At 54.3% G+C, this 81,960-nt stretch carries 77 protein-coding genes and 7 tRNA genes; 24 read left to right on the plus strand and 60 right to left on the minus strand.

Annotated features, from left to right (window positions below; genetic code table 11):
* Positions 1 to 10 precede the first annotated feature (10 nt).
* Genes M8370_RS10540 through M8370_RS10550 form a run of 3 tightly spaced genes read right to left on the minus strand, consistent with a single transcriptional unit; the run spans position 11 to position 1,850 of the window.
* Complete coding sequence (locus M8370_RS10540) at positions 11 to 553, minus strand: 1,2-dihydroxy-3-keto-5-methylthiopentene dioxygenase (RefSeq protein WP_038418892.1); 543 nt, start codon at positions 551 to 553, stop codon at positions 11 to 13.
* On the minus strand, positions 550 to 1,239 hold the full coding sequence (gene mtnC, locus M8370_RS10545) for an acireductone synthase (RefSeq protein ID WP_014831058.1): 690 nt from the start codon (positions 1,237 to 1,239) through the stop codon (positions 550 to 552). The genes M8370_RS10540 and mtnC overlap by 4 nt, the downstream gene beginning before the upstream one ends.
* The gene (locus M8370_RS10550; RefSeq protein ID WP_250020948.1) at positions 1,236 to 1,850 is read right to left on the minus strand and encodes a methylthioribulose 1-phosphate dehydratase; all 615 of its coding nucleotides are present in this window, start codon (positions 1,848 to 1,850) and stop codon (positions 1,236 to 1,238) included. Before M8370_RS10550 ends, mtnC begins: the two co-directional genes overlap by 4 nt.
* 122 nt (positions 1,851 to 1,972) lie before the next feature.
* Between M8370_RS10550 and M8370_RS10555 the strand changes: the two genes are divergently transcribed.
* Complete coding sequence (locus M8370_RS10555) at positions 1,973 to 3,133, plus strand: pyridoxal phosphate-dependent aminotransferase (protein ID WP_250020951.1); 1,161 nt, start codon at positions 1,973 to 1,975, stop codon at positions 3,131 to 3,133.
* Here M8370_RS10555 and M8370_RS10560 read toward each other — a convergent pair whose 3' ends face one another.
* From M8370_RS10560 to citR, 3 genes are all read right to left on the minus strand, one after another.
* Positions 3,134 to 3,760: an IbrB-like domain-containing protein gene (locus tag M8370_RS10560; protein ID WP_013097610.1), complete on the minus strand. Its 627-nt coding sequence runs from the start codon at positions 3,758 to 3,760 to the stop codon at positions 3,134 to 3,136. It lies immediately after the preceding gene.
* Positions 3,745 to 4,968: a phosphoadenosine phosphosulfate reductase gene (locus M8370_RS10565; protein WP_029882127.1), complete on the minus strand. Its 1,224-nt coding sequence runs from the start codon at positions 4,966 to 4,968 to the stop codon at positions 3,745 to 3,747. The genes M8370_RS10560 and M8370_RS10565 overlap by 16 nt, the downstream gene beginning before the upstream one ends.
* A 171-nt stretch (positions 4,969 to 5,139) precedes the next feature.
* Positions 5,140 to 6,039: a DNA-binding transcriptional repressor CitR gene (citR, locus tag M8370_RS10570; RefSeq protein ID WP_038980994.1), complete on the minus strand. Its 900-nt coding sequence runs from the start codon at positions 6,037 to 6,039 to the stop codon at positions 5,140 to 5,142.
* Positions 6,040 to 6,677: 638 nt separating this feature from the next.
* On the opposite strand from citR, the gene ahpC reads away from it, so the two are divergent.
* Positions 6,678 to 7,241, plus strand: coding sequence for an alkyl hydroperoxide reductase subunit C (gene ahpC, locus M8370_RS10575; RefSeq protein WP_008501015.1), 564 nt, complete (start codon positions 6,678 to 6,680; stop codon positions 7,239 to 7,241).
* Positions 7,242 to 7,429: 188 nt separating this feature from the next.
* The gene (ahpF, locus tag M8370_RS10580) at positions 7,430 to 8,995 is read left to right on the plus strand and encodes an alkyl hydroperoxide reductase subunit F (RefSeq protein ID WP_250020964.1); all 1,566 of its coding nucleotides are present in this window, start codon (positions 7,430 to 7,432) and stop codon (positions 8,993 to 8,995) included.
* Between the two features lie 60 nt (positions 8,996 to 9,055).
* Here ahpF and uspG read toward each other — a convergent pair whose 3' ends face one another.
* Entirely contained in the window at positions 9,056 to 9,484 is a 429-nt protein-coding gene (gene uspG / locus M8370_RS10585) for a universal stress protein UspG (RefSeq protein ID WP_013097606.1), read from the minus strand.
* Positions 9,485 to 9,664: 180 nt separating this feature from the next.
* Here uspG and M8370_RS10590 point away from each other — a divergent pair, with 180 nt between their 5' ends.
* The gene (locus tag M8370_RS10590; RefSeq protein ID WP_013097605.1) at positions 9,665 to 10,903 is read left to right on the plus strand and encodes a zinc-dependent alcohol dehydrogenase; all 1,239 of its coding nucleotides are present in this window, start codon (positions 9,665 to 9,667) and stop codon (positions 10,901 to 10,903) included.
* A gap of 107 nt (positions 10,904 to 11,010) precedes the next feature.
* Here M8370_RS10590 and rnk read toward each other — a convergent pair whose 3' ends face one another.
* Positions 11,011 to 11,421 carry a nucleoside diphosphate kinase regulator gene (gene rnk / locus M8370_RS10595; protein WP_013097604.1) on the minus strand — a complete coding sequence of 137 codons (411 nt, stop codon included), beginning with the start codon at positions 11,419 to 11,421 and terminating at the stop codon, positions 11,011 to 11,013.
* Between the two features lie 266 nt (positions 11,422 to 11,687).
* Between rnk and M8370_RS10600 the strand changes: the two genes are divergently transcribed.
* Complete coding sequence (locus M8370_RS10600; protein WP_038418896.1) at positions 11,688 to 12,305, plus strand: flavin reductase family protein; 618 nt, start codon at positions 11,688 to 11,690, stop codon at positions 12,303 to 12,305.
* Here M8370_RS10600 and rna read toward each other — a convergent pair.
* Positions 12,299 to 13,108 carry a ribonuclease I gene (rna, locus tag M8370_RS10605; RefSeq protein WP_013097602.1) on the minus strand — a complete coding sequence of 270 codons (810 nt, stop codon included), beginning with the start codon at positions 13,106 to 13,108 and terminating at the stop codon, positions 12,299 to 12,301. The two genes, M8370_RS10600 and rna, sit on opposite strands and share 7 nt — an antisense overlap.
* A 93-nt stretch (positions 13,109 to 13,201) precedes the next feature.
* Positions 13,202 to 14,569 (minus strand): anaerobic C4-dicarboxylate transporter DcuC, encoded by a 1,368-nt coding sequence (gene dcuC, locus M8370_RS10610; RefSeq protein ID WP_250020967.1) that lies wholly within the window; start codon positions 14,567 to 14,569, stop codon positions 13,202 to 13,204.
* Positions 14,570 to 15,149: 580 nt separating this feature from the next.
* Here dcuC and pagP point away from each other — a divergent pair.
* Positions 15,150 to 15,767 (plus strand): lipid IV(A) palmitoyltransferase PagP, encoded by a 618-nt coding sequence (gene pagP / locus M8370_RS10615; RefSeq protein WP_284038874.1) that lies wholly within the window; start codon positions 15,150 to 15,152, stop codon positions 15,765 to 15,767.
* Positions 15,768 to 15,957: 190 nt separating this feature from the next.
* Positions 15,958 to 16,167 (plus strand): transcription antiterminator/RNA stability regulator CspE, encoded by a 210-nt coding sequence (gene cspE, locus M8370_RS10620; RefSeq protein ID WP_002439184.1) that lies wholly within the window; start codon positions 15,958 to 15,960, stop codon positions 16,165 to 16,167.
* A 219-nt stretch (positions 16,168 to 16,386) separates the two neighbouring features.
* On the opposite strand, the gene crcB is transcribed toward cspE, so the two are convergent.
* Positions 16,387 to 16,770 carry a fluoride efflux transporter CrcB gene (gene crcB / locus M8370_RS10625; RefSeq protein WP_029882131.1) on the minus strand — a complete coding sequence of 128 codons (384 nt, stop codon included), beginning with the start codon at positions 16,768 to 16,770 and terminating at the stop codon, positions 16,387 to 16,389.
* 67 nt (positions 16,771 to 16,837) lie between these two features.
* Here crcB and M8370_RS10630 point away from each other — a divergent pair, with 67 nt between their 5' ends.
* Positions 16,838 to 17,626, plus strand: a complete 789-nt coding sequence (locus M8370_RS10630; protein WP_218656526.1) for a deaminated glutathione amidase — start codon at positions 16,838 to 16,840, stop codon at positions 17,624 to 17,626.
* A 125-nt stretch (positions 17,627 to 17,751) separates the two neighbouring features.
* The gene (tatE, locus tag M8370_RS10635; RefSeq protein WP_013097596.1) at positions 17,752 to 17,955 is read left to right on the plus strand and encodes a twin-arginine translocase subunit TatE; all 204 of its coding nucleotides are present in this window, start codon (positions 17,752 to 17,754) and stop codon (positions 17,953 to 17,955) included.
* Between the two features lie 81 nt (positions 17,956 to 18,036).
* Here tatE and lipA read toward each other — a convergent pair whose 3' ends face one another.
* The 14 genes from lipA to leuS all read right to left on the minus strand — a co-directional run bounded on the left by lipA (position 18,037) and on the right by leuS (position 32,997).
* Positions 18,037 to 19,002: a lipoyl synthase gene (lipA, locus tag M8370_RS10640; protein WP_013097595.1), complete on the minus strand. Its 966-nt coding sequence runs from the start codon at positions 19,000 to 19,002 to the stop codon at positions 18,037 to 18,039.
* Positions 19,003 to 19,209: 207 nt separating this feature from the next.
* Complete coding sequence (locus tag M8370_RS10645; RefSeq protein WP_013097594.1) at positions 19,210 to 20,163, minus strand: YbeF family transcriptional regulator; 954 nt, start codon at positions 20,161 to 20,163, stop codon at positions 19,210 to 19,212.
* A gap of 291 nt (positions 20,164 to 20,454) precedes the next feature.
* Entirely contained in the window at positions 20,455 to 21,096 is a 642-nt protein-coding gene (gene lipB / locus M8370_RS10650) for a lipoyl(octanoyl) transferase LipB (protein ID WP_013097593.1), read from the minus strand.
* A 95-nt stretch (positions 21,097 to 21,191) separates the two neighbouring features.
* The gene (ybeD, locus tag M8370_RS10655; RefSeq protein WP_003858718.1) at positions 21,192 to 21,455 is read right to left on the minus strand and encodes a DUF493 family protein YbeD; all 264 of its coding nucleotides are present in this window, start codon (positions 21,453 to 21,455) and stop codon (positions 21,192 to 21,194) included.
* Between the two features lie 105 nt (positions 21,456 to 21,560).
* The gene (gene dacA, locus M8370_RS10660; RefSeq protein WP_013097592.1) at positions 21,561 to 22,772 is read right to left on the minus strand and encodes a D-alanyl-D-alanine carboxypeptidase DacA; all 1,212 of its coding nucleotides are present in this window, start codon (positions 22,770 to 22,772) and stop codon (positions 21,561 to 21,563) included.
* A 138-nt stretch (positions 22,773 to 22,910) separates the two neighbouring features.
* Positions 22,911 to 24,023 (minus strand): endolytic peptidoglycan transglycosylase RlpA, encoded by a 1,113-nt coding sequence (rlpA, locus tag M8370_RS10665; RefSeq protein WP_250020970.1) that lies wholly within the window; start codon positions 24,021 to 24,023, stop codon positions 22,911 to 22,913.
* A 16-nt stretch (positions 24,024 to 24,039) separates the two neighbouring features.
* Complete coding sequence (mrdB, locus tag M8370_RS10670; RefSeq protein WP_013097590.1) at positions 24,040 to 25,152, minus strand: peptidoglycan glycosyltransferase MrdB; 1,113 nt, start codon at positions 25,150 to 25,152, stop codon at positions 24,040 to 24,042.
* A 2-nt stretch (positions 25,153 to 25,154) separates the two neighbouring features.
* Positions 25,155 to 27,056 carry a peptidoglycan DD-transpeptidase MrdA gene (mrdA, locus tag M8370_RS10675; protein WP_013097589.1) on the minus strand — a complete coding sequence of 634 codons (1,902 nt, stop codon included), beginning with the start codon at positions 27,054 to 27,056 and terminating at the stop codon, positions 25,155 to 25,157.
* 28 nt (positions 27,057 to 27,084) lie between these two features.
* The gene (gene rlmH / locus M8370_RS10680; protein WP_250020981.1) at positions 27,085 to 27,552 is read right to left on the minus strand and encodes a 23S rRNA (pseudouridine(1915)-N(3))-methyltransferase RlmH; all 468 of its coding nucleotides are present in this window, start codon (positions 27,550 to 27,552) and stop codon (positions 27,085 to 27,087) included.
* 3 nt (positions 27,553 to 27,555) lie between these two features.
* Positions 27,556 to 27,873 carry a ribosome silencing factor gene (gene rsfS, locus M8370_RS10685; RefSeq protein WP_003858696.1) on the minus strand — a complete coding sequence of 106 codons (318 nt, stop codon included), beginning with the start codon at positions 27,871 to 27,873 and terminating at the stop codon, positions 27,556 to 27,558.
* A gap of 268 nt (positions 27,874 to 28,141) precedes the next feature.
* Positions 28,142 to 28,807 (minus strand): nicotinate-nucleotide adenylyltransferase, encoded by a 666-nt coding sequence (gene nadD, locus M8370_RS10690; RefSeq protein WP_020685664.1) that lies wholly within the window; start codon positions 28,805 to 28,807, stop codon positions 28,142 to 28,144.
* Entirely contained in the window at positions 28,800 to 29,831 is a 1,032-nt protein-coding gene (gene holA, locus M8370_RS10695; RefSeq protein WP_029882135.1) for a DNA polymerase III subunit delta, read from the minus strand. Before holA ends, nadD begins: the two co-directional genes overlap by 8 nt.
* The gene (lptE, locus tag M8370_RS10700; RefSeq protein WP_028028133.1) at positions 29,831 to 30,400 is read right to left on the minus strand and encodes an LPS assembly lipoprotein LptE; all 570 of its coding nucleotides are present in this window, start codon (positions 30,398 to 30,400) and stop codon (positions 29,831 to 29,833) included. Before lptE ends, holA begins: the two co-directional genes overlap by 1 nt.
* A 14-nt stretch (positions 30,401 to 30,414) precedes the next feature.
* Positions 30,415 to 32,997, minus strand: a complete 2,583-nt coding sequence (gene leuS / locus M8370_RS10705; RefSeq protein ID WP_250020983.1) for a leucine--tRNA ligase — start codon at positions 32,995 to 32,997, stop codon at positions 30,415 to 30,417.
* 214 nt (positions 32,998 to 33,211) lie between these two features.
* Between leuS and M8370_RS10710 the strand changes: the two genes are divergently transcribed.
* Positions 33,212 to 33,694, plus strand: coding sequence for a zinc ribbon-containing protein (locus M8370_RS10710; RefSeq protein ID WP_014831082.1), 483 nt, complete (start codon positions 33,212 to 33,214; stop codon positions 33,692 to 33,694).
* A 149-nt stretch (positions 33,695 to 33,843) separates the two neighbouring features.
* On the opposite strand, the gene rihA is transcribed toward M8370_RS10710, so the two are convergent.
* The 10 genes from rihA to miaB all read right to left on the minus strand — a co-directional run bounded on the left by rihA (position 33,844) and on the right by miaB (position 44,117).
* A complete protein-coding gene (gene rihA / locus M8370_RS10715; protein WP_250020985.1) occupies positions 33,844 to 34,785 on the minus strand; it encodes a pyrimidine-specific ribonucleoside hydrolase RihA in 942 nt (313 codons plus the stop codon).
* Positions 34,786 to 34,905: 120 nt separating this feature from the next.
* Complete coding sequence (locus M8370_RS10720; RefSeq protein ID WP_014831084.1) at positions 34,906 to 35,631, minus strand: amino acid ABC transporter ATP-binding protein; 726 nt, start codon at positions 35,629 to 35,631, stop codon at positions 34,906 to 34,908.
* On the minus strand, positions 35,631 to 36,305 hold the full coding sequence (gltK, locus tag M8370_RS10725) for a glutamate/aspartate ABC transporter permease GltK (RefSeq protein WP_013097580.1): 675 nt from the start codon (positions 36,303 to 36,305) through the stop codon (positions 35,631 to 35,633). Before gltK ends, M8370_RS10720 begins: the two co-directional genes overlap by 1 nt.
* Positions 36,305 to 37,045: an amino acid ABC transporter permease gene (locus M8370_RS10730; protein WP_013097579.1), complete on the minus strand. Its 741-nt coding sequence runs from the start codon at positions 37,043 to 37,045 to the stop codon at positions 36,305 to 36,307. The genes gltK and M8370_RS10730 overlap by 1 nt, the downstream gene beginning before the upstream one ends.
* A 155-nt stretch (positions 37,046 to 37,200) precedes the next feature.
* On the minus strand, positions 37,201 to 38,106 hold the full coding sequence (locus M8370_RS10735) for an amino acid ABC transporter substrate-binding protein (RefSeq protein WP_014883004.1): 906 nt from the start codon (positions 38,104 to 38,106) through the stop codon (positions 37,201 to 37,203).
* Between the two features lie 400 nt (positions 38,107 to 38,506).
* Positions 38,507 to 40,045, minus strand: a complete 1,539-nt coding sequence (gene lnt / locus M8370_RS10740; RefSeq protein WP_250020987.1) for an apolipoprotein N-acyltransferase — start codon at positions 40,043 to 40,045, stop codon at positions 38,507 to 38,509.
* Between the two features lie 5 nt (positions 40,046 to 40,050).
* On the minus strand, positions 40,051 to 40,929 hold the full coding sequence (gene corC, locus M8370_RS10745) for a CNNM family magnesium/cobalt transport protein CorC (RefSeq protein WP_013097576.1): 879 nt from the start codon (positions 40,927 to 40,929) through the stop codon (positions 40,051 to 40,053).
* Positions 40,930 to 41,018: 89 nt separating this feature from the next.
* Positions 41,019 to 41,486, minus strand: a complete 468-nt coding sequence (gene ybeY, locus M8370_RS10750) for an rRNA maturation RNase YbeY (RefSeq protein ID WP_003858677.1) — start codon at positions 41,484 to 41,486, stop codon at positions 41,019 to 41,021.
* Positions 41,483 to 42,529: a PhoH family protein gene (locus tag M8370_RS10755; RefSeq protein ID WP_102751676.1), complete on the minus strand. Its 1,047-nt coding sequence runs from the start codon at positions 42,527 to 42,529 to the stop codon at positions 41,483 to 41,485. The genes ybeY and M8370_RS10755 overlap by 4 nt, the downstream gene beginning before the upstream one ends.
* A gap of 163 nt (positions 42,530 to 42,692) precedes the next feature.
* Complete coding sequence (gene miaB, locus M8370_RS10760; protein ID WP_013097574.1) at positions 42,693 to 44,117, minus strand: tRNA (N6-isopentenyl adenosine(37)-C2)-methylthiotransferase MiaB; 1,425 nt, start codon at positions 44,115 to 44,117, stop codon at positions 42,693 to 42,695.
* Positions 44,118 to 44,252: 135 nt separating this feature from the next.
* Between miaB and ubiF the strand changes: the two genes are divergently transcribed.
* Positions 44,253 to 45,428 carry a 3-demethoxyubiquinol 3-hydroxylase gene (gene ubiF, locus M8370_RS10765; protein ID WP_250020989.1) on the plus strand — a complete coding sequence of 392 codons (1,176 nt, stop codon included), beginning with the start codon at positions 44,253 to 44,255 and terminating at the stop codon, positions 45,426 to 45,428.
* 93 nt (positions 45,429 to 45,521) lie between these two features.
* On the opposite strand, the gene M8370_RS10770 is transcribed toward ubiF, so the two are convergent.
* The 12 genes from M8370_RS10770 to nagB form a co-directional block, all read right to left on the minus strand.
* A tRNA-Gln gene (locus M8370_RS10770) sits at positions 45,522 to 45,596 on the minus strand.
* 35 nt (positions 45,597 to 45,631) lie between these two features.
* Positions 45,632 to 45,706: transfer RNA gene (locus M8370_RS10775), tRNA-Gln, on the minus strand.
* Between the two features lie 39 nt (positions 45,707 to 45,745).
* Positions 45,746 to 45,822 (minus strand) — tRNA-Met (locus M8370_RS10780).
* Positions 45,823 to 45,839: 17 nt separating this feature from the next.
* Positions 45,840 to 45,914, minus strand: a tRNA-Gln gene (locus M8370_RS10785).
* Between the two features lie 32 nt (positions 45,915 to 45,946).
* Positions 45,947 to 46,021, minus strand: a tRNA-Gln gene (locus M8370_RS10790).
* 23 nt (positions 46,022 to 46,044) lie between these two features.
* A tRNA-Leu gene (locus M8370_RS10795) sits at positions 46,045 to 46,129 on the minus strand.
* Positions 46,130 to 46,137: 8 nt separating this feature from the next.
* A tRNA-Met gene (locus M8370_RS10800) sits at positions 46,138 to 46,214 on the minus strand.
* A gap of 227 nt (positions 46,215 to 46,441) precedes the next feature.
* Positions 46,442 to 48,106, minus strand: coding sequence for an asparagine synthase B (asnB, locus tag M8370_RS10805; protein WP_013097572.1), 1,665 nt, complete (start codon positions 48,104 to 48,106; stop codon positions 46,442 to 46,444).
* Between the two features lie 249 nt (positions 48,107 to 48,355).
* Positions 48,356 to 49,108, minus strand: coding sequence for a ribonucleotide monophosphatase NagD (gene nagD, locus M8370_RS10810; protein WP_013097571.1), 753 nt, complete (start codon positions 49,106 to 49,108; stop codon positions 48,356 to 48,358).
* 45 nt (positions 49,109 to 49,153) lie between these two features.
* On the minus strand, positions 49,154 to 50,374 hold the full coding sequence (gene nagC / locus M8370_RS10815) for a DNA-binding transcriptional regulator NagC (RefSeq protein WP_013097570.1): 1,221 nt from the start codon (positions 50,372 to 50,374) through the stop codon (positions 49,154 to 49,156).
* 8 nt (positions 50,375 to 50,382) lie between these two features.
* A complete protein-coding gene (gene nagA, locus M8370_RS10820; RefSeq protein WP_020684945.1) occupies positions 50,383 to 51,531 on the minus strand; it encodes an N-acetylglucosamine-6-phosphate deacetylase in 1,149 nt (382 codons plus the stop codon).
* Between the two features lie 55 nt (positions 51,532 to 51,586).
* Positions 51,587 to 52,387, minus strand: coding sequence for a glucosamine-6-phosphate deaminase (nagB, locus tag M8370_RS10825; RefSeq protein WP_013097568.1), 801 nt, complete (start codon positions 52,385 to 52,387; stop codon positions 51,587 to 51,589).
* A 329-nt stretch (positions 52,388 to 52,716) separates the two neighbouring features.
* On the opposite strand from nagB, the gene nagE reads away from it, so the two are divergent.
* The 4 genes from nagE to chiQ all read left to right on the plus strand — a co-directional run bounded on the left by nagE (position 52,717) and on the right by chiQ (position 58,721).
* Entirely contained in the window at positions 52,717 to 54,666 is a 1,950-nt protein-coding gene (gene nagE / locus M8370_RS10830) for a PTS N-acetyl glucosamine transporter subunit IIABC (protein WP_058650379.1), read from the plus strand.
* A gap of 169 nt (positions 54,667 to 54,835) precedes the next feature.
* Positions 54,836 to 56,503 carry a glutamine--tRNA ligase gene (gene glnS, locus M8370_RS10835; protein ID WP_013097566.1) on the plus strand — a complete coding sequence of 556 codons (1,668 nt, stop codon included), beginning with the start codon at positions 54,836 to 54,838 and terminating at the stop codon, positions 56,501 to 56,503.
* Positions 56,504 to 56,949: 446 nt separating this feature from the next.
* Positions 56,950 to 58,347 (plus strand): chitoporin ChiP, encoded by a 1,398-nt coding sequence (gene chiP / locus M8370_RS10840; protein WP_038418907.1) that lies wholly within the window; start codon positions 56,950 to 56,952, stop codon positions 58,345 to 58,347.
* A 44-nt stretch (positions 58,348 to 58,391) separates the two neighbouring features.
* A complete protein-coding gene (gene chiQ, locus M8370_RS10845; RefSeq protein ID WP_013097564.1) occupies positions 58,392 to 58,721 on the plus strand; it encodes a ChiQ/YbfN family lipoprotein in 330 nt (109 codons plus the stop codon).
* 105 nt (positions 58,722 to 58,826) lie between these two features.
* On the opposite strand, the gene fur is transcribed toward chiQ, so the two are convergent.
* The 4 genes from fur to ybfF form a co-directional block, all read right to left on the minus strand.
* Positions 58,827 to 59,273, minus strand: coding sequence for a ferric iron uptake transcriptional regulator (fur, locus tag M8370_RS10850; RefSeq protein ID WP_010428651.1), 447 nt, complete (start codon positions 59,271 to 59,273; stop codon positions 58,827 to 58,829).
* A 290-nt stretch (positions 59,274 to 59,563) separates the two neighbouring features.
* Complete coding sequence (fldA, locus tag M8370_RS10855) at positions 59,564 to 60,094, minus strand: flavodoxin FldA (RefSeq protein WP_008501067.1); 531 nt, start codon at positions 60,092 to 60,094, stop codon at positions 59,564 to 59,566.
* Positions 60,095 to 60,249: 155 nt separating this feature from the next.
* Positions 60,250 to 60,537 (minus strand): LexA regulated protein, encoded by a 288-nt coding sequence (ybfE, locus tag M8370_RS10860; protein WP_013097563.1) that lies wholly within the window; start codon positions 60,535 to 60,537, stop codon positions 60,250 to 60,252.
* 128 nt (positions 60,538 to 60,665) lie between these two features.
* The gene (gene ybfF, locus M8370_RS10865; protein WP_250020991.1) at positions 60,666 to 61,439 is read right to left on the minus strand and encodes an esterase; all 774 of its coding nucleotides are present in this window, start codon (positions 61,437 to 61,439) and stop codon (positions 60,666 to 60,668) included.
* A 183-nt stretch (positions 61,440 to 61,622) separates the two neighbouring features.
* On the opposite strand from ybfF, the gene seqA reads away from it, so the two are divergent.
* Entirely contained in the window at positions 61,623 to 62,171 is a 549-nt protein-coding gene (gene seqA / locus M8370_RS10870; RefSeq protein ID WP_023621116.1) for a replication initiation negative regulator SeqA, read from the plus strand.
* Between the two features lie 24 nt (positions 62,172 to 62,195).
* Entirely contained in the window at positions 62,196 to 63,836 is a 1,641-nt protein-coding gene (gene pgm, locus M8370_RS10875) for a phosphoglucomutase (alpha-D-glucose-1,6-bisphosphate-dependent) (RefSeq protein ID WP_020684950.1), read from the plus strand.
* A 96-nt stretch (positions 63,837 to 63,932) separates the two neighbouring features.
* On the opposite strand, the gene potE is transcribed toward pgm, so the two are convergent.
* From potE to kdpF, 9 genes are all read right to left on the minus strand, one after another.
* Positions 63,933 to 65,246 carry a putrescine-ornithine antiporter gene (gene potE / locus M8370_RS10880; protein WP_013097559.1) on the minus strand — a complete coding sequence of 438 codons (1,314 nt, stop codon included), beginning with the start codon at positions 65,244 to 65,246 and terminating at the stop codon, positions 63,933 to 63,935.
* The gene (gene speF / locus M8370_RS10885) at positions 65,243 to 67,441 is read right to left on the minus strand and encodes an ornithine decarboxylase SpeF (protein ID WP_029883013.1); all 2,199 of its coding nucleotides are present in this window, start codon (positions 67,439 to 67,441) and stop codon (positions 65,243 to 65,245) included. Before speF ends, potE begins: the two co-directional genes overlap by 4 nt.
* A gap of 256 nt (positions 67,442 to 67,697) precedes the next feature.
* Positions 67,698 to 67,802 (minus strand): leader peptide SpeFL, encoded by a 105-nt coding sequence (gene speFL, locus M8370_RS10890; protein ID WP_003858645.1) that lies wholly within the window; start codon positions 67,800 to 67,802, stop codon positions 67,698 to 67,700.
* Between the two features lie 279 nt (positions 67,803 to 68,081).
* Complete coding sequence (gene kdpE, locus M8370_RS10895; protein ID WP_013097557.1) at positions 68,082 to 68,759, minus strand: two-component system response regulator KdpE; 678 nt, start codon at positions 68,757 to 68,759, stop codon at positions 68,082 to 68,084.
* Complete coding sequence (gene kdpD, locus M8370_RS10900) at positions 68,756 to 71,443, minus strand: two-component system sensor histidine kinase KdpD (protein WP_250020993.1); 2,688 nt, start codon at positions 71,441 to 71,443, stop codon at positions 68,756 to 68,758. Before kdpD ends, kdpE begins: the two co-directional genes overlap by 4 nt.
* The gene (gene kdpC, locus M8370_RS10905) at positions 71,444 to 72,019 is read right to left on the minus strand and encodes a potassium-transporting ATPase subunit KdpC (protein WP_250020995.1); all 576 of its coding nucleotides are present in this window, start codon (positions 72,017 to 72,019) and stop codon (positions 71,444 to 71,446) included.
* A 12-nt stretch (positions 72,020 to 72,031) separates the two neighbouring features.
* The gene (kdpB, locus tag M8370_RS10910) at positions 72,032 to 74,080 is read right to left on the minus strand and encodes a potassium-transporting ATPase subunit KdpB (protein WP_057071714.1); all 2,049 of its coding nucleotides are present in this window, start codon (positions 74,078 to 74,080) and stop codon (positions 72,032 to 72,034) included.
* Between the two features lie 17 nt (positions 74,081 to 74,097).
* Positions 74,098 to 75,777, minus strand: a complete 1,680-nt coding sequence (gene kdpA / locus M8370_RS10915) for a potassium-transporting ATPase subunit KdpA (protein WP_250020997.1) — start codon at positions 75,775 to 75,777, stop codon at positions 74,098 to 74,100.
* Positions 75,777 to 75,866 (minus strand): K(+)-transporting ATPase subunit F, encoded by a 90-nt coding sequence (gene kdpF / locus M8370_RS10920; RefSeq protein WP_014069365.1) that lies wholly within the window; start codon positions 75,864 to 75,866, stop codon positions 75,777 to 75,779. Before kdpF ends, kdpA begins: the two co-directional genes overlap by 1 nt.
* A 309-nt stretch (positions 75,867 to 76,175) precedes the next feature.
* Between kdpF and M8370_RS10925 the strand changes: the two genes are divergently transcribed.
* The 7 genes from M8370_RS10925 (at position 76,176) to nei (ending at position 81,916) form a co-directional block, all read left to right on the plus strand.
* Entirely contained in the window at positions 76,176 to 76,382 is a 207-nt protein-coding gene (locus tag M8370_RS10925; protein WP_013097552.1) for a YbfA family protein, read from the plus strand.
* A 235-nt stretch (positions 76,383 to 76,617) separates the two neighbouring features.
* Positions 76,618 to 78,030, plus strand: coding sequence for a deoxyribodipyrimidine photo-lyase (gene phrB, locus M8370_RS10930; RefSeq protein ID WP_250020998.1), 1,413 nt, complete (start codon positions 76,618 to 76,620; stop codon positions 78,028 to 78,030).
* Between the two features lie 10 nt (positions 78,031 to 78,040).
* On the plus strand, positions 78,041 to 78,784 hold the full coding sequence (locus M8370_RS10935; protein ID WP_023621132.1) for a type 2 GTP cyclohydrolase I: 744 nt from the start codon (positions 78,041 to 78,043) through the stop codon (positions 78,782 to 78,784).
* Positions 78,785 to 78,798: 14 nt separating this feature from the next.
* On the plus strand, positions 78,799 to 79,455 hold the full coding sequence (gene pxpB, locus M8370_RS10940; RefSeq protein WP_013097549.1) for a 5-oxoprolinase subunit PxpB: 657 nt from the start codon (positions 78,799 to 78,801) through the stop codon (positions 79,453 to 79,455).
* On the plus strand, positions 79,449 to 80,381 hold the full coding sequence (pxpC, locus tag M8370_RS10945; protein WP_013097548.1) for a 5-oxoprolinase subunit PxpC: 933 nt from the start codon (positions 79,449 to 79,451) through the stop codon (positions 80,379 to 80,381). Before pxpB ends, pxpC begins: the two co-directional genes overlap by 7 nt.
* Complete coding sequence (gene pxpA, locus M8370_RS10950; protein WP_058661453.1) at positions 80,368 to 81,105, plus strand: 5-oxoprolinase subunit PxpA; 738 nt, start codon at positions 80,368 to 80,370, stop codon at positions 81,103 to 81,105. The genes pxpC and pxpA overlap by 14 nt, the downstream gene beginning before the upstream one ends.
* A 19-nt stretch (positions 81,106 to 81,124) precedes the next feature.
* Positions 81,125 to 81,916 carry an endonuclease VIII gene (gene nei / locus M8370_RS10955; protein ID WP_045295377.1) on the plus strand — a complete coding sequence of 264 codons (792 nt, stop codon included), beginning with the start codon at positions 81,125 to 81,127 and terminating at the stop codon, positions 81,914 to 81,916.
* Positions 81,917 to 81,960: the final 44 nt, after the last annotated feature.

Below are 81,960 nucleotides of genomic sequence, written 5' to 3' on the forward strand. Positions count from 1 at the left end.
CAATTTTCACCTATGCCAGACGCGGATACGCATCCGCAATCGCATCACCGGTAAACTGCGCCACCCAGCCCTCCGGATTATCGAATATACGGATGGCCGTAAAGTTTGGCTCTGAGCCCATATCAAACCAGTGCGGTGTGCCTGCTGGCACCGAAATCAGGTCGTTTTTCTCGCACAGTACCTGATACACCTCATCGCCAATGTGCAGGCAGAACAATCCCGCGCCTTCCACGAAAAAGCGCACTTCATCTTCGCCGTGGGTGTGCTCGTTGAGGAATTTCGCGCGCAGCGCTTCTTTTTGCGGGTTGTCGGCGCGCAGGCTGATCACATCCCAGCTCTGATAGCCTTTCTCCGCGACCAGCTTGTTGATGGCATGCTGGTAAGCGTCAATGACCACTTCTGGGGCAGGGTCGCGCCCTAAATCACGGTCAGCCGCCCAGCGTTCAAAACGCACGCCTTTGGCGTTGAGCTGTTGGGCGATCTCGGCGGCGTCGGTGCTGTGCCACAGGTGCTTACTCGCGTCTTTATCGGAATAAATGGTTAATGCGCTCATGAAGGGATCTGCTCCGGGTTAATCTCGTCGAACTGGTGAACCTGATGATGGTGGCTTGCACCGTCATCATCACCGCGAATCAGCTGCAGGGTGCGAAAACCGGCCTGTTCAGCAGCGTCCAGCTCCTGATGGATATCCGACAGGAACAGGATCTGCGACGGGGCAATGCCCGTCTGCGCCGCAATATTCTGATAAGACTGCACCTCACGCTTGGCACCAATATGGGTATCAAAGTAGCCGCTGAACAGATGAGTAATATCACCTTCATCGCTGTAGCCAAATAACAGTTTCTGCGCAGCGACGGAACCAGAAGAATAAACATAGAGATCAATGCCTTGCGCTTTCCATTTTTCCAGCGCCGGCAGCACGTCCGGGTAGAGATGGCCGGTAAAGTCGCCGTTGACGTAACCGTCGTGCCAGATAATTCCCTGCAGGGCCTTCAGCGCCGTCGATTTACGGTCTTCATCCATAAAGGTGAAGAGGGTCTCGATAAGATCGCTGACGCTGGCGTGCGGAGCGTCGATTTCATCGCGCAGGTTGTCCAGAATCGATTTGACCGGCTCTGCGTACTGCTGGGCGGTGACGAAGGCCGCCAGACGCTCACGCGCATAAGGGAACAAAACATCATGGACAAAACGGATATCGCTGGTGGTTCCCTCAATATCCGTCACAATCGCGCGAATCATATCTTCTCCAGTTGTCGTAAACGCATTTCGCATTCAAATAAGAATTCTAATCCTTCCAGATGACGGCGGGCTTCGGCCACATCACGTCCCCAGCAGGTTAAGCCATGGCCGCGCAGAAGAAAACCATAATTAAGCGGGCGCTCCTTGGCGTAATGGGCGATTCGCGAAGCGAGGGCGTCTATATCCTGGTCGTTATCGAATACCGGAATGGCAACCGTAGCCAGATGCGTGGTCTGCCCGGTGAGGGATTTTTGCATCTCAAAGCCGCTGATGTGCAACTCCGCCTCTTTCACCAGCCGCGAGAGCACCGTGGCGTTCACCGTGTGGACGTGCAGTACGGCGTTGGCCTCCGGGAACAGGCGATAGATGAGCGTGTGTAGCCCGGTTTCAGCCGAAGGTTTACGGCCAGAGGGCGCGCGATTGGTGGCGATCTCTACCTGCAGAAAATCATCCGGCGTGAGGCTGCCTTTGTCTTTGCCGGATTCACTGAGCCAGCACAGGTTTTCATCCTGACGTACCGACATGTTGCCGCCGGTGGCGGGGGCCCAGCCTTTGGCACCAATCCAGCGGCAGGCTTCGACCAGTTGCGTGAGTTGCAGGTTGTCTGTCATTTCCTTTTACCCTCTCGGTCAGGAATATTCATATTGTTTAGACGTCTAAGCGTCTTGATTGCCAAAGACTAACATCGTGTTATAGTGGCATCAACATAAGTATTACAAGCAGGCACCCCACAATGAGCAATAACGTATTGATTCCGCAAAGCAAACTTCCCAACCTGGGCACCACTATCTTTACGCAGATGAGCGCTCTGGCCCAGAAGCACAACGCCATTAACCTCTCGCAGGGGTTCCCGGATTTTGATGGTCCAGGCTATTTGCAGGAGCGTCTGGCCTGGCACGTTGCCCAGGGGGCGAATCAGTATGCGCCGATGACCGGTGTGCAGGCATTGCGTGACGCCATTGCGGATAAAACGGCGGAATGCTATGGCTATCAACCGGATGCCAACAGCGACATTACGGTGACGGCAGGTGCGACCGAAGCACTGTATGCGGCCATCACCGCGCTGGTTCGCGCGGGCGATGAGGTTATCTGCTTTGACCCAAGCTACGACAGCTATGCGCCTGCCATCGAACTGTCCGGTGGCGTGGTGAAGCGCGTGGCATTACAGCCGCCGCATTTTCGCCCCGACTGGCAGGCGTTTGCTGCGCTGCTGAGCGACAAAACCCGGCTGGTCATTCTGAATACACCACACAACCCGTCGGCGACGGTGTGGCAGAAGAGCGATTTCGCCGCGCTGTGGCAGGCCATTGCGGAACGTGAAATTTATGTTCTTAGCGACGAAGTGTATGAGCACATCTGCTTTGCCGGGGAAGGGCACGTCAGCGTGCTGGCCCATCCGCAACTTCGCGAGCGCGCTGTGGCGGTGTCGTCATTCGGTAAAACCTATCATATGACCGGCTGGAAGGTGGGGTACTGCGTGGCACCGGCGGCCATCAGCGCGGAGTTGCGTAAAGTGCACCAGTACCTGACGTTTGCGGTGAACACGCCTGCCCAGCTGGCGCTGGCCGATATGCTGCGCGCTGAGCCTGAGCATTACCGTGAGCTGCCCGAATTTTACCGCGCACGCCGGGATCGGTTTGTGAATGCCCTGAGTCAGAGCCGTCTGGAGATCCTGCCGTGTGAAGGCACCTATTTCCTGCTGGCCGATTACAGCGCCATTTCCGATCTGGACGACGTCAATTTTTGCCAGTGGCTGACCAAAGAGGTGGGCGTGGCGGCGATCCCGTTATCCGTCTTTTGCGCCGATCCCTTCCCGCATAAGCTGATTCGTCTCTGCTTTGCGAAACAGGAATCGACGCTGCTGGCGGCGGCAGAGCGTCTTAACGCGCTCTGATTATTTGACCGTCCAGGCTTCTGAGTAACGGCGGTCTGCAAAGAGTTCCAGCAGACCGTTGATTTGCTTGAGGCGTAATACCTCGTCGCTATCCATTCCCAGTTCCTGACTGATTCTCTCGTCGTCCCAGCCAAGCTGCACCAGCTCGCGGACGATATCGGACATCGCATTAATTTGATGGCGGCCGCGCGCCCGATTGTGACGAATGGTGGCCGCTATCCGGTCGAACTTTTTCTGCCGCTCTTTACGCAGACAGGTAACAGGCAGATAGCCTTTAAGCTGGCGTTTTAATACCGCCCGGTTGGACCCAATTTCATGGCGATGGAAGCCGTCGACAATTTCATAATGCCGGGCCTCACTTTCTGTCACCACAATGGGTTGGGTAAAACCGTCCATCTCCAGGGATTTACAGAGCAGCCGTTTTTCCGGCGGGGCAACGTTGTTGGGGTTGTAATCGTTCGCGGTAATCTCGTCCTGTTTGATCCACAGTACGCAGTCGACAGGCTGTTCGCGAAAAGGGCTATTTTCATGGATAGCCTGGCGAAAGGCGTTAATGGCTTCAATGCGTTTATCTTCGGGAAGAGACTGAAGATAATTTTTCATCTCGTTAATTAATTGCTGCTGCATAAGATCCCCCACTCCTTGCGTTTTGATTTCATCCGTTCGCTGTAACGCTGGTAATGCCTGGGTTTGTTCGGACTGAATGACAGCGCCCGGCACCAGTAGTCATTGTTGAGTAATACCTTGCACACGCGTCGCCAGGACGGGATATCTTTGGCGCCGATATCGCCCTCCTGGGTGTCGGGAATATCGGCCATGCCTCTCTTCTGATACCAGTGCAAATAGATCGCGATTTTATTGCGGTAATGTTCTGCGGTGGTGTGCGGCATGCTGTCGAGAAGCAGCATGGCGTATTCCCGCCAGCTGAGCGCGTCGGGTTTCAGAATTTTGCGGTGGCCATAGAAATGATTGTCCTGCCCCGCGTAGACCCCGCCACTGTGCACGCCGTTTACCCGCTCACACATCGCCGCCCAGCGTTCGGGCTCTACAACATGATAGAGCCACAATCCCTGACGCTGCTCCGGGCCAAAGGGTTCACAGATGCGCATATAGCGCGGCGGCACGCCAGCCTGAAACATCAGGTCGTAAAGCGGGTTATAGCACCCGCCCGTTTTCGCAAACCAGGTCCAGATATCGGCGGTTTTCCAGTCATAAAGCGGATAGACATACCAGGCGTGCCCGCCGGGGGCGACGGTGGTCCAGGGTTTGTCATCGGCAAAGCGCTGCTTTCGTGCGTTAGCGATCGTCAAAAAGCGATTGTAGGATTCATCGGCACGAATGCCGATCATCATTGCTGCCGGGCGCCTTTTGGCAAACCAGTCGGAAAATTCACGAACAAAGGCCTCGAAGGTCATGCCGGGCTGGTAGAACGAGAAGTAATCTGGATCGGTTACCGCCTCTTCAGGGGGCGTGCGTACCCAGTTTTTACCCGGCTCCCAGCACTGCCATTCGGGCTGGAATTGTGAAAGTGAATTTTGCGTGGTCAACGGGAGCGCTACCCACCAGCATTTTTCAATCACATCGGCGTATTGTGCGATCATGTTATTCACATGCTGAATGGTACAGGTGAACTGCGCTTCCCAGTCGATAAATAACAGACAGATTTTCTTTCCCATTTTTCGGGCTTGTCGGGCCGTTAAATGGAACATAATGGTGGAATCTTTTCCGCCAGAAAATGAAACACAGACCCTTGGCAGATTCTCAAGCGTCCATGTTATACGCTCTGTCGCAGCGTCAAGGACATTTTGATTAAGTGGATGCTTATAAATTGACAAAGGCAACTCCTCCTGGAAATAAATACCGGACGTTCATGTCAATGCAGGAGAGAGAATAATAGTAGTGAAAATAAAGGCAGGTAAATCAAAAAAGGCAGATTTTTTATTATCTATAAATGAGGGTTATATTTTGAAGAGAGAAATGGCTGTAAATATCACAGCCATTCGGATTTATTTTTGCGTAATCTGCTCAACAAACCTCGAGAAAACCGAGCTGTTAAGCGCTGAGCGGTTATAAACCATGAAGACTTCCATTTGTGGCAGCATGAAGGGGGCGTCCACTTTTTTCAGTCGCAATACGTCACGGTATTTTTCATACAGGACTTCCGGGATATATCCCACTAAATGCGATGCGCTGATCATGTTTATGATTGAAAAGAGAGAGTCGCAGCGAAAACCGATTGTTCTGTCGGCATGCACTTCCTCAGTCTTTGACTGATAGTGTTTCACACCCGCTTCATCGCTCAGGAAGATCGTAAACTTCTCTTTCTGCAGCTCTTCCAGGGTAGCGGTCTCCTGTAGGCGGGGGTGATCCTGGCTGCACACCAGAATCATTCGGTAATTAACATAGGGAACGCACACCATTGAGCGATTGTTGATAGGCGCAATGGAGAAAATTAAGTCTGCTTTGCGGTAGGCAAGCAGGTCTTCTGCGGAATCCGCGGACAGCAGCATGTCATGAAGCTCTATTTCATAATTGTGCTCTCGCATCAATAGCTTCATGGGGCTGAGCAGATTGTCAGTTGTCAGAACCTGCGGGCAGTAGATGACAAAATTCTTTTTGAGCGATGAGCCATGCATGATGTTGATGGTCTGCTCAAGCTGATTGAGGTTTTGCTCAAGATGATGATGCAAATTTGCCCCGACGGTAGTGGGAGTGATCCCTTTTCCCGAACGGATAAACAGCGGATCGTTCAGCTGGTTACGCAGCCGCTGCAGGGATTGACTGACCGCGGAAGGCGTTATGTAGAGCGTTTCTGCTGCCTTGCTGATGCTCAGGTGTTGGTAGATGCATTCGAAAATGACCAGCAGATTGAGATCGAATTTTTTTAAGTCGTAAAGATTTGCCATGTTTCATCCTGAGTGTGCTGCGTTGCGTTATCACATCACTGATAACTATAGAAGGAACGTAACCATTTACCATCCTTGATGGTTAGTTCGCTTAATTATGATTGAAAACCAACTTAATATATCACGAACGTAGATTAATGAAATAGAACTTCAATAATGGTTAAGATATTTTTACCTTTAAAATAGAAAACGGAACTGAATAAAAATAGTCAGATTTATATATGGACAAGTAATTATCACTCATTTTTATTTTTACTGGCGTGAGCATTAGCGGCGATGGGGAATGCTTAGTTTGGTAAAACCTATCACAGCCATAGATATGATTATCCCTTCAATCCATTGCCCTGTCCCGACACGAGTGCTGTAATCGGGGGGCTGTAACGACCTTGATATAAAGGTATGTAGAGCGCAACGCAACGCCAGTCTCACTGGCACTGAAAGTTCCTGTGGAAAGTTCAGGTATCAGGGCCGCCCACCAGGGCGGCCTTTTTACTTTCGGGCTTTTATTCATTGGGTTCACAACGTTGTCTTGTTCGGGTTGTTAGGTATGGCTGATTGATTTGATAAAGCAAACGCATTAGCCCATGTAGCGAAAGTTCGTTACCTTACATCTCAACGAAAACACGGAGGAAGTACAGATGTCTTTGATTAACACCAAAATTAAACCTTTCAAAAACCAGGCGTTCAAAAACGGCGAATTCATTGAAGTGACTGAGAAAGATACCGAAGGCCGCTGGAGCGTGTTCTTCTTCTATCCGGCTGACTTCACTTTCGTTTGCCCGACCGAACTGGGTGACGTGGCCGATCACTACGATGAACTGCAGAAGCTGGGCGTAGACGTGTACTCTGTCTCTACCGACACCCACTTCACCCACAAAGCGTGGCACAGCAGCTCTGAAACCATCGCGAAAATCAAATACGCGATGATCGGTGACCCGACTGGCGCCCTGACCCGTAACTTCGACAACATGCGTGAAGATGAAGGCCTGGCAGACCGTGCGACCTTCGTTGTTGACCCGCAGGGCATTATCCAGGCTATCGAAGTTACCGCTGAAGGTATCGGCCGTGATGCATCTGACCTGCTGCGTAAAGTGAAAGCAGCTCAGTACGTGGCGTCTCACCCAGGCGAAGTGTGCCCGGCGAAATGGAAAGAAGGCGAAGCGACGCTGGCTCCATCTTTAGACCTGGTTGGCAAGATCTAAGTCTGTAAAGTCTGGCGGCGCTGCGCTTGCACAGGCCTACAGTATCGTAGGCCGGGTAAACGACGTGCCACCCGGCAACCCATGGGCGCCCCCCGCGCCCATTTCATTCCAGCATTATGATGCAAGTTGCATTCAGGCCGCCCGTATAAGGCAGCTTGCATGATGACGTTTTTAGAGAGGGAAGAACAATGCTCGACACTACAATGAAAACCCAGCTCAAGGCATACCTTGAGAAACTGACCAAACCTGTTGAGCTGATTGCCACGCTGGACGACAGCGCTAAATCGGCAGAAATCAAGGAACTGCTGGCGGAGATCGCCGAACTGTCACCGAAAGTGACCTTCAAAGAAGCGAACGATCTGGCGGTGCGTAAGCCATCTTTCCTGATCACCAACCCGGGCTCTGATCAGGGGCCGCGTTTTGCCGGCTCACCGCTGGGCCACGAATTTACCTCACTGGTGCTGGCTCTGCTGTGGACCGGTGGGCATCCGTCGAAAGAGGCGCAGGCGCTGCTGGAGCAGATCCGCGATATCGACGGGGATTTCACCTTTGAAACTTACTATTCGCTCTCCTGCCACAACTGCCCGGACGTGGTGCAGGCGCTGAACCTGATGTCAGTCCTGAACCCGCGTATTAAACACACCGCAATTGATGGCGGCACTTTCCAGAACGAAATCACCGATCGCAACGTGATGGGGGTTCCGGCAGTGTTCCTGAATGGTCAGGAGTTTGGCCAGGGCCGTATGACCCTGTCCGAAATTGTGGCCAAAGTGGATACCGGCGCCGAAAAACGTGCCGCAGAAGAGCTGAACAAGCGCGATGCGTATGATGTGCTGATTGTCGGCTCTGGCCCGGCGGGCGCCGCGGCAGCGGTCTATTCCGCACGTAAAGGTATTCGTACCGGTCTGATGGGCGAACGCTTTGGCGGCCAGGTGCTGGATACCGTGGATATCGAAAACTACATCTCTGTGCCGAAGACCGAAGGCCAGAAACTGGCTGGCGCACTTAAAGCGCACGTCAATGATTACGCAGTGGATGTAATCGACAGCCAGAGCGCCAGCAAGCTGGTTCCTGCCGCAGTCGAAGGTGGCTTACACCAGATTGAAACCGCTTCCGGCGCGGTGCTGAAAGCCCGCAGTATTATCATTGCCACCGGTGCCAAATGGCGCAACATGAACGTGCCAGGTGAAGATCAGTATCGCACCAAAGGCGTGACCTACTGCCCGCACTGCGATGGTCCGCTGTTTAAAGGCAAACGCGTGGCGGTGATTGGCGGCGGTAACTCCGGTGTCGAAGCGGCTATCGACCTGGCGGGCATTGTTGAACACGTTACCCTGCTGGAATTTGCACCAGAGATGAAGGCAGACCAGGTACTGCAGGATAAAGTACGCAGCCTGAAAAACGTCGACATCGTGCTGAATGCGCAGACCACGGAAGTGAAGGGCGACGGCAGTAAAGTCACCGGTCTGGAGTACCGCGACCGCCTCAGTGGCGATGTGCACAGCGTTCCGCTTTCGGGGATCTTCGTGCAGATTGGTCTGCTGCCAAACACCACCTGGCTGGAAGGCGCCATTGAGCGTAACCGCATGGGCGAGATTATCATCGATGCCAAATGTGAAACCAGCGTGAAGGGCGTATTTGCGGCGGGCGACTGTACTACCGTGCCGTACAAGCAGATCATCATCGCGACCGGTGAAGGGGCGAAAGCGTCTCTGAGCGCGTTCGACTACCTGATTCGCACCAAAACAGCATAATAAAAGTCAGTAAGACTGCACCTGCACCAGGAGAGGCCACCAGAAGGTGGCCTCTTTTTTTTATCTCACGACCATCACCGGAATGTGGGTGTGACGGATAACGCTGGAGGCGTTTGAGCCCAGCAGATGCGTGGTAATGGACGGATTGCGTGAACCGATAACCACCACGTCGGCGTTCAGCTCGCTCGCCAGCTCGTTAACGGCATCGCGCACGCTGCCAAACCGGACATGCGTTTTAATGCGGGAAGGGTCGATGGTGAAGTGCCCAACCATCGTTTGCAGGCGATTTTCCGCCTCATGCTGCAGATGCTCTTCAAAGCGGCGTACATCGGCGGCAAAGCGATGCAGACTCAGGCTGGCAGAACCCGGCAGCACGTGTAGAAGATGAATAATCCCGTCCTGCTGCGCCAGAAATTCCGCATGGCGTACGGCCTTGTCGCTCAGCTCCATCTCAAAAACATCAACCGGCATAATAATTCTCTGATACATACCCGTTTCTCCTTGTTTATAAACGCTGGACTCATTCAACCATAAAATGAATATGGTTTTTGTAAGCGCTGCGGCACTTTTCTGTTTTTCCCAGGATAAATCTCAAAAGCCCGCTAATCCCGGGCAGTTCGTCAGGGAACGCTACCCTTAAATACTTACCCGGATCCTTTCGGAGGTCGCATGAAAGCACTCACGTACCACGGTCCACATCATGTTCGTGTCGAGAATGTCCCCGATCCTGTTATTGAACAACCTGACGATATTATCCTGCGCGTAACGGCCACGGCGATCTGCGGATCGGATCTGCATCTCTACCGCGGGAAGATCCCCAAAGTTGAACACGGCGATATTTTTGGCCACGAGTTCATGGGCGAAGTGGTGGAGACGGGCAGGGAAGTGAAGACGCTGCAAAAAGGCGACCGGGTGGTGATCCCGTTTGTCATCGCCTGTGGTGACTGCTTCTTTTGCCGCCTGCAGCAGTACGCGGCCTGCGAGAGCACCAACGCCGGTCAGGGCGCCGCGCTGAATAAAAAGCAAATTCCCGCACCCGCAGCGCTGTTTGGCTACAGCCATCTTTATGGCGGCGTGCCCGGTGGACAAGCGGAATACGTTCGGGTGCCCAAAGGTAACGTTGGGCCGTTCAAAGTGCCTCAGCTGCTCTCCGATGATAAAGCGCTGTTCCTCTCCGATATCTTGCCTACCGCCTGGCAGGCGGCGAAAAATGCCCAGATTGAAAAAGGCTCCAGCGTCGCCGTTTTTGGTGCAGGGCCGGTGGGGTTACTGACCATCGCCTGCGCGCGGCTGTTAGGTGCCGAACAGATCTTTGTGGTTGACCATCACCCGTATCGTCTGCGTTTTGCCGCAGAACGCTACGGCGCTATCCCCATCAACTTTGATGAAGACAACGACGCAGCGGAAAAAATCATTGAGCAAACCGCAGGCCAGCGCGGCGTGGATGCCGTCATTGATGCCGTGGGGTTTGAAGCCAAAGGCAGCACCACGGAAACCATCCTCAGCAACCTTAAAATTGAGGGCAGCAGCGGTAAAGCGCTGCGTCAGTGTATTGCGGCTGTTCGACGGGGCGGGGTGGTGAGCGTGCCCGGCGTGTATGCGGGCTTTATCCATGGCTTCCTGTTTGGTGATGCCTTCGATAAGGGGCTCAGTTTTAAGATGGGCCAGACCCACGTCCACGCCTGGCTTGGCGAGTTGTTACCGCTGATCGAAAAAGGGTTGCTGACGCCGGAGGAGATTGTCACCCACTATCTGCCGCTGGACGATGCCGAACGCGCCTACCGGATCTTTGAAAAACGGGAGGAGGCGTGCCGGAAGGTGATTCTGGTGCCCGGTGCAGAAACGCCGGAAGCGGCGGAACAGCAGGTTAAAGGGCTGGTGAATGCGTTTCCGGGTGGGGTGGTTTAAGACGGTTCCCTTACCTGCGGCACGATAAAGGACGTCCAGGTGAATCTGCGGAAAGAGGATGCGCAGGCATCCTCTGTGCAACGCGGGTCGCGCTTGTTCAGATGGGATTAACGCAGGTAATCGCCTGCCGCTTCTGGCTGGTAGAGCAACGCCAGCACTTCCAGATGGGTCGAGGCACCGCCCGGCAATTCCCAGTGAATGGTATCCCCCGTACGCAGGCCCAGCAGGGCCGCGCCGACCGGTGCCAGCACGGAAAGCTGAGCGCTGCTGTCGGTCATTTGCGCCGGGTAGACCAGCGTGCGGGTTAACTCTTCGCCCGTTGTCAGGTTGCGGAATTTGACCTGACTGTTCATGGTGACCACGTCATGCGGCATGGACTCCGGGGTACACATCTGCGCCCGGTCGAGCTCTTCATTCAGGGCATCGGCTACCGGGAGCGAGGCGAATTCTGGTTTTTCCAGAAGTCGGTCAATACGTTCTGCGTCAAGTTCATTGATAATGATGGTGGGTCTGGACATTTTTTACTCCATGTCGTTAATGCTGCGTGTAACGCAGAAACCAATCCAAAAGAAAACCCTCGCCGTCTGGCAGCGAGGGTTTAACTCTCCCGATGATACTGTCTGCGCACGCAACTTTGAAGTGATAGAGGTCACATTCATGGGCCATAGGAATTTTCGCTGAAATTTATTCAGTCTGCATTTCTGGCGGATTGCGTTACGCTGAACGTTCTGAATCAGGATAGTGGGTAAACGCAGTTCGCGTCTGCCCCTTATAAGAGAGCGCTATGTACTTTTATCAACCGTCACAGGGGCATGGCCTGCCGCATGACCCGCTGAATGCCATTATTGGTCCGCGTCCGATTGGCTGGATCTCCTCCTGCGACCAGGCAGGACAGATCAACCTGGCACCGTATAGCTTCTTTAACTGCTTTAACTACCGCCCGCCGATTATTGGCTTTTCCAGCAACGGCTGGAAAGACAGCGTGCGTAATATTAACGAAACGGGTGAGTTTGTCTGGAACCTTGCCACGCGCGATCTGGCTGAGGCGATGAATCTCACCTCCGCTACGCTGCCTCACGATCAAGACGAGTTCTCTTTTTCCGGATTGACGCCAGCGGCAAGCCAGCTTGTAAAGGCGCCACGCGTGGCCGAGAGTCCGGTGAACTTTGAGTGCCGCCTGTCGCAGTGTATTCAGCTGACCGGCGCCGACGGCACGCTGGTTGACACATGGCTGGTGCTGGGCGAAGTGGTGGGGATTCATATTGCCGAATCGCTGCTGGAAGAGGGGATCTACCAGACGGCGAAAGCGCAGCCCATCCTGCGTGCGGGTGGGCCGACGGCCTATTATGGCATCAGTGATGAACACCGCTTCGATATGGTGCGCCCGATTGTGGATCAGTAACCCACTTTATCGATAACAAACTGTTTGCCACAGTTACCCGGATGTGGCTGTGGCGCAAAAGAGCCGGCAGACAGCGGGTTATTGATGGTGCTGGCCTTAAGCGAGATCTGCATTTCGGTCAGATAGGCCGGATTACCATTGCAGGTCAGTTTGAACGCTTTGACGTTGTCTTTGCTCCAGCTTTTCGCCACGGCGTTATCAAAATCTTTACGGCTTACCGTTTTACCGTAGTTATCCGCCAGGAATTTACCCACCGCGCTGTTTTTTATCTCCTGATTCATCCGCACCATGGTGCCGAAATAGGCGTCAGGATCAAAGCCGAAGCAGACGCCGTGTTTGGCGTACTCATAGCGTTCCAGGCAGGAGTTACCGCCAGCACCGGGCATGACGCTGTTCAGCTTTGCGGCACCCGACAGTGATAGCCCGGTTTCGGCGGCTGAGCATTTGCGGCTGGCTTTGGCTTCCGGCATGTTCGGGATTGGGCGGGTCGCGCAGCCAAAACGCATCCAGCGGCGTTCATCCACGCCGCGTGCGGCGATGGATTTTGGCAGGCCAGGCCATAATCCGTGTACGGTCAGATAATCGGTCTTGTTATTGCTCTCTTTTTGCAGACGGCACTCTTCGGGTTCGTTACGGTTACGTTCAGCCATGCTCTGGCAGAACCCGGTTTGCCAGGAAAGCGCCAGAACGTAGCGATCGAAATCGCCATACTGCGTGGCTTTGAGCGGATCCGCCTGCGCGGAGAAGACACAGAGTGCAAGCGCCATGGCGCCAGACGGGATAACGATATCCTTCCTGAACATGTGATTTCCTGATGGGTTAACGCGATAGATTTCTGGAAGTTATTAAAGCACAAAAAGCGCCCGCAGGCGCTTTTTGGATATCGGTCATTTTACTTAGGCTGCGCCAGGAACCAGCACTTCGGTTGCGATAATCACGATGATCAGGCCCACAAGCACCGGGACCGACGTGCGTTTTACCACTTCGAACGGCGAGATTTTTGCCATCCCGGCGACCGCGACTACGACACCCGATACCGGCGAAATGGTACGACCGAGGTTAGACGCCTGCAGCATGGGAATGGAGAGGTAAGCCGGGTTAATACCGGAAGAATGTGCCAGTTTTGGGATCATCTCAACGAAGGCGTAGAACGGCGCGTTGCCTGAACCGGTGGTCATCGCTGCCAGCATGGTCAGCACCACCAGTACCAGCATCAGGATAATGCTGGCAGAGCCAAACGACGTGGCGATGGAGATGAGGCTCTGAATAAAGCCGATAGTGCTCAGACCCTGCGCGAAGACGCCCGCCGCCACCAACAGCATCACGACGCCTGCAAACGCATCAGCCATACCGCGATACGCCACTTCCAGGCCAGAAAATACCTTCTGAGTGTTGAAACCGCGAATAAATTCCAGCATGGCGGCCAGCAGCATACAGATAACCAGAATGGTAATGATGTGCAGCTGTGGTCCCCATTTGCCGTCAAAAATCAGCACGCCGATGATAGGCGTGAACGGCAGAATGGAATAGAACGCCGGGGCGGTGGTGGTGATTTCATTCACGTCCATCATTTCGTGGCTGATGTGCTCTTTTTTATCGAGATAACGCTGCCAGAAGAAATGCGCGATCCCCATGCCCACGATAGCCACAATGGAAATCGGCAGCGTGGTTTTAAAGGCGAAATCGATGAGTGACATTTCTGCGGCTTTCGCCGCCAGTACGACGTCGCCAGAGGTAGGGGAGAGAATAATGGCCGCCGGAGAGGCGCAGATAGCCGCCGCTGCACCACGGCTAATGCCGACGTTAACCATCACCGGGAACAGGGTAGCCATTAACAACACCCCCAGGCCAGTGGCGGACGACACGGCCAGCGACATCAGACAGGCGAGGAAGTAGGCTGCCACCATCAGCAGATACGGGGAGTTGATGTACTGCAGCGGCCTGGAGGCCAGCTTCACGACCATATCGTTGGCACCAATATGGGTCATGTAGGCGGCAAAACCGCACAGCATCATGATCATCATGCCCAGATCGCCACCACGGCTCATGAGCAGAATTTTAATGTATTCAACAATGTCTGTGGCGGTATACCCGGTGCTCGCTGCGCTGGCGGGTAAGATCTGGTGACCCATCAGGGCGCTAACGATCAGCAAGGCCAGGCCGCCGACAAATAACACGCCCGTGGCGGAATACCCCTTAATGATGTAGCGTGCTACACCGACAATGACGACGACTCCGATAAGGAGCTCGAAAAACGTAAGCATGATTTCCCCTGTATCCTTGCTGCCCGAGAGCACAAATAATCAATAAAAAAGAAGGATGAGAATGTGCCGAATTAATGGCCAGTCCTTGCTGATTAAAATCAATAAATATACTACTAAAGCAGATGTTAGCGATATTTTTGCCATGGTGATGGCAATAATGACATATGGGTATTGACCGGTGACAACAGTGGAGTATGTCATTTAAATGCTAATGAGTTGTTAATTTATTGATTCTATATTAACACGTTCTTGAATAAGAGGGGAAAAGACTTTTCCTGCCGGTGCGCGTTGGTGAGTGGGTCCGTACAGCGTTTCATGAGAAAGGGCTGAGCAGCACGAAAACACTGGCTGTAGAGGCTAATGATAATCTTTATACCTTGCAGACAGGGCGTCATGTTTGTCCTGAAAGCCATATTAATTGAAGGGTTATTTTTACCGGTAGGCATTATTAAAAAAGGTTTGAACGCGCCCGTGAGATGATTATTCAACACGCCGCCGTGCCGCTCTCAGAATATTCTCGCAAAGTGGCTGATTAATTAGGAGTAATGCCGATGCCGTTAAGGCTCCATTCAACTATTGTATGGTAAACTTTGCCTCGAATACTAAGAATGGTAATTGCATTGTGATCGTACGTAATAAATTTTTCTTCATTTTTCTGTTTATTTTTGCACAGTTAACGCTCTCTTCTGTGGCACAGGCTGAAGAGAACGCGACGGATAAGGGCTGGTTCTCCACCTTTACGGATAATGTTTCGCAGACCTGGAATGCGCCAGAGCACTATGATCTCTACGTGCCGGCCATCACCTGGCATGCACGCTTTGCCTACGACAAAGAAAAGACCGACAAATATAACGAGCGCCCGTGGGGGGCAGGTTTTGGTCAGTCGCGCTGGGACGAAAAGGGCAACTGGCACGGTATTTATCTGATGGCCTTTAAAGACTCCTTTAACAAATGGGAACCGATCGGTGGCTATGGCTGGGAGAAAATCTGGCGTCCGTTAGCTGACGACAACTTCCACGTTGGCCTGGGCTATACCGCCGGGGTGACTGCACGCGACAACTGGAACTATATCCCCATTCCGGTTCTGCTGCCGCTGGCCTCAATTGGTTATGGTCCTGCAACGTTCCAGATGACCTACATTCCCGGTACGTACAACAACGGTAACGTTTACTTCGCCTGGATGCGTTTTCAGTTTTAACTGAAAAAAGCTGACAAAGTGGTGAAAAAATGCGCAGTCGTTGATTCATATGGGATAAAAATCCGCCAGCGAAAATTAACGCGACTTTAGTCACTTTTTATCAAAGATCCGCTGGACAAAAGGTCCCACAATTGTTGTACTGGTAACCGACACAGCATTTGTGTCGTTTTTTAATGTAAAGGTAATTTTGATGTCTAAGATTAAAGGTAACGTTAAGTGGTTTAATGAGTCCAAAGGATTCGGTTTCATTACTCCTGAAGATGGCAGCAAAGACGTGTTCGTACACTTCTCTGCAATCCAGTCTAATGGTTTCAAAACTCTGGCTGAAGGTCAGCGTGTAGAGTTCGAAATCACTAACGGTGCCAAAGGCCCTTCTGCTGCTAACGTAATCGCTCTGTAATTCAGACGCGTCAGCAAGAATTTCAAAACCCGCTCACTGAGCGGGTTTTTTTCGTTTTGCATCAGCCAAGCAGATACATCTTCAGGAAGCTGGCAACGATCAGCACGCTCAACAACACCACGCCTGCGCTCATCAAACTCTCTTTCATTCTGTCACCCTCGTTCTGTATTGGCACCAGAGTGACAGAGAAAAATTAAGCCAACATTAACGCTTCGGCAGTTAGTGGGGGCTGGCGGAAGAAAATAGCCAGAATGCGATCCCGGTCATCGCAAAAGAGCCGAGCATATTTATCGCAACGTTCAGCAACGCCCAGCCGATACGGCCTTCCTGAAACAAAAACACCGTTTCCGCAGAAAAGGTGGAGAAGGTGGTTAAACCGCCGCAGAACCCGGTGGTAATCAATACTTTCCACATGGGATCGATGTGCGTCATACGGTTAAACCAGGCCAGACCCATGCCAATGATAAACGCACCAATCAGGTTTGCGGCCAGTGTTCCCATTGGAATCGCCTGATGCAGTGGATTAAACCGCATACTCAGGAACCACCGCGCAACGCTTCCCGTCCCCCCACCAATAAAAACAGCTAAAAGGAGTTGTAACACTGTAAATACCTGCTATTTGATGTGTAAGAGTGGCGAGTTTAACGCTGTTTATAATCAGGGGACAAATATGTATGTTGCGGTAGGGCAGTTTGCGGTCACGCCTCGCTGGCATGAGAACGCGGCGCAGTGTGTCTCGCTGATGAAACAGGCACAACAGAAGGGGGCGTCATTGCTGGTGCTGCCAGAGGCCTTGCTGGCACGCGATGATAACGACCCGGATTTGTCGGTGAAATCCGCGCAGCCGCTGGATGGCGCGTTTTTACAGCAATTACTGGCCGAGAGCGCGGGTAATGACATGACCACAATTTTGACGGTCCATGTGCCGTCAACGCCTGGCCGGGCAGTTAACACACTGGTAGCCATCCGTGGCGGCGTCATCATCGCCAGCTATGCCAAGCTTCATCTCTATGATGCGTTCAGTATCCAGGAGTCGCGCCTGGTTGACCCGGGGGAGTGCGTTCCGCCCCTGATCGCGGTTGATGGTTTAAACATTGGGCTGATGACCTGCTACGATTTGCGCTTTCCTGAGCTGGCGTTGAGCCTGGCATTAGAGGGAGCGGATGTGCTTGTTCTGCCTGCCGCGTGGGTTAAAGGGCCGCTGAAAGAGCATCACTGGGCCACGTTGCTTACGGCGCGCGCGCTGGATACCACCTGTTATGTGGTCGCGGCAGGGGAGTGCGGCAATAAAAATATCGGGCAGAGCAGGGTGATTGACCCGCTGGGCGTCACGATTGCCGCCGCAGCGGAAGGTCCGGTTTTACTGATGGCGGAGATAATTTCAGAAAGGATAGCGCTTGCACGGCAGCAATTACCTGTTCTTCGCAACCGACGTTTTGCGCCACCGCAATTATTGTGATGTTTTTTTCAACAATGCTTGATTCACCTTGTTACAGGTTGCTATTGTGTGCACGCGCCAAATGACCGTTAATATGATCCGGTTTTGACGCTGAATGCAGCCTGTTTTAAGTAAAGAAGGTATCTATGGGTGAGATTAGTATTACCAAACTGCTGGTGGTTGCCGCACTGGTCGTCCTGCTGTTTGGTACCAAGAAGTTACGCACGCTGGGTGGTGACCTGGGTGCCGCCATCAAAGGCTTTAAGAAAGCGATGAACGACGATGACGCGGCAGCGAAGAAAAGCGCCGAGGATACCGTTCCGGCTGAAAAGCTCTCTCACAAAGAGTAACGGCAATGCCTTAAGGCTTGCGAAAAAAAACCGGCTCAACAGGCCGGTTTTTTTGTATTCCTGTAAGTGAATATTACAGGGTTATTTAACTTCTTCGCCTTTTGCCTGCATATCGGCATGGTAAGAGGAGCGCACAAACGGACCGCAGGCAGCATGGGTGAAGCCCATCGCCATCGCTTCCGCTTTCATCTCATCAAACTCATCCGGGCTAACGTAGCGCTGCACCGGCAGGTGATGACGGCTTGGCTGCAGATACTGGCCCAGCGTCAGCATGGTCACACCGTGGCGACGCAGATCGCGCATCACTTCGATGATTTCGTCATTGGTCTCACCAAGGCCGACCATCAGACCTGACTTGGTAGGGATATGTGGATGCGCTTCTTTAAAACGCTCCAGCAGCTTCAGGGACCAGTTGTAGTCAGCACCCGGACGCACCTGACGGTAGAGACGCGGTACGTTCTCCAGGTTGTGGTTAAAGACGTCTGGTGGCGTTGCGGTCAGGATATCCAGCGCGCGGTCCATACGACCACGGAAATCCGGCACCAGCGTCTCAATCTTAATGTTCGGGCTTTTCTCGCGAATGGCAGTAATGCAGTCAGCAAAGTGCTGAGCACCCCCATCACGCAGGTCATCACGGTCAACGGAGGTAATGACCACATAACGCAGCGCCATATCAGCAATGGTCTGCGCCAGTTTTTGAGGTTCGTTTGCATCTGGCGCCACCGGGCGGCCATGAGCAACATCGCAGAACGGGCAACGGCGGGTACAGATAGCACCCAGAATCATAAACGTCGCGGTGCCGTGGTTGAAACACTCAGCAAGGTTCGGGCAAGAGGCTTCTTCACATACAGAGTGAAGGCCATTCTTACGCATCGCCGCTTTGATCCCCTGGATACGCGAAGAGTCGGCCGGAAGTTTGATTTTCATCCATTCCGGTTTTCTTAACAGCGCCTCGCGCTCTGTAGCCACGTTTTTAACCGGGATAAGGGCCATTTTATCGGCATCGCGGTATTTAACACCGCGTTCCATCACAATGGGTTTACTCATAGCGTGCGTGTTCCAGTTGCGAATATCGAAGGAAAGCGTTTCAATTCAAGGGAATGTTGTATTTATCAACTATTTTTGAACGAACGACAGGCAGTATATCATTGAAACGGTCGTTAAAGCAGCCTGCCAGGTCGCCAATTTGTAAAATAGTTGTTGTTTTGTGCCTTTTGCCCTGCGTGCGGCAGGGGCTTGTGCTGTGTCAACCTGTCAGAAGGCCTGGCGGATGATGCGGATCACATTTTCAAGTACCGGATCGCGCAGACTGAGCTTATTGTAATGCAGTGAAATCTCAATAGATTCTGCATTCAACTGGCTGAGCGGAATACTCTCCAGCGGCCAGCATTTCCGCAGCAGATGATACAGGCGCGAAGGCATGATGCAGAGCATGTCACTGCTGCCAATCAGGGATGCAGTAGTGAACATATTGTAACTGCTGAAGCTGATCTGGCGCTCCGGAAAAATGTCATCGATACGCTGGCGCAGCGCATGATGAGACTGTCCTTCCGTCATAAATGATGAGTGGTCGTAGTTACGCAGATTCTCTATGGTGAGCGGCTCGCTGAGCACCGGATGCTGCTGGCGACAGACCAGCACCAGGTTGTCGGCATAGAGGACATTTTGCCCCAACGCGCGGGCGCTGAAGCTGCCGCTGTCGATAATTAAATCGGTCTGGAACTGGGCAAGCTGCACGTCAGGTTCGCTGATCGGTACATTACGCAGCAGCAGCTGCGGCGCATGCTCTTTTACGGCCTGGTAAATGGCAGGCATAACCAACACCCCCACAGAGGGAGAGCAGCCGATGGTGATGGTTCGCTGTTTGTCGTAGCTTCCGGTTAAATCCAGCGCGCCCAGAATCGACTCCAGCCCCTGGCTGATGTACTCATGCAGATGCGTGGCGTAAGCCGTGGGGGTGACACCCTGTCCCTTGCGAATAAATAACGGGTCCGGAAATATAGCGCGCAGCTTTTGAATTGACTGGCTTATTGCAGAGGGCGTGAGATTAAGAATTTTCGCAGCGTTAACGATACCCTTATGGACATATACCGCCTCAAAAATAGTCAGTAAATTGAGATCAATATTACGTAAAGTCCGAAAAATTTGCGGCTTGTCTTCGCCACCGGGTTCATTCAGGCGTTTGGCTGGTAAATTATTATACTCCACGCTTTTACTCCGTACACATTCACAACATGAATGATAGTTGAATTTATTTATTATGCTTGTAGAGATTCGTAAAGTGTTGGTTTTGTTTCACTTGTTTATCAAAAACAACCAGTTGAGTGATTATCACGCAAGTTACTTAGGTCCTGCACGCAGCGCTGACGGGAGGCTAAATAATATGGATCGGTAATATTCGAGCGCTTCGAAAATATAGAATCTGCGGATTATTGTAAAGTGTAAAAGCGGCAATTAAATCGTGGCCCGTCAAATTATCGAGCCACAATGTATAATATATTAAGCAGTGATATATTCGTGCGGGGGATTGTTAAGTAGCGCTAACATATTAGCTAAAAGTACAGGACGGATATTTTCTGTTGTTGCCGTATCAACCCACTGGCACATTTGCGTCATTTCCATCCCGGCATAGCCGCAGGGGTTGATGCGCTGGAAGGGCTTCAAATCCATATTAATGTTCAAAGCCAGCCCGTGAAACGAGCAGCCTTTACGGATACGCAGCCCCAGCGAGCAGATCTTCATCTCGCCCACGTAGACTCCCGGTGCGTCGGCCCGCGGATGCGCATCAATACCGTATTCCGCCAGTGTGTTAACGACCGTTTGCTCAAGCAGAGTGACCAGTTCACGTACGCCCAGCTTTCTGCGTTTGAGGTTCAGGAGAACGTACATCACCTGTTGCCCTGGGCCATGGTACGTAACCTGCCCGCCGCGGTCGCTCTGAATAACCGGGATATCGCCCGTCATCAATAAATGTTCCGCTTTTCCCGCTTGCCCCTGCGTAAACACCGGCAGGTGTTCTACCAGCCAGATTTCATCAGGGGTGGTGTCATCGCGTGAGTCGGTGAAGTCATGCATAGCCTGGGAGACAGGCTCATAAGGTTGCAGCCCGAGATGACGGACAAGAATTTTATCCTGATACAAAACGACGTCTCCGAAGACGAGGGACAAAAGATGAGGGGGAGTATATCACAGCGGGGGAGAGGGGTTACCCGGCAAACCGGGTAACCGCAGAGGGACTACAGCACCATACGAACAATTTCGATATTGCCGAGCTCTTCGTACAGCGTCTCAACCTGCTCAATGTGTGTTGCGGTAATGGTAATCGATACCGAGTGGTAGTTGCCCTTGCTGCTTGGTTTTACTGACGGAGAGTAGTCACCCGGCGCATGGCGCTGTACCACTTCAACCACCTGATCAACCAGCTCAGGTTTCGCCAGACCCATTACTTTGTAAGTAAATGGGGTAGGGAATTCAAGCAGTTCGTTAAGTTTGGTTTTCATGTCAGCTCCGGCGTAACGTCAAAAAGAATAACTCCCACGTCAGGTGGGAGTTATCAGGATACTTAGTATATGGGGATCAAAATCACACTTTCAAGTGTTCGATTTTTAGCCAAACCAGTGATGGAACATCAATTTAATGTAATCAATGATTTTGCCGAAGAAATTGCCTTCAGGAATTTCCTGCAGGACAACCAGCGGGCGCTGATCGATAGTTTTGCCATCCAGCTGGAAGTTAATGGTGCCTACAACCTGGTTTTTCTGCAGCGGTGCATGCAGCTCGGTGGTGTTCAGCACGTAGCTGGCTTTCAGGTCTTTCATGCGTCCGCGTGGAATGGTCAGGTACAGATCTTTGTCCACGCCCAGGGAGGCGCGATCGTTATCACCAAACCAGACCGGCTCAGAGGCAAACTCTTTGCCTGCTTTCAGCGGGTTCACGGTTTCGAAGAAACGGAAGCCCCAGGTCAGCAGCTTTTTGCTTTCTGTCTCACGGCCTTTAAAGGTACGACCGCCCATCACGGCAGAGATCAGGCGCATCTGACCTTCGGTAGCAGAGGCGACCAGGTTGTAACCCGCTTTGTCGGTATGACCGGTTTTGATACCGTCAACGTTCAGGCTGTTGTCCCACAGCAGGCCGTTACGGTTGGTCTGGCGAATACCGTTGAAGGTAAACTCTTTCTCTTTATAGATGGCGTATTCGTTCGGTACATCGCGGATCAGCGCCTGGCCAATCAGCGCCATATCGCGCGCAGAGCTGTACTGACCCTCCGCATCCAGGCCGTGAACGGTCTGGAAGTGGCTGTTTTTCAGGCCCAGCGCAGAAACGTAGCTGTTCATCAGGCCCACAAACGCATCCTGGCTGCCCGCAGCGAAATCGGCCATGGCGACACAGGCGTCGTTACCGGACTGCAGGTTGATACCACGAATCAGCTGAGAGACAGGAACCTGCATACCCGGTTTCAGGAACATTAAAGAGGAGCCTTTAAAGACCGGGTTCCCGGTTGCCCACGCATCGTTACCGATGGTGACCAGGTCTGTTTCTTTAAATTTACCTGCCTTCATCGCCTGGCCGATAACGTAGCTGGTCATCATTTTCGTCAGGCTGGCCGGATCGCGGCGGGCATCGGCATTCTGTTCTGCCAGAACTTTGCCAGAGTTGTAATCGATCAGGATGTAGGATTCCGCATCGATTTGCGGAACGCCAGGGATCATGGTCTTGATGTTCAGGTCATCGGCGTGAGCTGCGGAGAGCGCAGCAGCGCAAAGGGCCGTGGTCAGCGCCATGCGCTGCACAAAACGAGCAGAAAAAGTGGTCTTCATGGTCAGAACTACGACATCCGTGATGGAATAAAAAAAGTGCCTTACTATAGCAAATGCTATTCAGGCAGGCATCCGACTTTAAGCATGAGTTTGTGAATGACTTTTACACAAACTGACAATTCGGATACCGCCGATACATTACTTCGCTACAGCGATAAATGACTGGAGTTGCGCTTCATTTTGCAGACGCTGCTGCAGGGTCGCTGCCTGCGATTTGCTGGCAAACGGTCCCATCTGAATACGCCACACCGCCCCGTTTTGCTCAACGCGACCTGGAACGCCAAACTGCTGGCTCAGGCGCTGTTGATATTGCTGCGCGCGGGCCTGATCGCTGACGGCGCCCACCTGAACGACAAAGCCGCCGCTGGAAGCGGCAGCAGGCGCTGCTACCGCTGCGCTCTGGATCGTTGCCGGAGCGGTGACGGGGGCAGGCTGCTGCGCGACGGAGGCGGCAACAGGCGCCGGCGCAGGTTCACTGCCTTCCAGCACGCCGGAGGCCAGGGTCGTTGGAGCCCCCAGGAAACCGCTACTCTTTACCGGTGCGCCAGTGCTGTCATCGCTTTGCAACGTGTCGTTACTGATAGGACGCACTTCGCCTGCTGGCTGAGAAGGCTCGGCCGGCGATGAGACGCTCCCCATGCCACCGTCAAGATTTGGACGGTCGGGAAGGGCGTAGGTCTGTTTCGCCACTGTCGTACACGCGGTACCCGGCCCGGAGAGCGAGCCATCCGGTGCCACGATAATGGGGTCGATACGAACCTTGGTATTGTTCGAGGTGTTCAGGCGGTCGGCGGAGGCGCGCGACAGCGAAATCACACGGTCGTTACCGTACGGACCGCGATCGTTAATGCGTACTACGATCATACGGCCATTCGCCAGGTTGGTGATACGCGCGTAGCTTGGGATAGGCAGCGTCGGGTGTGCCGCAGTGAGTTGCGTCGGGTCGAACGCTTCTCCTGATGCCGTCAGGTTGCTCCCGGGTTCCGCATCATAAATGGCGGCGAAACCCGCCTGGCTGAAACGGGAAGGGTCCTGAACGATTTTGTAGCTTTTGCCGTCGCGCTCATAATCCTGATTCACGCTGGCGTTGAGCGGTTCATAAACGGGATCGGCGCCGCTGATTTCAACGATTGGGCCATTACACACCGCAGGCTGCGGCGGCGCGACGGTTGCCTGTTGCTGACCATCATCACTTGTGCACGCCGCAAGTAAACTTGCCGCAATGCAGATCCCCAGCCACTGCTTACGCATTCCGAACCCCTTATTTTTATACGCTTTTTGACAACATTTTTCTGTGGGTATGGATCGACATCACGATACCAAACCCGGCCATCAACACGATCAGTGCCGAGCCTCCGTAACTCACCAGCGGAAGCGGAACGCCTACAACCGGCAGAATACCACTCACCATACCAATATTTACGAAGACATAAACGAATAAAATCAACATTAACCCGCCCGCCATGACGCGGCCAAAGGTGGTTTGCGCGCGCGCGGCAATCCACAACCCGCGCATGATTAACAGTACATACAGCGCGAGTAAGATCAAGATGCCGACCAGCCCAAGCTCTTCCGCCAGGACTGCAAAGATAAAGTCGGTATGGCGCTCTGGTAAGAACTCCAGCTGCGACTGGGTGCCGTGCAGCCATCCTTTACCGCGCAGGCCACCGGAGCCAATCGCGATCTTGGACTGAATAATATGATAGCCCGCACCCAGCGGATCGGTTTCCGGATCGAGCAGCATCATCACGCGCTGGCGCTGATAATCATGCATCAGGAAGAACCAGAGAATAGGGATGAACGCGGCAACCAGCACCACCGCAATACCAATCAGACGCCAGCTCAGGCCCGACAAGAAGAGAACAAACAGGCCGGAGAGTGCGATGAGGATCGAGGTACCAAGGTCAGGCTGCGCCGCCACCAGCAACGTTGGCAGGAAAATCAATACCAGCGCGATGGCCGTGTTTTTCAGTGATGGCGGACAGACGTCGCGGTTGATAAAGCGTGCCACCATCAGTGGAACGGCGATTTTAGCAATTTCCGAGGGCTGGAAGCGAACTACGCCCAGATCCAGCCAGCGCTGTGCGCCTTTGGAGATGGCCCCAAAGGCATCTACCGCAACCAGCAAAATAATACAGAAGATGTAGAGATAGGGGGCCCAGCCTTCGTAGACGCGTGGCGGGATCTGCGCCATGACGACCATAATGACCAGCCCCATCGCGATCTGGCCAATCTTGCGCTCCATCATGCCGATGTCCTGGCCGCTGGCGCTCCAGATAACCAGAGCGCTGTAGACCAGCAGAGCCAGCAGGATCAGCAGCATGGCTGGGTCGATGTGGATTTTATCCCACAGCGATTTTTTATTTGGATTATCCGTCATGATTATTGGTCCTCCGCCGCAGCGGCCGCCGGGTTTTCAGCCGGCAGTTCGGTGTTGTTATCACCCAGCATGATGTGGTCGAGGATTTGGCGCATGATGGTACCCACGGCTGGCCCTGCGCCACCGTTTTCCAGAATCATTGCCACCGCCACCTGCGGGTTATCATAGGGTGCAAATGCCGTCATGAGCTTATGGTCACGCAGTCGTTCGGCAATGCGGTGCGCGTTATACGTTTCGTTGGCCTTCAGGCCGAAGACCTGCGCCGTACCGGATTTGGCGGCCACTTTATACGGTGCACCGGCGAAATACTTATGCGCGGTACCGTTCGGGCGGTTTGCCACCCCGTACATCCCGTCTTTGGCAATCTCCCAGAAGCCGGAGTGAATATCCCCCACCGGCGGTTCATGCGGCTGGATCCACGGCACTTTTTTGCCCTCTTCAACGGTACTTTGCAGCAGGTGCGGGACTTTCACCACACCATCGTTGATGAGGATCATCATCGCCTTGTTCATCTGTAGCGGGGTCGCGGTCCAGTAGCCCTGGCCGATACCCACCGGAATGGTATCACCCTGATACCACGGCTTCTTAAAGCGCTTTAGCTTCCACTCGCGGGTTGGCATGTTGCCGGAGCGTTCTTCGGCGAGATCGACCCCGGTGTAATGGCCGTAGCCAAATTTGCTCATCCACTCTGACAGGCGGTCAATACCCATGTCGTACGCCACCTGATAGAAGAAGGTATCCGCAGATTCTTCCAGCGATTTCGTCACGTTCAGATGACCGTGGCCCCATTTTTTCCAGTCGCGATAGCGTTTCTCTGAACCCGGTAACTGCCACCAGCCCGGGTCAAACAGGCTGGTGTTGCGGTTGATGACACCCGCGCTCAACGCCGAGACGGCGACGTAAGGTTTCACCGTGGACGCCGGCGGATAGACCCCCTGCGTGGCGCGGTTGACCAGCGGCGTGTTCGGGTCATTAAGCAGGCCGGAGTAGTCCTTACTGGAAATTCCATCGACAAAGAGGTTAGGGTCGTAGCTTGGCATGGAGACCATCGCCAGTATGCCGCCGGTACGCGGATCGGTCACGACAACTGCCGCACGGCTGCCCGCCAGTAAGGTTTCAATATACTGCTGGAGTTTCAGGTCGAGCGTCAGATAGACGTCATGCCCTGCCTGCGGCGGCACCTCTTTCAGCTGACGAATAACGCGGCCACGGTTGTTAACTTCCACCTCTTCATAGCCGGTCTGCCCGTGCAGGACATCTTCGTAATAGCGTTCAATTCCAAGCTTACCGATATCGTGCGTCGCGGCGTAGTTTGCCAGCTTGCCGTCTTTATCGAGACGCTCAACGTCTTTGTCGTTGATCTTGGAGACGTAGCCGATTACGTGTGTCAGTGCGGAACCGTAAGGGTAATAGCGACGCTTGTAGCCTTTCACTTCCACACCGGGGAAACGGTACTGGTTGACCGCAAAGCGGGCGACCTGGACTTCCGTCAGGTTGGTTTTAACCGGAATGGAGGTAAAACGGTGAGAACGGGCGCGCTCTTTCTTGAACGCAGCGATATCGTCATCGTTAAGATCGACAACGCTTCGCAATGCTTCCAGCGTATCCTGCACGTTGTCGACTTTTTCCGGCATCATCTCAATCTGGTAGATGGTGCGGTTTAAGGCCAGCGGAGTGCCGTTACGGTCGTAAATAATGCCGCGGCTGGGGGCGATAGGCACCAGCTTGATGCGGTTTTCGTTTGAGCGTGTCTGGTAATCGGTATAGCGGACAATTTGCAGATTATAAAGGTTGGCGATCAGCACGCCGGTAAGCAGCAAAATCCCCGTAAAGGCGACCAGCGCCCGGCGCACAAACAGCGCGGACTCAGCCGTATAGTCGCGAAAAGAATTCTGTAGTTTCATCCGCTGCTTAATCTACCCTGGTCAGTCATTACTCGCGGTGATAGGGGTGGTTGGTAGTAATGCTCCACGCGCGGTACAGGCTTTCTGCCACCAGTACCCGAACGAGCGGGTGGGGAAGCGTCAGCGCGGAGAGAGACCAACTTTGTTCTGCCGCCACTTTACAGGCAGGGGACAACCCTTCAGGCCCGCCAATCAACAGACTGACGTCACGACCATCCTGCTTCCAGCGCTCCAGTTCGTGCGCCAGCTGCGGCGTATCCCAGGGCTTGCCTGGAATATCGAGGGTCACGATGCGGTTTTTGCCTGCGGCAGCCAGCATCAGTTCTCCCTCTTTATCAAGAATGCGTTTAATATCCGCGTTCTTGCCGCGCTTTCCGGCGGGGATCTCCACCAGCTCGAACGGCATATCTTTAGGGAAACGACGCAGATATTCAGTAAAACCGGTTTGTACCCAGTCCGGCATTTTGGTGCCGACGGCGACCAGCTGCAACTTCACGCATTAACCCCAGAGTTTTTCCAGCTCATACAGGCGACGGCTCTCTTCCTGCATGACGTGGACAATCACATCGCCAAGATCGACAACCACCCAGTCAGCGGTCGCTTCACCTTCAACACCGAGCGGTAACAGCCCTGCTGCACGTGATTCCTGCACAACATGATCGGCAATTGAAACCACATGGCGAGTAGATGTACCGGTGCAGATGATCATGCAGTCGGTGATGCTGGATTTACCCTTAACGTCGATAGCGATGATGTCCTGACCTTTCAGGTCATCAATTTTGTCGATAACAAAATCCTGGAGTGCTTTACCCTGCAAGTTTTCCCCCTGGGTGAATGTGATTGTGCAACTATGAATTCGTAGCCAGACAGTATACCTGAACTGACGCCCCTGTCGGGACAAATGTCACCGGCCGGGCTTTTGAAGGCGGGTATCATCCCACCCTCCGCCGGAGATTGCATCGCCATTTTTGTAAAACAATTTCTGTAAAGCAATGAGCGGCGGGAAAGTCTGGCAGCGGAGGATAACAGTATGGCTTACTCTGTCAAGGCAGGATAATCAATAAGGCGCTTTTTGTGCGCCCGGATTATGCGTCTGCGCTTTTCTGATACAACCCGTGCGCGTGGATATAGTCCAGCACTGACGATGGCAGGAGATCGTCACAGGCTAAACCGTGCTGAAGCCGGTCGCGAATGATTGTCGCAGAAATATCAAACCACGGCGTCTCCGCCAGATAGATCTTCCCGGCAGGTTGATTATGCAGATCTTCCACATTGTCGGTCAGATGAGCCTCCAGCCACTGCTGATACTGCTCTTCACGCATGGTCAGCGGATAGCCCGGACGGCGGCAGACGAGGAGATGGCTGTTTTCCAGAATGGTTTCATACTGGTGCCAGGTGGGGAAGTTGAGCAGAGAATCCTGGCCGATGATAAAGGCCAGCGGTTTGTCCGGCCCCTGTTCGGCCCGCCACTCCTGTAGCGTTTGCGAGGTCCAGGACGGGGTGTCGCGACGGAGTTCACGCTCGTCCAGGCTGAAGAGCGGTTTATCCGCAATGGCCAGGGCGAGCATCTCTTTTCGCTGCTCGCTGGTGGCCTCAGGCTGAGGCCGGTGCGGCGGAACGTTATTGGGCATGATAATCACGCGCTGAAGACCAATCAGATTCGCCAGAATTTCAACCGGTTTCAGATGACCGTAATGGACCGGGTCAAAGGTGCCACCGTACAGGGCCTGTAGAGAGTGCATGCTATCCATCGATAAATACATCTGCCAGCGCCTTGTGGCAGAGCAGCAGAGAAAGGCTTTCCAGCTCCGCCCAGACGGACTGGCCGTAATCTTGTTTTAACGTGAGCTCTGCGCGCATCAAAAGCTGTACCGCCTGGCGCAGCTGTTCATGGCTCAGACGATTAATGGCCTCGGTGGTCATCGCCCGACGGTTTTGCCAGACACGGTGTTTGTCGAACAACGAACGCAATGGCGTATGAGCAGACTGGCGCTTGAGCGTGATGAGCATCAGCAGTTCACGCTGCAGCGTACGCAGCAATATAACCGGTTCGCTACCCTCAAGGCGTAGCTGCTGCAAAATATGCAGGGCACGTTTGCTCTTTGCCATCAGCAGCGCATCAACCCAGTGGAACGGGGTGAAGTGTGCGGCGTCGTTAACCGCCTGCTCCACGCGCGGCAGAGTCAGCTTGCCATCGGGCCAGAGGAGGGCGAGCCGGTCCAGCGCCTGGGCCAACGCCAGCAGGTTGCCTTCATAGCAGTAGCACAGCAGCTGATTCGCTGCGTCGTCCAGTTGCAGGTTATTCTGCTTCGCTCTTGCCGCCACCCATTTCGGCAAATGGGCCTGCTCAGGTGTCTGGCAGGTGACCAGCACGGCATGAGTGGCGAGTTGGGTAAACCACGCGGCGTTTTCCTGCGCTTTGGTGAGCTTGTTGCCACGCACGATTAACAGCAGATCGCTGTGCAACAGGCTGACCAGCGTCGCCAGCTGTTCATTGATGGCCGCGTTCGGACCATTCTCTGGCAGCAGGATCTGGATGGTCTGGCGTGATGCAAAGAGACTCATCGCCTGGCAAAGGGAGAAGAGGGCATTCCAGTCGGTATTGTTATCCAACTGGACGGTGTGGTGTTCATCAAAGCCCTGAGCGGCGGCGGCATGTCGCACGGCATCCAGGCTTTCCTGAAGCAAGAGCGGGTCGTTACCCAGTAGCAGATACGCCGCGCGCAGCCCTTCATTGAGCTGCGCGCGGAGTTGTTCAGGATACAGCCTGATCATCAGTTACCCATGGAGGTAGAAACAGGAGGCGTGTTGGCATCCGGTTTGTCGATGATGTCAGAACCCTGTCTTGTCGTTGCGGCAATGCCAGGCAGCTTACGGATCAGCTGTTCTGCGGCCTTGTCGTACATTTCGTTAATGATAATCTGCTGCTCAGCATCTTTAGCCAGTGCCGTTTGCGGGTTATCAAAGAACGAGCGGTACACTTTGGTATTGATAGGGAAAATGTCTTTACCCGGGATCAATACTGCCGCGTTCACCGTCAGCACCATCTGATATTCCGCAGTACGTCCATCCTGGAAGATCGACGCGGTATCTTTAGCCAGCGATGAGCTTAAGATACGTAATGACGGTACATCCTGGCGCAGGGTGCCTTTTTCGATCAGTTGAACATCGTTCAAACGCAGCTGGTTACGCACTGCCCGGCTGAGTGGACCATTCGGATCCCCTGAGTCGAAAATCATTGTTTTCATCTCAGCGGGCACCGCCGTGGTATTGCGCAGGTGCCAGCCACACCCCGCGGTGACCAGCACCGCCAGAGATAAGAGTATTGTTGCCAGTTGTCGCACGTTTCCTCCCGCGCTTAGCCAACGACCAGATTCAGCAGTTTACCCGGTACGTAGATCACTTTACGTACGGTAACGCCCTCAAGATATTTCGCCACCAGATGTTCCTGGCCAGCACGCTCACGAACCTGTTCTTCGGTTGCATCAACGGCGACGGTAATTTTACCGCGTACTTTACCGTTGACCTGTACCACCACCAGCGTGGTGTTTTCCACCATGGCGGATTCATCAGCAACCGGCCACGGCGCGTTGTCGATATCGCCTTCGCCTTTCAGCTCCTGCCACAGGGTGAAGCTGACATGCGGGGTGAACGGGTTCAACATGCGCACGACGGCCAACAGCGCTTCACGCATTAAGGCACCATCCTGCTCGCCTTCCTGCGGTGCTTTCGCCAGCTTGTTCATCAGTTCCATAATAGCCGCAATTGCGGTATTGAAGGTCTGACGACGACCAATATCATCGGTCACTTTTGCAATCGTTTTATGAACATCACGACGCAGCGCCTGCTGGTCTTCAGTCAGGGCAGCAACGTTCAGTGCTGGTGCGTCGCCCTGAGCGGTGTGTTCGTAAACCAGTTTCCAGACGCGCTTCAGGAAGCGGTTCGCCCCTTCAACGCCGGACTCCTGCCACTCCAGGGTCATGTCTGCCGGTGAGGCAAACATCATGAACAGACGCACGGTATCCGCGCCGTAGCGCTCAACCATCACCTGCGGGTCGATGCCGTTGTTTTTGGACTTGGACATCTTGCTCATGCCGGTATACACCAGTTCATGACCTTCGGCGTCTTTCGCCTTCACGATACGGCCTTTCTCGTCGCGCTCAACAATCGCATCAACCGGAGAGACCCAGTTACGTTCGCCGTTCGCACCCACATAGTAGAACGCATCTGCCAGTACCATGCCCTGACACAGCAGCTGTTTCGCTGGCTCGTCAGAGTTCACCATGCCTGCGTCACGCATCAGCTTGTGGAAGAAGCGGAAGTAGAGCAGGTGCATGATGGCATGTTCAATACCACCGATGTAGATGTCTACCGGCAGCCAGTAGTTTGCCGCGTCGGAATCCAGCATCCCTTCCTGATACTGCGGGCAGGTGTAGCGGGCGTAGTACCAGGAAGACTCCATAAAGGTGTCAAAGGTGTCGGTTTCACGCAGCGCAGGCTGACCGTTAACGGTGGTTTTTGCCCACTCAGGATCGGCTTTGATCGGGCTGGTGATACCATCCATGACCACGTCTTCCGGCAGGATCACCGGGAGTTGATCTTCCGGGGTTGGCATTACGGTGCCGTCTTCCAGCGTGACCATCGGGATTGGCGCACCCCAGTAACGCTGACGGGAAACGCCCCAGTCGCGCAGGCGGTAGTTTACTTTACGCTCGCCCACGCCCAGCGATGCCAGTTTGTCGGCGATGGCGTTGAAACCCTCTTCGAAGCTCAGGCCGCTGAACTCACCAGAGTTAAACAGTGTGCCTTTTTCCGTCAGTGCTTGCTCAGACAGGTCAGGTTCAGAGCCGTCAGCCGCCAGAATAACGGCTTTGATCGGCAGGTTGTATTTGGTGGCAAATTCATAGTCGCGCTGGTCGTGACCCGGAACAGCCATCACGGCACCGGTACCGTATTCCATCAGCACGAAGTTTGCTGCCCAGACCGGAATCGCTTCGCCAGTCAGTGGGTGCTTCGCATAGAAGCCCGTGGCAACGCCTTTCTTCTCCATGGTCGCCATGTCGGCTTCTGCCACTTTCGTGTTGCGGCATTCGTCGATAAAGGTAGCCAGCTCCGGGTTATTTTCTGCAGCTTTCTGCGCCAGCGGGTGACCTGCAGCCACGGCCAGATAGGTCGCGCCCATGAAGGTATCAGGACGGGTGGTGTAGACGGTCAGAGTCTGATCGTAGTTTTCAACGTTGAAGGTGATCTCCACGCCTTCAGAACGGCCGATCCAGTTGCGCTGCATGGTCTTAACGGTATCCGGCCAGTGGTCCAGCGTGTCCAGATCGTTCAGCAGTTCGTCAGCGTAAGCGGTGATTTTGATAAACCACTGTGGGATCTCTTTACGCTCAACTTTGGTGTCGCAGCGCCAGCAGCAGCCGTCGATAACCTGTTCGTTCGCGAGAACGGTCTGGTCGTTCGGGCACCAGTTAACGGCAGACGTCTTCTTATAGACCAGGCCTTTTTTGTACAGCTCGGTGAAGAACTTCTGTTCCCAGCGATAGTATTCCGGGGTACAGGTCGCCAGCTCGCGGCTCCAGTCATAGCCAAAGCCCAGCATTTTGAGCTGGTTTTTCATGTACGCGATGTTGTCGTACGTCCACGGCGCTGGCGCCGTATTGTTTTTGACCGCCGCGCCTTCTGCAGGCAGACCGAATGCATCCCAGCCGATTGGCTGCAGCACGTTTTTGCCCAGCATACGCTGGTAGCGTGCAATCACATCACCGATGGTGTAGTTACGCACGTGGCCCATGTGTAGTCGACCAGAAGGATAGGGAAGCATCGACAGGCAGTAATACTTCTCTTTGCTCTCGTCTTCGGTTACTTCAAAGGTACGCTTCTCGTCCCAGTGTTGCTGGACTTTTGATTCTATCTCTTCCGGGCGGTATTGCTCTTGCATGGCAGCCAGTGGTCCTGTTTTCAATACAGCTACAAATGTAGCCAATGGATGTGGTATTTCAGATCCGCATAGCATAGCCCAAACGCCCGCGTCAAAACAGCCTTTCGCACAAATGCGCTTTGCAGGAATTTACCGGGTCTGTGGTTCACCTGACAAAGCGGCGATGAAATAAGGTCTATTATTAGAAATAGTTACTTACCCGGGAGGCAAAATGATGAACAAGGTTGCTCAATTTTACCGCGAACTGGTGGCAACACTGACGGAACGGCTGCGTAACGGCGAGCGAGATATCGACGCGCTGGTGGAACAGGCGCGTGCGCGCGTGACGCAAACGGGTGAGTTAACGCGAACCGAAGTGGAAGAGGTGACGCGCGCCGTGCGTCGTGACCTCGAAGAGTTCGCGCGCAGTTACCAGGAGAGCCAGGACGAGGTGACCGACAGCGTATTTATGCGGGTGATCAAGGAGAGCCTCTGGCAGGAACTGGCGGATATTACCGATAAAACACAGCTGGAGTGGCGTGAAGTCTTTCAGGATCTGAATCATCACGGCGTGTACCACAGCGGTGAAGTGGTGGGGCTGGGAAATCTGGTCTGTGAGAAATGCCATCACCATATTGCCGTTTATACGCCGGAGGTGCTGTCCCTGTGTCCGAAGTGCGGGCACGATCAATTCCAGCGTCGGCCGTTTGAGCCCTAAATAAAAGCAAAACTGTTTGCGCCCTCTCCCTGTGGGAGAGGGCCGGGAAGAGGGCATCAGGCCGCAAAAGGTAAAAGCAAAACGGCAACCACGTTGCCGTTTTTAGTGTTTGCTTCCTCTCCCCGTGGGAGAGGGTTGGGGTGAGGGCATCAGGCCGCACTATAGTATGCGAGCCTCTCCGCCAGCAAATTCACAAACGCCTGCCGATTGATATCCACCATTAGCGTGGTATTCGGTTTATTGCCCGTCAGCGAATAGTAATCCACCACCGTCATCCCCTGGGTGTATTTCCCCTGGGTCTCCACACCAACCCAGCGCTCTACCGTGGTAAACATCTCAGGCTTCAGCAGCCAGGCAATGGTGCACGGGTCATGCAGCGGCGCGCCGTGGAAGCCCCATTTCTCAGCTTTGTGATATTCCATAAAGAAGTCGAGCAGCTCGGCCACGGTCGTGGCAACCGGGTTGCCAATCGCACGAAAACGCTCGATGTCATTCGCCATAATCTGCGCCCGGTGGGTAACATCCAGCCCGGCCATCACAATCGGCAAACCCGACTGGAAGACGATCTCCGCCGCTTCCGGGTCGACAAAGATGTTGAACTCCGCCGCAGGCGTCCAGTTACCCAGCCCCATGGCTCCGCCCATAATCACGATACGGGCAATTTTGCTGTGCAGTTCAGGATGGCTGTTAAGAAGCAGCGCAACGTTGGTTTGCGGGCCCGTTGCTACCAGCGTGACGGGTTCAGCACTCTCGCGCAGTACCTTTGCCATCAGCTCCACGGCGGTACAGGATTGCGGGGCGAAACCCGGTTCCGGCAGTGCCGGGCCGTCCAGGCCGCTTTCTCCGTGTACGTTGTCGGCAATGATCAGTTCACGCATCAGCGGTTTGACCGCGCCACCGGCCACGGGAATATCGGGGCGCTTTAGCAAGGTCAGCATACGCAGGACGTTGCGCAGGGTTTTATCCGGCGTCTGGTTGCCGGCAGATGAGGTGACAGCTTTGACTTCAAGTTCAGGGGAGGCAAGTGCAAGGACGAGGGCAATCGCGTCATCATGACCCGGATCGCAATCGAAAATAATAGGCTGTGCCATAGCGTTCTCCATACGTAGCGTTATTTTGTGACAAGGTTAACGCTGCAATGTGACGCCGACGAGAAGCAGAGATTGAAAGCGTGAGACAGTGCGCAATCCGCAGATTGCGCACTGAGAAGATTAATGCAGGATTTTAGCCAGGAAGTCTTTAGCGCGTTCGGATTTCGGGTTGGCGAAGAACTCTTCTTTTGGCGAGTCTTCAACGATCTTGCCTTCATCCATAAAGATCACGCGGTTTGCCACTTTGCGGGCGAAGCCCATTTCGTGGGTCACCACCATCATGGTCATCCCTTCGTGGGCCAGTTCAACCATGACGTCCAGCACTTCGTTGATCATTTCGGGATCGAGTGCGGAGGTCGGTTCGTCGAACAGCATTGCCACCGGATCCATACACAGTGCGCGAGCAATCGCCACACGCTGCTGTTGGCCGCCGGAAAGCTGTGCCGGGAACTTATCGGCGTGCGCAGAAAGCCCCACGCGATCCAGAAGCTTCAGCCCTTTCTCACGCGCCGCTTTTTTGTCACGCTTAAGCACTTTCACCTGCGCCAGCGTCAGGTTCTCGATGATGGAGAGGTGAGGGAACAATTCAAAATGCTGGAACACCATCCCCACGTGGGAGCGAAGCTGGGCAAGGTTGGTTTTCTTGTCGTTCACTTTGGTGCCGTTAACAACAATTTCACCCTGCTGCACAGGCTCAAGACCATTAACCGTTTTGATCAGCGTCGATTTACCGGAACCGGACGGCCCGCACACTACCACCACATCACCTTTTTTGACTTCGGTGGAGCAGTCGGTCAGCACCTGAAAGTGCCCATACCATTTAGAAACATTTTTCAGGGAAATCATTATACCGTCCTTTTCTTCAGCCAACTGACCAACAGCGACGCGCTTAAACTAATCACAAAATAGACCGCACCTGCGAAGAGCACCATCTCAACCTGCGTACCATCGCGCTCACCGATGGTGGACGCGGTACGGAAGAAGTCTGCCAGGCTCAGGACATATACCAGAGAGGTATCCTGGAACAGCACGATGCCCTGGGTCAGCAGGAGGGGAACCATGGCGCGAAACGCCTGCGGCAGAATAATGAGTTGCATGGACTGCCAGTGGGTCATCCCCAGCGCCAGCGCTGCGCTGGACTGCCCGCGTGAGATACTCTGTATGCCCGCACGGATGATCTCGGAATAGTAAGCGGCCTCAAACATGGAGAACGCAACCATCGCGGAAATCAGGCGGATATCGGTTTTCGGTGACAGTCCCAGAACGTTTTGCAGGAATCCGGGAACAATCAGGTAAAACCACAGCAGCACCATTACCAGCGGAATAGAACGGAAAACGTTAACGTAGGCAGTGGCAAACCAGGCGAGCGGTTTAAAGCTCGACAGGCGCATTACCGCCAGCAGGGTGCCCCAGACGATACCGACGATGATGGCGATCGCCGTGATTTTTAAGGTGATCACCAGGCCATCCAGCAGGTACGGCATGGAAGGAACAATGGAACTCCAGTCAAATTCGTACATTATTTGCCCCCCAGATTGCCCGGCAGGCGAATTTTGCGTTCAACCAGGTTCATCACCAGCATGATGAAAGCGTTAATCAGAACATACGCGAGCGTAATTGCCGTGAAGGATTCCCACGCGTGGGCGGAATAATCCAGCAGTTTACCCGCCTGTGCCGCCATATCGACCAGACCGATCGTGGAGGCGATGGCCGAGTTTTTGACCAGGTTCATCATCTCTGAGGTCATCGGTGGAACAATGACGCGGTAGGCGTTAGGCAGCAGGACGTAGCGGTAGGTTTGCGGAAGCGTTAACCCCATCGCCAGACCCGCGTTCTTTTGTCCACGCGGCAGCGACTGAATAGCGGCGCGTACCTGCTCGCACACGCGCGCGGCGGTAAACAGCCCCAGACACATCATCGAGGAGACAAAGAACTGTACGTTAGGATCCAGTTCCGACTTGAACCACATGCCAATATTTTCCGGCAGCAGTTCAGGAACGACCAGATACCAGGTAAAGAACTGCACGATCAGCGGAACGTTACGGAACAGTTCCACATACAGCGTGCCGATAGAAGAGAGAAAACGGTTAGGGACGGTGCGCAGAATACCGAACAGTGAACCGACAAGGAACGCAATAATCCACGCCGTTATCGATAACGCAACGGTAACCTGAAAGCCGCTCCACAGCCAGCCAAGATAGGTTGTGTTGCCGAACGGGGCTTGTTGCAGAAATATGCCCCAGTTCCAGTCTATTGACATAATAAACTCCAGAAAAAAAAGGGTAGCAGCGCTACCCTCGAAGATTGGTGAGAAGCTCATTTTTCGCGCTGAGTGGGGAACGACCACTCAACGTATAGTCTGTCCATGCTTCCCGACAATCGAGAGGGCAGGAGATCCCGCCCCTGTAGTTCTAATTAGTTAAGAGCCTTGTCATTTGGTGATTTGAACAGTGCTTTCATGTCGTCAGACAGTTCAAAGTTCATGTTGAGATTTTTGGGTGGAATTGGGTTCTTGAACCATTTGTCGAACCATTTTTCCGCTTCACCGGAGGTTTGCACCTGGGCGATGGTGTCATCGATCAGCTTCTTAAACTGCGGATCGTCTTTACGCAGCATACAGCCGTAGGCTTCTTTCGACTGGGCGGTACCAACGATATCCCAGTTGTCCGGTTTCTTCGCTTTTGCACGTTCGCCAGCCAGCAGAGCATCATCCATCATAAACGCGACGGCACGGCCACTTTCCAGCGTACGGAAGGAGTCACCATGGTCTTTCGCGCTGATGATGCGCATATCCATTTTCTTCTCGTCGTTCAGCTTGTGCAGCAGCACTTCTGAGGTTGTCCCGGAGGTCACAACAACGGCTTTGCCTTTCAGGTCAGCAAAATCTTTGATGTCGCCGCCTTTTTTGGTCAGCAGACGGGTCCCCACCACAAAGATGGTGTCGGAGAAGGCGGCCTGTTTCTGACGCTCCAGGTTGTTGGTGGTGGAGCCACACTCAAAATCGAAGGTGCCGTTTTGCAGCAGTGGGATACGGTTCTGCGAGGTGATTGGAATCAGTTTTACCTGCAGGTCGGGTTTGTTCAGCTTTTTCTTCACGGCCTCAACGATGGCGTTAGAGTAGTCCTGTGAATAGCCCACGACTTTTTGCGTGTTGTCGTAGTAAGAGAACGGGACAGAAGATTCACGGTGGCCGACCACGATCACGCCGTTTTTGGCAATCTTGTCGAGAGTGCTGCCGGCTGCCGGCGCGTCTTCAGCGTGTACAACGCCTGCGGACATCCCCATTACCAGCATTGCTGTGGCCAGTTTACGTAATTGCATACCCAACTCCTTTCTTATCAGCGTCAGTGACGCATTGATACCCATTGTGATGTTGTTATATCTCGCGCTATGCGAGTGCAGTGTTATGCAAGCTTGTTAACATTTAGTCTGGCTTAATGTAAAGATTTTGCTGCGTTATTGTTTATTTTTGCGAAGCGCGCCGCACCATTCCGAGGCAGAAATCTCTCGTTGCACCGTTTCGGTGCTACCGGCGATCTATGCTGGTGCGACAAGGTTGCACACGAAGCCAAACTGCGTTTACCTGAATAAACAAAGCAATAGGCGTGCCAGAATTGAAATTTGGGAGGGAACTGTCGGGTGGCGGCTACGCCTTACCCGACCGACGAAGCGAAATGTAGGCCGGGTAAGCGTCAGCGCCACCCGGCAACAGAAGGTAAGATTAGCGACGACACTGACGAAGGCTCATCAGCACAGCCCCAAAGCCAAACAGGGCGGTCAGGATCCACAGCGGCCAGTTGCCGGTGCGGGCATATGGCGTCAGGCCGCTTGTCGGCGTGACTTTAGCCGTCAACACGTCGCGCGTAAACTGCGGGATCATGGCCTGAATTTCTCCCCGCGGTCCAATCACGGCGGTGATGCCATTGTTGGTGCTGCGCAACAGCGGACGCGCCAGCTCCAGTGAACGCATCCGCGCCATCTGGAAGTGCTGCCACGGACCAATCGACTTACCGAACCAGGCATCATTAGAGATAGTCAGCAGGAAGTCCGTATCCGGACGGAAGTTGTCGCGCACCTGTTCACCGAGGATGATCTCGTAGCAAATGGCCGCCGTCAGGGCAAAGCCGTGTGCATGCAGCTGCGGCTGCACATACGGACCCCGACTGAAAGAGGACATTGGCAGGTCAAAGAACGGTGCCAGCGGACGCAGTATCGATTCCAGCGGAACAAACTCGCCAAACGGAACAAGGTGATTCTTGTTATACCGGTCAGTCGAGGTGTAGCTGTACTCGCTGTCTTTGCCGAGCGTAATGATGGTGTTGTAGGTATCGTAGCGGTTCTGCTGATTCAGACGCGCATCCACAATCCCGGTGATCAGCGTACTGCCGCGCGCGCGCAGCAGATCGTTCATCATGTTGAGAAACGGCTGCTGGTTAATTTCCAGATCCGGAATGGCAGATTCAGGCCAGATGATCAGCTGTGATTTACCCATCACCTTTTCAGTGGCGTTGGCGTAAATTTTTAGCGTGTTCAGCAACTCTTTTTCATCCCACTTCATCGCCTGCGGAATATTTCCCTGCACCATCGATACCTGTGTGGCGCGCTCTGGCATCAGGGTATACCACTGGATATAACGCAGCGGGAAGGGCAGAGCGAAAAAAACCAGCGCCACTACCAGTGGTTTCCAGTTACGCGTGACCAGCGCCAGCACCAGCAGGCCGCTCACCACCATCAGCAGGAAGTTAATGGCTTCAACGCCCATTACTGGCGCCAGACCTTTCAGCGGGCCGTCAATCTGGCTGTAGCCAAACTGCAGCCACGGGAAGCCGGTCAGCACCCAGCCGCGCAGAAACTCGGTGATCTGCCAGACCACGGGAGCCGCAATGGCAACGCGCAGCCAACTGGTTTTAGGCCACAGGCGGGAAAGAATGCCCGCAAACAGACCGGTGTAGAGCGAGAGATAGGCGGCCAGCAGAACCACAAGGAAGACGTTAACCGGCCCCGGCATACCCCCAAACTGGGCGATGCTGACGTAGACCCAGTTGATGCCGGATCCAAACAGCCCCAGCCCCCAGAAGTAGCCAATGGCTGCAGCCTGAACGGGACGACGATTCAGGGTTAACCCCTGTACCCCCATCAGGGAGAGAATGGCCGCCGGCCAGATATCGTAAGGAGAAAAAGCCAGCGTACCGCTGGCTCCGAGTAACAGCGCCAGCAGCAAACGGACGCGCTGGCGTTCAAGCAGTGGGGCAAATGCCATTTACATTAATCTTCCAGTTTTGGCACCGGTGAGTCGTCCGGCGTTCTGACATGAACCTGTATAATACGTCGGCTGTCGGCCATCGCCACTTTGAACTGGTAACCATCGATGTCAACGGTTTCGCCGCGGGCAGGAAGATGACCAAAGGCCTGCATCACCAGCCCACCAATGGTATCCACCTCTTCATCGCTGAAGTGGGTGCCGAAGGCGTCATTGAAATCCTCAATGGAGGCCAGAGCGCGAACGGTCCACGTATGGCGGCTAAGCTGACGGAAGTCGATATCTTCTTCTTCGTCATACTCGTCTTCGATCTCGCCCACGATCAGCTCAAGAATATCCTCGATCGTGACAAGGCCTGACACGCCGCCAAATTCATCAATCACAATCGCCATGTGGTAACGCTGGGAGCGAAACTCTTTCAGCATCCGATCCACACGTTTACTTTCCGGCACAACCACGGCCTGGCGTAACACTTTTTCCATGCTGAAGGCTTCGGCATCGCTGCGCATAAACGGCAGCAGATCTTTGGCCATCAAAATCCCTTCGATGTGATCTTTGTCTTCGCTGATGACCGGGAAACGGGAGTGAGCGGATTCGATAATCACATCGAGGCATTCATCGAGGCTCTGGTTACGTTTCAAGGTGATCATCTGCGAGCGGGGGATCATGATATCGCGAACGCGCTGGTCGGCGATGTCCATTACCCCTTCGAGCATTTCGCGCGTATCTTCGTCGATAAGATCGTTTTGCCCGGAATCACGAATCAGCTCCAGCAGTTCATCACGGTTTTTGGGCTCACCATGGAAAAGCTGGCTCAGAATGAGGGAGAAAAATCCCTTTTTACTGTTTGTCGTGTCGCTACTGTGTGAATTGTCGTCGCTCATGGCGTTTGTTAAGGGTTCTCTCGTCAGTTCAATGTTTACCGCCGCGCTATTTCCTTACGCGGCGGCATGTTAGTCAGTCGGTTGTCTGACTATTCTTTCTCGGCAATGTACGGATCCTCATAGCCCAGAGCAAGCATTATCTCTGTCTCAAGGGACTCCATCTCTTCCGCTTCGTCATCTTCAATATGATCGTAGCCCAGCAGGTGCAGGCTTCCATGGACAACCATATGCGCCCAGTGGGCCTCGAGCGGCTTTTGCTGCTCTTTGGCTTCCTGTTCCACCACCTGACGGCAGATGATCAGATCGCCGAGCAGCGGCATTTCAATACCCGGTGGGGCTTCGAACGGGAAAGAGAGCACGTTGGTTGGCTTATCTTTCCCGCGGTAGGTCAGGTTAAGCTCATGGCTTTCTGCTTCATCCACCAGGCGAATCGTGACTTCTGACTCTTCCTGAAACTGGGGGATAACAGCATCCAGCCATTTCTGAAACTGCGCCTCTTCTGGCATGCCGGAATTATCTTCACAGGCCAGCTGTAAATCGAGGATCACCTGACTCATTTCTGTTCTTGCTCCTGCGCTTCGCGCTTACGTTCTGCGGCCAGTTCGGCCTTACGCTTCTGATCGGCCTCTTCCCAGGCTTCATAGGCGTTAACGATACGCGCGACCACCGGGTGGCGTACCACGTCTTCACTGTGGAAGAAGTTAAAGCTGATTTCGTCCACCTCAGCCAGCACTTCGATGGCGTGGCGCAGGCCCGATTTGGTGCTGCGCGGCAGGTCAATCTGGGTGACGTCACCGGTGATAACCGCTTTCGAATTGAAGCCGATACGCGTCAGGAACATCTTCATCTGTTCGATGGTGGTGTTCTGGCTCTCATCCAGAATAATGAACGCATCGTTAAGGGTACGGCCACGCATGTAGGCCAGCGGGGCGACTTCAATCACGTTACGCTCAATAAGCTTCTCAACTTTCTCAAAGCCCAGCATTTCGAACAGCGCGTCGTACAGGGGGCGCAGATAAGGATCCACCTTCTGACTCAGGTCCCCCGGCAGGAAGCCGAGTTTTTCACCTGCTTCAACAGCCGGGCGGGTCAGCAGAATACGGCGGATCTCCTGGCGCTCCAGCGCATCAACCGCAGCGGCGACGGCCAGATAGGTTTTACCTGTACCCGCCGGACCTACGCCGAAGGTGATGTCATGGTCGAGAATGTTGGCAATGTACTGCGCCTGGTTCGGTGTACGCGGCTTAATGACGCCACGTTTGGTCTTGATATTTATGGCTTTGCCATAGTCCGGCACGCTTTCTGCGCTCTGCTCAAGCACGCGCGCCTCTTTAATGGCGAGGTGAATTTGTTCCGGTTCGATATCCTGAGTTTCGCCACGCATCGGGGCGGTATCGACATACAGGTTACGCAGGATGTCCGCAGCCGCATTGACGCAGATAGGGCGTCCGGTGAGTTTGAAATGATTATCGCGACGATTGATTTCGATACCCAGACGTCGCTCCAGTTGTTTGATGTTGTCATCAAACGGCCCGCACAGGCTCAGCAGGCGAGCGTTGTCTGCGGGCGTTAGGCTAATTTCAAGCGTGTCTATGTTCAAACTGTTCCTCTTTGATTGGTTAACTGGCCCGGCGCCCTCAGGCGTAATAAAACGGTCATTACCGAAATTATTCACGCCATGGAAAAAAGGCGCAAGCGTTGCGGAAGATATTGGGGACGTTGAGAGGAAATACAAGGCCTGCCGGGAAGGCAGGCCTGAAGGATTATGGCTGGTAAACCCGAACGCCAGAATCGTTTTCTTTACGCGTGCGGGAAATGACGGATTCAGGAGATTGCGCAATGCGCAGCCCCATCTCATCTTCGGTGCGCACCAGTTTTCCGCGCAGCGAGTTGGTCAGCACTTCCACAATCTCGACGTCCACAAATTTACCGATCATGTCCGGGGTGCCTTCGAAATTCACCACGCGGTTGTTTTCGGTACGGCCTGAGAGTTCCATGATGCTCTTACGGGAGGTGCCTTCCACCAGAATACGCTGAACGGTGCCGAGCATACGGCGGCTCCAGGCGTTGGCCTGCTGGTTGATACGCTCCTGCAGAATGTACAGACGCTGTTTTTTCTCTTCTTCCGGGACATCGTCAACCATATCGGCCGCCGGTGTGCCAGGGCGCGCAGAGAAGATGAAGCTGTAGCTGACGTCAAAATTCACTTCGCCGATGAGCTTCATGGTGCGCTCGAAGTCGTCAGCGGTTTCACCAGGGAAGCCAACGATAAAGTCGGAACTTATCTGGATATCCGGACGCGCTTCACGCAGCTTACGAATGGTGGATTTGTACTCCAGCACCGTATGCGGACGCCCCATCAGGTTCAGCACGCGGTCAGAGCCGCACTGAATTGGCAAATGCAGGAAGCTCACCAGCTCCGGCGTATCGCGGTAAACGTCGATAATATCGTCGGTGAATTCCATTGGATGGCTGGTGGTAAAGCGAATACGGTCGATACCGTCAATCGCGGCCACCAGGCGCAGTAGTTCAGCAAAGCTGCCGGTGGTGCCGTCGTAGTTCTCACCACGCCAGGCGTTCACGTTCTGACCCAGCAGGTTCACTTCGCGTACGCCCTGTGCAGCAAGCTGCGCGATTTCAAACAGAATATCGTCTGCCGGGCGGCTCACTTCCTCACCACGGGTATAAGGCACCACGCAATAAGTGCAGTATTTGTTGCAGCCTTCCATGATTGAGACGAACGCGGTCGGGCCATCCGCACGCGGCTCGGGCAGACGGTCAAATTTTTCGATCTCCGGGAAGCTGACATCAACGACCGGGCTACGATCGCCGCGCACCTTGTTGATCATTTCCGGCAGGCGGTGCAGGGTCTGGGGGCCAAAGACAATATCCACATAGGGGGCTCTCTGACGAATCAGCTTACCTTCCTGCGACGCGACGCAGCCACCCACACCGATGATCAGGTCCGGATTTTTTCGTTTGAGAAGTTTCCAGCGACCTAAAACGTGAAAGACTTTTTCCTGCGCTTTTTCACGAATTGAGCAGGTATTCAGCAGCAGCACATCGGCTTCTTTCGCATTTTCAGTCAGCTGGTATCCGTGGGTGGTATCCAGCAGATCGGCCATCTTGGATGAATCGTATTCGTTCATCTGACAGCCCCAGGTTTTTATATGGAGTTTTTTAGTCATCGACTTGCTCAGCTCAGGATTGCAAGCCGTGTATTGTAATGCTTTGGTGGGGTTGTGACCAGTATGAAGGTTATGCGTCTCAGGACCGCAAAAATCCGGTAAACTTAAGGGATTCTCCAATAAGGAAAAGTGACCATGACACTCCAACACACCGAAATTGCCGTTGTCGGCGGCGGTATGGTCGGCGGCGCGCTGGCGCTGGGGCTGGCGCAGCAGGGATTTGAGGTAACGGTTATTGAGCAGGCGGCTCCTGCTGAGTTTGACCCGACGGCAAAGCCGGATGTCCGCATTTCCGCCATCAGCGCGGCCTCTGTCGATCTGCTTCGCGGGCTGGGCGTCTGGGAGGCGGTGCTCGATATGCGGGCTCACCCTTACAGTCGCCTTGAAACCTGGGAATGGGAAAATGCCCACGTCGCGTTTGATGCCGCCGAGCTGAAGCTGCCGCGTCTGGGCTATATGGTGGAAAACAACGTCCTCCAGCGGGCGCTCTGGCAGACGCTGGAGGCGCATCCGAAGGTGACGCTGTGTGTTCCTGCGTCGCTGAAGGCGCTGCATCCTCACAATAGCGGCTACACGCTGACGCTCGACAGCGGCGATGAACTGGCCGTGAAGCTGGTCATTGGGGCTGACGGTGCTCATTCGCAGGTCAGACAGATGGCGGGCATCGGTGTTCATGCCTGGCAGTATGAGCAGTCCTGTATGCTGATCACCGTTCAGTGTGAAAATGCGCCGGGAGAGAGTACCTGGCAGCACTTTACCCCAAATGGTCCGCATGCCTTTTTACCGCTGTTCGATAACTGGGCATCGCTGGTGTGGTACGACAAACCGGCGCGCATTCGCCAGCTACAGGGGCTGTCAATGGAGCAGTTGCAGCGTGAAATTCTGCATCACTTCCCGGCCCGTCTGGGACATATCACGCCGGTTGCCGCAGGGGCGTTTCCTCTTACACGTCGCCATGCGCTGCAGTATGCCCGTGAAGGGCTGGCGCTGGTGGGTGATGCGGCGCACACCATTCATCCCCTGGCGGGGCAGGGCGTGAACCTCGGGTATCGTGACGTTGACGCTTTACTGGATGTGCTGGGCAATGCACGTGCGCATGCGGAGGCCTGGTCAAGCCATCACGTACTCAAGCGCTACCAGACGCGACGTATGGCGGATAACTTCATCATGCAGTCGGGGATGGATCTGTTCTATGCCGGTTTCAGCAATGATCTGGCCCCGGTGCGTATTCTGCGAAACATTGGATTGATGGCGGCGGAACGCGCCGGCGGCTTGAAGCGTCAGGCGCTTAAATACGCTCTGGGACTCTAATCTTTATTCCCTCTCCCCGTGGGAGAGGGCATCAGGCCGCACAATTCTGTACAAAAACAAAAAAGCCCGCAGAGCGGGCTTGTTTGTTTTAAGTGGCTGGGGTGCAGGGATTCGAACCCCGGAATGCTGGTATCAGAAACCAGAGCCTTACCGCTTGGCGACACCCCAATTGCGTTAAACGTACTGCTTAACGACTTTTAAATTGGCTGGGGTACGAGGATTCGAACCTCGGAATGCCGGAATCAGAATCCGGTGCCTTACCGCTTGGCGATACCCCAACAATTTTTTATTACCGAAACAGATCGATAATCTTAATATGGTGGCTACGACGGGATTCGAACCTGTGACCCCATCATTATGAGTGATGTGCTCTAACCAACTGAGCTACGTAGCCAGTACTGCGTTCTTCGATGGCTGGGGTACCTGGATTCGAACCAGGGAATGCCGGTATCAAAAACCGGTGCCTTACCGCTTGGCGATACCCCAATACCGCGGAGAACCGCATGATCGAAGAAATATGGCTGGGGTACCTGGATTCGAACCAGGGAATGCCGGTATCAAAAACCGGTGCCTTACCGCTTGGCGATACCCCATCCGTGCAACGCTTACCTGGGAATGGTGCGGGAGGCGAGACTTGAACTCGCACACCTTGCGGCGCCAGAACCTAAATCTGGTGCGTCTACCAATTTCGCCACTCCCGCAAAAAAGATGGTGGCTACGACGGGATTCGAACCTGTGACCCCATCATTATGAGTGATGTGCTCTAACCAACTGAGCTACGTAGCCATCTTTTTTTCGCGTTACCTTATCGGCGTTGCGGGGCGCATTATGCGTATAGACCCTTGCAGCGTCAACACCTTTTTCAACGAAAATGGCCGGAATGTGACTGTTTGGTTAGGTTGCGAACAGCGTGACCGAATATTCGGCAATTATTGGTTATTAATCGATTTTAGACGGTGAAATGTAAGGCAAATAAAAACAGGCCCCGCAGGGCCTGATGTTCAAATACGTGTTTATTTATAGGCAGACTGGTGAACGCCTACCGCACGTCCTGATGGATCGTTCATCGCTTTGAAAGATTCATCCCATTCAATGGCTTTCGCTGAAGAGCAGGCCACTGAAGGACCGCCTGGCACACACTCAGCAGCACTCGGTACCGGGAACAGCTCTTCGAAGATCTCACGGTACAGATACGCTTCTTTAGAGCCTGGCGTGTTGTACGGGAAGCGGAAGCTTGCTGTTTCCAGTTGTTGGTCTGAAACCTGTTTCGCCGCCACCTCTTTCAGGGTGTCGATCCAGCTGTAGCCAACGCCATCCGAGAACTGCTCTTTCTGACGCCATGCCACGCTCGCCGGCAGGTAGGATTCAAAACATTCACGCAGGATATGTTTTTCCATTTTACCGTTGCCGCACATTTTGTCCTGCGGGTTAATGCGCATGGCCACGTCGAGGAATTTTTTATCCAGGAACGGAACGCGCGCTTCAACACCCCATGCGGACATCGCTTTGTTAGCACGTGCGCAGTCAAACATGTGCAGCGCCTGCAGTTTACGTACGGTCTCTTCATGCAGCTCTTTCGCGTTCGGCGCCTTATGGAAGTAAAGGTAACCGCCAAACACTTCATCAGAACCTTCACCTGACAACACCATCTTGATGCCCATTGCTTTAATCTTACGGGACATCAGATACATAGGGGTGGATGCACGAATGGTCGTCACATCATAGGTTTCAATGTGATAGATCACGTCGCGGATCGCATCCAGACCTTCCTGCACGGTGAAATGAATTTCATGGTGCACGGTGCCGAGGTGGTTCGCCACGTCCTGCGCGGCTTTCAGATCCGGTGCACCTTCCAGCCCGACGGCAAAGGAGTGCAGCTGCGGCCACCAGGCTTCTGAACGCTCTTGATCTTCAACACGACGCGCCGCAAATTTCTTGGTGATGGCTGAAATAACGGAGGAGTCCAGTCCGCCGGAGAGCAGCACACCGTAAGGCACGTCTGACATCAGGTGGCTTTTAACGGAATCTTCCAGCGCCTGACGCAGCTCGGCTTTGTCAGTCACGTTGTCTTTTACCGCATCATAGTCAAACCAGTCGCGCTGGTAGTACTGACGGATTTCACCATCTTTGCTCCACAGGTAACTACCTGCCGGGAACTCTTTAATGGTGCGGCATACCGGCACCAGCGCTTTCATTTCAGACGCAACATAGAAGTTGCCGTGTTCATCATGGCCCATATACAGCGGAATGATACCAATGTGGTCGCGGCCGATCAGATAAGCGTCTTTTTCGCTGTCGTACAGGGCGAATGCAAACATACCCTGCAGGTCGTCCAGGAACTCAGGGCCTTTCTCCTGATACAGCGCCAGAATGACTTCACAGTCAGAGCCGGTCTGGAAGGCGTAGCGATCGCCATACTCGGCACGCAGCGCCTGATGGTTATAGATTTCACCGTTTACAGCCAGCGCGTGTGTTTTTTTCTCGTTATACAGCGGCTGTGCACCGGCGTTGACGTCCACAATCGACAGACGTTCATGAGCCAGAATTGCTTTGTCACTGGCGTAAATACCGGACCAGTCCGGGCCGCGATGGCGCATCAGGCGGGACAGCTCGAGTGCTTTTTTACGCAGTTCGCCCGCGTCAGTTTTAATATCCAGTACGCCAAAAATTGAACACATAACCTTCTCCGTTAACCCTGTTGCTTTGTAATGTTGCTTGCTTATGAAAATGCCGCAAAGGAGAAGAGCGCGCAAGGGTTTTACCGGGTTAAACGAAAATAGTGCAATGGTGATTGCGGAATGTTGAAAAAAGAGTATGCCATGAACAGTTTTATTGATGATTATGCAATGAACTGGCGTTTTTGTTAGATGTGATTTTATTGGACGGGGCTATAAATGAAAAACCACGCCCTGAGGCGTGGTTCTGAATCAGATAATGTCAATTTCGTCGACGGAGGGGTAGATCCAGCTCGGCCGGAACGGCATCGAATCAATGTCATCAAGTTGAGAGACACCGGAGAGCACCAGAATGGTCTCCAGACCCGCCTGGAAACCGGCCAGAATATCGGTGCGCAGGTTATCACCGACAATCACCGTCTCTTCAGAGTGGGCCTGCATCGTGTTCAGCGCGGCACGAATGATCCACGGGCTCGGTTTACCGACCACAAACGGCTTACGACCGGAGATTTTTTCGATACCGGCGCACAGTGCGCCGCAGGCCGGATAGAAACCACGGCCGTGCGTATCGGGGTTGGTGGCGATAAAGCGCGCGCCGCTGGCGACAAAGTAGGCGGCCTTATGCATCATCTCCCAGTTAAACGAGCGCGTTTCGCCGACGATCACAAAGTCCGGGTTCACATCGGTAATGGTAAAGCCTGCTTTATACAGCTCGTGGATCAGCGCACCTTCACCGACCACGTAGGCTTTTTTCCCTTCCTGACGCTTCAAAAAATCTGCCGTCGCCATTGCGGAGGTATAAAACACGCTGTCCGGTACGTTGATGCCCGCAGTGGCAAAACGGTTCGCCAGATCCTGACCGGTTTGGGAAGGGTAGTTCGTGAGAAGAACCAGCGGCATTCCTTTGTCGATGATGCGGTGTAGAAACTCCGCAGCACCTGGCACGGCGACGTTGTCGTGCATCAGCACGCCGTCAATATCACAAATTACATTCTTAATGGTCATGAACAATCCGACATCAAAAAAAGAAGGCGTTACTATAAGTCCCGATTAGCTTTCCAGCAAATGCTGCAACAGGATCCCGTTGAGCATGGCGCGTTTGACCAGCGCAAACGCGCCAATCGCAGAGCGGTGATCCAGCGTCGAACGCACGACCGGTAAATTCTGACGAAACGCTTTCAACGCCTGGGTGTTAATGCAGCCTTCAATCGCGGGCAGTAACACTTTTTCCGCCTCGACGATTTCACCTGCAATCACCACTTTTTGTGGATTAAAAAGGTTGATGGCAATAGCAATGGTTTTGCCGAGGTGGCGTCCGACCTGTTCGATCACTTCGCAGGCCAGCGCATCGCCTTTATTGGCGGCTTTGCAGATGGCGCCGATTTTACAATCATCCAGCGTCACGCGGCTCTGGTAGCCTTGTTCCAGCAGATGACGGACGCGATGCTCAATGGCCGCGTTGGCGGCAACCGTTTCAAGACAGCCAAAATTACCGCAGTGGCAGCGCTCGCCAAGCGGTTCCACCTGGATATGACCAATCTCGCCCACGTTGCCGTTACGGCCAATAAAGATACGTCCGTTGGAGATAATGCCCGCCCCGGTACCGCGGTGAACACGCACCAGAATAGAGTCTTCACAGTCCTGACTCGCACCAAAGTAGTGCTCGGCCAGCGCCAGCGAGCGGATGTCGTGACCCACAAAGCAGGTCACCTTAAAGCGCTTTTCCAGCGCCTCCACCAGCGCCCAGTTCTCGACCGGGATATGTGGCATATAACGAATGACGCCGCTTTCCGGGTCAACCAGCCCGGGCAGGATCACCGAAATGGCGATGAGCTCGCGGATTTTGCGCTGACAGCTTTCGATAAAGTGCGCGATGGTATTGAGCAGCGCGTGCTCCAGTGTCTCCTGGGTGCGCTCCGGAAGAGGGTAGTGCTCTTCGGCAATGGCTTTACTGCTCAGATCGTAAAGCGTCAGGGTGGTGTCATGGCGACCAAGACGAACGCCAATGGCCTGAAAATTGCGGGTTTCGGTGATGATGGAAATTGCGCGGCGGCCTCCGGTGGAGGCCTGCTGATCGACTTCTTTGATCAGGCCGCGCTCAATAAGCTGACGTGTAATTTTTGTCACGCTGGCGGGAGCAAGCTGGCTTTGTTCGGCTATCTGAATACGTGAGATTGGCCCGTGTTGGTCAATCAGGCGATATACTGCCGCGCTGTTAAGCTGTTTAACGAGATCGACATTACCGATTTGAGCTTGTCCGCCTGGTGTCATACTTTTACTTACTCAGTGACGACCTCGTTACCATTAACGATGGTCTTAATAATTTTATAATCGTGTGTGAATGCCGTCAGGTTTGCAACCATGCCTGGTGCAATTCTGCCGAGCTGTTTATCCACGCCGATGGCACGCGCAGGATAAAGGGTTGCCATGCGCAGCACTTCTTCAAGCGCAATGCCGCAATGCTCGACCAGGTTACGCACGCCTTCAATCATGGTCAGGGAGGAGCCGCTCAACGTACCGTTTTCATCCACACACAGTCCGTTGCGGTAGTATATTGTTTTACCGGCAAAAATGAACTGCTCAATATTTGCACCTGCCGGTGCGGTGGCATCCGTCACCAGGCAAAGCTTGTCACCTTTCAGCCGCTTGGCGTTGCGAATGTTGGTGTAATCGACGTGTAAACCGTCCGCGATGATGCCGCAGTAAACGTCTGGCTCATCCAGAATCGCCCCGACCAGCCCCGGTTCACGACCCGTGATATACGGCATGGCGTTATACAGGTGTGTCGCAAAGGTAATACCCGCACGGAAACCGGCTTTTGCCTCTTTCAGCGTGGCGTTTGAATGGCCCGCTGACACGACAATCCCGGCGGCGGCCAGTTTGCTGATCACGTCAGTACCGGTCATTTCAGGTGCTAGCGTCACTTTGGTGATCACATCCGCATTGGCACACATATAGTCGACCAGTTCGGCATCAGGTTTACGCACGTAATCCGGATTATGCGTCCCTTTCTTCACCATATTCAGCCATGGCCCTTCAAGGTGCAGACCCAGAGCCTGATTTGGGTGTTTCGCCAGGTATTCACGCATAACGCGGATACCCTGTTTCATCAGTTCATCGCTGCTGGTGATGAGGGTTGGCAGATAGCTGGTGCAGCCCGATTTCTCGTTCGCTTTCTGCATGATTTCCAGCGTTTCGACGGTGACGGCGTCTGCGGTGTCGTTAAACTGCACACCGCCGCAGCCGTTCAGCTGTACGTCGATAAAACCGGGGGAGATTACTGCTCCATTGAGTGAGCGCTGTTCAATCTCCGGCGGCAGCTCTGCCAGCGGACAAACACGTTCAATCAGGCCATTGGCGATAACAATCGCATGGTCATCCAGAATTTCATGGCCGGTATAAATCCGACCGTGGGTTAAAGCGTACATAACGACCCCCGGTTAAAAAAAGCGGCCGCCTCTTCATGAAGAGGCGGTTATTCAATTACAGACCTTTGATGTTCTCAGCTTCTAACTCGTTGAAGTATTTCAGCGTCTTCACCTTCAGTTCCATCGTGGACGGTTCGTCACAAACGATGACGGATTTTGGATGCAGCTGCAGGCAGCTGATGGTCCACATGTGGTTTACGTTGCCTTCAACGGCAGCCTGGAGCGCCTGCGCTTTCACGCTGCCCAGGACCAGAATCATCACTTCTTCGGCATCCAGCAGCGTGCCGACACCGACGGTCAGGGCATATTTAGGAACCTGGTTCACATCGCCATCAAAGAAGCGGGAGTTTGCCACGCGCGTGTCATGGGTCAGCGTTTTAATACGGGTACGGGACGCCAGTGACGACGCGGGTTCGTTAAACGCGATATGACCATCGTTACCCACACCGCCCATAAACAGGTGGATTTTACCGTAAGAACGGATTTTTTCTTCATACTGACGGCATTCTGCGTCAATATCAGGCGCGTTTCCATTCAGCAGGTTAATGTTTTCAGCTGGAATATCAACGTGATCAAAGAAATTACGGTGCATGAAGCTATGGTAGCTTTCCGGGTGATCCTTCGGTAAGCCGACATATTCATCCATGTTGAAGGTGACAACGTGTTTGAAGCTAACCTGGCCTGCTTTGTGCATCTCTACCAGTGCTTTATATGCGGTCAGCGGTGTGCCGCCGGTAGGGAGGCCAAGTACGAAAGGACGATCGGCGGTTGGTTTGAAGGCGTTGATACGGTTAACGATATGGCGAGCGGCCCATTTACCGACTTGTTCAGCAGTTGCCAGGGGAATCAGTCTCATTGTTCACCTCAAGAGTTTAAGTAGAAGAGTGGGCGGATGGGTATCGGGACCTGATACTTAAGCGTAACCTGGAACCTTTCAGGCCGGATCAATCCGTCTTGATTTTTCGAATGATAAAATAAGTTTTCGATGTTAGCCAGTGAAAGGGAGGGTGATAAACGATATTTGGTGACAAAAATCACAAAAAGTACGCTTTTAATTTGCGATACGAATTAATTTTTCACACACTCACAATGCCAGTGAATCATCAACTGTATTTCTAGTTCGTGACACAATAAAAAACATAGTTAATGCACGAGCCTTAACAAGGGTCTCGTAGGGGGAATAGGATGAATATTTTAGGTTTTTTCCAGCGCCTCGGTAGGGCTTTGCAGCTCCCTATCGCCGTGCTACCGGTTGCAGCACTGCTGTTGCGATTCGGGCAACCCGATCTTCTTAACGTGCCGTTTATCGCGCAAGCGGGTGGTGCGATATTTGACAACCTGGCGCTGATTTTCGCCATCGGCGTGGCGTCCAGCTGGTCTAAAGACAGCGCGGGTGCCGCGGCGCTGGCAGGGGCAGTCGGTTATTTCATCCTGACCAAAGCGATGGTAACCATCAACCCTGAAATCAACATGGGTGTTCTGGCGGGTATTATTACCGGTCTGGTCGGCGGTGCAGTGTACAACCGTTGGGCGGGTATCAAACTGCCAGATTTCCTGAGCTTCTTTGGCGGAAAACGCTTTGTTCCGATTGCGACCGGCTTTTTCTGTCTGATTCTGGCCGCTATCTTTGGTTATGTCTGGCCGCCGGTACAGCATGCCATTCATGCAGGCGGTGAGTGGATCGTGTCTGCGGGCGCAATGGGGGCAGGTATCTTCGGTTTCATCAACCGTCTGCTGATCCCAACCGGCCTGCATCAGGTTCTGAACACCATCGCATGGTTCCAGATTGGTGAGTTCACCAACGCGGCAGGTACCGTATTCCACGGTGATATCAACCGCTTCTACGCGGGTGACGGCACCGCGGGCATGTTCATGTCCGGTTTCTTCCCAATCATGATGTTTGGTCTGCCGGGCGCTGCGCTGGCAATGTATCTGGCCGCGCCAAAAGCGCGTCGCCCAATGGTTGGCGGCATGCTGCTCTCCGTTGCGGTAACGGCGTTCCTGACCGGTGTTACTGAGCCACTGGAATTCCTGTTCATGTTCCTGGCTCCGCTGCTGTACCTCATGCACGCGGTGCTTACCGGTATCAGCCTGTTTGTGGCCACTCTGCTGGGCATTCACGCGGGCTTCTCCTTCTCTGCCGGTGCGATCGACTACGTGTTGATGTACAACCTGCCGGCAGCCAGCAAAAACGTCTGGATGCTGGTTGTGATGGGCCTGGTGTTCTTCGTTGTCTACTTCCTCTTGTTCAGCGCGGTTATTCGTATGTTTAACCTCAAAACGCCGGGTCGCGAAGATACTAAAGATGACGTCGTAACCAGTGAAGCAAACAGCAATACCGAAGAAGGGTTGACCCAGCTGGCAACCAGCTATATCGCCGCGGTAGGCGGTACCGACAACCTGAAAGCCATTGATGCCTGTATTACCCGTCTGCGTCTGACCGTTGGCGACTCTGCGCGCGTAAGCGATGCCATGTGCAAACGCCTGGGCGCGTCTGGTGTGGTGAAACTGAACAAACAAACCATCCAGGTTATTGTGGGTGCGAAAGCCGAATCTATCGGCGATGAAATGAAAAAAGTGGTTGCCCGTGGACCGGTCGCTGCTGCCTCAACGGATAGCGCGCCTGTAGCTGACGCTCCGGTTGCTAAACCGCAGGCTGTACCAAACGCCGCTACTATCGCCGCGCTGGTTTCACCGGTTACGGGTGAGGTGGTCGCGCTTGAGCAGGTACCTGACGAAGCGTTTGCCAGCAAAGCGGTCGGTGACGGTGTTGCGGTGAAACCAACGGAGAAAACCGTTGTGTCTCCTGCGGCGGGCACCATCGTGAAAATCTTTAACACCAACCACGCGTTCTGCCTCGAAACCGAAAAAGGCGCGGAGATCGTGGTTCATATGGGTATTGATACCGTTGCGCTGAACGGCCAGGGCTTTACTCGCCTGGTAGAAGAGGGCGCAGAAGTGGTTGCAGGCCAGCCGATTCTGGAAATGGATCTGGACTTCCTGAACGCCAATGCCCGTTCGATGGTAAGCCCGGTGGTATGCAGCAACATCGACGACTTCAGCGGCCTGGTGCTTCAGGCGAAAGGTCAGGTGGTTGCGGGGCAAACGCCACTGTATGAGATTAAAGGCAAGTAATCGCTCCTGAGTAGAGTCATGCCTTAAGCGGCGGGGGAGATCCTCCGCCGCTTTTTTTTGCAGCAAATGCCCCCATTATTTTCTTCCGGGACGTTTTAAGGGTTGTCACTACGTCCGGCTTATAAGATCATATGCCGTTATACGTTGTTTACGCTTTGAGGAATCCACGATGAGTGAGGCAGAAGCCCGCCCGAGTAACTTTATTCGTCAGATCATCGATGAAGATCTGGCCAGTGGTAAGCACACCACGGTGCATACGCGTTTCCCGCCGGAGCCTAATGGCTACCTGCACATTGGTCACGCCAAATCGATTTGCCTGAACTTTGGTATCGCACAGGATTACCAGGGGCAGTGCAACCTGCGTTTCGATGACACCAACCCAGTAAAAGAAGACATCGAATACGTTGAGTCCATTAAGAACGACGTGCAATGGCTGGGCTTCAACTGGTCTGGCGATATCTGCTACTCCTCTGACTATTTCGATCAGCTGTATGCCTATGCCGTTGAGCTGATCAATAAAGGTCTGGCCTATGTTGACGAGCTCTCTGCAGATGAAATCCGTGAATACCGCGGCACGCTGACGGCACCGGGTAAAAACAGCCCGTTCCGCGATCGCAGCGTGGAAGAGAACCTGGCGCTGTTTGAAAAAATGCGTGCTGGTGGCTTCGAGGAAGGTAAAGCGTGCCTGCGTGCCAAAATCGATATGGCATCACCGTTTATCGTGATGCGCGACCCGGTGCTGTACCGCATTAAATTCGCTGAACATCACCAGACCGGTAATAAGTGGTGCATCTACCCGATGTACGACTTCACCCACTGCATCAGCGATGCGCTGGAAGGCATCACCCACTCGCTGTGTACGCTGGAATTCCAGGACAACCGTCGTCTGTACGACTGGGTGCTGGATAACATCACGATTCCGGTGCATCCGCGTCAGTACGAGTTCTCTCGTCTGAATCTGGAATACACCGTGATGTCCAAGCGTAAACTGAACCTGCTGGTGACCGATAAGCACGTTGAAGGCTGGGACGACCCACGTATGCCAACCATCTCTGGTCTGCGCCGTCGCGGCTATACCGCGGCGTCAATCCGTGAGTTCTGCAAACGCATTGGCGTGACCAAGCAGGATAACACCATTGAGATGGCGTCTCTGGAATCCTGCATTCGTGAAGATCTGAACGAAAACGCGCCGCGCGCGATGGCCGTTATCGACCCGGTAAAACTGGTTATCGAAAACTATCCGCAGGGTGCGAGCGAAATGGTCTCGATGCCTAACCATCCGAACAAACCGGAGATGGGCAGTCGTGACGTACCGTTCAGTGGTGAAATCTGGATCGATCGTGCTGACTTCCGCGAAGAAGCGAACAAACAGTACAAGCGACTGGTGCTCGGTAAAGAGGTGCGTCTGCGTAACGCCTATGTGATCAAGGCTGAGCGCGTAGAAAAAGATGCGGAAGGCAACATCACCACGATCTTCTGCACATACGATGCCGAGACCCTGAGCAAAGATCCGGCGGACGGTCGTAAGGTGAAAGGCGTGATCCACTGGGTCAGTGCATCACACGCGCTGCCGGTAGAGATTCGTCTGTACGATCGTCTGTTCAGCGTGCCTAACCCAGGCGCAGCAGAAGACTTCCTGGCGACCATTAACCCGGAATCGCTGGTCATCAAACAGGGTTACGCTGAGCCATCCCTGAAAGCGGCTGAGGCGGGTAAAGCGTTCCAGTTTGAACGTGAAGGTTACTTCTGCCTGGACAGCCGTCACAGCACCGCTGAAAAACCGGTATTTAACCGTACGGTCGGTCTGCGTGATACCTGGACGAAAATCGGCGAATAATAACGCCGCGCTGGTCAATGAGAAACAAACGCCGCGTAATGCGGCGTTTTTTTATAGAGTGATCATGCCTTTAAAGCAGTAGCCAAATAGCGTTTATAAAAATAACAGGTCAATGTGGTGCTACTTATTTTTTTTAAAAAAAGTTTATCCCCTTTCAAAAGTCTGACACACCGTAAAAAGAATATCATTTAACGCGTTACTTATTGAAAATCGGCCTTTTCCCCCGCCAGTTCTGGCATCCCGTTAAATGTTACAAAGCACTACCAATTATGTGCTCTTCGTCATAATCCTGAGTATTAGCCACCGAAAAGCATTGATAATTCGCGTCGCGAAAAATAACCTAAAGACGGTAGTTATTCGAGGGTATTTCCGACTACCCCTGACCATCAGGTCTTTTATATTTTTCGCCGTTTTAGGCGTTTTAATTCGTCAAAGAGGAATAATCTATGCGTACGTTCAGTGGCAAACGTAGTGCGCTGGCGCTGGCTATTGCCGGTGTGACAGCAATGTCAGGCCTGGTGGTGACGCCAGACGCTAAAGCAGCAGGTTTCATCGATGATTCAACCCTCACGGGCGGTATTTATTACTGGCAGCGTGAACGTGACCGTAAAGATGTCACGGAAGATAAATATAAAACGAACCTTTCTCACTCTACCTGGAACGCCAACCTGGATTTCCAGTCTGGTTACGCTGCCGATATGTTCGGCCTGGATATTGCCGCCTTTACGGCAATTGAAATGGCGGAAAATGGTGACAGCGGCCACCCGAACGAAATAGCCTTCTCCTCCAGTAATAAAGCGTATAAAGAAGACTGGTCTGGAGATAAAAGCGGTATCAGCCTGTATAAAGCTGCCGCGAAATTTAAATACGGCCCGGTATGGGCGCGCGGTGGTTATATTCAGCCAACCGGTCAAACCCTGTTAGCACCGCACTGGAGCTTTATGCCAGGTACCTATCAGGGGGCAGAAGCGGGCGCCAATTTTGATTACGGTGACGCAGGTGCGTTGAGCTTCTCGTATATGTGGACCAACGAGTATAAAGCGCCGTGGCATATCGAAATGGACAAGTTCTACCAGAACGATAAAAAGACCAAAGTGGATTATCTTCACTCGCTGGGCGCGAAGTACGACTTTAAAAATGATTTAGTGCTTGAAGCGGCATTTGGTCAGGCGGAAGGTTATATCGATCAGTATTTTGCTAAGGCCAGTTATAAATTTGACATCGCGGGTAGCCCGCTGAGTACCAGCTACCAGTTCTACGGTACGCGAGATAAAGTCAGTGATGGTGGCGTGAATGATATTTATGACGGCACGGCGTGGTTGCAGGCGCTGACCTTCGGCTACAAAGTCGGTCAGGTAGATTTGCGTCTTGAAGGAACGTGGGTAAAAGCGGAAGGGCAGCAGGGCTACTTCCTGCAGCGTATGACCCCAACCTATGCCTCTTCAAACGGTCGTCTGGATATCTGGTGGGATAACCGTTCCGACTTCAACGCCGATGGCGAAAAAGCAGTCTTCTTCGGCGCAATGTATGATCTGAAAAACTGGAACCTGCCAGGCTGGGCGGTGGGGGCATCTTACGCCTACGCATGGGATGCGAAGCCTGCTGATATGGCAACGCCAGACGCATACTACGATCCAAACTATCGTCTCAAAGAATCCGCTTACAGCCTGGATGCGATCTACACCCTGCAGGATGGTCGCGCCAAAGGTACTATGTTCAAACTGCACTTTACACAATACGACAACCACTCCGATATCCCGAGCTACGCGGGCGGTTACGGCAACATCTTCCAGGATGAACGCGACGTGAAATTCATGGTTATCGCACCGTTCACCATCTTCTGATGACTCGTCCGGCGGGGTAATTCCCGCCGGACCGGAGACTACATATGAAAAAGATTGTAATCGTCGCGTTGCTGGCATCGGGACTGGTGGCTTGTGCGCAGAATCAGGCCCCGAAAGAGGACTCCCGTCTGAAAGAAGCCTACAGCGCGTGTATCAATACGGCGGAAGGTTCACCGGAGAAGATCGAAGCCTGTCAGAGCGTGCTGAATGTACTGAAAAAAGAGAAAGCGCATGAACAGTTCGCAACCCAGGAGAATATTCGTGTAATGGATTATCAGGCCTGTATCCAGGCGCGTAAAACCGGTAACGATCAGGAAGTCGCGAAGCGTTGCGATCAGATCTGGAAAGAGATTCGCAGCAACAACAGCCATTAACCCGCTGTTATCATGCCCGGTAGCGCTGCGCTGCCGGGCTTTTTTTTGCCAGACAGCAGGCAAAAAAAAGCCAACCTTGCGGCTGGCTCAGAGTATGAAACGTGTTTATTTCGCGTCGTGCGCGTGATCGTCTTCGCGGCAATCGCCTTCAGCGCAATGACCATATAGGTACAGGCTGTGGTTCGTCAGGCGGATACCGTGACGTGCGGCGATTTCACGCTGGCGAGATTCAATGGAATCATCGCTGAATTCAATGACCTTGCCGCAATCCAGGCAGATCAGGTGATCGTGGTGATGCTGTTGAGTCAGTTCGAATACAGATTTACCGCCTTCGAAATTATGACGGGTGACAATGCCCGCGTCATCAAACTGGTTCAGCACACGATAGACGGTTGCCAGCCCAATCTCTTCGCCCATGTCGATAAGACGCTTATAAAGGTCTTCCGCACTGACATGGTGATTGTCTGGACCCTGAAGCACTTCAAGGATTTTTAACCGAGGAAGCGTAACTTTCAGGCCAGCCTTCTTTAATGCGGTATTGTTGTCAGTCATGCGGAATCTGTCCTGTTGCTAAACGATTCACTTCTGTAGGAAGTGACAGAAATTGCACCCGGGATAATGCGTCTCATTATAGAACTGCCATGGCTAAATGAAAACTGCAAGTCTCAGGTAAAGTATGCTTATAAAAACGTGGTATCACCAACAAACTTGCATTGTGAAAGCCACGTTTTATCAGGGGGTCATTGTACAGGTCTGGGCGAAAAAGTTAAAAGATTGTAGCAATTAATTTAATCGGTTTGACCTGGTTTATGGGCGCAACCACCGTTGCGCCGCAAGAATCATCAGGCGTTAAGAATATCGTCCAGGTGCAGCTCTTCACGGATCTGCTTAACCCATTTTTCAACGCGCTCGGCGGTCAGTTCTGGCTGACGATCTTCGTCAATCGCCAGACCCACGAAGTGATCGTCGTCTGCCAGACCTTTAGACGCTTCGAAGTGATAACCAGCGGTAGGCCAGTGACCTACAATAACGGCACCGTTTGGCTCAATAATGTCGCGGATGGTGCCCAGCGCATCACAGAAGTACTCTGCATAATCTTCCTGGTCGCCGCAGCCAAACAGGGCAACCAGCTTGCCGTTGAAATCCACCTCTTCCAGCGTTGGGAAGAAATCATCCCAGTCACACTGGGCTTCACCGTAATACCAGGTCGGAATACCCAGCAGCAGGATGTCATAGCCTTCGAGATCTTCTTTGCTGCTCTTGGCGATGTCGTGCACATCGGCAACGTCTTTACCGAGCTGTTTCTGAATGTTTTTTGCGATATTTTCGGTATTGCCGGTATCACTGCCGAAGAAAATGCCGATAATTGCCATGAGTAAAATAACCTCTTGATACTTAATGGTATGGTGGCGCAATTTGTCCACGGATAAAGGCAATAATAGCAGAACAGGCAACCCTGCGGAAACAGCTATCGCGCAGGACTGCACTCTGTGCTACATGAAAAGGATAATAAAGGGATTTTTCGGACTTATGCCTTACTGCGCATGGTCTCGAGTTGGGTGAGTAACATTTCTTCGATCAGCTCGCTGCGGCTGATATTACGCGCGTCAGCCAGTTCGTTTAGCGCATCGACAGCGTCGGCGTTGAGCTTCAGTTCGACACGCTTAAGCCCACGATTTTTATCGCGTTTAAGCTGGTTGCGTTTATTAATACGCAGCTGTTCGTCGCGCGAAAGCGGATTCGTTTTTGGTCGTCCCGGTCGACGCTCATTCGCGAACAGATCTAGTGTCGTACGGTCCGTTTGTTCTTTGGCCATGATTCTGAGACTTCGGGGGAAACACGCCGCCCTGCTAATGCCTGGGCGATAAGCGCGCCATCATACATCACCAAAAACGGCACGCCAACGACTGGAAGCCCGCAGCCTTCCAGTCGCTCTCTTTTTAATCAATTTGCCGTATCAGTCAGATAGCGGCGAATGGCGCGTAAGACGGCGTCTGGTTTTTCCGCATGAACCCAATGTCCGGCGCCAGCTATGACATGAGCGCGTGCCTGCGGGAATTGCGCCAGCAGGGTATCGCGACAGGCGTCGGTAACGTAGGGCGAATTGCCGCCACGAATGAAGAGGGTAGGGTGCGGCCATGCCGGAACGGTTTCCCAACCGACGATGTTATCGTACTGCTCCCACAGCACCGGCACGTTGAACCGCCACTGGCCGTCAACGAACGATTTCAGCAGAAACTGGATAACCTCTTCTTCATCCAGATGCTCACGCATAACGACAGCTGCCTGTTGGCGCGTCGAGACGCCAGCGTTGGTCACCGCGTTGATGGCGGCGAAAATCTCATCATGGCGACGGACGTGGTAATCCACCGGGGCGACATCTATGACCACCAGGCCACTTATTCTTTCTGGTGCCAGAGCCGTCAGTGCCATGACCGCTTTGCCGCCCATTGAATGCCCGATCAACGTCACTTTCTCGAGATTGTTGGCATCCAGCGTATCCAGCAGATCCTGCGCCATGGCCGCATAGGTCATCTCTTCTGAACGCCCGGAAAGGCCATGATTTCGCATATCCACCTGCAAAATATCGTGATCGGTAACCAGATCGCGCGCCAGCACGCCCAGGTTATCCAGGCTGCCAAACAGCCCGTGAACCAGTACGATGGGAGGATTCGTGTTCGGCGATTGTGCAGATTGCGCTCGGGTATTCAATTTCATGGCAAAGTTCTTTTTTTAGGTGTGACAGGTTAGGGTATTATGTTGACCATTCTGCCGCCCGGCTGCAAGGTTCCAGTTTAATCTGACTTTTGCCGCCAACCTGGTTTGACGCTATCCGCTGTTGGGATTTGACTTTATAATCTCAACGACTTGTATTCAGATAAGATATCGCACTGGATTAAGATGAAAACAATCGAAGTTGATGACGAACTCTATCAGTTTATTGCCAGCCAAACGCGGCATATCGGGGAGAGCGCGTCCGACATTTTACGGCGTATGCTTAAAATTTCCGCCGCTTCACCGTCTGCTACCCCAGCCACTAAAGATGTCGTGTCTCAGCCGAGTGTTGTTGCACAAGCAAAACCTGCCGCCGTGCAGGTGAAAGACAAAGTACGTGCGATGCGCGAGCTGCTGCTGTCTGATGAATATGCAGAGCAGAAAAAAGCGGTCAACCGCTTCATGCTGGTGCTGTCTACACTTTATTCACTGGATAACAAGGCGTTTGCTGAAGCGACTGAGTCGCTGCACGGTCGCACGCGCGTCTATTTCGCGGGCGACGAGCAGACGCTGCTGCAAAATGGCAACCAGACCAAACCTAAACATGTCCCTGGCACACCGTACTGGGTCATCACCAATACCAATACGGGCCGCAAGTGCAGCATGGTTGAACACATCATGCAGTCCATGCAGTTCCCGGCGGAATTGATTGAAAAGGTTTGCGGTACAATTTAACCCTTGCATCAGAAGGACCCGGTAATGGCAAATCACAGCCGTGCAGGCCAACCTGCACAACAAAGCGATTTGATTAACGTCGCTCAGCTGACCGCGCAGTATTATGTGCTGAAACCGGTCGTGGGCAACGCAGAACACGCAGTGAAGTTTGGGACATCAGGCCATCGCGGTAGCGCGGCACGCCATAGCTTTAACGAACCGCACATTCTGGCCATTGCTCAGGCCATCGCGGAAGAGCGCGCCAAAAACGGTGTTACCGGTCCGTGCTACGTGGGGAAAGATACTCACGCCCTGTCTGAACCGGCATTCATTTCCGTGCTGGAAGTTCTGGCGGCGAACGGCGTTGATGTAATTGTGCAGGAAAATAACGGTTTCACCCCAACGCCTGCCGTCTCTAACGCTATCCTTGTGCACAACAAAAAAGGTGGCCCACAGGCTGACGGTATCGTTATCACGCCTTCTCACAACCCGCCGGAAGACGGTGGTATCAAATACAACCCACCTAACGGTGGCCCGGCAGATACCAACGTCACCAAAGTGGTGGAAGACCGCGCCAACGCCTTAATGGCCGATGGTCTGAAAGGCGTTAAGCGTATTTCTCTGGATGCGGCCATGGCGTCCGGCCACGTGAAAGAGCAGGATCTGGTGCAGCCGTTCGTGGAAGGGCTGGCGGATATCGTCGATATGGCGGCTATCCAGAAAGCCGGCCTGAAGCTGGGTGTGGATCCGCTGGGCGGCTCCGGTATTGAATACTGGAAACGCATTGCAGAGCATTACAAGCTGGATCTGACCATCGTTAACGATCACGTCGATCAGACCTTCCGCTTTATGCACCTTGATAAAGACGGCGCGATCCGTATGGACTGCTCCTCCGAGTGCGCGATGGCAGGCCTGCTGGCACTGCGTGACAAATTCGATCTCGCCTTCGCCAACGACCCGGATTATGACCGCCACGGTATCGTTACCCCGGCCGGGCTGATGAACCCAAACCACTACCTGGCTGTGGCAATCAACTACCTGTTCCAGCACCGCCCGCAGTGGGGCAAAGAGGTGGCTGTAGGTAAAACGCTGGTCTCTTCAGCCATGATCGACCGCGTGGTTGACGCGCTGGGTCGCAAGCTGGTGGAAGTGCCGGTTGGTTTTAAATGGTTTGTTGATGGTCTGCATGACGGCAGCTTCGGCTTTGGTGGTGAAGAGAGCGCGGGGGCATCCTTCCTGCGTTTCGATGGCACACCATGGTCAACCGACAAAGACGGTATCATCATGTGTCTGCTGGCGGCGGAGATCACCGCGGTCACCGGCAAGAACCCGCAGGAACACTACGACGAGCTGGCGGCGCGCTTTGGTGCACCGAGCTACAACCGTATCCAGGCAAGCGCGACCTCCGCACAGAAAGCAGCCCTGTCTAAACTCTCTCCGGAGATGGTCAGTGCCAGCACGCTGGCCGGTGATCCGATTACGGCACGTCTGACGGCTGCGCCGGGTAACGGTGCCTCTATTGGTGGTCTGAAAGTGATGACCGAAAATGGCTGGTTCGCCGCGCGTCCATCCGGTACAGAAGATGCGTACAAAATCTATTGTGAAAGCTTCCTCGGCGCTGAGCATCGCCAGCAGATTGAGAAAGAAGCGGTAGAGATTGTCAGCGAAGTGCTGAAAAACGCGTAAGTGGTGTTCGGTGAGGGCATCAGCCCGGCCCTCTCCCACAGGGAGAGGGTGAAAACACTAAAAACGGCAACCCCTGGGTTGCCGTTTTGCTTTTACCTAACTATGTTTATTCTTCAATTCAAACCGCGGTGAGACCAGCCCGTACAGCGTCCAGCCCATAAAGGTCACCATCGCACCATAAAGCATCGCCTCCTGGCCGGATGAGTAGAGCGCATAGAAGCTGTAAATCGCCCCAATCAGCGCCACAATATTGGCCGCCCGAGCTTTGCGGGGATCCACTTTCGCCACTTTCTGAATGATCACCAGCGCCGCCATCGACAGAATATACGGAATGATATTTGTCACCACCGCCAGGTTGACCAGCACGTTGAACTGGCTGTTCAGGGATGGGCTAATGGTCATCAGCGATAACCCGCTCTGGAAGATGACAATGGCCAGCATGCCCTGCACCGGCGCATCGGCTTTGGTCACGCGGGAGAAGATTTTCGGGAAGTAACCTTCGTCAGCCGAAGATTTAAACACCTGCGCGATGGTGAACTGCCAGCCGAGGAGTGAACCGCAGCAGGACATGACCATCAGCCCCATGATCACTTTCCCGACTTCCGGGGTGAACATCTGCGCGAAGGCCAGCCCAAACGGCGCCGTAGAGTTAGCCAAATCCATGTTCGGTACGATACCGGCAATAACGTTAGTGGAGACGATATAGATCACCGCCGCGCCCAGCGTTCCGCCAAGAACGGCAATCGGGACGTTCTTTTCCGGGTTCTCTACCACTTCCGCGTTTGCGCAGGCGGATTCCAGACCGAGGAAGGCCCACAGCGTCATGGCGATAGAGGACCCCACAGCGGAAAAGAACGGCACATGGTGCGGGTTCCAGGAGTTCGCGTACAGGGTCGGACTGAACCAGAACCAGCCGATGATGCACAGCCCGACAACCGGGATAATCACGCCCCAGACGGTGATGCTACTTAACTGACCCGTGATGCGCGCGCCGCCAAAGTTGGCCACGGTGCAGATCCACAGCACGCCGATGGTCGCCAGCCCAATTTGCACCGGGCTGAGCGTGGCACCAAACAGCTCCGTACCGTAACCCACGGCGGAGATGGCAATCGCCACGTTGGCGATCAGCAGCGACACGCCATAGGTGTAGTTAGCCATAAAGTTGCCAGATTTGCCGAAGGCGTATTCGGCGTAGCCGCCCATCCCGCCTGACTTGCGGCTGAACATTCCGCATTTGGCAAATGCCCATGCCAGCGCCATGGAGCCGACCGCGGTTACCAGCCAGGAGATAATCGAAATGGTACCCACCTCGGCAAGTTTGGTGGGCAGCATAATAATCCCTGAACCCATCATGTTGACCATGGTGAGGATGGTCAGCTGCACCACGCCCATCTTGTTGGACTTACTCATAATTTTTCTCCTTTCAGCAGCGCGGGCTGAGCGGCGGGTTGTTTGATGACGTTACAGCGAACCTGTTTGCGTCCATCGCACTCCTCAACGTACACACCCTGTAGTTCCGGTGCGAAGCCCGGTAAAAGGTTGATACCCTCTTCCAGCGCGGCAAAGTAGCGCAGGACGGAGCCTCCCCAGACTTCACCCGGAACCACGCACAGCACGCCTGGTGGGTAAGGCAGGGCGCCTTCGGCGGCAATACGGCCTTCCGCATCACGCAGCGAGACCAGTTCAACCTCACCACGCAGATACGCATAGTTTGCGTCCTGCGGGTTCATCATCACGCGAGGGAAGTGAGACTTGCGGAACATCTCTTTTTGCAGCTGTTTCACGTTATGGCGGGCGTACAGTTCATGCATCTCCTGGCATATCTGGCGCAGGGTATAACCGGCGTAGCGTTCCGGGTATTGCTTACAGATAGACGGAAGCACCTCTTTTAATGGCGCATCGGTCTGAAGCAGTTTTTCGAAACGCACCAACTGTGCCACCAGCTGCTGCAGCTTGCCCATATCTTCCGCAGGGGTCAGCAGGAACAGGATCGAGTTGAGATCGCATTTCTCCGGCACGATGCTGTTTTCACGCAGGAAGTTGGCCAGAATGGTGGCGGGCACGCCGAAATCCTCATACTCGCCGGTACGGGCGTTGATGCCCGGCGTGGTCAACAGCAGTTTGCACGGGTCGATAAAGTATTGATGCTCGGCATACCCTTCAAAAGCGTGCCAGTTTTCACCCGGCACAAAGTGGAAGAAGCGCAGGTCGGTGGCAATTTCAGCCGTGTCCCAGCTTTCCCACGGACGGCCATCTACCAGCTCCGGCACGAACGGGCGAATAAACTGGCAGTTCTCCAGGATCAGCTTGCGTGCTTCAATGCCGGTAACCACGCAGTCCATCCACATATTGCGGCCACTCTGCCCCTCGTGCATGCGGGCGTTGATATCCAGTGCGGCAAACAGGGGGTAGAACGGGCTGGTGGAGGCGTGCATCATAAAGGCGTTATTCAGGCGCTTGTGCGGGACATAGCGCGGTTGGCCTTTAATATGGCGGTCTTTCTTGTGAATTTGCGAGGTCTGCGAAAAACCCGCCTGCTGTTTATGGACTGACTGGGTAACCAGGATCCCCGGATCGTTTTCGTTCAGCTCCAGCAGCAGCGGAGAGCAGTCGGCCATCATCGGAATAAATTGCTCGTAGCCCACCCAGGCAGAATCGAACAGGATGTAGTCGCACAGGTGACCAATTTTATCGACGACCTGGCGGGCGTTATAAATGGTGCCATCGTAGGTGCCCAGCTGGATCACCGCCAGACGGAACGGACGTTCGTCACGCGCACGACCCGGCGCCACTTCCGATACCAGCTCGCGCAGGTAGCTCTCCTCAAAGCAGTGGGCATCAATGCCACCAATAAAGCCGTACGGGTTGCGCGCCGTTTCCAGATAGACCGGCGTGGCACCCGCCTGAAGCAGGGCTCCGTGGTGGTTGGATTTATGGTTATTACGATCGAACAGCACCAAGTCGCCGGGGGTGAGCAGGGCGTTTAGCACCACTTTGTTGGATGATGAGGTACCGTTCAGCACAAAGTAGGTTTTATCCGCATTAAACACTTTCGCCGCGTGTTGCTGGGCAATGCACGGCGCGCCTTCATGGATCAGCAGATCCCCCATGGCCACGTCGGCGTTGCACAGATCGGAGCGGAAAAGCGTTTCGCCGAAGAAATCGACAAATTGATTACCGGCAGGATGACGGCGGAAAAATTGCCCACCCTGATGCCCCGGACAATCGAATGCGCTGTTGCCCTGATTCACGTAGTCGACCAGTGCGCGGAAAAACGGGGGGCGTAGCTGGGTTTCGTACTTCTGCGCGGCCGCTTCCAGTTGACGTCCGTAAAAGTCGTTACTGGTCTCTGAACACTCAAACACACCGTGGATGCGCGATAAATATTCAGCCGGAATGAACTCTTCTTTATGTGTCGCAATAAATACGGGAATACCAAACCCGGTAGCTTCTATTTCTTCCAGAGTGCCACTGGAAATATCGCTCACGGCCAGAACAATGGCGGCCACGTCAATATAATCAGAGGTGCTGACATCTACCAGTTCACGGTGAGTGGTAAAGCAATCAGGGCATGCACGGCTGGCTGCAATTTTTAAACTTTTCATCTTTCTCTCTTTATTTAAGGCAATATTCGTCCCTCGATTTCTCGCTAGAAAGAAATCGATAATGTCCGGAAAAAAAAGCAAAGTGTGGCCGCTGATAAAAAATCAGTAAGTTGCTTTTTAAGGAATGAGATTCAGTCCGCCCGGCTGCGGATAATTCTGAATTAAATTGAATGAACGCACGCCTTCACAGGCAATGGCCTGTAAAATAGAGTTTTTTCAGGTTAACCTGCAAGCGGGTGCGCCAGAAGTCGAAGGACTACCGGGCATTAAAGAGATGGAAGTCAAAGCAGTTTCGGTGGGCAAACATCATGATATGTGTTGTCCGCCTTATATGGGGCATCAAGCGATTATTGTTTTCCATGTTTCATTTTCCTTTCAGTAATTGAAAGCATGGTCATTTTATCCAGGAAAAAGCGATTAACTGTGAATCAGATCACCCTTAACCGATCAAATCAGAAATAATTATTCGTTTTCGATGAATATCTCAGATCAAAACACTGGTTTGTTGATGATGCGTTAACGGATTGTGTTGTTTCTGTTTTGAATGAGCGAAAATAAGCCAAAATTATCGCTTATGGCTTATTTAAACGGAATTATGTGGGTGGGTTTGTTTTTATTGGAAATAAAATTGAATAGTTATTCAAAGCATAAACCGATAACCGATACCGGTTTCAGTTAATAAATGGCGAGGACGTGCGGGGTCGGTTTCAAGTTTCTGGCGCAGGTGGCCCATATATATGCGTAAATAGTGACTATGTTCCACGGCGTTGGGTCCCCACACTTGAGCCAGCAGCTGACGTTGGGTCAGCACCTTACCGTGGTTGTTGAGCAAAACCGCAAGCAGGCGGAACTCTATCGGCGTGAGATGGATCTCCTCTTCACCGCGCACAATACGTCGCGAAGCGAGATCAACGTGCACATCACCGAAAGTGTACGTTGGGTCGGCAGGCGTGGCGGCACCGTGGCGACGCAGCGCCACACGAAGGCGAGCCTGTAACTCACCAATCCCAAAAGGTTTAATAAGATAGTCGTCCGCCCCGGCATCCAGCGCGGCGATTTTATCTGACTCTTCGGTGCGTGCGGAGAGCACCAGAATGGGCATCTGGCTCCACTGGCGCACCTCGCGAATAAAATCGATACCGTCGCCATCCGGCAAACCAAGATCGAGGATCACCAGGTCCGGCTTGCGGGTAGCGGCTTCAATCAACCCGCGCTGGAGCGTACCGGCATCATGAACGCGCAGACCGTCACCTTCCAGCGCAGCGCGCAGAAACCGGCTAATGGCGAGTTCATCTTCTACAATCAGGACGTTGATCACAAATCCTCTGGTAATTCATCAAGTTCTGGCGGGGTGTCCAGAGGAAGTGTAACACAAAAACGTGCGCCTCCTTCCGGGCGGTTCTCTGCCGAAATGGTGCCGCCATGGACGTCAATAATGGCCTGGCAGATCGCCAGACCCAGACCAACCCCCGGAATGGCAGACTCTTTATTGCCCCGTGAGAATTTTTCGAATATCGCTTTTTCCTGCCCGGCAGGAATACCGGGCCCGGTGTCCCAGACGTCGAGCCTCAGGGTGTGATCTTCCACCGAAGCATTCACCCCAATTTGCGCGTGTGCTCCGGCATATTTACCCGCATTTTCCAGCAGATTAATTAACACCCGCTCAAACAGCGGGCCATCAACGTGAATTAATGTCAGGGGATCGGGCATGTTCAGGGCGATATGCCGTCCACCGAGACCGGGCTCCAGCATTTTCAGCGCGCTTCCTACCACTTCCTCAAGCGTGAGCCACTCTTTTTTGAGGTTGAACCCGCCAGACTGTATCCGCGCCATATCGAGCAGGTTATTCACCAGCCGCGTGGTGTTCAGCACGTGCTGGCGGATCTCGCTGGCCTGCAGGGCGTGTTTTGAACCTTCAGCCGCCAGATCCAGGGTCAGAATTTCCGACTGGCCAAACAGCACGGTGAGAGGCGTGCGAAGATCGTGTGAGAGCGCTGCCAGCAGCGAGTTGCGAATGCTTTCGCGCTCGCTTGCCAGCCGGGCCTGTTCTTCGCTGGCCGTCAGCGCCAGCCGCTCCAGGGCGCTGGCAACCAGCAACGTAAAGGTCTCGAGCAGCCTCTGCTGCTCGGGGATCATCAGCTGGCGCAGATTAGAAGGCTCGACGATGACCAGCCCCTGATTTTTATCCGCACTGCGCAGCGGCAGGATCTGATACGGCACGCCGGGGAGGGTGTCTGTCCCTGCGCCTGCCGGTAACCCTTTATCGAAGCTCCAGCGTGCAATGGCCTCATCCCACGGCGTCATGCCCGTGGCCGACGTCAGCGGGCGCAGCTTACCGTGCTCATCCGGGAGTAAAATCAGGTTACTGGCGTTAAATGTCGAGCGGATAAACTGCTCGCTGGTCTGGACGATATCCAGCGGCGTGCGGCCTACCGCCAGCGATTTAGACATCTCGTATAAATGTCGGGTGCGCTGTTCACGATAGCGGGCGATACGTGCCTGATAGCGAACGCCTGCCGTCAGATTCCCGATCACCAGCCCGACGGTGAGCATGACGGCAAACGTGAGGACGTACTGTACATCCGAGACGGCAAGCGTTCCGCGCGGGTCGATAAAGAAGAGATCGAAGCTGATGACGTTAATCACCGTTGCCAGGACTGACGGCCAGCGCCCGTAAAAGAGCGCCACCACCACCACGCCGAGCAGGTAGATCATCACCAGGTTGGCGGCATCAAACGCAATCAGCCACTGGCTGGCAATAAAGGTAATCAGGGCGCAAAGCACGACGGCGACAAGGCAACCGCGAAGCTGGATGCGCCATTTATCGGTGAACGTGCGGCTGTCTGGCGCACGGTTGGGTAACGGCGTGGGTTTGTCGTCCAGCGCCACGACCACCAGATCCAGGTCGGGTGCACGCCGGGCCAGCTTGTCGGCAAACGATTCGCGGCTAAACCAGCGCCGGTGCTGGCGACGGCCAATGACAATTTTGCCCAGGTTGTGCTCACGCGCGTAGCGCAGAATGGCTTTATCTTCCTGCGGATCGGAGAGGGTCGCGGTTTCCGCCCCCAGCTCCTGGGCCAGGCGCAGCGAACTCAGGATCGCGCGACGCTGGTTTTCTGGCAGGGCGTGAAGCTGCGGCGTTTCGACATAGACCGCGTGCCAGACGCTGCCAAATTTCGCAGCCAGCCGGGCGGCGGTACGGACAAGCTTTTCATTGCCGCTACTGTGACCAATGCACAGCAGGATGGCATCCCGCGTATGCCAGACGCGTTCCTGTCCTTGCAGATCGCGCCAGGCACGCATCTGGTCATCCACGCGATCGGCGGTGCGGCGCAGGGCCAGTTCGCGCAGGGCAATCAGGTTGCCTTTACGAAAGAAGTGTTCGATAGCGCGTTCGGCCTGGCCTGCAATATAGACTTTCCCTTCATGCAGGCGCTGGCGCAGATCGTCTGGCGGCAGGTCCACCAGCACCACTTCATCAGCGGAGTCAAAGAACGGATCCGGCACCGTTTCGCGCACCTGAATGCCGGTCACGCCGCTGACCACGTCGTTCAGGCTTTCAAGATGCTGAACATTCACCGTAGTGAAGACGTCAATCCCGGCTTCAAGTAACTCTTCTACGTCCTGCCAGCGTTTGGGGTGGCGCGAGCCTGGCGCATTGCTGTGCGCCAGTTCGTCCATCAGAATAAGGGCGGGGCGGCGGGCGAGGGCGGCGTCGAGATCAAACTCCGTCACCAGCCTGCCACGATGGCTGATACGGCGAGGAGGCTGCGTGGCCAGCCCCTTTAACAACGCCGCGGTCTCTTTACGGCCGTGGGTTTCCACCACGCCGATCAGAATATCGAGCCCCTGAGCCCGAAGCCGCTGAGCTTCTGTCAGCATGGCGAAGGTTTTCCCGACGCCCGCGCAGGCACCGAAGAAAATTTTCAGCTTGCCGCGATGGGCTTCAGCTGTCTGTTCCAGCAGCCTGTCAGGATCCGGGCGCAAGGGCTCGTCGGTCATTTAGTTATTCCTTAGCGCGTCCAGCGCCAGATTCAGCTCAACAATATTTACTACCGGCATGCCAATGAAACTGACCAGCGGCTTTTGCGTGTGCGCTGCCACCAGCTGGCTGACCTGCTCGACGCTCAGATGACGGGCAGCGGCGACGCGCGGTATCTGCCAGGCCACCGCTTCAGGCGTCAGGCTGTAGTCCAGCCCACTGGCGGAGGCGGTCACCAGTTCCACTGGAATCTCCCGGCTGGCCTGCGGGTTGGCGCTGCGCAGGGCCGCCACACGCTCAGCGATGGCTTTGTTCAGTTCAGGATTACTGCCCGCCAGGTTGCTCCCGCCGGATGCCATCGGATTATACGGGCTATCGGCGGTAGCGGAAGGGCGTCCCTGAAAGTACCGGGCGTCCGTAAAGTTTTGACCAATCAGGCGGGAGCCGGGGTTTTCACCCTGCTGTATGATCAGCGAGCCATTGGCCTGATCCTTGAACCACCACTGGCCCAGCGCGGTGGTCAGCAGCGGGTAAAGCCCACCGGTAATGAGAGACAGCAGAATAAACAGAAGTATAGCGGGACGTAACATCGTCATTTGATTCACCTTTTAAACCAGCCCGAACAGCGTTAACAGCAGGTCGATAGCTTTAATCCCGATAAAGGGCACCAGCAGCCCGCCCAGCCCGTAAATCCACAGGTTACGGCGCAGCATGGCAGCAGCCGTCAGCGGTTTATAGCTCACCCCTTTCAGCGCCAGCGGGATCAGGAAGACAATAATCAGGGCGTTGAAAATCACCGCACTGAGAATGGCCGAAGACGGGGAGTGCAGATGCATCACGTTCAGCGCGTTTAGCTGCGGATAGGTGGCCGCGAACGCCGCGGGAATAATGGCGAAATACTTCGCCACGTCATTGGCGATACTGAACGTGGTCAATGACCCGCGCGTCATCAGCATCTGTTTACCGATATGCACCACTTCAATCAGCTTGGTCGGGTTAGAGTCAAGGTCGACCATGTTGCCCGCCTCTTTTGCCGCCTGGGTACCGGAGTTCATCGCCACCGCCACGTCGGCCTGTGCGAGGGCAGGGGCGTCGTTGGTGCCGTCACCGGTCATCGCGACCAGACGACCTTCCGCCTGGTACTGACGGATCAACGCCAGCTTGGCTTCCGGTGTGGCTTCCGAGAGGAAATCATCCACGCCCGCTTCTGCGGCAATCGCGGCGGCAGTCAGCCGGTTATCCCCGGTGATCATCACCGTTTTAATCCCCATTTTACGCAACTGGGCGAAACGCTCTTTAATGCCGCCTTTGACGATGTCCTTCAGCGCAATCACCCCCAGCACATTCGCCCCTTCGGCTACGACCAGCGGTGTGGCCCCCTGGCGAGCAACGCTCTCAACCAGATTGTCCACTTCCGGTGGAAAATGGCCGTTGTTGGCTTCAATGTGGCGACGAATGGCATCAACGGAACCTTTACGGATCATGCGCTCCTGAATGTTGATACCGCTCATTCGGGTTTGTGCCGTGAAGGGGACAAAAGTGGCGTGCAGGCTCTGCACATCACGCTGGCGCAGATTAAAGCGCTGTTTCGCCAGAATAACGATGCTGCGGCCTTCCGGCGTTTCATCGGCAAGAGACGAGAGCTGGGCGGCATCGGCCAGCGTTTTTTCATCCACGCCCGGGGCAGGTAAAAACTCGGAGGCCTGGCGGTTGCCGAGGGTGATGGTCCCGGTTTTATCCAGCAGCAGCACATCCACGTCACCGGCGGCCTCTACGGCGCGTCCGCTGGTGGCGATAACGTTCGCGCCCAGCATGCGGCTCATACCCGCCACACCAATAGCGGAGAGCAGGCCGCCGATGGTGGTTGGGATCAGGCAGACCAGCAGCGCCACCAGCACGGTGATGCTGACCGCGGTGCCCGCGTAGCTGGAGAAGGGCCACAGCGTGGCGGTAGCCAACAGGAAGACGATGGTCAGCGCCACCAGCAGAATGGTGAGGGCAATTTCGTTGGGTGTTTTACGACGCTGCGCGCCTTCTACCATGGCGATCATCCGGTCGAGGAAGGTTTCACCCGGGTTGACGCTGCACTGGATCACCAGCCAGTCGGAGAGAATACGCGTCCCGCCCGTGACCGAGGCGAAGTCACCGCCAGATTCACGAATGACCGGCGCGGATTCCCCGGTAATGGCGCTCTCGTCTACCGAGGCGCCCCCTTCAATGACTTCGCCATCACAGGGGATGATGTCACCGGCTTCCACCAGCACCACATCGCCTTTACGCAGCTCATCTGCCGGCACGTGGTCCATCTGCGCGCCGTATTTTGGCTCACGTAATTTACGTGCGAAGGCGGTCTTTTTTACCCCTTTCAGGCTGTTGGCCTGCGCTTTACTGCGGCCTTCCGCCAGCGCCTCGGCAAAGTTGGCAAACAGCACGGTAAACCACAGCCACAGGCTGATGGCTCCGGTGAACATGGCGTTGCCCGGGAGGTGACCCGTTCCCATGGCAAGCGCCAGGACGGTAGTCAGCACGCTGCCTGCCCAGACGATAAACATCACCGGGTTGTGCCACTGTACGCGCGGGCTCAGCTTTTTCACCGCATCCATGAGGGCCTGACGAACTAACGACGGTTCGAACAGGGCCAGTTGTTTACGACTCATGACAATTCTCCGCAAAATCAGCGTAAAGAGAGGGTTTCCGCGACCGGGCCTAACGCGAGGGCGGGGATAAAGGTCAGGGCGCCTACCAGCAACACGGTGCCGGTCAGCAGGCCAATAAACAGCGCACCGTGTGTCGGTAATGTGCCGGTGGTGGTCGGTTGGATTTTTTTATTTACCAGCGATCCGGCGATGGCCATCACCGGCACAATCACGCCGAAGCGGCCGACAAACATGCAGAATGCCAGCAGACAGTTCCAGAAAGGCGAGTTGGCACTTAAGCCTGCAAAGGCGCTGCCGTTGTTGTTCGCCGCAGACGAGACGGCGTAGAGCACTTCACTAAAGCCATGGATACCCGGGTTAAAGATGCCGCTGCGGCCGGCTTCGGTCATCAGTGCCAGCGCGGTGCCGAGCAGCACGAGGGCAGGCGTGACCAGAATGGCCAGCGCGGTTAATTTCATTTCCCGGACGTCGATTTTTTTGCCCAGGTATTCCGGGGTACGGCCAATCATCAGACCGGCGATAAACACCGCCAGCAGCACAAACAGCAGCATGCCGTAAAGACCAGAGCCCACGCCGCCAAACACCACTTCGCCAATCTGCATCAGCCACATTGGGATCATGCCACCCAGTGCCGTAAAGGAGTCATGCATGGCGTTAACCGCCCCGCACGAGGCTGCGGTGGTAACCACGGCAAACAAACTGCTGGACAGGATGCCAAAGCGACTCTCTTTCCCTTCCATGTTGATCGCGCTGTCAGCGCCCAGCGTCAGGAAATGCGGATTACCTTTCCATTCCGCCCACATCACCAGCGCGACGCAGACCACGAAGATCAGAGACATGGTCCACAGAAGGGTGCGTCCCTGACGGCGGTCGTTGACCACATCGCCAAAGGCAAAACAGAGCGCGGCGGGGATCAGGAAGATCGCCAGCATTTCGACAAAGTTGGTCAGCGCTGTTGGGTTTTCAAACGGATGCGACGAGTTGGCGTTGAAGAAGCCACCGCCGTTAGTCCCGAGCATCTTAATGGCTTCCTGCGAGGCCACCGGCCCCATAGGCAAAAGCTGTTTTGCCCCTTCCAGAGAGGTATACGGCGCGTAAGGCAGCAGGTTTTGCAGGGTACCTTGCTGAATAAAGAACAGCGCGATAATGAGGGCAACAGGGAGCAGTATCCACAGCGTGATGCGTGTCAGATCGACCCATGCGTTGCCCAGCGTGCTGATATTTTGACGCGCAAAGGCACGCGTGAGCGCGAAGATCACCGCAATGCCGGTGGCAGCAGAGAGGAAGTTTTGCACGGTTAACCCGGCCATCTGGCTAAAGTAGCTCAGCGTGGTTTCCCCGGCATAGGACTGCCAGTTGGTGTTAGTGACAAAGCTGACTGCCGTGTTCAGCGCCAGATGCCAGGACAGACCCGGCAACTGCTGCGGATTGAGCGGTAAGCTCCCCTGCAGCATCAGCATGCTGAAGAGGACGATGAGGCCGACAATATTCAGCAGCAGGATCGCCATCAGATACTGGCGCCAGTTCATTTCCCCCTCCCGAATGTCCAGAACGCGCCAGATCCCTTTTTCAACGCGACCTGCCACCGGCAGCGCCACGTTGTTAATCATCCTTGCCAGCACTGTTCCCAGCGGTCTTGCCAGCAGGAACAACACCCCTAAAAAACTGGCAATAAGCAAAAACGCCTGAGCAGCCATCAGAATGCCTCCGCATTAATCAGGGCATAAACCAGATAACCCAATAACAGGAATACCAGCACGATGCCGGCAATAAGGCCTGCACTCACAATCCACCTCCGGGTGACATTTGTATTTGTGCTAACGGTAGGATTTATGGCGCAAAGATTTCGCAAAAATCAGGACGAGGGGTGTAAAAAAAGTATAAAAATGGCAAAGCCCACAATTTAACTATTGATAAGTAAATCGTTAACTTTTTTGTAACTTAATTACGGTGTGAATGTAAATTTTGGCTAAACGGATAAAAATAAGTGGTCGGATGAGTAGTAAAATTACAAACAAAGCGATATTATTTTATCCAGGTCACAGTTTTTGAATTTTCCGGAGTCAGTTTCCGGCCAACTACAGGGGAGAAAAATATGGATCTTTATAAAGAGTATCCGGCTCATATCGTGTTCATGCGTCGCGCTTTCGCCGTAGTGGCTGGCGTGCTGGCCCTGCCGGTGATGTTGTTCTGGAAAGATCGCGCACGTTTTTACAGCTATCTGCACCGCGTCTGGGCAAAAACCAGCGAGAAGCCGGTATGGATGGATCAGGCCGAAAAAGCGACCTGTGATTTCTACTAATAAAAAGACTACACACAGCAATAAACAAACCGCCTACAGCAATGTGGCGGTTTTTTTGTCCCTCCGGATTCGCGGTTCGTTGGGTGGTTTTCAGGCATATCTTCTTATTCTGAGTCATCAACAGCCACTACCTTATTTCATCCTGTCTACACTTCATGGCAAAGTAGTTCAATGCGTGCCTTTTTCGTTTTACGGCATGCCCTTACGGACATAATGGACAATTGCCTGGAGTTTTATGCCCACCCATCTGGTTTGGTTTCGCGCGGATCTGCGCCTGCATGACAACATCGCCCTGGCGGCAGCCTGTCGCTCTGAACACGCCCGCGTGCTGGCACTGTTTATCGCTACTCCCGGACAGTGGCAGCAGCATGATATGGCCCCCCGACAAGCCGCTTATCTCTGTTCGCATCTGAATGCCCTGCAACGTTCGCTGGCGGAAAAAGGCATTCCGTTGATTTACAAACAGGTCAGCGATTTTACCGCTCAGCTCAGCGCGGTACAGGAGGTGAGTCAGCAGAACGACGTTACGCATCTTTTTTACAACTACCAGTACGAATTCAATGAACAGCAGCGCGATCGCGAGCTTGAGCGCATCCTCGGGAATGTAGAGTGTCAGGGATTTGATGACAGCGTCATGCTGGCGCCGGGCAGCGTGATGACCGGCAGTCGCGAGATGTATAAGGTCTTTACGCCGTTTAAAAATGCATTTATCAAACGGCTGAAAGAGGCGTTGCCGGAGTGTGTTGCCGCGCCGTCTGCGCGAGGGGAGTGTGTAAACGACCTGCCTGAACTGACGTTTGACTATCCGCAACAGGCGTATGACCACTCTTTATTCCCGGCTGATGAAAAAGCGGCAATCGCGCAGCTGCGCCAGTTCTGCAAAACGGGGGCGGCCGCTTACGAGGCACGCCGGGATTTCCCCGCCATTGAAGGTACCAGCCGGTTGTCGGCCTGTTTAGCGCTGGGCGTGCTTTCTCCGCGCCAGTGTTTACACCGTCTTCTGGCAGAGCAGCCCCAGGCGCTGGAGGGGGGCGCTGGCTCGGTATGGCTTAACGAGCTTATCTGGCGCGAATTCTACCGTCATCTGATGACGTATCACCCTGAATTATGTAAACATCGTCCTTTCATTCGCTGGACCGAAAATGTGCAGTGGCAGCAAAACGAGATGCTGCTGCAGGCCTGGCAAAAGGGTGAAACCGGCTACCCGATTGTGGACGCCGCGATGCGCCAGCTGAATGAAACCGGATGGATGCATAACCGCCTGCGGATGATTACCGCCAGCTTCCTGGTGAAAGATCTGCTTATCGACTGGCGTGTCGGGGAGCGGTATTTTATTTCTCAGCTGATCGATGGCGATCTCGCGGCGAATAACGGCGGCTGGCAATGGGCGGCCTCGACCGGAACCGATGCGGCACCTTACTTCCGGATTTTTAATCCCACCACGCAGGGACAAAAATTTGATGCGGACGGGACGTTTATCCGCCACTGGTTGCCTGCGCTGAAAGCGGTTCCCGCTAAGGCGATCCACGACCCGTGGGCATGGGCGGACAAACAGGGCGTAACGCTCGATTATCCTCGTCCGATTGTTGAACATAAACAGGCACGCGTCGCCACGCTGGCGGCGTACGAAGCGGCCCGCAAAGCGTAAGAGAGTCATGATGAAAAATACCGAACTGGAAAGTCTGATCAACGAAAAACTGAACAGCAGTGCCTTCAGCGACTACGGCCCGAACGGGTTACAGGTTGAAGGGCGCGACACGGTGCAAAAAATTATCACCGGTGTGACCGCCAGTCAGGCGTTGCTGGATGAAGCCGTGCGTCAGGAGGCCGATGCGGTCATCGTCCATCACGGCTATTTCTGGAAGAACGAATCACCGATCGTTCGCGGCATGAAGCGCAACCGACTGAAAACGTTGCTGGCGAATGATATCAACCTCTATGGCTATCACCTGCCGCTGGACGCTCATCCCGAGCTTGGCAACAACGTCCAGCTCGCGCAGCTGTTAGGGATCACCGTGATGGGTGAAATTGAGCCGCTGGTACCGTGGGGCGAGCTGTCGATGCCGGTACCGGGTCTTGAGCTGGCCTCCTGGATTGAAGCTCGTCTGGGCCGCCGTCCGCTGTGGAGCGGCGATACCGGCCCGGATACGGTGAAGCGTGTCGCCTGGTGCACCGGTGGCGGTCAGGGCTTTATCGATAGCGCCGCGCGTTTTGGTGTTGATGCCTTTATTACCGGGGAAGTCTCCGAGCAGACCATCCATTCAGCCCGTGAACAGGGGCTGCATTTTTACGCGGCAGGTCACCACGCCACCGAGCGCGGCGGCATTCGCGCCCTGAGCGAATGGCTGACCGAAAATACCGATCTGGATGTCACCTTTATTGATATCCCTAACCCGGCCTGATGAGAGGTACCTGAGTGCAGCGAGCGCGTTGTTATCTTCTGGGGGAAACGGCGGTGGTGCTGGAGCTGGAGCCGCCCGTCACCCTTGCTACCCAAAAGCGTATCTGGCGGTTAACGCAGCGTCTGGTGGATGTGCCGGAGGTGGTTGAAGCGATCCCGGGGATGAATAACATCACCGTGGTGCTGCGTAATCCGCATACGCTGGCACTGGATGCCATTGAACGTTTACAGCGCTGGTGGGAGGAGAGCGAAGCGCTGGAGCCGGAATCCCGCACGATTGAGATCCCGGTGGTGTATGGGGGCACAGGGGGACCCGATCTTGGCGTGGTGGCTGAACACAGTGGGCTAACCGAAAAACAGGTCGTTGAGCTGCACGCCTCTGTTGATTATGTGGTCTGGTTTTTGGGATTCCAGCCGGGCTTCCCGTATCTGGGCGGACTCCCTTCGGCACTGCATACGCCACGTCGCGCTGAGCCGCGCCTGAGCGTGCCGGCGGGTACCGTCGCGATTGGCGGCGAACAGACGGGCATTTATCCGCTGGCGTCGCCGGGGGGCTGGCAGCTCATCGGACACACGTCTATGCCGTTATTTGAACCGGGCCTGGACTCGCCGGTCCTCCTGCGTCCTGGCGACACCCTTCGCTTTATTCCGCAGAAGGAGGGGGTATGTTAACGCTTATTCGCGCCGGGCTTTACACCTCTGTTCAGGATGCGGGTCGCTTTGGCATGCGCCAGTCTGGCGTGAGCTACTGTGGCGCGCTGGACAGGCCAGCACTGGAGATTGCCAACGTGCTGGTGGGCAATCCCGGCAATACGGCTGCGCTCGAAATTACGCTGGGGCAGTGTGTCATTGAATTTAGTCAGGAGACCTGGTTTGCGTTAACCGGCGCCGGGTGCGATGCCACGCTTGATGGCAAAGCGGTCTGGACCGGCTGGCGGCTGCGGGCAAAAGCCGGACAGCGTTTAACGCTTAAGCGACCTCAGCATGGGGTTCGCAGTTATCTTGCCGTTGCCGGTGGGATTGACGTGCCGGAGGTGCTGGGCTCATCCAGTACCGATCAGAAAGCCGGAATTGGCGGCCACGAAGGACGATTGTTGCGCGATGGCGATCGTCTGGCGATAAAACCGTCAACGCGGCACTTTTCAACCGCGCAGGGTGTAAAACAGCTCCTGTGGGGAAACCAGATCCGCGCCCTGCCGGGGCCGGAGTATCAGGAATTTGATGAGGTGTCTCAGGAGTCTTTCTGGCGCTCGCCGTGGAAGATTAGCCCGCAGAGTAACCGCATGGGGTATCGTCTTCAGGGGCAGCCGCTGACCCGTACGACGGACCGCGAGCTGCTTTCACACGGTCTGTTGCCCGGCGTCATTCAGGTACCGGGTAACGGTCAACCGATTGTGTTGATGAACGATGCACAGACCACGGGCGGTTACCCGCGTATCGCCTGCATTATTGAGGCCGATCGCTACCATCTGGCGCAAATCCCTCTCGGACAGCCGATTCACTTCGTGCAATGCTCCCTGGAGGAGGCGCTGAAGGCGCGGCAGGACCAGCAGCGTTATCTGGAACAACTGGCGTGGAGGCTTGATGGTAAAGATTGATTTAAACGCCGATCTGGGCGAGGGCGGCAGCGCCGACGCTGAACTGATGACCCTGGTCACCTCGGTGAATATCGCCTGCGGTTTTCACGCGGGTGATGCCCAAACGATGCTGGCGAGCGTGCGCAACGCCATCAAAAATGGTGTTGCGATAGGGGCGCATCCGAGCTTCCCTGACCGGGAGAATTTTGGCCGCACGGCGATGGATCTCCCGCCCGAGACGGTCTACGCCCAGACGCTTTACCAGATTGGCGCGCTCGAGGCGATTGTGCGTTCGCAGCAGGGCGCGCTGCGCCACGTGAAGCCGCACGGCATGCTCTATAATCAGGCGGCGAACGACCCCGCGCTGGCAGAGGCCATCGCCCGGGCGGTGTTCGATTGCAACCCACAACTGATCCTGGTTGGCCTGGCGGGGAGCGAGCTGATTCGCGCCGGTCAGCGTCTGGGGTTAACCACCCGCCAGGAAGTTTTTGCCGACCGAGGCTATCAGCCCGACGGAACCCTGGTTCCCCGTTCCCGGCCCAACGCGCTGATCACCGATGAGTCTCTGGCGCTGGCGCAGACCCTTCAGATGGTGCGCGAGGGAACAGTAACAACGGTCGAGGGTACAACGGCCAGCGTTCAGGCTGACACAATATGCTTACACGGTGATGGCGAGCACGCGCTGCAGTTTGCCCGCCGCTTACGGGCGGCGTTTGCAGAGCAGGGGATCCTCGTCAGCGCCTGAAAATCATAAGGATAAAGAGATGCCAGAAGGCCCGGAGATCCGCCGCGCTGCGGATAGCCTCGAGGCGGCGATAAAAGGCAAACCCCTGACGGACGTCTGGTTTGCTTTTCCTCAACTGAAGCCGTTTGAAGCACCGCTGGTGGGACAAACGGTGACCCACATCGAAACACGGGGAAAGGCGTTACTCACGCATTTCTCCCATAACCTGACGTTATACAGCCACAACCAGCTTTATGGCGTCTGGCGGGTGGTTAACGCCAACGAGCAGCCGCAAACCACCCGTGTGCTGCGCGTCAGGCTGCAAACCGCGGATAAAGCGATTTTGCTGTATAGCGCGTCTGATATCGAAATGTTAACGCCGGAGCAACTGCTTACGCACCCGTTCTTACAGCGGGTCGGGCCGGACGTGCTGGATATGCGTCTGACGGCGAACGATGTCAAAGCCCGCCTGTTATCCCCTAAATTCCGCAACCGGCAATTTTCCGGGCTACTGCTCGATCAGGCGTTCCTGGCCGGATTAGGCAATTACCTTCGCGTCGAAATTCTCTGGGAGGTCGGGCTGGCACCACAGCATAAAGCGTCGCAGTTGAGCGATGACCAGCTGGAAATGCTCTCTCACGCGCTGCTGGATATTCCGCGGCTATCGTACAACACCCGCGGCGTGGTAGATGACAACAAGCATCACGGGGCGCTGTTCCGCTTTAAGGTGTTTCATCGGGCGGGGAAGAGGTGCGAGCGGTGCGGTGGGGTGATTGAGAAGACAACGCTCTCTTCACGACCGTTTTACTGGTGTCCCGGGTGCCAGAGGTAAAAAGTAAAACGGTAACCCTCAGGTTACCGTTTTTAATGTTTTCA

The sequence above is a fragment of the Enterobacter cloacae complex sp. OE43NF genome (assembly GCF_023544405.1).
In the GTDB taxonomy this organism is placed as follows: Bacteria; Pseudomonadota; Gammaproteobacteria; order Enterobacterales; family Enterobacteriaceae; genus Enterobacter; species Enterobacter cloacae.

Bases quoted from the DNA above. Each gene is read 5' to 3' on its own strand.
- M8370_RS10540 (WP_038418892.1), bottom strand. From the start codon at position 553: ATGAGCGCATTAACCATTTATTCCGATAAAGACGCGAGTAAGCACCTG.
- mtnC (WP_014831058.1), bottom strand. From the start codon at position 1,239: ATGATTCGCGCGATTGTGACGGATATTGAGGGAACCACCAGCGATATC.
- M8370_RS10550 (WP_250020948.1), bottom strand. From the start codon at position 1,850: ATGACAGACAACCTGCAACTCACGCAACTGGTCGAAGCCTGCCGCTGG.
- M8370_RS10555 (WP_250020951.1), top strand. From the start codon at position 1,973: ATGAGCAATAACGTATTGATTCCGCAAAGCAAACTTCCCAACCTGGGC.
- M8370_RS10560 (WP_013097610.1), bottom strand. From the start codon at position 3,760: ATGCAGCAGCAATTAATTAACGAGATGAAAAATTATCTTCAGTCTCTT.
- citR (WP_038980994.1), bottom strand. From the start codon at position 6,039: ATGGCAAATCTTTACGACTTAAAAAAATTCGATCTCAATCTGCTGGTC.
- ahpC (WP_008501015.1), top strand. From the start codon at position 6,678: ATGTCTTTGATTAACACCAAAATTAAACCTTTCAAAAACCAGGCGTTC.
- ahpF (WP_250020964.1), top strand. From the start codon at position 7,430: ATGCTCGACACTACAATGAAAACCCAGCTCAAGGCATACCTTGAGAAA.
- uspG (WP_013097606.1), bottom strand. From the start codon at position 9,484: ATGTATCAGAGAATTATTATGCCGGTTGATGTTTTTGAGATGGAGCTG.
- M8370_RS10590 (WP_013097605.1), top strand. From the start codon at position 9,665: ATGAAAGCACTCACGTACCACGGTCCACATCATGTTCGTGTCGAGAAT.
- rnk (WP_013097604.1), bottom strand. From the start codon at position 11,421: ATGTCCAGACCCACCATCATTATCAATGAACTTGACGCAGAACGTATT.
- M8370_RS10600 (WP_038418896.1), top strand. From the start codon at position 11,688: ATGTACTTTTATCAACCGTCACAGGGGCATGGCCTGCCGCATGACCCG.
- rna (WP_013097602.1), bottom strand. From the start codon at position 13,108: ATGTTCAGGAAGGATATCGTTATCCCGTCTGGCGCCATGGCGCTTGCA.
- dcuC (WP_250020967.1), bottom strand. From the start codon at position 14,569: ATGCTTACGTTTTTCGAGCTCCTTATCGGAGTCGTCGTCATTGTCGGT.
- pagP (WP_284038874.1), top strand. From the start codon at position 15,150: ATGGTAAACTTTGCCTCGAATACTAAGAATGGTAATTGCATTGTGATC.
- cspE (WP_002439184.1), top strand. From the start codon at position 15,958: ATGTCTAAGATTAAAGGTAACGTTAAGTGGTTTAATGAGTCCAAAGGA.
- M8370_RS10630 (WP_218656526.1), top strand. From the start codon at position 16,838: ATGTATGTTGCGGTAGGGCAGTTTGCGGTCACGCCTCGCTGGCATGAG.
- tatE (WP_013097596.1), top strand. From the start codon at position 17,752: ATGGGTGAGATTAGTATTACCAAACTGCTGGTGGTTGCCGCACTGGTC.
- lipA (WP_013097595.1), bottom strand. From the start codon at position 19,002: ATGAGTAAACCCATTGTGATGGAACGCGGTGTTAAATACCGCGATGCC.
- ybeD (WP_003858718.1), bottom strand. From the start codon at position 21,455: ATGAAAACCAAACTTAACGAACTGCTTGAATTCCCTACCCCATTTACT.
- dacA (WP_013097592.1), bottom strand. From the start codon at position 22,772: ATGAAGACCACTTTTTCTGCTCGTTTTGTGCAGCGCATGGCGCTGACC.
- rlpA (WP_250020970.1), bottom strand. From the start codon at position 24,023: ATGCGTAAGCAGTGGCTGGGGATCTGCATTGCGGCAAGTTTACTTGCG.
- mrdB (WP_013097590.1), bottom strand. From the start codon at position 25,152: ATGACGGATAATCCAAATAAAAAATCGCTGTGGGATAAAATCCACATC.
- mrdA (WP_013097589.1), bottom strand. From the start codon at position 27,056: ATGAAACTACAGAATTCTTTTCGCGACTATACGGCTGAGTCCGCGCTG.
- nadD (WP_020685664.1), bottom strand. From the start codon at position 28,807: ATGGATAGCATGCACTCTCTACAGGCCCTGTACGGTGGCACCTTTGAC.
- holA (WP_029882135.1), bottom strand. From the start codon at position 29,831: ATGATCAGGCTGTATCCTGAACAACTCCGCGCGCAGCTCAATGAAGGG.
- leuS (WP_250020983.1), bottom strand. From the start codon at position 32,997: ATGCAAGAGCAATACCGCCCGGAAGAGATAGAATCAAAAGTCCAGCAA.
- M8370_RS10710 (WP_014831082.1), top strand. From the start codon at position 33,212: ATGAACAAGGTTGCTCAATTTTACCGCGAACTGGTGGCAACACTGACG.
- rihA (WP_250020985.1), bottom strand. From the start codon at position 34,785: ATGGCACAGCCTATTATTTTCGATTGCGATCCGGGTCATGATGACGCG.
- M8370_RS10720 (WP_014831084.1), bottom strand. From the start codon at position 35,631: ATGATTTCCCTGAAAAATGTTTCTAAATGGTATGGGCACTTTCAGGTG.
- gltK (WP_013097580.1), bottom strand. From the start codon at position 36,305: ATGTACGAATTTGACTGGAGTTCCATTGTTCCTTCCATGCCGTACCTG.
- M8370_RS10730 (WP_013097579.1), bottom strand. From the start codon at position 37,045: ATGTCAATAGACTGGAACTGGGGCATATTTCTGCAACAAGCCCCGTTC.
- M8370_RS10735 (WP_014883004.1), bottom strand. From the start codon at position 38,106: ATGCAATTACGTAAACTGGCCACAGCAATGCTGGTAATGGGGATGTCC.
- lnt (WP_250020987.1), bottom strand. From the start codon at position 40,045: ATGGCATTTGCCCCACTGCTTGAACGCCAGCGCGTCCGTTTGCTGCTG.
- corC (WP_013097576.1), bottom strand. From the start codon at position 40,929: ATGAGCGACGACAATTCACACAGTAGCGACACGACAAACAGTAAAAAG.
- ybeY (WP_003858677.1), bottom strand. From the start codon at position 41,486: ATGAGTCAGGTGATCCTCGATTTACAGCTGGCCTGTGAAGATAATTCC.
- miaB (WP_013097574.1), bottom strand. From the start codon at position 44,117: ATGACTAAAAAACTCCATATAAAAACCTGGGGCTGTCAGATGAACGAA.
- ubiF (WP_250020989.1), top strand. From the start codon at position 44,253: ATGACACTCCAACACACCGAAATTGCCGTTGTCGGCGGCGGTATGGTC.
- asnB (WP_013097572.1), bottom strand. From the start codon at position 48,106: ATGTGTTCAATTTTTGGCGTACTGGATATTAAAACTGACGCGGGCGAA.
- nagD (WP_013097571.1), bottom strand. From the start codon at position 49,108: ATGACCATTAAGAATGTAATTTGTGATATTGACGGCGTGCTGATGCAC.
- nagC (WP_013097570.1), bottom strand. From the start codon at position 50,374: ATGACACCAGGCGGACAAGCTCAAATCGGTAATGTCGATCTCGTTAAA.
- nagA (WP_020684945.1), bottom strand. From the start codon at position 51,531: ATGTACGCTTTAACCCACGGTCGGATTTATACCGGCCATGAAATTCTG.
- nagB (WP_013097568.1), bottom strand. From the start codon at position 52,387: ATGAGACTGATTCCCCTGGCAACTGCTGAACAAGTCGGTAAATGGGCC.
- nagE (WP_058650379.1), top strand. From the start codon at position 52,717: ATGAATATTTTAGGTTTTTTCCAGCGCCTCGGTAGGGCTTTGCAGCTC.
- glnS (WP_013097566.1), top strand. From the start codon at position 54,836: ATGAGTGAGGCAGAAGCCCGCCCGAGTAACTTTATTCGTCAGATCATC.
- chiP (WP_038418907.1), top strand. From the start codon at position 56,950: ATGCGTACGTTCAGTGGCAAACGTAGTGCGCTGGCGCTGGCTATTGCC.
- chiQ (WP_013097564.1), top strand. From the start codon at position 58,392: ATGAAAAAGATTGTAATCGTCGCGTTGCTGGCATCGGGACTGGTGGCT.
- fur (WP_010428651.1), bottom strand. From the start codon at position 59,273: ATGACTGACAACAATACCGCATTAAAGAAGGCTGGCCTGAAAGTTACG.
- fldA (WP_008501067.1), bottom strand. From the start codon at position 60,094: ATGGCAATTATCGGCATTTTCTTCGGCAGTGATACCGGCAATACCGAA.
- ybfE (WP_013097563.1), bottom strand. From the start codon at position 60,537: ATGGCCAAAGAACAAACGGACCGTACGACACTAGATCTGTTCGCGAAT.
- ybfF (WP_250020991.1), bottom strand. From the start codon at position 61,439: ATGAAATTGAATACCCGAGCGCAATCTGCACAATCGCCGAACACGAAT.
- seqA (WP_023621116.1), top strand. From the start codon at position 61,623: ATGAAAACAATCGAAGTTGATGACGAACTCTATCAGTTTATTGCCAGC.
- pgm (WP_020684950.1), top strand. From the start codon at position 62,196: ATGGCAAATCACAGCCGTGCAGGCCAACCTGCACAACAAAGCGATTTG.
- potE (WP_013097559.1), bottom strand. From the start codon at position 65,246: ATGAGTAAGTCCAACAAGATGGGCGTGGTGCAGCTGACCATCCTCACC.
- speF (WP_029883013.1), bottom strand. From the start codon at position 67,441: ATGAAAAGTTTAAAAATTGCAGCCAGCCGTGCATGCCCTGATTGCTTT.
- speFL (WP_003858645.1), bottom strand. From the start codon at position 67,802: ATGGAAAACAATAATCGCTTGATGCCCCATATAAGGCGGACAACACAT.
- kdpD (WP_250020993.1), bottom strand. From the start codon at position 71,443: ATGACCGACGAGCCCTTGCGCCCGGATCCTGACAGGCTGCTGGAACAG.
- kdpC (WP_250020995.1), bottom strand. From the start codon at position 72,019: ATGACGATGTTACGTCCCGCTATACTTCTGTTTATTCTGCTGTCTCTC.
- kdpB (WP_057071714.1), bottom strand. From the start codon at position 74,080: ATGAGTCGTAAACAACTGGCCCTGTTCGAACCGTCGTTAGTTCGTCAG.
- kdpA (WP_250020997.1), bottom strand. From the start codon at position 75,777: ATGGCTGCTCAGGCGTTTTTGCTTATTGCCAGTTTTTTAGGGGTGTTG.
- M8370_RS10925 (WP_013097552.1), top strand. From the start codon at position 76,176: ATGGATCTTTATAAAGAGTATCCGGCTCATATCGTGTTCATGCGTCGC.
- phrB (WP_250020998.1), top strand. From the start codon at position 76,618: ATGCCCACCCATCTGGTTTGGTTTCGCGCGGATCTGCGCCTGCATGAC.
- M8370_RS10935 (WP_023621132.1), top strand. From the start codon at position 78,041: ATGAAAAATACCGAACTGGAAAGTCTGATCAACGAAAAACTGAACAGC.
- pxpC (WP_013097548.1), top strand. From the start codon at position 79,449: ATGTTAACGCTTATTCGCGCCGGGCTTTACACCTCTGTTCAGGATGCG.
- pxpA (WP_058661453.1), top strand. From the start codon at position 80,368: ATGGTAAAGATTGATTTAAACGCCGATCTGGGCGAGGGCGGCAGCGCC.
- nei (WP_045295377.1), top strand. From the start codon at position 81,125: ATGCCAGAAGGCCCGGAGATCCGCCGCGCTGCGGATAGCCTCGAGGCG.